Source organism: Bacillus sp. FJAT-27245 (genome assembly GCF_001273955.1).
Taxonomy (GTDB): Bacteria; Bacillota; Bacilli; order Bacillales; family Cytobacillaceae; genus Bacillus_D.
This window is the reverse complement of record NZ_LIGI01000001.1, coordinates 2487941-2602482: the sequence shown is the minus strand read 5'-3', so window position 1 is coordinate 2602482 and position 114542 is coordinate 2487941. Positions and strand designations below refer to the sequence as shown.

Below are 114542 nucleotides of genomic sequence, written 5' to 3'. Positions count from 1 at the left end.
CGGGAGATCATCGCGATGATCGGGCAGGGATTTACTGTCGGCCAGGCTGTTGCCCATTTAGGAAAGCAGCCGGTTGCCCAGAGGGCAGGAAAACGCCCGGGTGGCCAGCTGGAGCAATATAAGAATGAATTAATGGACGCATTTCGTGTTTTTGATGATGGAAGCGCCCACCGCGCCATTGATGCCTGTTTAAGCCATTATACTTTCGAAACCGCCCTGTCCACTTTCTTTCGCCCACTCCTGTTGGAAATGGAAGGAGGGGTGCGAAAAGGAAGCTTGAATAATGCCTGCTTCCTTTTCGGGACGGCAATTATCCGCTCCAGAATCGAGAGTATCGCTTTGGCACCAAGCGGGATTCGTTTTTTGCCGAGAGCCCTGCTATTATGTGCGCCCAGTGAACAAAATGATATATGGCTGCTGCTGCTCGCTGCTTTTCTGAGGCTGAAAGGGTTCCAAGTAATCTATTTGGGACCCGGCATTGGCGAGGATGAAGTCGATGGTGTGTTGCTGGAAACATGTCCCCGCTTTGTGTTTTTTTCTTGCCAGACAGAAATCGGCGCCGAAAAAATCTTGGGCCGGTCAACTGATTGGAAACAGCTCGTTCCGGGGATCACGATTGGAGCGTTTGGGGAATGGTTACTCCATGCCGAAACCCGGCATACACAAAGCCAACTTCCTTCGCTTTACCTTGGGGAGACCCCGAGAGAATGGGATGAGTGGCTTAACGGACGGTTGGACAGGTTAAAGTGATACTTCATTTAAGCGTGGCCGTTCCCCACTGGTTGCTACTTCCCGATAAACCATTCACCAACCACCTGCGCTGACATAAACTGAAAATAAGAGTTCATGGCAGGGGGCGGGAGCATGCGTCTTGAACGTTTAACAGCGAATAAAATAAAGATTTTTATCACTTCGGATGACCTTTTCGAAAGAGGATTGTCCAAGGATGATATATTGAAGGATACATTAAAATGGCGGCAGCTTTTCCAGGATTTGCTTGAGGAAGCAAGCCTGGAATTGGACCTGGACATCCAGGGCGCCGTCGCGGTCGAAGTCTTTTCGCTCCAGGCCCAAGGCATGGTTATGATTATTACGGTTAATGGAACTGTTGAGGAAGAAGAGTTCCTTTATGACGGTTTTATTGAGATGCAGGTAACAGTTGAGGGATATGAGAAATTTCTGTTCGAGTTTGAAGGAATTGAAGAAGTCATCCAATTAGCGAGGAGGCTTTCGTTGTTATCTGCTGGAGGGGGCAGCCTGTATTCGTTGAAGGGAAAATACTATTTGCTGTTTGATGTGTCGCCCGATGACGCTGAACGGCACGCTTCCATAATGGCGGAATATGGGAATGCCTCAATCCTTAGCCCATATTTTCTCGAAGAATACGGAAACCCGATTATGAAGGAGAAGGCGGTCGAAACAATTCTTAAGTATTTTCGATAGGCGGCAATCCCGTTTGGGGCCGGCTATTTTTTTCTTTTTAGCCTTCTTTGTACATTTGGGTATGCTATCGTTGAGAGCAATAGTAAAGGTCTTGCCATTTATGCGGGAAACCAACGATTTAATGAATATATTCATAATTTATACATTTTTTAATAGAGTGCTATGGGCCATTCGCGGGAACAGTGAATATATCCCATTAAGTAGTTGGATTGTTGATTCCATGCCTTGTCAGCGCTTTCAGGATTCCTGTCTATATAGACTGAATTGCCATTTTTTATCCTTGCAATAATTGACTAAAAGTGTATACTATGTCATGAAAGCCAAGAACTTTCGAGCAGTGATATCTTAGGAGGTTTATAAATGGCAGCGGGGAATGGTAATGAAAGTAATAATCTTGAAAAACATGATGTTCTGAAATCGACACAAACGGTAATCCACAAAGCACTTGAAAAGCTGGGTTATCCCGAGGAAGTGTTCGAGCTTTTAAAAGAGCCAATCAGGATGATGACTGTCAAAATTCCTGTACGCATGGATGATGGCTCTATTAAAATATTTACCGGATACAGGGCTCAGCATAATGACGCGGTTGGCCCTACTAAGGGGGGAATCCGCTTCCATCCAAATGTAACAGAGAAGGAAGTTAAAGCCCTTTCAATTTGGATGAGCCTTAAGTGCGGAATCGTTGACCTTCCATATGGAGGGGGGAAAGGTGGCATCATCTGCGACCCCCGTGTGATGTCGTTCAGGGAACTTGAAAGGTTGAGCCGAGGTTATGTAAGAGCCATTAGCCAAATCGTTGGCCCTACAAAGGATATCCCTGCGCCGGATGTATTTACAAACTCACAAATCATGGCCTGGATGATGGATGAATATAGCCGTATTGACGAATTCAACTCTCCTGGATTCATAACAGGCAAGCCGATTGTGCTTGGCGGATCCCACGGGCGGGAATCTGCAACAGCAAAGGGTGTGACTATCTGCATCCGCGAGGCGGCCAAAAAGAGAGGAATCGACCTTGTCGGCGCCAGGGTAGTTGTCCAGGGATTCGGAAATGCTGGAAGCTTTCTATCGAAGTTCATGCATGACGCTGGGGCAAAGATCATCGGTATCTCCGATGCTTACGGAGCCCTTTATGACCCAAATGGACTGGACATCGATTATTTATTGGACCGCCGCGACAGCTTTGGTACTGTTACAAAGCTATTCAACAATACAATCACGAACAAGGAATTGCTTGAGCTTGAATGTGATATTTTGGTTCCGGCAGCAATCGAGAACCAGATTACCGAAGAAAATGCGCACAATATCCGCGCAAGCATCGTGGTCGAGGCCGCAAATGGCCCAACCACCCTTGAAGCTACGGAAATCCTTACCGAGCGTGGAATCCTCCTCGTGCCTGACGTCCTTGCTTCCGCAGGTGGGGTAACAGTTTCCTACTTCGAGTGGGTCCAGAATAACACGGGGTATTACTGGTCTGAAGAAGAAATTGAAGAGAAATTGGAACGGGTAATGGTTAAGTCGTTTGAAAACATTTATGAGACCTCCCAAACCCGCAGGGTGGACATGCGCCTTGCCGCCTATATGGTCGGCGTAAGGAAAATGGCCGAGGCGAGCCGGTTCAGAGGTTGGATCTAATTTCCCGACACCGGTGGAATTCCTTCAACATTGAAACTTGCTTGGAAATCTCCTATCATTATATGATGGGAGATTTTTTTTTCCATGATAAAGGATTGGAGTGACCACCATGAATAAAGAAGACGTTATTATCATCGGGGGAGGGCCGTGTGGTCTGGCAGCCGCCATATCGTTAAAGGAAACAGGGAAGAACCCATTGATTATAGAAAAAGGCAATATCGTTAATTCCATTTATAACTATCCTACTCACCAAACCTTCTTCAGTACCAGCGAGAAGCTTGAAATAGGAGATGTTCCTTTCATTACAGAAAACTATAAACCGGTTCGGCTTCAGGCACTTGTATATTACCGTGAAGTTGTTAAAAGGAAGGGGCTCAGGATTAATTCCTTTGAAAAAGCGAAAAGGATTGTTCCCGCAGGTGCTAACTATATAGTTGAAACAACCAAGGCAACCTATGAAACACCTTATGTCATTATCGCTACAGGCTATTATGACAATCCGAATCTCATGGAGATCCCGGGTGAAGATCTCCCTAAAGTATTCCACTATTTCAAAGAGGGGCACCCTTACTTTGATAAGGATGTTTGTGTGATTGGAGGCAAAAACTCCAGTGTTGACGCGGCCATTGAACTCCAAAAAGCGGGCGCGAGAGTTACGGTACTGTATCGGGGGAGTTCCTATTCTCCCAGCATTAAGCCATGGATTTTGCCTGAATTCGAGTCGCTTGTCCGCAATGGTTCAATTCAAATGGAATTCGAAGCCCATGTTAAAGAAATAACGGAGAATTCAGTCGTGTTTGAAAAGGGGAATGAACTTTTTTCGGTCAAAAACGATTTTGTTTTTGCGATGACCGGCTACCGCCCCGACCATGGCTTCCTAAGAAGCATTGGCGTCGATATCGACCATGAAACCGGAAGGCCCCACTTTAATCCGGAGACAATGGAGACAAATATACCGGGAATATTTATTGCCGGTGTTATTGCCGCCGGAAACAATGCGAATGAAATATTTATCGAAAATGGCAGGTTCCACGGCGGAATAATTGCGGAAGAGATATCTCGGAGAGGGTAGCGTATATCGTTTTCGAGCACATTTTGTGAAAAAATTTGGAGCGCAGGGTGATGGGATGAGAAAAGTAGTTTTGTTGACAACAGGCGGTACGATTGCAAGCAAACCGAATAAAACATCCGGCAGGCTTGCTTCCGGGGAATTGACTGGCGAAGAACTCGTAGGCATGTGCAATTTGCCGAAAGATATTGAGGTTGTTGTGGAGTCCGTCTTCCAAAAGGCGAGCATGCATATTACATTCAAAGATCTCATTTTTTTAAAGGATAAAATTGAGGACTACTTTATGGATGAAACAATTGCGGGGGTAGTTGTAACACATGGTACGGATACGCTTGAAGAGACTGCATATTTTCTTGACCTGACTGTGGATGACAGCCGTCCCGTTGTCGTGACGGGATCCCAGCGTTCCCCGGGAGATTTGGGAAGCGATGTTTTCATTAACCTGCGGCATGCCATCTATTCCGCCTGTTCGCCTGATTTATTGGGCGTCGGGACGGTCGTCGTATTCAATGAAAGGATTTTCGCGGCCCGGTATGTAAAAAAAGAGCATGCCTCCAATATCCAGGGCTTTAACTCATTTGGCTTCGGCTATCTCGGTATCATTGATAATGATGAGGTTTTCATCTACCAGAAACCGATAAAAAGGGAAGTTTATAAACTTAAGGATGGCATCCCGCGAATTGATATTGTTAAATGTTATATTGGCGGTGACGGGATATTCATCAAAGCCGCAAGAGAGGGCGGCGCAAAAGGGATTGTAATTGAAGGGGTCGGCAGAGGCCAGGTAGCCCCATTAATGATGGATGAAATTGAAAAGGCTATTGCTTCGGGGATTATCGTTGTCATCACGACAAGCGCTGAAGAAGGAGCTGTCTATCCCACTTATGATTACAAGGGAAGCGCCTTTGAGCTTGTTTCAAAGGGGGCTATCCTTGGAAGCGACAATGATTCAAAAAAGGCCCGGATTAAACTGGCTGTCGCACTCGCGAGCGGAGAAACTGACGTTGTTTTTTAGGAAAAGTGCCGCAGCTTGCTGATAATTCCATTTTCTTTCCGGCCGAGCCGTGGTACGATGAAAAGAAAAGGGGATTATCCCCGTTCAATTGAAAAGAGGGCAGTGCATGCTGGTAATCTTTTCTGCCGGGATTGCACCCGGCCTCGCATTGTTGAGTTACTTTTATTTAAAGGACGAAGTGGAATCGGAACCCATACCGGTTGTCGTCAGGGCTTTCTTGTTTGGCGCCTTGCTCGTTTTTCCAATCATGTTCCTGCAACACGTCCTCCATACAGAAAATGTCCTGGCGCAAAACTGGGCACAAGCCTATCTATCTTCCGGATTATTCGAGGAGTTTTTTAAATGGTTTATCCTCTATTATGCAATATACCAGCACATCGCTTTTGATGAACCGTTCGACGGGATTGTTTATGGTGCTGCCGTTTCGCTTGGATTTGCTTCAGCGGAGAATATCCTTTACCTTGTTGGAAATGGGGTTGAGCACGCGATCGGACGGGCGCTTCTTCCCGTTCCAAGCCATGCCCTTTTCGGGGTGATTATGGGCTATTATATGGGAAAAAGCAAGTTTAGTGATATACGGACGTCGAAATGGATATGGTTATCGCTTCTCCTTCCTATCTTTCTGCACGGCTCATATGATTACATCCTGATTACCCAGGAGCATTGGCTCTATTACATTATGCCGTTCATGATTTTCTTATGGTGGCTTGGCCTCAGAAAAGTCAAAAAGGCAAGGGCGGCAAGCGCCGTGCATTTAAAAAACCAATACAATTCGCAAAAGCCTCTTCATACCCAATGAAGGGGCATTTTTATGTTTTTTTACCTTCTGTGATGATAAATCAATGGTAGGAGTTTGTTTGTTTTTATTCGTTGGGGAACAGTATCTACCTTCCATTTGCCAAACCTGCCCTTAGTTTGAATAAAAAACCCTTTTAAACAGAAAATAGACTTAATGGAAAATGAAAAGCTTTGGAGGTATGTATTGTGAAGAAAAGAAAGGTTCTTCTTGCCCGCCTGCTTTTGTGTACGCTTATCATTCCGGTCTTTTTGTTTAATGCCGAAAAAGCGGAGGCCTTCAGCCCCCAGGTCATCCAGCATGGCGCGGTTGGGCAGGATGTAATAGAGCTGCAATCAAGGCTGAAATTTATAGGCTTTTATACGAAGAAGATTGACGGGGTTTTTGGCTGGAGCACGTATTGGGCGCTAAGGAATTTCCAATACGAATTTGGCCTCCCAATAGACGGGATTGCCGGAAGCGCCACAAAGGCAAAACTAGTTAAGGCAACGAGGAATATGCCCCGTACGTCAGCGAAAAAAAATGCACCGGCAAAGCCTAAAGCCGGGAATGTCCCAAGTGGTTTTTCACAGAACGACATTAAGTTAATTTCCAATGCCGTTTATGGCGAAGCGAGGGGGGAGCCGTATGAAGGGCAGGTGGCTGTCGCTGCCGTCATTTTAAACAGGCTTGAAAGCTCGATGTTTCCAAACACTATCTCGGGTGTAATCTTTGAGCCGCTTGCATTTACAGCGGTTGCTGATGGACAAATCTGGTTAACGCCCAATGAAACAGCACGGAAGGCGGTCGTTGATGCAATTAATGGCTGGGACCCGACAGGCAATGCGCTGTATTATTTCAATCCTGCGACTGCGACAAGCAAATGGATTTGGTCAAGGCCTCAGATCAAACGGATCGGAAAACATATATTCTGTAAATAAGAAGGTGAACCGAAATGATTCGAAACGTCGTAATCGTGCTGCTGGCCATTGGCCTAGCCGGCACGGCCTACTGGGGCTATCAGGAACGGAAGGAGAAAAACGCGGTCCTTCTGAACGCCGAAAACAATTACCAGCAGGCCTTCCATGAATTATCTTACCGGGTTGACGTACTGCATGACAAACTGGGAACAACGCTTGCCATGAATTCGCGCAAATCGCTGTCCCCTTCACTTGCCGAGGTATGGCGGATCACTTCGGAAGCCCGACAAAACGTTGGGCAGCTTCCGTTATCGCTTCTCCCTTTCAACAAGACGGAAGAATTTCTCTCCAATGTTGGTGAATTCAGTTACAGGACCGCTGTCCGCGACTTGGACACAAAGCCTCTGAACGATAAGGAATACAAGGCGTTGCAAACCCTTTATAAACAGTCGGCTGATATCCAGGGTGAATTAAGGCAGGTCCAGCATTTAGTGCTTAAAAACAATTTACGCTGGATGGATGTTGAGCTTGCGCTGGCTTCAGGAAAAGAGAACTCGGACAATACAATCATTGACGGGTTCAAGGTAGTCGAAAAAACCGTTTCAGGATACGAAGATACGGACTTTGGCCCGGAGTTTATCAGCCTGAAAGAAAAAGACAGCAATTTTCAAAACCTGACGGGGAAAAATATATCAAAGGATGAAGCTGTTGCAATCGCAAGAAAATATATTGGCTTTGATGGAAGGGCGAGAACAAAAGTGTCCGAAAATGGGAAGGGCTCTCGTTTTGGCTTTTACACCGTGTCTGTTAAAAACGGCAAAACCGGAATGGAAGCAAGCATGGATATCACCAAAAAAGGAGGCTATCCGGTTTGGTTCCTGAATAACCGCGCGGTCGGCAAACAAAAGATTTCATTAAATGAGGCCGGGAACACGGCCGCTAAATTTCTGAAGGAAAACGGCTACCAATCACTCGATTTGTCCGAAAGCGCCCAATACGATAGCATCGGAGTGTTTACTTTTGTAACAAAAGTGGGCAATGTAAGAATTTATCCCGAATCAATAAAAATAAAGATTGCCCTCGATAATGGCTTGCCTGTGGGGTTTGCCGCCGACGATTATTTAAAGGCAAGGACTGTTCGGAAAATCAAAAGCCCGGCCTTAAGTATCGGGGAAGCTAAAAAGAAAATCAATCCCAAAGTGAAAATCATGGAAGAGAGGCAGGCAATTATCCTGAACGATTTTAACCGTGAAGTATTATGCTTTGAATTTCTGGGAACACTGGGTGACGATACGTACAGGATTTTCATCAACGCCGACTCAGGTGAAGAAGAAAAGGTCGATAAGATGAAAAATGCCGAGGAGATGTTTGAGGACGCAGTCTAGCCTTTTGCGTAAATCTGGTGGGATAGGAGTGGAGGATTATGAAATTCGCTGAACGGATTCTTATCAAAGCGGTGATTGCGCAGTTCATTTTTCTTTTGCTTGCCCAGTTTCTCTTCCACCGATTTGGCGTTTTGCCCGAGTTAAAGGGAGTAACCAAATATGAGGGTATTGGGAAAATGGACCATTCAGATATGCTTGAAGTTTTTCGTGGAAGTAAAGGCAGGTGACTCCTGCCTTTTTCTATTGGCCGGAAAGTTTCCGTTCCTGGAAGCCGCAACCGCTAAAGGATGCTGTCTGTCCCTGTAGGTGAAAATTGCCGTTGAAAAAAAGCACATTATGAAAGAGCATTTAATCATTCTATGGTAAAATGGATAATTGAAGGCAAAAAAGGAAAATAGCCATCGAGCAGCAAATGAGCTTCAGAATGGGTAACAGGAGGAAACATGGACAAGAAAATATCAATAGCGATTGACGGGCCTGCCGCCGCAGGAAAAAGTACAGTAGCTAAGATTGTTGCTGGAAGACTTTCCTATATTTATATCGATACTGGCGCTATGTACCGTGCACTTACATATAAAGCACTGCAAATGGGGACTGATCTTGAGCAGGAAGATAGCCTGTTTGGCATCCTGTTAAACAGCGAAATTGACCTTCTTCCATCCGAAACGGGACAACTCGTTCTTTTGGATGGCAAAGACGTGACGAATGAAATCCGTTATTCTGATGTAACCAATACGGTTTCAATTGTTGCCAGGCATCGAAAGGTAAGGGAAGAAATGGTGAGCAGGCAGCAAAAACTGGCTTCGTACGGAGGCGTTGTCATGGATGGCCGCGATATCGGCACCCATGTCCTCCCCGGTGCTGAGGTTAAGGTATTCCTCCTGGCCAGTGTGGAAGAAAGGGCAATACGCCGCCAGGCCGAAAATGTCCAGAAAGGGATCGAGTCCGACCTTGAAACGCTGAAACAGGAAATTGCCAGGCGCGACAAATTGGATTCCGAAAGGGAGATCGCACCTCTCGTCAAGGCTGAAGATGCGGTTGAAATTGATACAACATCCCTTTCAATCAATGATGTTGTAGATAGAATTATGGCGCTCGTGGAAGAGAGAGTGGGGAAAAAATGACTTTTTATTCATTTGCCAGGTTTGTCGCCAATGCTGCGTTAAAACCAATCTACAGGTATGAAGTGCTCGGGCTCGAGCATTTTCCAAAAGAAGGCGGAGTGCTGCTATGTTCCAACCATATCAATAATTTTGATCCGCCAGTAGTCGGGATCACCGCACCCCGTCCAGTCCATTTTATGGCTAAGGAAGAACTCTTTTCCGTACCCATCCTGAAGAATATCGTAAGGGCCTGCAATGCATTTCCGGTAAAGCGGGGAATGAGCGACCGGGAGGCGCTCCGGAAAGGTCTTGGAGTTTTAAAGGCGGGAGAGGKTTTAGGATTGTTTCCTGAGGGAACAAGAAGCAAAACGGGAGAATTGGGCGAAGGGTTGGCAGGAGCCGGCTTTTTTGCGCTCAGGTCTGATGCCCATGTTGTTCCATGCGCAATCATCGGCCCGTACAAGCCATTCAGGAAGCTGAGGGTGATCTACGGAAAGCCGATTGACATGGATCGGGTGCGGAAAGAAAAAGCGTCCGCTGAAGCTGCGACTGAATTAATCATGTCGGAAATACGCAAACTTATTGAGGAACACAAAGGGGTTTCCGCTTGACAAAAAAGCCCTTTTGTAAGAAGTTATTACAAAGGAATACTTTTTTGAATATTCTACGAATCGCAGCCGTTATGATGGGCGCCGCATGCATGAGCAGCATGTGCCGCATCTATATATTTCAAAGGGCAGCCAATGGTTAAGGAGGAGTACATATGTCGGAAGATTTGAATCACATTGAAGTCGGGAATTTTGAAGTTGGAGACAGAGTGACTGGACAAGTAACCAAAGTGGAAGAAAAACAGGTACTTGTTGATATCCAAAACAGTAAACTCGATGGAATCATTCCAATCAGCGAATTGTCGAGCATTCATATTGAGAAAGCTTCAGATGCAGTGGCGGAAGGGGATTCTCTTGAACTTGAAGTCCTAAAGGTCGAGGAAGAAGCACTCATTCTATCCAAACGCAAGGTTGACGCCGAAAAAGCATGGGATGTCCTTGAGCAAAAATTCCAAAGCGGGGAAGTTTTCAACGCCGAAGTAAAGGATGTAGTCAAGGGCGGGCTGGTAGTCGATCTCGGAGTGCGCGGCTTTGTCCCAGCATCGCTTGTCGAGGCTTATTTTGTAGAGGATTTTTCTGATTATAAAGGAAAAGAGCTTTCCTTTAAAATAGTCGAACTTGATAAGGAAAAGAACAGGCTGATTCTCTCTCACAGGGCTGTAGTTGAGGAAGAAAAGGGCAAAAAGAAACAGGATTTACTTGAATCCATCCAGTCTGGCCAAGTAATTGAAGGTACAGTCCAAAGGATTACCGACTTCGGGGCGTTTGTGGATATCGGTGGCATCGATGGCCTTGTCCATATTTCCCAACTGTCCCATGAGCATGTTGAAAAGCCTGGCGATGTTGTCCAGGAAGGCCAGAAGGTCCAGGTAAAGGTTTTGGGGGTCGATCGTGACAACGAACGAATCTCGCTTTCAATTAAGGAAACGCTCCCTGGCCCATGGGCTAATATTTCAGATAAGGCCGCAAAGGGCAGCGTGTTGACCGGAACAGTCCGCAGGCTAGTCTCCTATGGCGCATTTGTTGAAGTTTTCCCTGGGGTGGAAGGCTTGGTCCACATTTCCCAAATCGCACACAAACATATTGGCACACCTCATGAAGTTCTGAAAGAAGGCCAGGAAGTCCAGGTCAAGGTGCTTGATGTGAACGAAAAGGAACAGCGCCTATCCCTTAGCATCAAGGATTTGTTGGAACGGGATGCCGAAGAAAACATGGACTATGAACTACCCGAAGAATCAAAAGGTTTTCAGCTGGGAGAACTGCTTGGCGATAAACTAAAGGATTTAAAGAAATAGATTTTTAAAAGCTTCCGCGAAAACGCGGAAGCTTTTTTGTTTGAAACCTTATCCTTGCTCCCGTCAGGGTTATTTTTTTCCGTCATTTAGCTTTCTTGCTTCTTCCGGGGTTTGAAGCCCCGTTGCCCCGGGGTAGTGAAGCGACTGGTCGCGGTCGGATTCAACCCTTTTGCTTTCCCGCAGCTTTTTTTCCTGCCTATCTTTACCCATCACGTATCACCTCCACTAAATAAATTATTTGTTTAACAAAGACTATTCATTCTGGTATGAAATTACATGCCATTTACCATAATGGTAAGGATAGGAGGTAGGCATGTTGGAGGGGTATTTGTTTTATTTGGTGGCATGGCTCACGTGGATTTATCTGGCATTTCTGGCTGGCGGCCGTTTGAGGTCAATGAAGGGATTGCAGGCTGCAATTTTGCTTTCGATTATTGCTTCGCCACTTCATATTCAGGCCGGGGAATCGATGGTGTTTTTGGGAGCGATAAGCATTTTCGTGTACTCGCTCACTCGCATTGCCAAGGCAGACGGGAAAGAAAAGATGTATTTCATTGCATGTTCCTTTATCTTATCCCTTTTATATTGTTCAATCAGCCTTTTTGAACTGTTCGATCCGATTGTATTTATTATAAAAAAACAATGGTTCATAGCTTCCGTTTTTGGGTTGATCTTACCAATCCTCTATAGGACCCTGAAAGGGCGGCTGCTTTTGGCTGTAATTGGCATGTTTCAGGGAGAAATGCTTTACGCTTTCGTCCTCCAAAATAACTCATTGCTATTTGAGGCCGGAGGGTACACGTTTTTGGATACAATGTCGCTGGTGGCCGTTGTTGCAGTTAGTTGGAGCACATTTGAAAGTTTTGCCTCATGGCTCGGTTCATCGCTTAGTTCGCTTGAAAAAGGCAGGAAATCATCCCAATGAATGCATACACGATGCCAATCATTGCCGGCATGGTTTCGGGAATAATTGTACGGATTTACATGCTAAGGTCCGATTACAGGCAGTACCCAACCTACCTTCACGGCCGGATTGTCCATATATCAGTTGGTGTTATCGCTGCGGGGCTTGGAGCTGTCGCCATTCCATCGATAATGGAAAAGGAGTTTACGGCGGTCACATTTCTCGCCCTTGCAGCGACCCAGTTCAGGGAAGTAAGGAACATGGAAAGAAATACATTAACCGTCCTGGATGGGTATGAACTGGTGCCGAGGGGAAGCACTTATATCGAAGGTATAGCGATTGCCTTCGAAAGCCGAAATTACCTCGTTATTTTAACTGCCTTAACAGTGACCCTTGCCTATTTGGCGGTGAATTTTATAGTAGCGGCGCTTGTTGCAATAGCAGCCCTTCTCCTCTCAAAAGTGTTGATGTCAGGAGGAACAATAAATAGGCTCGCGGATATTGAGTATGTAAAACCCCATTTTGACGGGCCTGGCCTGTACGTTGGGTCGATTTATATTATGAACATAGGCCTGCCTGATAGAAGAAAAGAAATTTTGGAGAATGGAATGGGCTTTATTCTTATGCCGAAAAATGCGAACGCCAAAATAACAATTGCGAACCTGGGGCAGCGGCAGGCCATCTTGCACGATGTTTCGACCGCTTTGGGCGTGTACAGGGATTCGGGCACCCCTGCCCTTGTCCCGTTGGCAAAATTAGATTTAAAGGACGGCAGGCTTGGCGTCTTCGTGCTGCCTCATGTGAGCGATCCCGACAAGGCAATCGAGGTGATCGGGGCAGTGCCCGCATTGGAAAATGCAATCAGGATGCCTGCCGGGAATGGGAATGGCTAATGCATGGAGGATAACTCAATGACTATTGAAAAATTCATACTTGCTGTTGTGACGACAAATCCGAAAAGCATATCGGGAGGCGTGAGTGTATTCCATTGCGAGTCAGCGGAAAAGATGGAGCAAATCGCGGCAACCCTCGAGGCGATCCTTGATGGTATTGCCCATTCACTTTCCGAGGATACTTGCATAATTGTAAAGCATTGATCCAGCGATGTTTTCATTGCGCTATTGCCTTATCATTGATACTATAATTAAGTTAAGCCCTTCCACATTCCAGAAGGGTTTATTTTTTAGAGTGGAAGACAATGCGGGGCATCGAGATGAATGTGTGCCGCGATTTTAAAATGAGAAGTTAAGGGTGAGTTGAATGGTAAAACCAACAGTTGCGATTGTCGGACGCCCAAACGTAGGCAAATCAACGATTTTCAATAGGATTGTCGGAGAAAGAATTTCAATTGTAGAAGACATCCCCGGTGTTACCCGGGACAGAATTTACAGCTCGGCCGAATGGTTGACGCACGACTTTAATATTATTGATACAGGGGGAATCGACATTGGCGACGAACCCTTCCTTGAGCAAATCAGGCAGCAGGCCGAGATTGCCATTGAAGAAGCCGATGTCATTATCTTTTTGGTGAATGGCCGTGAAGGTGTGACCGCTGCCGATGAAGAAGTGGCTAAAATCCTCTATAAAACTAAAAAGCCTGTTGTACTGGCAGTAAATAAAATTGATAATCCTGAAATGCGCGCGGATATATTCGATTTTTACGCACTTGGGTTCGGTGAGCCTTTTCCAGTTTCGGGCTCGCATGGACTTGGGCTTGGAGATCTTCTTGATGAGGCCGCGAAGCATTTTCCGAAATTCGAAGGCGATGAGTACTCGGAGGACACAATAAAATTCAGCCTTATTGGAAGGCCGAATGTTGGAAAATCGTCTCTTGTAAACGCCCTTCTTGGTGAAGAACGCGTCATTGTCAGCGACATCGCAGGCACGACACGCGACGCAATCGATTCGGTGTATGAGCATGAAGGCCAGGAATACGTTATTATTGATACGGCAGGGATGAGAAAAAAAGGAAAAGTTTATGAAAGCACCGAAAAATACAGCGTCCTCCGGGCATTGAGGGCCATTGAACGGTCGGATGTCGTCCTAGTCGTACTGAACGCCGAGGAGGGAATCATCGAGCAGGATAAGAAAATTGCTGGTTATGCCCACGAAGCTGGCCGGGCGGTAGTCATTGTCGTAAATAAATGGGACGCAATCGAAAAAGATGAAAAGACGATGAAGGAATTTGAAGAAAAAGTAAGGGAGCATTTTCAGTTCCTTGATTACGCGCCAATTGTGTTCCTTTCGGCCAAGACAAAAAAACGGGTCCAGACGCTTCTCCCGGTTATCAATATGGTGAGCGAAAATCACGCCATGCGTGTTCAGACAACAATCCTGAATGACATCATCATGGATGCGGTAGCAATGAATCCGACTCCTACCGATAAAGGGAGAAGGCTGAAGATTTATTATGCGACCCAGGTAGCCGTCAAGCCCCCGGCATTTGTTGTATTTGTAAATGATCCGGAGATGATGCATTTTTCGTATGAGCGGTTCCTGGAAAACAGGATAAGGGACGCATTTGGCTTTGAGGGGACTCCAATCAGGATTTATGCCAGGGAGAGAAAATAAATAAAAGGTCGTGATCTGAATGGAAATTGCAGTTCTGGGAGCGGGCAGTTGGGGAACAGCCCTTGCCCTGGTCCTTGCAGACAATCGCCACAAAGTGAAGCTTTGGAGCCATAATCCGCAACAGGCTCAGGAAATCAATACGGTGCGTTCCAACGAACGATACTTGCCGGGGATAACAATTCCCGAAGCCATCCAGGCCACCGCATCGTTTGAAGATGCTCTTGAAGGGGTGGATACAGTTATTCTTGCTGTTCCCACAAAAGCAATTAGGGAAGTATCCGGGAAAATCCGGGAAACACGGAAACAGCCGCTTACCCTTGTCCATGTCAGCAAAGGCATCGAGCCGGATTCTCTCCTCCGTATATCGGAAATGATTCAGGAAGAAATCCCGCCTGAACTTCTTGCCGCCCTCGTGGTCCTATCAGGTCCGAGCCACGCGGAGGAAGTGAGCCTGCGCCACCCGACTACCGTGACCGTTTCTTCGGAAAATATGGACGAGGCGGAAAGGATTCAAGATCTCTTCATAAATCAAAACTTCAGGGTATACACCAATCCCGATATAATCGGGGTGGAGATTGGCGGCGCGCTGAAGAACATCATTGCCCTTGCGGCAGGGATTACGGATGGCCTCGGCTTCGGTGATAATGCGAAAGCCGCCTTGATGACCAGGGGGCTTGCGGAAATCGCGAGGCTTGGGGTGAGGATGGGAGCCAATCCATTAACTTTTTCCGGCCTCGCCGGGATAGGGGATTTGATTGTAACATGCACGAGTGTCCATTCAAGGAACTGGAGGGCGGGGAACCTTCTTGGGAAGGGCCAGACGCTAGAGGAAGTTCTAAACAATATGGGGATGGTCGTCGAGGGCGTCCGGACAACGAAGGCCGCCTTCCAGCTTGCCAAGAAATATGAGGTGCAAATGCCGATTACAGAAACATTGCACAAAGTTTTATTCGAAGGGCTTCCAGCAAAGGAAGGCGCGGAATTATTGATGGCTCGGGGAAAGACGCATGAGATGGAAGATTTGGCGAATATCCTGAACGAGCATGGAAGCGATCCGCTTTAATTCTCAAACGTGGGCGATTGGCGATGCATTTGTTTTTTATGATGCATACAATGCAACGAATCAAACTGGTAGTGTGAATGTGTTTGGGTATTTTAGTCAATTGGTTTGAGCAAGGAAACGCCCCCTTGCTCTTTTCTTTTTGCATCCGCGTCCGTTCCCTTTCAACCTGCTGCCAGCCTATGATATAATTACTCTCGGTAAAAGGGGGGGATGTGCTTTGTCACCGGCATTAATGAAAATGTGGGTATCTCTTGCTGCAATGGGGTTTATGTTTATTTCGATTATTACCATTTATTTTAGCAGATATAAATTAAAAGGAGTTTTTCGCTTCGTTACAGCCTTATTTGCGTATGCATTAATGATTTTTTCAGGGATTATCATATTCCTCGTAGTGATGAGCGGACCTACAGGAGGATAACGAATATGATTAAAGAGAGTTGGTCAAAGATGAAGATTGCCAGACTGGCTTTGCCGGCTTTAATGATCATGTTCCTGGGGGGCTGCATGTATCCGAGTGATAAGCTTTCCAAGAACCAGATTCCATATAAAGAACAAATTGAATCGGTCCAAGCTGCTGTTGCAAACTTCCAAAAGGATAACGGCGGCATTCTTCCCATTAAAACAAAGGAAGCCGACACGCCGATTTATGAAAAGTATGTAATTGATTTTTCAAAAATATCACCACGCTATATACAGGAGCCGCCCGGGAATGCGTTTGAAAACGGCGGGATTTTTCAATATGTCCTGATCGATGTTGAAACGAACCCGACAGTCAAGCTTCTGGATTTGCGGATTGTCGACCAAATCCGCGACATAAAAATGCGAATCAACGCGAACGGCTATCCGCCTTTCAAGGAAGCATTGGCTAAAAATGTGTATTCCCTGGATTTTAAAAAGCTGGGGTATAAAACCCCTCCTTTTGTGGTAAGCCCGTTCACACAGCATAATCTCTCGTTCGTCATCGGCCCGAATGCCGAAATTTATGTTGATTATAGCAGTGATCTGTACCAGTTCCTGCAAAAATCTTCCCGCCATTTCAAGCCGGGCGATGACATCCGATCCGTCCTGACAGATGAATCAATGTTTGTTCCTGCCTTCTCGCTTCCCTATACAATCGATGGCGAAACCGGCGAGCCAGTTTTCAAGGAAAGCTAGTAAAATAGCAAATCGAGAAATCGTCTTTTACGGTGATTAACAGTCATAACCCTTCTCCTGATTAATATATTTACAGGAGAAGGGTTTTTTATGTTTCCCCATGTGCATTGAATTTTCGTTGTCGTTAATAAAAACCGGGCAATCCGACAGGAGGTAAAAATAAATATAGTAAACTAACGCATAAAACAATAGGACAACATCATAAACATATACTGTCCAACAATACCTAAAATGGATACGATTATCCCACTTATTCTAGGATCGGGAGGGGATCTCTTGGAAAGGGTAGATATTTTTAAAGATATTGCCGAACGGACTGGCGGCGATATTTATCTCGGAGTTGTCGGGGCTGTGCGGACCGGCAAATCCACTTTTATTAAAAAATTCATGGAACTGGTTGTCTTGCCCAATATGAGCAACGAGGCAGACAAGGCAAGGACGATGGATGAGCTGCCGCAAAGCGCCGCCGGAAAAACAATCATGACCACAGAGCCGAAATTTGTCCCAAATCAGGCGGCCGCCGTCTATGTGGATGAGGGGCTAGAAGTAAATATCCGCCTGGTTGACTGTGTAGGCTATACTGTTCCCGGAGCGAAGGGGTATGAAGATGAGAATGGGCCTCGTATGATTACAACCCCCTGGTATGAAGAGCCGATTCCCTTCCACGAGGCTGCCGAAATCGGTACGAGGAAGGTTATCCAGGAACATTCCACAATAGGCGTTGTCATAACAACAGACGGTACGATTGGGGAAATACCGCGCACTTCCTACCTTGATGCGGAGGAAAGGGTAATCAATGAGCTTAAGGAAGTAGGAAAGCCTTTCATCATGGTTGTCAACAGCGCCCAGCCGCACCATCCAAACACGGAAGCGCTCCGGTCCAGCCTAGCTGAAAAATACGATATTCCAGTCATTGCGATGAGTGTGGAAGGAATGCGCGAATCAGATGTACTGAATGTCCTTAGGGAAGCGCTTTATGAATTCCCGGTTCTTGAGGTGAATGTGAACCTTCCTAGCTGGGTCATGGTTCTAAGAGAGAATCACTGGCTGCGTGAAAGTTATCAGGAAGCCGTCCGCGATACAGTAAAAGACATTAAAAGGCTCAGGGATGTTGACAGGGTCGTCCATCAATTCAGCGATTTTGACTTCATTGAGAGGGCGGGGCTCGCCGGAATTGAGATGGGCCAGGGTGTCGCCGAGATCGACCTCTATGCCCCGGACGAACTATATGATGAAATCCTTAAGGAGATTGTCGGCGTAGAAATCCGCGGAAAGGACCATCTTCTCGAGCTTATGCAGGATTTCGCACATGCCAAAGCGGAATATGACCATATTTCGGATGCGTTAAGGATGGTAAAGCAGACCGGGTATGGAATCGCTTCTCCAACCCTCTCGGATATGAGCCTTGAAGAGCCTGAAATCATCAGGCAGGGCGCCCGTTTCGGGGTAAGGCTAAAGGCGGTTGCACCTTCAATCCATATGATCAAAGTCGATGTGGAATCCGAATTCGCACCGATAATCGGAACGGAGAAACAAAGCGAAGAGCTCGTCCGCTACCTCATGCAGGACTTCGAGGATGACCCGCTTTCAATCTGGAACTCCGATATTTTTGGCAGGAGCCTAAGTTCAATTGTAAGGGAAGGGATTCACGCGAAAATATCCCTTATGCCAGATAATGCAAGATATAAATTGAAAGAAACGCTAGAGAGAATAATTAATGAGGGGTCCGGGGGATTGATTGCCATTATACTGTAGAACTGGCAAACAGGAAAATTCCAGGTTTTCCTCCCTCCTTAATAAATGATACGTGAAAGGAGCGGCCGAATCAGGCCTCTCTTTTTTTGATTTTTTGGTTCGCATTATGTTTTAATAAGAGTTCAACAGGGAAGATTTCAAGGAAAACATGACAGGCTTCGACATTTTTCAGCTATGGTTGTTGAAAAAGTAAAAAGATTTCCACTATTGACATGAATATTCTTGATAACAACTAGTGATTGTGATAATCTTTTAACAGAATTAGCCTTATAAAGCACAAAGCCTTTATTTCATTGGGTTTTCTTTTAGTTTTTTTTATCAAAACGATTGAAATCCCTCAAGGCTTGCTTTATGATTAGCCTTGTCAATTAAAATACGCTTTCGCGTATAGAATTGATGAAATTTGTTTAGAAATGTAGATAAGTAATCATATCTACTCACTGGGCAAATTATTTGGGAGGAGGTGAATGGCATGAACAAGACAGAACTTATCAATGCAGTTGCAGAGGCTAGCGAACTTTCTAGGAAGGATGCTACCAAAGCGGTTGATGCTGTTTTTGATTCCATTTTGGAAGCTCTTAAAAAAGGCGAGAAAGTTTCGTTGATCGGATTCGGTAACTTCGAGGTTCGCGAACGTTCCGCTCGTAAGGGCCGCAACCCGCAAACAGGCGATGAAATCGAAATCGCTGCAAGCAAGGTGCCTGCATTCAAACCGGGCAAACAACTCAAAGACGCTGTGAAATAATTACATAGAATTGTGCTTTGGGCGCAAAAAGCCATGGATTCCTCCATGGCTTTTTTCTGTTTTTCCGTACACCTGCGTGACTGCTACGGCCAATGGACCAGTTTTGGTATTTTCACTGCCTTGTTCCATGTTTGGACAGCAAAGTGGAATATCAAAGGAAGTGTGTCCATAGTTGGGCAAGCGCGGACTGCAGGCACATGCGATGATTCCTAAGGATACTCAAAAAAAGCCTAACATTTTGCCTGTGTTAAAATGGGTATGCTAATATGGAGAAGACTTGCAAGATAACAGTAGGGGGTTTAAGCAAATGGCAACCGTAAATAAAGCCCAGATAGAAGAGGCGGTGCGTTCCATCCTGGAAGCGATCGGGGAGGATCCAAACCGTGAAGGGCTACTGGATACACCAAAACGTGTAGCGAAAATGTATGAAGAAGTTTTTAGCGGGATGAATCAAGATCCCGGTGAATATTTTGAGACGATTTTCGGAGAGGACCATGAAGAGCTTGTGCTCGTAAAGGATATTTCTTTTTATTCGATGTGCGAGCATCACCTTGTACCCTTTTTTGGAAAAGCACATGTGGCCTACCTGCCTAGGAACGGAAGGGTTACTGGGCTGAGCAAACTGGCCAGGGCGGTCGAGGCAGTAGCGAAACGGCCGCAGCTGCAGGAGAGGATTACCTCCGAAATCGCAAACAGCATTATGGATAAGCTTCAGCCGCATGGCGTGATGGTAGTCGTTGAGGCGGAACATATGTGCATGACGATGCGAGGAGTTAAGAAACCGGGATCAAAAACGGTAACGTCCGCCGTCCGTGGCATTTTTGTCGAAAATGCAATTGCGAGATCGGAAGTTTTATCCTTTATCAACAACTGATCAGTGAAACTGCATGGCGGAGGTGATGGAAATGGAGAAACGAGAACAGCAAACAGGGGAATTCATCGTCATTAAGGCGATTGAAGACGGCGTGAGCGTTATCGGCTTGACTAGGGGAACGGACACGAGGTTCCACCATTCGGAAAAACTGGACAAAGGTGAAGTCATGATCGCCCAATTTACTGAACACACCTCGGCAATGAAAATAAGGGGCAAAGCGACCATCCTGACAAGCGTAGGAGAAGTGGAAAGCGGTCCCGGGAAATAACATTCACCCAGAACGGCTCTAAAGGCCGTTCTGTTGTTTTTTATGGCTTTCCTCAGGTGCCCCTTATTATTTTATGAAATTTCCCCATTGAAAAACGATTTATGATATAATGATGTCTGCTATGTTTAGGGCAAATGGAGGAGCCTTCCGATTTAATTAGACTCCTTCGGCCCAAGAGTGCTGGCGCAGCTTAGGCATACCCCGGGGTGATAAATAGTGCAGGAAATGAACAGCAAAATCGCAGAGATAAAGGGCCTTATCGAAAAAAAAGTCCTTCATCCCTATCTGCTAAAATACATACAAGTCCCCATTATAGACAACGACAAGCTCTTGTTGCTTGTTTCGGCGATGGAAGGGCTTGACTTGACCGATCGGGAAAGGGAAAATTATGCCCTTACAGCCATGCTTGTGCAAATTGCCCTCGACATTCACGAGCACGTTTCGAATACACAGTCCCTGGCCGGCACGAAGGTACGGCAATTGACCGTCCTAGCTGGCGATTACTACAGCGGGCTATATTATAAGCATTTGGCTGAATCGGACGATATCCTGATGATTCGCTCCCTTTCGAAAGGGATTAAAAAAGTAAATGAACATAAAACACTGCTTTACCAGAAAGAATTCAAGTCGGCCGGAATGCTTCTCGAAACCATGAAAAGCATTGAGGCATCTGTCCTGGCGAAATTTTTCGGCTTTTTTGGCAGGGACGCCTGGATTCCATTTATGGAAAGCTTTCTCCTTCTAAAAAGGCTTCTTAAGGAAAGAAATGATTACTTGACAGATGGAACTTCACCGTTCTTTGATGCTCTGTATGCTCTTGATGACACAGCAGCTCTACCTCGCGGAAACCGGCATTCGGGACTCCTTTTGGAACTGCTTGACCATGAACTTGTTTCCTTGAGGAATGAACTGAAGGACAGGATGGGCGCCGTGAAAAACGTCAATGCCTCAATGAGAAGCAGGGCGGAAGAATTGCTGGGTGAAATAAAAATATTTGTGGAAGAAGGTTAAGGAGCATGGAACGTTCTAAGGAAGAACGGGTTCATTCGGTCTTTGAAAGCATCTATGACAATTATGACAAAATGAATTCCGTAATCAGCTTCAAGCAGCACATTGCATGGCGGAAGGACACAATGAAAAGGATGAATGTCCGCCCTGGCTCCAAAGCCCTCGACCTTTGCTGCGGAACGGCCGACTGGACGATTGCCCTGGCCGACGCCGTTGGAAAGGGCGGGGAAGTTATTGGCCTTGATTTCAGCAAGAATATGCTCAAGGTTGGCCAGCAAAAAATTAAAGCCCTGAATCTTGCCAACGCCACTCTTATTCACGGAAACGCAATGGAACTGCCATTTCCGGACAATACTTTCGATTATGTCACGATTGGCTTTGGTCTTAGGAATGTTCCCGATTATATGCAGGTACTAAAGGAGATGCACAGAGTTGTTAAACCCGGCGGCCTAGCAGTCTGCCTTGAAACCTCACAGCCGACGCTGCCCGTATACAGGCAGTTGTATTTCTTTTATTTCAAATATATCATGCCGTTATTCGGGAAGATGTTCGCGAAAAGCTACAATGAATACTCATGGCTCCAGGAATCCGCGCGTGACTTTCCGGGTGCGAAGAAGCTTGCCGGCATGTTCGAGAAGGCCGGCTTTCAAAAGGTGTCGTACAAGCCATACAGCGGGGGCGCCGCCGCTGCCCACTTCGGGCAAAAAAAATAGATTCAAGAAGTTTTTACTAAAAAAGCAGGGTGAATGCCTCTATGAAATTAAAAATGATGACTTCATTTTTAAATTCCGATCTTACTTTAATCGAGAATACACTTGAAGAAACAATCCAGGCGGAATCCTTGCTGTTGCGGAAGGCTTCTTTGCATACCCTCCAGGCGGGCGGAAAACGGATCCGTCCTGTTTTTGTTTTGCTGGCTGCCAAATTCGGGGAATATGATATCCATGTCATTAAGAATGTCGCTGTTTCGCTCGAATTGATTCACATGGCTTCGCTTGTCCATGATGATGTAATTGATGACGCGGAACTGCGAAGGGGCAAGCCGACGATTAAATCCAAATGGGATAATCGAATCGCAATGTATACAGGGGATTATATTTTTGCCCTCTCACTCGAATTAATGACTTCAATTGAAAAACCATTGGCACATAAAATCCTCGCACATACGATTGTCGAAGTTTGTGTCGGCGAAATCCAGCAAATCAGGGATAAATACAGGTTCGACCAATCGATGAGGGATTATTTCAGAAGAATTAAGCGGAAGACCGCCCTCCTTATCGCAGTTAGCTGCCAACTGGGGGCAATAGCCGCCGGCGCGAGTGGTGAAATCAGCAGAAAACTGTATTGGTTTGGCTATTATGTCGGGATGTCCTATCAAATTATTGACGATATCCTTGATTTTACCTCGACGGAAAAAGAACTTGGAAAGCCTGCTGGAAGCGATCTTCTCCAGGGGAATATTACCGCTCCTGTCCTTTATGCAATGGCTGATCCCTATGTAAGGGATAAAATTGTCAAAATTAATGAACATACAAGCCAAGAAAATCTTGATGAAATAATCGGTTCAATTAAAAAGTCGGGTGCCATTGAAAAGTCGCTTCAATTAAGTGACCGCTATTTGAATAAGGCATTGGACATCCTTGACGGGCTGCCGCAAAACCGTGCCAAAAAGACCTTGAAGGATATAGCGAAAACTATCGGGAAAAGAAAATTCTGATTCCTTTCGAAAAAACATCGTTTCGCCTCTTCTTTCTTGCGCAATCCTCTAAACAATGTTAACATTTTCGTGAAATGCCTTTATAGAAATATTGGTACATACTTGTTTAGGAGTGGAAAGAATGGAAAAAACGTTTTTAATGGTTAAACCAGACGGGGTACAAAGAGCTGTTATCGGAGAAATCGTGGCCCGTTTTGAAAAGAAGGGTTTCCAGCTTGTCGGGGCAAAATTAATGAATATTCCCCGCGAATTGGCTGAAGAGCATTATGGGGAGCACAAGGAGCGTCCGTTTTTCGGCGAATTGGTTGACTTCATTACTTCCGGCCCGGTCTTCGCCATGGTATGGCAAGGCGAGAATGTTATCGCGACAGCCCGCCAAATGATGGGGGCTACCAATCCAAAGGATGCGGCGCCTGGAACGATTCGTGGGGATTTCGCCCTGACAGTCGGCAAGAACATCATTCACGGTTCGGATTCACCTGCAAGCGCGGAACGCGAAATCGGCATTTTCTTCAAGCAGGAAGAGCTTGTTGAATACACAAAATTAATGAACGACTGGGCATATTAATCCCAAAGGGCACTTGTCAAAACGAGTGCCCTTTTTGTATACGTTTTCTGATAATTTCCGATAATATTGCATACTTGCCTAATTGTCTGAGTTTTAAAACAGTTAGTGACAAAACCATAAATGACCTGTAACATATCCTTAATCCATTTTAAAAGGGGAATAAAACATGAGATATCTTACCGCAGGGGAATCACACGGCCCCCAATTGACTGTGATCATCGAAGGAGTACCAGCTGGAATGCCAATCCGGGCTGAACAAATTAATGATGAGCTTGCCCGAAGACAAAAAGGGTATGGCAGGGGCAGACGGATGCAGATTGAAAAAGATACGGTTGAAATTGTCGGGGGCATCCGCCACGGGAGGACTTTAGGTTCACCGATTGCGCTCGTAATAAAAAACGATGACTGGAAGCACTGGACTCATATAATGGGGCCTGAAGCGATTGATGAAGAGGCGGAGTCGGAAGTGAAAAGAAGAATATCACGGCCCCGTCCCGGACATGCCGATCTGAATGGTGCGATTAAATACGGCCACAGAGATATGAGGAATGTCCTTGAACGGTCATCCGCCAGGGAAACGGCCGCACGCGTGGCGGCTGGCGCGGTTGCAAAGGTCCTGCTGGAACAGGCCGGAATCGAAATTGTTTCGTATGTAACTGAGATTGGCGGCGTAAAAGCCGGGGTTCCTGAGCTGTCCATGGCCGAAATGAAGGAAAAAAGCGAAGCCTCTCCAGTACGTTGCCTGGATTCCGGCGCGGAGCAGAAGATGATGGAGGCAATTGACAGTGCGAAAGAAAATGGCGACTCGATTGGCGGCATTGTTGAAGTAGCGGCAACTGGCATGCCGATTGGCGTGGGCAGTTATGTCCATTATGACCGGAAGCTGGATTCACGGATAGCAGGCGCGATTATTAGCATTAACGCCTTTAAAGGGGTTGAATTCGGGATTGGCTTTAAGGCGGCCGAAATACCGGGTTCACAGGTCCACGATGAAATCATTTGGGATGAAGAAAACGGCTATACCAGGAGAACGAACCGCCTTGGCGGCTTTGAAGGCGGCATGACAAACGGGATGCCGATTATCGTCAGGGGCGTTATGAAACCTATTCCAACACTGTACAAACCGCTCCAAAGCGTTGATATTGAGACAAAAGAGCCGTTTGCCGCCAGCATTGAACGTTCAGACAGCTGTGCAGTCCCGGCTGCCGCCGTGGTTGCCGAAAGTGTTGTCGCCTGGGAAATCGCCCGTGCCCTCGTTGAACAATTCAATTCGGACCGCCTTGACGTCTTTCTAGAGGAAATCAGAAACCACAGGGAACGGGCGAGGTTGTTCTGATGAAGACACTGCAAATCAGTGCGGGATCACATAAGTATCCTGTTATCATCGGGGAACATGCCGTCTCGCAACTTGCGAACTATCTCGAAAAACAGGCGGGAAGCTTCACGAAGTTGCTTATCATTACCGATGAAAACGTTGCAACTCTCCATCTGCCAACACTTTTGCAACAATTGGAAGCCTATCAGCCGTCCGTTTTCTCCGCACCCGGTGGGGAACAAGCAAAAACAATCGAGACGTATTACGAAGCCATGACCTGCGCCCTTGAAAATAGCCTGGACAGGAAATCGATTATTATTGCCCTTGGAGGGGGAGTAATCGGGGATTTGGCCGGATTTGTCGCGGCGACTTATATGAGGGGCATCCGATTCGTCCAAATTCCGACGACCGTCCTCGCTCATGACAGTTCAGTCGGCGGTAAAACAGGAATCAACCATCCGCTCGGTAAAAACATGATTGGCGCTTTCCATCAGCCGGAAGCCGTATTCTATGATTTGTCTTTTTTAAAAAGCCTCCCCTTAACGGAAGTCCGTTCAGGATTCGCCGAAATTGTAAAACATGGCTTAATTGGCGACCCGGACCTTTACGAATGGCTGAAAACTACTATTCATGATCTTGGCGGCATCACTACATATCAATATGAATCGATGCTCTCGAAGGGGATTGGTGTAAAAGCTTCGATTGTTAACAAGGATGAAAAGGAAACAGGGATCCGGGCCTTCCTGAACTTCGGGCATACATTGGGCCACGCGATTGAAGCTGAAATGGGCTATGGGAACATTACGCACGGGGAAGCGGTTATGATCGGCATGCTATTCGCACTTGAAGCAAGCAAGTCCGAAGCGGGGCTCGCCTTTGACGTGGACAGCTTCCGGGCCTGGATTGAAGATCTCGGCTATTTGCCTTCCATTCCGAGCGGCCTTAAACAGGAAGATTTGATAAAAAGAATGAAGATGGATAAAAAAGCTGTGGCCGGGGCGATGAAATTTGTGCTTCTTAAGGAAGTTGGCGAGCCATGCCTGAAAGAACTAAGTGAATCCCGGATAAAAACGTTATTGGATATTTTTTTAAATTCGAAAAAGTAAAAAAACGCTGACTTCCCGATTTGCCTGTGGTAGAATGGAAAGAAAAAACTCGCACGCACTTTAAAGCGTTAAAGCAGCGGGGTTAAACAACGAGGTGTTTGAAATGCGCTGGAAAAAGCAACTGTTAAATCTATCACCATATCAGCCAGGCAAATCAATTGATTCCGTAAAAAAACAATACGGTTTGGAAACAATCGTTAAATTGGCTTCCAATGAAAACCCGTTTGGCTGTTCGGCCAGGGCAATCGAGCGGATCCAGAACTACGGTGAAAGCCTTGCCCTTTATCCAGATGGACATGCTGGCGATTTGAGGGACACCCTCTCCAAGATGCTTGGGATTGCCCAGGACAAGCTCATCTTCGGGAATGGTTCGGATGAATTGATCCGCATTATTTCAAGAGCCTTATTATACCCGGGAGCAAATACTGTCATGGCGGCGCCAACTTTTCCACAATACCGGCATAATGCTATTTTAGAAGGAGCGGAAGTAAGGGAAGTTCCTCTCGTTGATGGATATCATGATTTGAAAGGGATGCTGGGAGCGGTCGATGAAAAGACGAATGTCATTTGGATCTGCAGCCCGAATAACCCTACCGGAACCTATATTCCCAAAAAGGACTTGGAATCATTCCTGGAACAGGTACCGGAAGAGATACTGGTAGTAATTGATGAGGCGTATTATGAATATGTTACAGCGGCTGATTTTCATGATTCCATCTTACTGGCTGACCAATTTCCGAATGTTATAGCCTTGAGGACTTTTTCAAAAATTTACGGGCTTGCAAGCCTGAGGGTTGGCTACGGCATTGCAAATCCATCAATCATTAAAGTTCTAGAGCCTGCGAGGGAGCCGTTCAACACGAATTCCTTCGCCCAGGAAGCCGCAAAGGCGGCACTCGCCGACCAGGAATTTGTCGGGAGATGCAGGGAGGCAAACCGGAAGGGCCTTGAAATGTTTTATCAATTTTGCGAAAAACATGGCCTTTCCTACTATCCGTCCCAGGGGAATTTTATCCTGATTGATTTCCGCATGGATGCCAACCATGTTTTCCAATCATTGCTTGAAAGGGGCTTCATTGTGAGGTCTGGTGCCCTGCTCGGCTTCCCGCAAAGCATAAGGGTGACTGTCGGCTCAGAAAGCCAGGTTGCCGCTTTATTGGAGGAATTTGAATCCTTCCTTGAAAAAGAATCCAGGGCGCTTGTATAGGGGAGTGCGTAAATTGAACGGCAATGTTTTCATCATCGGATTGGGTTTGATTGGCGGGTCATTGGCACTCTGTATTAAAAAGGCTCACCCGGATGCTAAAGTATTCGGGTATGACATCAGGGAGCGGCAGGCTGAGCTTGCGAAAATGCTTGGGGCAATTGATGTAATTTCCGGCACCATCACGGAAGGGGCAGCTCAGGCAGATTTAATCATTATTTCCGCTCCTGTTAGGGAAACCGCGAGGATCCTAATGGAACTGGAATCGTGTCCGCTGAAGGAATCGGTCATCATTTCGGATACCGGCAGTACAAAAAAGGAAATAACCCGTCTAGCCGCTCCTTTAAAACAGAAAGGCTTTTCGTTTGTCGGCGGCCACCCCATGGCAGGTTCGCATAAAAGCGGGATTACAGCAGCTAAAGAAATCCTCTTTGAAAATGCCTTTTACATATTTACTCCGGAAGACCCCGGGGACAGGGAAAGTGCCGCCACGCTTATGGAATGGCTGAAAGGGACAAAGGCAAGGTTCCTGGAACTTTCCCCTGAAGACCATGATTATCTGGCGGGCGTCATCAGCCATTTCCCGCATATTATTGCCGCATCGATCGTGCATCAGACAAAAAGCCTTTCCGGGAGGCATGAGTTGCTCCCGAGGCTAGCTGCAGGCGGTTTCAGGGACATCACAAGGATTGCCTCGAGCAGTCCGGAAATGTGGCGTGATATCCTTCTCCACAATAAAGAAGTGCTCATCGAATTACTGGATTTATGGCGAAAGGAAATGGACAGGGTAACCGGCCTCTTGCTTGAATCGAATGAAGAAGAGCTTGCCGCCTATTTTWCGGAAGCAAAACTTTTCCGCGACGGGCTTCCCGTGAAAGAAAAGGGGGCAATTCCGGCATTTTATGATTTGTACGTCGATGTTCCCGACTATCCCGGGGTTATCTCGGAAGTCACCGGCTATCTTGCAAAAGAAGAAATCAGCATCACGAATATCCGGATCATTGAAACAAGGGAAGAAATATACGGAGCCCTGGCCATTAGCTTCCAGACTGCCAACGATAGGGAAAGGGCTGAGAAATGCATCCAGGCATACTCTTCATTCCCTACATCATACGAACTATAAAGCATGGACCCGGAGGTGCACGAATTGAATCAAATAAATATAATGCCTGCGAGCGCAGGACTGTCCGGGGAAATAAGTATTCCCGGTGATAAATCCATTTCCCACAGGGCTGTCATGTTCGGCGCAATTGCCTATGGAACAACTGCCGTTAAGAATTTTCTCCCGGGGAATGATTGCCTGAGCACTGTTTCCTGTTTCCGAAAGCTTGGGGTAAACATAGAAGCCTCCGGCACCGAAGTAAAAATAGCCGGAAATGGGCTCCAAGGGCTTCAAGAATACAACGGCCTACTCGATGTGGGCAATTCAGGTACGACTATCAGGCTTATGATGGGATTATTATCAGGCAGTCCGTTTGTATCGAGGCTTACTGGTGATGAATCGATTGCCAAAAGGCCTATGAACAGGGTAACGGCTCCTTTAAAGGATATGGGCGCGATGATTGATGGGCGCGAAAACGGCAAGTTCATTCCGATTACTATCACTGGGGGAAGCCTGAAAGGGATAGACTATTCGCTTCCAGTTGCGAGCGCTCAGGTAAAATCTGCCCTTCTCCTTGCCGGCCTGCAGGCTAAGGGAGAGACATCCATTACTGAAATCGCCCCAACAAGGGACCATACGGAAAGAATGATCCGTCTGTTTGGCGGAAAAATTGAAACATCCGGAAAGACAATCGCAATTGAAGGCGGGCAAAAACTATACGGGGCCGAAATAGAGGTTCCCGGTGACATTTCGTCGGCCGCCTTCTTCCTTGCGGCCGGATTGCTTGTTCCTGGAAGTGAAATCATACTGAAAAATGTTGGCTTAAATTGGACTCGTACAGGGATCCTCGATGTCCTTGAAAAGATGGAAGCTGATTTCTCCATTATCCGGACTTCAGGCGATACGTTTGAACCATCAGGAGACATCCTGGTAAAGCATTCGCGCCTGAAAGGTACAACAATTGGCGGGGAACTAATTCCAAGGCTTATTGATGAACTGCCAGTCATTGCCCTGCTAGCAACACAGGCAGAAGGTGAAACCGTCATTCGGGATGCAGCCGAACTGCGGGTTAAAGAGACCGACCGGATTGAAACGGTCGCTGCAGAATTGAGAAAGCTTGGTGCGAAGATTGAAACAACTCCGGATGGGATGGTCATTTCCGGTGGAACGAAACTTGGCAACGGGAGCGTTACAAGCCATGGCGACCATCGAATCGGCATGATGCTTGCGGTGGCGGGGCTAATAAGCAACAGCGGAATTGAGCTTCGCGACACCGAGTCCATCGCTGTCTCCTACCCTGACTTTTTCATCCACCTGGACAGTTTGCAAAAGTGATTTCATTGAGGGCGGGAGCATAATCCTTTGTGTCCAGGCAAAATTGGTAAGTGGCGCCAGCTCTTAAGTTGGCGCCTTTTCCATATTCCAGGCGATATTTTTTGCGGGCTTTGTACCGGCATATTTTTCCCCTTTTCGCATAGCTTGTCTTAAGACTTGCTAAAGGGTGATGGGATGCCTTACATTATTGAAAATGCCTCTATTTTAAGGGAAGCCGGAAGAGTACGGCAGTCCATTCTGACAGATGGGGAAAAAGTATCCTCCGTCCGCGGGGATTTGCCGGCATATTCGTATATGAAGATGAATGTTGATGCGTTTTTGATGACCCCGACGTATTCAGTTCTTGAAGGGGGCCTTACCGACATCCCCCCAGCTGGAGCGAAGGCGCACATTGAAGAAAAATATTTAAAAAACGGATGTACGACAATTCTTACCTACGTAAAGGCGGAGTATGAAAGGGAGGTTGGCGAGAAGCTTGCGGGGGTGGCGGGAAACTTGTCGGGAATCCCCGCCGATTATGCGATCGGAATCAAAATTCCCATTGGCCTATTGTGCCCCTCGGTATTGAGGGAATGCAAAAGGAGGAAGCTTCCTGCTGTTTTTGTGGAATTTACCACTCCCGACCTGTTTGGCAAAATACCTTGGGGATGGATCCGGGAGGCGTTATTCCCCTATAATTGCCCGCTTATTCCGATGGTTCCGCTCCGTGAGGAAGGCCAGAAAAAAATGCTATTGGCAAAGTGGAAAAAAGTCATGGAAGCTGAAAGGATTCCTTCCCTGGACGATGAACTTGAGGAATGTGTGCCGATTGGTTCCCAGGCATTGAACGAGATGGGCCTATTTCCCTGGAGGTCCAGCCTGATGCATAATGCCGAGTTAAGCTATAATCTATATTGGGATGAGGGACTGGATGGTGCGGATGAAAAGTCTTTATTCCTGTATCATAGTGATAAGCTTGCGATGACAGTCCAAAGAGGGAAAATAATTCGGTTTGGCAACCGCACTGATTTTGCAGAAGGAAACGGGGAGCATATTAAAGTTAAAACCCATTCCTTTTTTGCCATAAAATAAAAGGTTCGGAGCGAGAAAAAGATGGAAAAGACGAATAAAATTATTGATTTGCTTGAAAATGGCCAACATAAGGAGGCTATCGAGGAATATAATGAAGTATTAAAAAGCGGGCTGCCCGAGGAAAAATTCGAGCTGGCTGAAAGGCTTTTGCAATACGGTTTCCTCCAGGAGGCCATTGCCCTTTTTGAGAACCTCCTCTTGTATTACCCTGGTGAAGGGGAGATTATTGTCCTTCTCGCAGAGGCCTATGTCGACAATGGCGAGGAAGAAAAGGCGATCCTTTTGCTTGAGGAAATTGAAGAAGATGACCCTTCCTACGGGGAAGCGCTTATCCTCCTTGCTGATTTATACCAGCTTCAAGGATTATACGAGGTCAGCGAGAGAAAGCTTCGGAGCGCCAAGGAGGCATTGCCGGATGAAACGGTGGTGGATTTCGCGCTCGCGGAATTATATGGCTCCATGGGGGAAATGAAGAAAGCAATAAGCTATTATAAGGAAGTTTTAAAATCGGATGATGAAATTGCAGGCGTTAGCATCCATCAAAGGCTTGCAGACTGCTTAAGCGCATCCGGGGCGTTTGAGGCCGCGATGCCATATTATGAAAAAGCGCTTGAAAACAAGGTTGAGATCAACACATTATTCGGCTGCGCCTTTACAGCGCTCCAAGCGGGATACAACAGGGCAGCCATCGAGAGATTCGAGGAACTAAAAACGTTAGACCCTGAATACCATTCCCTTTACCTTCATCTGGCCCAAGCCTATGAAAGGGAAGAACTCCTCGACAATGCGCTCCAGGCTGTTATGGATGGAATCAAGCAGGACGAATTCAACAAGGATCTCCACTACTATGGAGGTAAGGTTGCTTTGAAGCTTGGCAGGCAGGAAGAGGCTGAACAATTGTTAAGGGATGCAATCGCACTTGATCCCGGCTTTACGGAAGCAGCCCTTACGCTCAACAAGCTGTTCATCCACCAGGAAAGATATGAAGACGTCATTGATCTTATCGAGGCTGTGGACGTGGAGGAACATGCCGAGCCGCAATTCCATTGGGATGCCGCTGTTGCATTTGGCCATCTGGAGGAATACGGGAGGGCGCAGGAAAATTACGAGGCTGCATACCCATTTTTCGAAAATAATGAAAATTTTATGAACAATTATGGATATTTTTTAATTGAAGAAGGAAAAACCGCTCTGGCTGCCGAAATTTTTAATGAGTTGTTAAGGCGTTACCCTATAAATGAAGAATATGCAGACCTGGTTGAACGCCTGTCCCAGAATTAGTAAAGTTTAAACTCGCAGAGGAGGGAAACGATCATGGCAACCCCTGTATCTGTCAACGAGAAAAAGGACTTTATCAGATGGTTTTTGAACCATTACCAGTTAAAGAGAAGAGAATGCGTGTGGATCCTGAATTATCTAATGAGCCATGACCAGTTGATGGAGAAGGTGCATTTCGTCGAACAGGCCCAATATTGCCCAAGAGGCCTTATTATGTCCGCCCATTGCACAGATAAAGTGCCATTCCGTTTTTATAAGGAAAATATTATGACAACCGACGCGGAAAAGTCTTTCCATGATATCCGGCTGAACAGGGACGAAGAAATTTATATCCAGCTGAATTTCAATGCGTCGAACAAAGTCCATCAGTATGCCGCGGTTCTTGAGGATAATCCTTATGTTCCAAGGCATTTGCAGGTCAATGAAAAGGACCGGGCCGATGCTGAAAAATTCCTCCTGCATAGCATTCAGCGCTTTAACCAGGAAAAACTTCTGTTGCTGATCGACGAGGCGCTCGACAAACAGGACAAGGAAGCTTTCCTTGCCTTTACCGAGCAATTGAACAAACTGAAAAAAGACCAGCCAAACGGGAGCCTGCTCTAAGCAGGTTTTTCTTTTGCAATGGTAAGATTAAACCAATAAATAAGATTGCGAGGAGAAAAATATGAAATGGTCCGCAGAAGATATAAAATCCTATATTGAGGCAAAAGAATATGTGGATACAGCGATTATCCAATTAGTTCCACTCGAATTTGGAGAGGGGCTTGCCGGGGCTGCATCGGCGGCAGAGTACATCGGCCTGCTCGCGACACAGCTGGAAAGGCAATTTACCGGCAGAGTACTGCTGTTACCACCTTTTACATATCTGAAGGAGGAAGGTGTGGCGGAAGCCTTCGCCCGCCTCTCTAAGTGGGAAGAACGGCTTGCTGATGAGGGAATCCGGAATATCTTCTTTCTTACATCAGCCCAGGAATGGCGGAATGCAGAGGAAAACCTTAACGGATCGCTAATTTGGCTTCCGGCATTGCCTTTGGCAAGCATCGATGAGAGGCAAAAAGTTCTTTTGGTCAATGACCAGGTCAAACAGCTGATGCAGCTTTTTACAAATAAATGGCGGGCTGAATGAAACCGTTTTTATAGATTGCAGAGATTAAAAGTTCACAAAATAGTATTATATTGACCTTGCAATAAGATTGATATATCATGATAATGTCCTAGTTAATATATGTTAAATGTCCTATGGACTTAACTTGTGAACAGAGGGGGGAGAACCATGAGTAAACATCGAGTTTCAAGAAGGCAGTTCCTAAGTTATACATTGACGGGCGTGGGTGGTTTTATGGCCGCCGGAATGCTGATGCCGATGGTCCGATTTGCCATTGATCCTGTCCTAAGGGCTGACGAAGAAGGCGATTTCATTCCGACTTCGCAAAAAGTGGCGGACATTACTAGCGAACCAGTAAGGGTAGATTTCACTTTCAAACAAAAAGATGCCTGGTACGAATCTGATGTAACGAACACTGCATGGGTGTATAAGGATGAGGACGGCAAAATTGTCGCCCTTTCACCTGTATGTAAGCACCTTGGATGTACTGTCGGATGGAATAATAGTGAAAAGTATCCAAATGAATTCTTTTGTCCATGCCATAATGGACGCTATTACAAGAGCGGTGTGAACGTTCCGAACACTCCGCCAATGGCGCCGCTTGATGTATATCCATATAAGGAAGTAGACGGCTTTCTTTACTTAGGAAAAGCCAAGCCGAGAAAAGCGTAGAAAGGAGGCGTAATCGATGTTAAACAAAATTTACGATTGGGTAGATGAACGTTTGGATATTACGCCCCTATGGCGCGATATCGCAGACCATGAAGTGCCTGAGCACGTTAACCCGGCCCATCATTTTTCAGCATTTGTTTACTGTTTTGGGGGATTGACGTTCTTTGTTACAGTTATTCAAATTCTGTCAGGAATGTTCCTGACCATGTATTATGTGCCGGATATTAAGAATGCCTGGCAGTCCGTCTATTATTTGCAAAACGAGGTTGCTTTCGGGCAGATCGTCCGCGGCATGCACCACTGGGGTGCGAGCCTTGTCATTGTCATGATGTTCCTACATACGTTGCGCGTGTTTTTCCAGGGCGCATACAAAAAGCCACGTGAATTGAACTGGATTGTCGGCGTGCTAATTTTCTTTGTCATGCTGGGTCTTGGCCTTACAGGCTACCTGCTTCCTTGGGATATGAAAGCACTTTTCGCGACAAAGGTAACGCTTCAAATTGTTGAAGCTACCCCGCTTATCGGCCCACAGCTTAAAACTCTGATGGCGGGCCATCATGAAATCGTAGGTGCACAAACAATCTCGCGGTTCTTCGCAATCCATGTATTCTTCCTGCCTGGAGCATTGCTTGGACTGATGGGAGCCCACTTCATCATGATCCGCAAACAGGGCATCTCGGGACCGCTATAAAAATTTAATAGGAACGGGAAGTCTGTCCTGTTCCATGCTACGAAAGAGGAGGGGATTGTTCGATGCATCGCGGTAAAGGTATGAAGTTCGTTGGCGATTCACGTGTCTTGGCGCCATCTGAGCGAAAGCCTATGATTCCTAAAGATTACTCTGAATACCCCGGGAAAACTGAAGCTTTCTGGCCGAACTTCCTCTTGAAGGAATGGCTCGTCGGCGCCGTTTTCCTGGTTGGTTTTTTATGCTTGACAGTGGCGCACGAACCGCCGCTTGAAAGGATTGCCGATCCAACAGACGCGGGCTATCTCCCGCTGCCTGACTGGTATTTCCTGTTTTTATACCAGCTTCTTAAATACTCCTATGCAGCTGGCCCATATACAGTCGTTGGCGCAATGGTCATTCCTGGCCTCGCTTTCGGCGCCCTTTTGCTCGCGCCATTTCTTGACCGCGGGCCGGAACGCAGGCCATCAAAACGCCCGGCTGCCACTGCATTCATGCTTTTGGGAATAGCCAGTGTTTTTTTCCTGACGTACCAATCTGTGGCCACCCATGACTGGGAAGCAGCCAAGAGGCAGGGTCAAATTATCGAGGGAATTGACAAGGATGCTGAGGGGTATAAAATCTATGAAGCCCAAAGCTGTATTAACTGCCATGGCGGTGAGCTGCAGGGAACAGCAATGGGCCCTAAACTGATTGACGAGGAATTCCCGGCAGACCACGTTGCGGAAGTTGCCGTAGAGGGTTTTGGAGACATGCCTAAGGGAATCTTCAAAGGTACTGATGAAGAGCTTAAAAAGCTGTCTGAATACATTTCTACCCTGAAAAGCGAGTAGAGTGGAAAAGCTGGTGAAGGAATTCGCCAGCTTTTTTCTTTCAATCATTTATGATACGATTTTTTATACATAAACTGTAAAGGCGGGATTTTGTGATTAGGCAGTTTTATCCCTTTCTTGCTTACAGGCCGTTCTTATGGGTTCTACTCGTTGTCAATATTCTGGGCACTGTGTATGGCTATGTCTGGTATGGCTGGCAGCTTGAACGAACCCCGCCCATCTTCCTGCCTTTTGTCCCTGATAGTCCAACGGCAAGCCTTTTTTTCGTCTTCGTCCTTATTGCTTTTTTAATGAGGAAAAACTGGCCATTGATTGAAGCACTGGCGATTGTGACTTTATTTAAGTACGGGATATGGGCGGTTGTTATGAATTTGCTCGTTTTGGCTGTAACCGGGGAATTGGGCGGGCTCGGCTGGATGCTCGTCGGTTCCCATTTTGCGATGGCAGTCCAAGGGCTTCTTTATGCTCCTTTCTACAGGATAAAGTGGTGGCATTTGGCCTTAACAGCTGTTTGGACCTTGCATAACGATGTCATCGATTATGTGTTTTTCATGATGCCGAGATATGAAGTCCTCTATTTATATACGAAAGAAATTGGCTATTTTACCTTTTGGCTGTCAATTGCATCGATTTTCATTGCATGGTATTTTTGCGTAAGGCCTGGGCGCTCACAATATAATCTTTAGGCAAGCTAATTCGTTTGGATTCCCAGGCGAATTTTCATTGCTGCCCCCCTGGACAGGTTCTAGACTTGTCCTTCTTTTCATACATTTTATTAGTATGAGAGGGGTGGCTATGAATGAAGCTTAAATACTTCCTTTTTATCCTGTTAGCAGGATTATTTCCGGTGCAGGTTTTGGCTGACGGCCGGCCGGCAGCAATAGAGCAGCTTGACATACTTTCTGATGAAGCCTTTCAAATGGTTAAAAACCAGCGCTATGAGGATGCGAAGAAACTTTTGGATTATTTTTCCGAACAGCTTCACAGTATGGGTCCTGGCCGTATCCCTTTCTCAGCTGACGAGGCAAGGATTGTCTCACTATCCCGTGACGAAGCGTTGGAAGCGGTAGCAAGCCCTACGTTGGAATACATGGAAAAGATGAATAAAGTAACGCGTTTCAGGCTGGTCATGGATGCCCTTGCTACTTCCAGTGACCCGCTCTGGGCCGAACTGGAAGATCAAGTCATGGGGTCTTTTTCGGGGGCGAAACAAGCCGCGTTGGATGGCAACCCTGGAGCCTTCCATGCAAGCTTGAATTCTTTTTTATTCTTGTATGAACTTATTTATCCAAGCATGAAGATTGATATCAAAGCAAATTCTATGCAAAAGCTGGACGCAAAGATTGATTTTCTTTCGGCATTTAGCCCTTCCAAACCCGCTAGCGAGTCGGAAGTGGCGGAGTTTGATGCATTGGAGGCGAGCCTGAAGAACATATTTGACGGGATTGAGGAGGATGAAGCGGACCCATCGCTTTGGTGGGTCATCATCTCGACAGGCGGCATCATTATCCTGACTTTGTCGTATGTTGGCTGGAGAAAATATAGAGCAGATAGTGAAATTGCAAAAAAACGCTCGATTAAGCTAAAAGATTGACAATGTCTCCATGCACAAATAAAATTTTATACAACATGATATTTTGGGAGGCACATAAATGTTTATCCTTTATTTCGCATTGATTATCCTAATTCCTCTTTGGGCTCAGATGAGGGTAAAGGGAGCGTTCAATAAATACTCGAAAGTCGCGTCTTCATCAAGGAAAACGGGTGCTGAAGTAGCCAGGGAAATCCTTCAGGCGAATGGAATTTACGATGTGAGGATTGAAGAAGGCAGGGGGTTTCTTAGCGACCATTATGATCCCAGGGCGAAGGCGATCCGTCTGTCCCCGGATATTTACCATGGCCATTCACTCGCGGCTACCGCAGTCGCTGCCCATGAGGTAGGCCACGCCATCCAGGACCAGCAGGACTATGCGTTCCTGCGTTTCAGGCACGCGCTTGTCCCTGTCGCCAACCTTGGCAGCAATTTCGCTTGGATTTTGATTCTAATCGGAATTCTGGCCCACCTGCAAGGGATGCTGCTTATCGGAATTGCTTTCATGGCGGGAGCGGTTTTGTTCCAGGTCATTACCCTTCCTGTTGAATTCAACGCTTCCTCAAGGGCGATGGACCAGGTAATCGCACTTGGAATTATCCGGAACGAAGAGGAACGGAATACAAAGAAAGTACTTGACGCAGCGGCTCTTACGTATGTCGCGGCGGCCGCGGTTGCCGTCCTGGAACTCGTCAGGCTGATCCTCATCTATACCGGAATGAATAGAAGTGAATAAGAAAAGCTGAAGCGATATTCCATATCTTTTAAAAGAGCGGGCCAAATGGCTCCGCTCTTTTTCTATTCCTATTTTATTGCTTGCGCATTTTGTTCTTAAATTTCAAACGGGTCTTTGTTCGCGTCGAGTGTAAAGCCCTCGCCAAGGACATCGTGGACAGCCGTAACAGAAACAAAGGCGTGCGGGTCGACCGAGGTCACAACATTCTTTAGCCTGATAATTTCGTTCTTGGGGACAACGCAATAGAGGATTTCCCGTTCGTTTTTTGTAAAATACCCATAGCCTCTCAGCACGGTAACGCCGCGGTCAAGGTCGCTCAGGATTTTTTCCGCAATGTCCGTGTTTTTCTCGGAAATAATCATTGCTCCCCTTGCTGAATAGGCTCCTTCGGCCATTACATCGATAACCCTCGCACCTACGAAAACCGCGACCAGGGTATACATCGCTTCCCGGTAATTCAAGTAGGTTAGGAGCGACGCAAGTATGACAATTGCATCGAACAGGAACATTGTCCGCCCCATGCTGATGCCCCAATATTTTTGGGCTACCCGCGCAATAATATCTACCCCTCCCGAAGTGCCGCCAAATCTGAAAATGATACCGAGGCCGACTCCAATGCAAACGCCGGCGAATAAGGCCGCGAGCAGGAGGTCGTTTTTTAGGGACATCTCAATGGGGAACTTTTGGAATATCCACAAAAACACCGAAACCCCGACAGTCCCAATAACCGTATAAACAAAGGATTTACGCCCAAGCAGCTTCCAACCCATAAAAAAGAGGGGGATGTTTATGAGGAGGTTCGTATAGGCGGGATTGATTTTAAACAAGAAATAAAGTAAAAGGGTAATCCCGGTTACCCCGCCTTCAGCGAGCTTGTTCTGGATATTGAAATTAACGATTCCAAACGACATAATTGCCGTGCCAAGCAGAATGAATAAAATATTTTTCAGTTTAAGGCCAAATATCATGTTGGCTTCCTCCCTTCCCATATTTTGCCCGTCCAAAGCGGATTTAATTATAGCGAATAAAAAGGTTTAGGGCAATTGCGGGTGAAATCCTTCTTGTGCAATAATATTGTAAACGGAAAATAATTTAGCTAACATGAAAGCTATAGCCTTCAGCAAGTTTTTTAAACATGAAATTTACTTACATATTGGAGTGGACTATATGGCTGAAAAGACCATCATGCAACTGCAAAAAGAAGTGGACGAGCATATTGGCCAGTTTAAGGAAGGCTATTTCAGCCCGCTGGCAATGATGGCACGGCTTACCGAAGAGCTTGGCGAGCTGGCTCGTGAAATTAATCATTATTATGGTGAAAAACCCAAAAAAAAGACGGAAAAAGAAAAAACAGTTGAAGAAGAAATAGGCGATTTGCTGTTTGTCCTAATCTGCCTGGCCAATTCCTTGAATATTGACCTTCAGGAGGCCCATGACATGGTTATGGAGAAATTCAGGACAAGGGATAAAGACCGCTGGACAAAAAAATAGACAAGGATGGTGTGACGGGGATGGATAAAATAAAAATGGTTATTGCCGGCCCGCGTGGCAGGATGGGATCGGAAGCTGTAAAGCTCGCTGCCGAGACGCCAGGGTTTGAGCTTGTGGCTGTGCTGGACCGAAAGAACGATGGCAAAAAACTGGGGGATATCGGATATTTTCCTCTTTCTGAAGTCCCGGTTTATTCGGATATAGAAGAATGCCTTCAATCGGTTAAGGCCGATGTTCTCGTCGACCTCACCGTGCCAGAAGCGGGAATGCAGCATGCAAGGGCCGCGCTGGTACATAACGTTAGGCCGGTAATCGGGACGACCGGTTTCAGCCGGGAAGACCTTGAGGAACTAAAGGGACTTTCCGCCGAAAAGGGGCTCGGCTGCATTATTGCACCAAATTTTGCGATAGGGGCCATCCTGATGATGAAATTCGCAAAAATGGCCGCAAAATACTTTGAAAATGTTGAAATTATCGAGATGCACCATGACAAGAAACTTGATGCCCCTTCAGGTACTGCAATTAAAACAGCCCAACTAATCTCGGAGGAAAGGGCGTCCAAAAAACAGGGGCACCCTGATGAGAAAGAAACAATTGCAGGAGCAAGGGGCGCCGATTTCGAGGGAATGAGGGTCCATTCTGTCCGCCTGCCGGGTTTGATTGCCCACCAGGAAGTACTGTTTGGCTCAGAAGGCCAGACACTTAAAATCCGTCACGACTCATACACAAGGGCTTCCTTTATGTCAGGCGTAAAAACTGCCGTGGAAACAGTCATGAAGATCGATTCGTTCGTGTATGGACTCGAAAATATAATGGAATAGGTGAAGACAGTGAATATTGCATTAATCGCCCATGATAAAAAGAAAGACGACCTTGTACAATTTACCGTAGCGTACAAGGATATTTTTGCAAAGCACACCTTGTTCGCGACAGGAACAACCGGCAAGCGGATTGCCGAAGCAACCGGCCTTGAAGTGACGCGGTTCCAATCCGGCCCGTTAGGCGGCGACCAGGAGATTGGCGCAAGAGTCGCCAAAAACCAAATGGATTCGATTTTCTTTTTCAGGGACCCGCTTACCGCCCAGCCTCATGAACCGGATATTAGCGCCCTCCTGCGCCTTTGCGATGTGTATGCCATTCCGCTCGCTACAAATATGGGTACGGCTGAAGTTTTAATTAAGGGAATTGAAGACGGGCATTTGGAATGGCGGGCAATTGCGAGGGGGAGCAAACAAGATGCTACCATTTAATGGGGCCGACATCCTCGCATTTGGCGCCCATGCCGACGATGTTGAAATCGGGATGGGCGGCACGATAGCTAAATTTGCGGCACGGGGAAAAAAAATAGTCGTTTGCGACCTGACCCGGGCGGAACTGTCCTCGAACGGTGACGTTGAAACGAGAATGACGGAAGCAAGGGAAGCGGCGGCCATCCTTGGTGCCGAGCGGCTTGTGCTTGATCTGCCAGATAGGGGACTGTTCATTGAACAGGAATACATAAAGAAAATAGTTACAGTAATTAGAACATACAAGCCAAAAGTTGTGTTTGCGCCATATATGGAAGACAGGCATCCGGACCATGGGAATTGCGCGCGCCTTGTTAGGGAGGCGTTCTTTTCAGCGGGAATCAGGAAATATGAAGATGGGGCCAACTGCCCGCCCCACAAGGCCATGAGCCTACATTATTACATGATCAATGGTTTTCATGCCCCGGATTTCCTGGTTGATGTTTCGGATTATATGGAAAAGAAAAAGGCGGCACTAAATTCATATAAAAGCCAGTTTGTCAAAAGCGCGGAAAGTTTCGATACTCCACTCGTCAATGGATATATTGAATCGATTGAAGCGAGGGAGAGCCTTTTTGGAAAACAGGCCGGGGTCCTGTTTGCAGAAGGATTTAAAGCGAGTGCGCCCCCGGTGCTTGACCTGGATTTGATTGGAGCATATTAGCAATGAGGAAATTAAAAATTGGGATTACATGTTATCCGTCTGTTGGAGGGTCCGGGATAATTGCAACAGAGCTGGGCAAGCTCCTTGCAGAGAAGGGCCATGAAATCCATTTTATTACGTCGAGCATGCCATTCCGTCTCACGAGGATGTCCCATAACATTCATTATCATCAGGTAGAGGTTAATCAATATTCGGTTTTCCAGTACCCCCCATATGACATCGCCCTTGCCAGCAAAATGGCGGAGGTGGCCAATCAGGAATGTCTGGATTTATTGCATGTCCATTATGCGATACCTCATGCCGTTTGCGCCATATTGGCAAAGGAAATGAGCGGCAGGGACCTGAAAATCGTGACAACACTACACGGAACAGATATAACCGTACTTGGAAATGATCCATCCCTTTCAGACGCGATTAAATTCGGCATTGAAAAATCCGATATGGTCACAGCTGTGTCCAACTCCCTTGTATCGCAAACAATGGAGCTTTTACATCCTGATAAGCAAATCGAGACTGTTTACAATTTCATCGATGTGAGGACTTATTTAAGAATCAGGGAAACAGAACTAAGGGATAAACTTGGGATCGGCAAAGAAGAAAAGGTTGTCATCCATGTTTCAAACTTCCGGCCGGTAAAAAGGGTTCCTGATGTCATTCAGGCATTTTCCCGCATCGTTTCAGCGATGCCCGCAAAACTGTTGCTTGTAGGGGATGGCCCTGAAATAAGGAAAGTATTGAAGCTTGTGGCGGACCTTGGCCTAAAGGAGAATGTCCTTTTTCTTGGAAAACAGGACAATGTGGAAGAATTATATTCAATCAGCGACTTGATGCTTCTCCTTTCCGAAAAGGAAAGTTTCGGGCTAGCTGCACTCGAAGCGATGGCATGTGGAGTGCCTTGCATCGGGACTGCGGTTGGCGGCATTCCTGAGGTAATCACCGACGGGGAAAACGGGTTCATTTGCCCTTTGGGAGACATAGAGGCTGTTGCTTCTAAGGCAGTTTCCCTTCTCTCGGATGAAGCCCTCCATAGGGATTTTTCATGCCGGGCTTCGAGTATGGTAAAAGAACGTTTCAATGCGGACAAGGTCGTCGGCCAGTACGAAAGGCTTTATTATAAACTCCTGGAATAGGGTGATAGCAATGGAGAAGCCATTCAATGACGCACTGCCGGTTCTTGATGCAATTCATAAAGCGGGTCATGAAGCGTATTTTGTCGGCGGGTCAGTAAGGGACAGGGTTATGTCAAGGCCAGTTGGCGATATTGACATCGCAACCTCGGCCCGTCCTGAACAAGTCAAGGAAATATTCACAAAAACAATCGATATCGGGATTGAGCATGGTACTGTCCTCGTCCTCCATAAAGGAGGTTCATACGAGGTGACCACCTATCGGACAGAAACGGGCTATACGGATTACAGGCGCCCTGACAAGGTGGAGTTTGTCGCATCGCTTCAGGAGGATCTGAAACGGCGCGATTTTACGATAAATGCGATGGCTATGGACAAATCCGGTGAGCTGATTGACCCTTTCGGCGGCAGCGAAGATATCGGGCGGCGGGAAATCAGGACCGTCGGCGAGCCTGCCGACCGGTTTGGCGAGGACGCACTCCGCATGATGCGGGCCGCCCGATTTGCAAGCCAATTGGGTTTCGAAATTGAAGGGGCCACGTTCGCATCGATGAAAAAGTCGGCCCCTTTGCTTAACCATATTGCTGTGGAAAGAAAAAAAGCTGAATTTGAAAAACTTCTCGGAGGCAGATGGAGGAAAGATGGCCTGGAAATCCTGATGCAAACAGGCATCGTGGACTATTTGCCGGGGTTAAGCGGAAGGGAAGCGGATTTGGAAAACGTGATCAATCTTGATATGGGAAATCTGACCGCAAATGAAATGTGGGTACTGCTCCTCTATTGCCTAGGGTTCGACAAGCCCGAAGCGGATTTGTTTTTACGTTCGTGGAAAATGTCGAATAAGCAGATGGCACTACTGACAAGCCACCTTTTTTACATGAAAGAAAGGATGGAGGCTGATTGGGGTGTTTCCTCGCTGTTCCAAGCCGGAAAAGATGCAATCGCCTCTGTCGAAAGGCTTGTCCAGGCTGCGGGAGGCAATGCAAGTAATGAAACGATGGAAAAATGGCTTTCCGAATATGAGAAGCTTCCAATTAAGGACAAAAATGAACTTGCCGTTTCAGGAGGCGATTTGATTCGCTGGGAAGGAAGGAGCGGCGGCCCTTGGGTAAAAGAAAAAATGGCGGCCATTGAACGGGCGGTGCTTCTTGGGGCTGTGGAAAACAACCAATTAAAGATAAGGGAGTGGCTAGCAAGGTGCAATCAGATATAAGAAAAAAGCTTTTGGATGCGTTCGCTGAAGCGGAGGGCGATTTTTTATCAGGCCAGGCACTCGCAAATCTGATTGGCTGCTCACGCACAGCTGTATGGAAGCATATCGAAGGGCTTCGGGAGGATGGATTCGTGGTCGAAGCTGCCAAAAGGAAAGGGTACCGGCTTGCCGAAACCCCATCAGCTTTGACAGGCGATGAAATCCGGCTTGGTTTGAAAACCCGGTTTATCGGACAAGCGATTCTTTACCGTGAAACGGTCGATTCAACACAAAAGCTCGCCCTCGCTCTTGCACATGAAAACGCACCTGAAGGAACGCTTGTTGTGGCTGACGAGCAAACCGCCGGAAGAGGGAGGATGGACCGGAAATGGTATTCCCCAAAAGGGACCGGCATTTGGATGAGCCTCCTTCTACGCCCTGAAATCCCGCCCCAACAAGCGCCCCAGCTGACACTTTTGGCCGCCGTTGCAGTCGCCCGGGCGATTGAGGAAGCCGCGGGGATAACGCCGGAAATCAAATGGCCCAATGACCTGTTGATTAATGGAAAAAAGATAACCGGCATCCTTACCGAGCTCCAGGCCGAATCGGATAGGATTCACTCAGTCATCATTGGAATAGGCATGAATGTAAACCAGACGAAAGGCGACTTTCCGGATGGCCTCCAGGAACTTGCAACCTCAATAGCGGAAGAAACAGGGAATGAACTATCCAGGCCTATGGTGATCCGCGAATTTTGCGCGCAATTCGAGAAGCTTTACCTTCTTTATCTTGAAAAAGGCTTTTATCCGGTCAAGCTGCTTTGGGAGAGCTATGCCAAAGGAATTGGCGGCATGATAAGGGCCAGGACCTACAACGGCGTCCTCGAAGGCCGCGCGCTCGGAATAACGGATGATGGTGTGCTTGAACTGGAGGATTCAAGCGGCAAGGTCCATTTAATTTATTCAGCAGATATTGACTTTCCCCTTTCCTAGTTTTTTCTATGGCACAGGAAAGGGTTTTTTTGCTATAATTCCTTTGGGCGGTATCCCTGTGAACTGCACCTTTTGCAACGACAAATGAAAAAACGGTTTCTGCCTAGATCCGTAAAGGACCGGGACAGAGGGATTTAACAAATTTTTCGAACGGATCCTCTGCCATCAGCTGGATCTTTTTTATGCTGCCGGCTAATCCGTTTACCCCTCTTCCTCAAAGAAGGAGGATATTCGATGAAACAAACGACAGATTTTTTGAAAATGAAAGAGGCCGGGGATAAAGTTGCCATGCTGACCGCATACGACTACCCATCGGCAAAGACGGCGGAACAGGCCGGGATCGATATGATTCTGGTCGGGGATTCGCTTGGGATGGTCGTGCTCGGCTATGAAACTACCGTACCAGTCACAATCAATGACATGGTCCACCACGCAAAAGCTGTCAGGAGGGGGGCTCCCGATACATTTATTGTCGTGGACATGCCTTTCATGAGCTACCATGTATCAACTGGTGATACTCTTCTAAATGCCGCAAGGATTATCCAGGAGACAGGAGCCCATGCCGTAAAGCTTGAAGGCGCTGATGAAGTGCTTGGGAAAATCAAGGCGCTGACGGCCGCAGGTGTTCCGGTTGTCGCCCATCTCGGCCTGACGCCCCAATCCGTCGGTGTGCTTGGCGGCTACAAGGTACAGGGTAAGGACGCAGAAGCTGCAATCAAACTGATTGAGGATGCTCGCCTTTGCGAAGAAGCGGGAGCATTTGCCCTTGTATTGGAATGCGTTCCAAAAGAACTTGCCGCAGAAGTGTCCAGGAAGCTATCCATACCAGTCATAGGGATCGGGGCCGGATCTGGCGTCGATGGCCAGGTTCTTGTTTATCATGACCTTGTTGGCTACGGTTTTGGAAGGGTCCCTAAATTCGTCAAGCAATACGGCCAGGCAGGCGCTAATATTACAGAAATGATTGGCCAATATATTTCCGAAGTAAAAACGGGCCATTTCCCAGAAAAGATCCATACATTTACGATGAAGGAAGAAGAGCTGCAAGCCCTTTATGGTGCCAAGGAATGAACCTGATTGAAAGCGGTGCTGAACTGCGCCTGGAAATTATAGAACATAAAAGAAAAGGCCTGACGGTTGGGTTCGTCCCGACGATGGGCTACCTTCATGAGGGCCACCTCTCGCTAATTGAAAGGGCGAGGGCTGAAAACGATATCGTTGTCGTCAGCATATTCGTAAATCCGCTGCAATTCGGCCCTTCTGAAGACTATGATTCGTACCCAAGGGACTTGAGCCATGACACCCTGCTCGCGGGGGAGGCTGGCGCCGATTATATATTCGCGCCTTCAGTAAGGGAAATGTATCCCGCCGCTCCATCAGTGACCGTTACGGTGAGGGAGCGGACAGATGTGCTTTGTGGAAAGTCAAGGCCGGGGCATTTTGATGGCGTCGCTACTGTTTTGACCAAACTTTTTAACATCGTCCTTCCTGACAAGGCGTATTTTGGGCAAAAGGACGCGCAGCAAGTGGCTGTTGTCGAGGGGCTTATAAGGGATTTCAATATTCCTGTAAGCCTTGTGCCGGTCGAAACGGTGAGGGAAGAGGACGGACTGGCAAAAAGCTCAAGGAATGTCTTTTTGACACCGGAAGAAAGGCAGGAGGCCACCGCCCTATACGTAAGCCTCCAGGCAGCCAGGGAGGCCATCGGTAATGGCGAAAAAAACCCCGCAACCATAATAGAATTGATGAAAACAATCATTGAAAGCCGGTCGAGCGGGAAAATTGATTATATCGAAATCTACAGCTATCCCGAACTGCAAAGGGTCGAAACGATTGAAGGCCGATTTATCATCGCGCTTGCAGTCCGCTTTTCGGGCGCGAGACTAATTGACAATATGATTTTGAATGCTTAATCCCGGAATCATTCTTTGAGATGATAACCGGGACAGGAGGAGAGAAAAAATGTTCCGCACCATGATGAACGGGAAAATTCACAGGGCAAGGGTAACCGAAGCCAACCTGAATTATGTAGGCAGCATTACAATCGATGAGGACTTGCTTGATGCAGTCGGAATGGTTGCAAATGAAAAGGTCCAAATCGTCAACAATAACAATGGGGCAAGATTGGAAACATATATTATCCCTGGGGAACGCGGCAGCGGTGTCGTCTGCCTGAACGGGGCGGCAGCAAGGCTGGTCCAGGAAGGCGACGTTGTTATCATCATTTCGTATGTCCTCGTACCTGAAGAAAAAGCCGCTTTGCATGAGCCGAAAGTGGCGATTATGGATGAGAATAACCAAATAGTCGAGCTCCTCCATGCCGAGCCGGCCAATACGATTATGTAAAAGAAAACTCCCTTCTTTGGGGAGTTTTCTTTTTGGGTTATGCGTTTTTTAAATGCTTTTTCCTGTTTTCTTTTTTGGCGCAAGGCATTATGCGAAAGCCCTTGCTTTCCCCTGCTTTTTATTTTTCTGTTTTTATGTTACGGTTTTGTTTGAATGAATAGTTGGGGTGTTAAAGAATGGCCAATAAATATGTTGTAGTCGACCTTGAAACGACAGGAAATTCGCCGAAAAAAGGCGACAGGATTATCCAATTTGCCGCCGTGGTGATTGAAAACGGCAAAATTGCCGAAGAGTTTTCCTCCTTCGTCAATCCATTGCAGCCCATTCCTGCATTTATAGAAGAATTGACCGGGCTCAGTGACTCGGATGTGAAGGATGCCCCCATGTTCCATGAAATTGCCGGCAAGGTTTCATCCCTTCTGAAAGATGCCTATTTTGTTGCCCATAACGTCCTCTTCGATCTCGGTTTTTTGCAGGAAGAGCTCATTATGGCTGGAGAAGAGCCATTTTCCGGACCGGTAATTGATACAGTAGAATTGGCCAGGTTCATGGAACCGGAAGCCGACAGCTATAAATTGGCCGATCTTGCGGATAAGGAAGGGCTTTCGCACGACCGACCCCATCAGGCGGATAGCGATGCTTATGTAACAGCGGAGCTGCTCCTTTTGTACATGGATAGAATCCGTGGACTTCCTGGAAAGGTCCTGGCCCAGCTTGCAGCACTTGCCAGTGGGCTAAAAAGCGACCTGCAACTGCTGCTGAACGGAATTGCCCTAAGCAAACCTAACGGCATGGATTTTCCCGATACGCTTGTGTCCGTAAACGGCATCGCCATGAAAAAGCAGCAGGCACCAAGGGAAATCAACAAGGATGGCCGGAACCATTTAAAGTACCCATACAGCCTGGAGGAAAAGCAGGACTTAATACGTCAATCTTCAGCTAGGCTGGAAAGCAGGCTAGGCCAATTTGAGATGATGGACGAAGTGTTTCATTCCTTTGAGAACGGAACCCATGCGTTAATAGAAGCCGGGACAGGGATTGGGAAGTCGCTCGGCTATCTGCTTCCGGCCGCGTATTTTGCAATATGGAACCGCTCAAGGGTAGTCATTAGTACGCATACAATCCAGCTTCAGGAACAGCTGCTAGTGAAGGAAATCCCCCTTTTGGAAAAAATCATTCCTTTTCCGATTAAATCGGCTATCCTTAAAGGGAGGAACAATTACATATCCATAAGCAAGTTTGCCAAAAGCCTTGAAGAGGAAAATGATAATTATGATACGGCTCTTGCGAAAATGCAAATCCTTGTCTGGTTAACAAGAACCGTAAGCGGCGACAAGGATGAGCTGAACCTTTCAAGCGGCGGCCGCCTCTATTGGAATACAATCCGGAATGAAAAAGATAGTCCGCCCGGAAGCAATCCATGGGATGAATATGACTTTTATAAACGGGCCAAGAAGAATGCCGCCGACGCAGACCTGTTGATTACAAATCACGCCCTCATCCTATCGGACCTTGAAGCCGATGGCGCGGTATTGCCCGACTATCATTATGCCGTCATAGATGAAGGCCACCATTTTGAAAAAGCAGCGGGCAAGCATTTTGGGATAAGGGTCGATTATTTAGGGGCAAGGCTGGCCATTGGGCAATTCGGGCTTTTTGAACAGAGGCAGCTCTTCTATAAGGCCGAGAAAGCAATCAGGGGCCTCCCTTTTAGGGATAAGGTTATTTCGGAGGCGAAGCTGAACGAGCTTGTTGCCGGGGTAATCAGTGAGATGGACGAATTTTTCCGGTTGGCGATTGCCTTTGCGGAGGGAAGCGGTAAAAAGTCTCCATTAAAACGGTTGAAATCAGGGATTGGCGAAGCGCGGAACAAAAAGGAGTGGGAGGCGCTTAAACATGCGGCCGACCGGTTTTCATTTTTGCTGAAGGACTTGCATTCTGCCGCCAATGGACTCCTGGGCCTTGTGACAAGGTCAAATTCAAAGGACTCATTTGCCATCTTGGGAAGCCTTTCTTCCTTTCTTTCCGATATTGAATTGCTGCGAAGCGGAATCTGCGAATTCTTTTCAAGCGGGGAAGGCTATGTAAAATGGATTGAAACCGACCTTCGCGCCCCGCAAAATGCAACCGAGCTAATTGCGATGCCCGTCTCGGTCGCAAATGAAATTTCGGAGAATTTTTTCAACGAGAAAAAATCGGTCGTTTTGACATCCGCGACTTTGACTGTGAACAATTCCTTCCGTTTTTCACTTGAAGGGCTAGGAATAGACCCAAGATACGTAAACCTGCTTTCAATCCCTTCTCCTTTTGACTACAGGGAGAATGTGAAATTATTCATATCGACTGACCTGCCCGAAATCAATTCCGTGCCTCAGGACGAATATATCGCCGAAATTGCCGGAAGAATCGTATCAATTTGCGATGCCGCAAAAGGGCGGCTTCTTGTCCTGTTCACTTCCCATGACATGCTGAAGAAGACATATGAACTAGTAAAGGAAAGCGGACTTCTCTCGGAATATGCCTTAATCGCACAGGGAATTACAGGCGGAAGCAGATCCAGGCTTACCAGAAGCTTTCAGAAATATGAAAAGGCGGTCCTTTTTGGGACAAATAGTTTTTGGGAGGGTATCGACATTCCGGGTGAGGGCCTTTCATGCCTTATTGTCGTCCGCCTGCCCTTCAGCCCGCCAGACGAGCCATTTACGAAAGCGAAATGTGGGCTGATTGAAAAAAGGGGAGGAAGGCCATTTTCGGAGTATTCGCTTCCCGAGGCAGTCCTTCGGTTTAAACAGGGTTTTGGAAGGCTGATAAGGACAGGCGCCGACCGGGGGGCAATCGTTGTTTTTGACAAACGAATCAGTGAATCCTCCTATGGGAGGGCGTTCCTCGAGTCCATCCCTCCTGTCGCAATCCGGAAGGCAAGCATCGGCCAGATCGTTGAGGAAATTGAAAACTGGCTGTAAAAAGGCCGCATTAAGATCATTCCACCTTGAAAAATGATTTTGTTTTTTACGAACCAAACTGTTAGCTGATATAATTAGTAAATAAAAAATCTGCCCCAATTCTAATGGCGGGGAAGATTTGCTGGAGGATGTTTTTATGGAAAGTAAAATTGAAATTCTTTCAACTGTAAAAATCGAGAACAGCCCCGACCTGTATAAGGTCGTGGATGCGTTGAACAGGTGCCTGAAGGATCGGGATCTCATGTTTGGCCTTGCGCTTGACAGTGAAGATCAGTCAAAGGCTATATTTACGATTTACCGCACGTAAAGGGGCATGGAAGTGAAAAAAATTATAATCTGCACGATTCTATTTCTCGCGTTAGCCGGGGGAATTGCCGGCTGGATTTATTCCAATGCCACCAGTCCTATCAGGGCGGCTGAACAGAAGGCATTCCAATTAGCCGGGGAAGAAGCGGGAATGATAAAAACGGACCGTTTCTATTTGTATAACGGCAACGAAACAGTTTACGTTGTAAAGGGCACGAATAAAAAAGGACAGGAAATCATCGCCTGGATTCCGCAAAAAGGCGGGGAAGCCGTGGTCAGGAAGCTAGGAGACGGCGTTACGAAAAGCCAGGCCATGAACAAGGTCCAAAATGAAAAACACCCGAAAAAAATCATTTCTGTCAGGCCGGGAATGGAAAAAGGCGTTCCATTCTGGGAGGTCTATTATACGTCGGGGAATGGTTTATTAAATTACTATTACGTGCATTTTGACACCGGAGAAATGTACAAATTAATAGAGAATCTTTAATCAAGTTGGAGGTAACAGAAATGGAAACAAAATTGGCCCGCAGGGTGCTCGCATTGTCCCCATCCCCGACTCTGGCAATCACAGCAAAAGCAAAGGAACTGCAAAGCCAGGGGCATGGAATCATTGGACTCGGAGCAGGTGAACCTGATTTCAACACTCCAGAACATATACTCGAGGCAGCCAAGAAATCGATGGATGAAGGCCACACAAAATATACACCTTCCGCAGGCCTCCCGGAATTGAAAAAAGTGATTTCGGAAAAATTCTCCAAAGACCAGGGAATCAATTACGCGATGAATGAAATCATCGTCGGAAATGGCGCAAAGCATATTCTGTACACACTTTTTCAAGTTTTGCTGGACGAGGGCGACGAGGTGATTATCCCTTCCCCATACTGGGTTAGCTACCCGGAGCAGGTGAAACTGGCCGGAGGTGTACCGGTTATCGTTGAATGCAAGGAAGACAGCCAATTCAAAATCAGCCCGAAGCAGCTTGAAGGCGCCATCTCTGATAAAACAAAAGCGGTCATCATCAATTCTCCCGGAAACCCGACCGGAATGGTTTATTCAAAGGACGAACTTGAAGCGCTCGGTGAAATTTGCCTCAAACACAATGTGCTTATCGTATCCGATGAAATATACGAAAAGCTCGTTTATAGGGAGATTAAACACGTTTCGATTGCCCAAATTTCCCCAGAATTAAAGGAACAAACGATTATCGTGAATGGCGTGTCAAAATCGCATTCGATGACAGGATGGAGGATTGGCTATGCGGCGGGAAATAAGGAAATCATCGAAGCGATGACCAATCTGGCTAGCCACAGCACCTCCAACCCGACTACAACTGCCCAGTACGCAACAATTGAAGCCTACAGGGGTACGCAGGATCCGGTGGAGGAAATGCGCACAGCATTTGAAAGCAGGCTGGAGAAAGTATTCCCTGAACTTGTTGCCATTCCGGGCTTTAGCTGCCTAAAGCCGCAGGGCGCGTTCTATCTATTCCCAAATGTGAAAGAAGCTGTGGAGTCATGCGGGTATAGAGATGCGGATGAATTTTCGGAAGCACTCCTTGTAGAAGCGAAAGTGGCCGTCGTTCCGGGCTCTGGTTTTGGCGCACCGGACAATATCCGGCTTTCGTATGCAACTTCTCTTGAAAATCTCGAAGAAGCCATCCGCAGGATAAAGGCATTTGTCACTGGGAAAATCCGAAAATAGACCTTAGTGGGGGAACTGTTTTCCAGTTCCCTTGCTAGAGGATTTTTACAATTGTATAATAGGGTGATACATAGAAATTGTCTTGCTAGTTTTGGAGGGAAAAAACAGTGATTAAATCAACGATTGCAGAAGTCCACAAATATGTTGGGGAAGAAGTGAAGATTGGGGCCTGGCTTGCCAACAAACGTTCAAGCGGGAAAATCGCCTTCCTTCAATTGAGGGATGGCACCGGATTCATCCAGGGTGTCGTTGTCAAAAATGAGGTTGCCGAAGAAGTATTCCAGGCAGCAAAAACAGTAACACAGGAATCATCCATGTATGTGACTGGCGTCGTCCAGAAGGATGAACGTTCCCCGTTTGGCTATGAATTGAACGTGAAGGGAATCGAAGTTCTTCAGCTAGCATCGGATTACCCGATCACCCCAAAGGAACACGGGACGGAATTCCTGATGGATAACCGGCATTTATGGCTGCGTTCCAAACGCCAGCATGCCATCATGAAAATCCGGAATGAAATTATCCGTGCAACGTATGAATTCTTTAATAATAACGGGTTTGTTAAGGTGGATCCGCCAATTTTGACTGGCAGCTCGCCGGAAGGAACAACAGAGTTATTCCATACGAAGTATTTCGAAGAAGATGCATTCCTCTCCCAAAGCGGCCAGCTTCATTTGGAAGCGGCAGCCATGGCGCTTGGCAAGGTTTTTTCGTTCGGGCCGACATTCCGCGCGGAAAAATCAAAAACGAGAAGGCATTTGATTGAATTCTGGATGATGGAGCCGGAAATGGCATTCACGGATCATGAAGAAAGCCTTGTCGTCCAGGAAGAGTACGTGTCGTATCTCGTTCAATCCGTCCTGAAAAATTGCCAGCTAGAGCTTAAAACCCTCGGCAGGGATGTATCAAAGCTAGAACAAATCAAGGCGCCATTTCCGCGCATTACGTATGATGATGCAATCAAGCTCCTTCATGAAAAAGGGTTTGACGATATCCAGTGGGGTGATGACTTGGGGGCGCCGCATGAAACCGCCATTGCGGAAAGCTATGACAAGCCGGTATTCATCATTCATTATCCTACCGGCCTGAAACCATTCTACATGCAGCCTCATCCGGAACGTGATGACGTGGTTTTATGCGCTGATATGATTGCTCCTGAGGGCTATGGCGAAATTATTGGCGGCTCCGAGCGTATCCATAATTATGATCTGCTTAAAAAGAGGCTGGAAGAGCATAACCTGCCGCTGGAAACATATAATTGGTATCTCGAGCTTAGAAAATACGGCTCGGTCCCTCATTCGGGCTTTGGCCTCGGCCTGGAAAGAACCGTCGCATGGATCAGCGGAGTCGAACACGTCAGGGAAACCATACCATTCCCTCGTTTGCTGAACAGGCTTTATCCATAATTCTTTGTAAAACCCGCCAACTACTCTTTTTGGCGGGTTTCTTATCTCAATAAATAGGAATGGTGAGGATAAAGTTAATTGGTATCATCAAGTTTATTGTATAAGGATGAGTGATGATTTTTACTTGTGGATTGGAGCGGATGGTACCGTACCGTACCGGACTATTTGTGGAAGCTTTCCCCAAGCGATCAGAAACTAACAGATAAGTTAACGTGCCTTAGATAAATAATCAGCCGGCCCGTTTTCCAAAAAAAGAGTCCGCCTGAACACCTTACCTGCCCGGCTTGTTCATGTTATACTGAAAGGGAGGTGTCGAATTATGAAAACGGGTATCCTTGCGTGGATGCATGAAGGAAATGTGACAATACCTTCTTTGCTCTTTTCCGAATACAGGAATTTAAAACTGACTGAATATGACCTGGCCATTGTTTTGAACATACTAGCCTTTACACAGAAAGGGAATAATTTCCCCACCCCGGAAGAGCTTTCTTCGCGGATGACGATTTCCATTAACGAGTGCACCGATTTGCTTAGGAGATTGATTCAAAAAGGCTACATAGAAATCATCGATGAAAGTTCCCCCGATGGTATCCGTTCCGAAAAATACTCGCTGGACCCCCTTTGGGAAAAGCTCGTAGACCAATTCCTATTGAACCAAAAAAGTGAAAAAGAACTTGGCAGAAAGTCCGAAGAATCTGACTTGTACACTGTTTTTGAGAAGGAATTCGGCCGGCCGCTTTCTCCTTTTGAGTGCGAAACGCTCGCGATGTGGGTGGACGATGACAAACACGCCCCGCAAATTATCAAGGCGGCTTTACGGGAAGCCGTCATGTCCGGAAAACTTAATTTCCGTTACATTGACCGCATCCTGTTTGAGTGGAAAAAGAACGGAATAAAAACCATCGAGCAGGCAAGATCGCAAAGCCAGAAATTCAGGCAGCGCCAGCAGGCAAGGCAGAGCTTTCCCGACCGCCAAAGCCAGCCAGCGGCCGCCGTGCCATTTTACAATTGGCTGGATCAGTAATGCCGGTTTCCTTAGCGAGAGAGTAACTTCTCTCGTTTTTGCTTTGCATGGATGAATCGTTTGCGTAGACTAAGAAAAGCAGGTGAACCCTTTTGTTGAACAAAGACCAAATTCGTTTTTGCCTTGATGAAATGGGCCGGATGTTTCCGGAAGCCCATTGTGAATTGAACCATTCAAACCCATTTGAACTGGTTATCGCGGTGGCCCTGTCAGCGCAATGTACCGATGTACTAGTCAATAAAGTGACCGAGTCACTTTTTAAAAAATACAAAACACCCCAGGACTATTTAAACGTCTCTCTTGAAGAATTACAAAATGATATCCGGTCAATCGGTTTATTCCGGAACAAGGCGAAAAACATCCAAAAGCTTTGTTCCATGCTCCTTGAGTGCTATGGAGGGGTAGTTCCAAATGACCGGGATGAATTGACAAAGCTGCCGGGAGTAGGTAGGAAAACTGCCAATGTCGTCGTTTCCGTGGCTTACGGCATTCCGGCAATCGCGGTTGATACACATGTGGAGAGGGTTAGCAAACGGCTTGGAATCTGCAGGTGGAAAGACTCGGTTCTTGAAGTGGAGAAGACACTCATGAGAAAGGTGCCAAGGGATGAATGGTCAATCACCCACCACCGGATGATTTTCTTCGGACGATACCATTGCAAGGCCCAAAATCCCCAATGCCCTGATTGTCCTTTGCTAACCGTATGCAGGGAAGGAAAAAAGCGGATGAAAGGGCTTGTTAAAAAATGACGGAACATGTTCCTTCCAGTTTGGACCATCCGTATTTTAAACAATTAATTGAACGGCCAACCGCCATTACAGCCGATGTCACCTTGTTTTTACATGAAATTGCACATTACTCGGATGGCGGGGGAAATCAGAGGCCATGGGAGAAGCCTGGCCAATCCGTGCCGATGCTATATGATGCATGGGGCTGTTTGCGGGAAGAAATCTCACTAGCTTTTAAAAAGAGGGATAAGGCATTAATTGAATCCTCCATGAGAAAGGGAGTAGGGCTGTTTTTGCATGTTTTGTTCTGGAGCAATGGACAGCCTGTGTCATTGGCATGTTTGCCCGATATCTGCGGCCTGTTCGTAAAACCGGTGAATTGCGGGGACAGGATTCAATTTTTGATGGATCGGCCGGATTTGTTCCATTCCTTTATCCAACTTGGCGAGCTCATGAATGAGCAATATAGGAGTTTTATGGTAAAGCTAGCGAAAGAGAAACATAATCAATAAAGAAGCGCCCGGCTCATTAAGCCAGGCGCTTTCCTTTACTTGTTTTTAAAGAATCAGCCTCCGCCGGTACCGCCGCCAGTGCCACCGCCGGTGCCTCCTCCGCCGGTGCCGCCGCCAGTACCTCCGCCAGTACCACCTCCGCCGGTGCCACCGCCAGTACCACCTCCGCCGGTGCCACCGCCAGTACCACCTCCGCCGGTATCACCGCCAGTGCCTCCGCCAGTATCGCCTCCAGTGCCACCGCCAGTGCCACCGCCGGTGCCTCCTCCGCCGGTGCCGCCGCCAGTACCTCCGCCAGTACCACCTCCGCCGGCGCCACCGCCAGTACCACCTCCGCCGGTGCCACCGCCAGTACCACCTCCGCCGGTATCACCGCCAGTGCTGTCTCTTATACACATCTAGATGTGTATAAGAGACAGGAAAATAAGTGACCAATGGAGGGATGAGGCTTTCCGGCAGGCTGATTTCCTTGATGGAATTGGCATTGGCCAGAGGCAAATTGAGATTGCGCGCGAGCATATTGAAAATCTGTCCATCCAGGCGTTTTTTGTAAAGACAAGCCGCTATACGTTTGTCAATGCTAGCAGGACAGTCGAATATACACTTCATGCTTTACTGGAAAAATTACAGTCCGGCCAACCCGGCAAACCCGCCGGCGGGGCGGGCAAGCGCTTACGTTAAAAGTTTATCTTCGGCGCAATCGGGTACAGTAGCTCCCTCTGCTTCAAGGTCGCGGATAAGCTGCCTGAATTCCAAGGCGGAAATCTCATTTTCAACATAGAGCTTCCTGGCATAATCCCTTAATTCATTGGCACATGCGTCACTATTGCCATGGGTTTGCGAAAAAATGGCCTTCAATTTTACAGTATCCATTCAAAGCGCCCCTTTCAACGTTTTTTCCATCTTACCATGGTACAGGCTGAAATCCTTTTTTTTCAAAAATTGAGACTTCCGACATCTGCCACCATATTCCGACATTACCCTGCTGATGCACCACGTTTCTTTTCGCGACATATTGTATCGTATAGGAGATCGTGTGAGGAGAGGGAGGAAGGAATGCGAGTGAATCGGGAACATTTACGCAGCAATATGTTTCACGGGATGCCACAGCCACTGATGCCACAACAGCAGCCTTACGGATTTTACCCTCCGCAGCCAATGAACATTGGAATGGGGCAGCCATTATATCAAGGCGGTTACCACCCGGGAAACCCTTCCCCGGCTGGAGGCGTTTATCCCCACCAGCAAGCTTACTTCGGGGAACAGGGAAGCCATTTCCTTTTTCAAAACCCGCTTGAGCCGGCCGAGAGTGGCTATCAGACTCCGCAAACAGGCTTTAACCCTTATTTTCCGGTGAACCCATATCCCAAAAATCAATTCCAGCCTAAACAGCCAGGCGCGATGAACTCCGTCCTAAGTTCATTCAAATCACAGGATGGTTCACTGGATATCACGAAAATGGTCAATACGGCTGGCCAGGCAATCAACGCAGTTAGCCAGGCTTCCGCCCTTCTAAAGGGGCTGGGCGGGATATTTAAAGCATAAAGAACAGCGAGCTGGCGCGGGATTACAATAATTACTTTGACATGTTTAACAGTGATCTATTAAAAAAATGCTTGAAGATAAGGAAACAGCAAACCGCTGTTTTCTTTTTTTGGCAATTTTCTTTTCATTTAATTTCAATTATGCTACGTTGAACTATGCCAATTGTTTAAATAATGAGACATTTGTAACATTCTCATAACATTTTCGTCCATATTGGAGGGGGGGACTATATGATACGGCTTATTCAGCAGGGGATTATTATTATCATCCTTATTTTGTTTCTCGCGGCATTGCCTTCATTTTTGCAAATAGACTACAGCACGCAGTCATTAAAATGGAATTTGGAACAGGCGCCAGAACTATTTGGCTCCTTTTTTAGCCATATCTTAAGCGGAAGCCTCGGTACATACGAATTGGCGGGAAGGGAACGGGCCATTTCGGAAGATATTGGAGACAATTTTTTGACGAGCCTCTCCATCATTCTGGCAGGGGTAGGCATTGGGGTTGTGTTCAGCCTTATTTTTGGTATTTTCATAAGCCGTTTTAAGCTGACAAGGCTGGTTAATGTTCTTCTGAATATTCTTGCTGCCGTTCCGGATTTTATCCTGATTATCGTTTCACTTATTATGGCCATAAAATTTTATAAAGCTACCGGCATCAGAGTTGTATCCCTTACGCCAAATGCGGGCGCGCTCAATATTTGGTTCCCTATGCTTTTGACGTCGATTGCGCCGTCGCTCTATTTGTTTAAAATAGTCGCGGTGAAATATTATCAAACAAGCGGGGAGGACTTTGTCAGAACGGCGGTTGCAAAAGGCCTAGGGGCGAATACCATTAATTTTCAGCATGTTTTCAAGAATATTGAACCGTTTATCAACGCTGAATTAACGAAGGTAGTTTCATTGGCGGTCGGAAATCTTTTTATTATCGAATACTTATTGAATGTTCCCGGCATTACGAAATTTATCTTTCTAAATGGGGCAATTCAGCCTGTTGCCATCGGCCTGTTTTCGATGCTCCTTATGTCCCTGATTACGTACGCCGCGGTCAGGATTGCCATTTTTTTATTCAAACGGGGTTTTATCTATGAATAGAATTTTCCAGATAAATTATTCATATTATCTCGGGGTAACTTTTGTCGCCATTCTTTTGTTATTGGCGGCGTTCGGTGGAATTCTTGCGCCTTACAGCTTGTCTGAGCAATTGGAAGCGAAATATGTGGGCGGAACAATTATTGCCCCGCCAATTGAACCATTTACAATGAAGGAATACCCATTGGGCACGAACAGGTGGGGCTATGACCTTTTGACACTTGTACTCCATGGCATACGGTACACTGTCCTGATTTCAATCGCGGTAACGGTATTGAAAATGGCAGCCGGAACGCTGATTGGGCTCTATTCCGGAACAATGAAACGGGTTCCGGGCTGGGTAGTGGCCTTTGAAAATGCGTGGAGCTATGTGCCGTTATTCATTATCCTGTATTTTTTCCTTATTCCGATTAGCATTAACCCGGTGCTTAAGCCGAGTAAATTAATCACTTATTTCATAGTTGCCGCCGCAGTGATCGGCACCCCTAGCATCGTTTCTTCCATTAGGAAAAAAACAGAAGAAATCAGCAAATCCGTTTATGTTGAAGCAGCGAAAAGCCTTGGTGCGGGAAGGAACAGGATTATTTGGCGGCATATTTTTCCGCAGATGAAAGAATCGCTAACAGTCATGTTCATCCTGGAAATTGTTTATGTCATAACGATTATGGGACAGCTCGCCCTCGTCAATATTTTCGTCGGCGGCACAATTATGACCTTCGACCCTGTCATTTATATATCGTTGACAAATGAACTGGCGGGCCTGGTCGGCCAGGCAAGGGGAAATGTGTACGGAACCTATCACGTCCTCCTCGTTCCATTGGCTATCCTTTTGGGTACAACTTTATCGTTCAGCCTGCTCGCAAATGGCCTGAAAAACAGGTTCCAGTCCAATTATCAGCGGATGCCATGGATTAAGACTGGCTTTGAACCGGTCCTACAGCCTAAGCGAAAGGAATTTGGGAAGGCTGTGAAATGGTGGCCGCCAAAAGGGGAAAAACTATTCTTTGCAATCCTGGCCGCTGTTTTGATTTTTTCAGGAACGTTCGTATATGTAACACGGAATAACAATGTTGGCGTGAAAAATTTTAGCCAGGCAGACTATGGCCTGAACGTAAAGATGAATGGAACAGGCAAGTTTTCCATTCAGGCTAAGGTTAATGTGAAAAACATTTCGAAAAAGGAATGGAATGAACTTGTGTTTTACTTTATTCCAAATTCTTTTACGGAGGGCCACCCATATGAAACTGTGAAAGGGCATTCCACGGTCCATTTCACTTCTGTTCGCATTGATGGCAAAAAAGCTTCCTATACACTTGAAAACGATACCCTAAAAGTGAAACTGCCTAAAAAATTGGGCAAAAGGGGCAAAGCGGAAGCGGCCTTCGATTATACTCTTGAACTTCCTGAGGAAGGAAGCAGGCTATCAAGGATAGGGAATCAATTTTATCTTGCCCAATGGTATCCGATGCTTGCCACATTCCAGGACGGAAAATGGAATAAAGGCGAATTTTCTAACGGCCTTGAAACATTCCATACAGGATTTTCCGACTATACTGTAAGATATGAACTTCCAAAGGGCTATTCGTTCATTTCTACTTCTGATGGCGATCCCGTATCCGAGACCCGGAAAGGGGAAGTGAAGGCGAAAAAAGTAAGGGATTTCTTCATTGCCATCACAAATGATATGAAGGTTTATAAAACAGATTCCAATGGAGTATCAATCAGGCTTTATACAAAAGAGGACCATAATCGGAATCCGAGAGAGGCACTTGAGCTCGCCAAAAACGCCCTTTCCTTTTTTCAAAAAAATATCGGCGAATATCCACATAAACAGCTCGATATTGTCCTCGATCTTGGCCAGAACATGGAATACCCGGGAATCGTAACAGTAAACCCTTACCATGAATTTGATAAATTTTTCAATATTTCAATCGTCCACGAAATCGCCCACCAATATTTTTATGGGGTTGTCGCAAACGATCCATTTAACGAACCATGGATTGATGAAGGGTTTACCGAGTTTGCGACCAATATGTATTTTTACATTAAAGAGGATGAGCCTCTTGGCATCGCCCAGGAGCTGACGGTTAACAGAATGAAAAACATCGAGCAGGCCAATATTAGCCGGCAACACTCCAATACCCCGGTGGACAAAGTCAAGCATACAGGATTTGTCTACGGACAGCCGGCCCTAAAGCTGTTCAAGCTAATTGAAGACCATCGTTATGTAAGGGAAGATGGTGATGTGAAGACAACTGCGATGCACTATTTATCGGATTATTATAAGCGGTTCAGCTATAAGGAAGTCGATACAAATGAATTCTTGCGGTTCACGATGGACTATTTCAAAGTGCCGCGGGGATATTTCAATGATTGGCTCGATACTTCAACAGAATGAGGAAAAAGGGTGCGGCCATTGCCGCACCCTTTTATTTGGTATTATGGCTCTATCCTCAGCTGCTTTCCTTTGTCAATTGGTAGTCGAATCGTTAAAAGGCCATTCCGAAAAGTTGCTTTCGCCTTATGTTCAAGGACAGCTTTTGGAAAGGAAATCGACCTTGAATCAAGTTTTTTCGTAACTCGTCGCCTAAAACTCCCTGCAGTTTCATCCGATTCGGTTAGCTCCTCACGGTTTTCAACGGCTATCACAACCCGGTCGCGGAATATGCCAATCTGGATTCGCTCCCTGTCAACCCCTGGGAGTTTGGCGGTAACGACGTATTCATCAGGCGTTTCCTCCACATCGGCATGAAAAGGTACAGCTGAAAACGGCATTTGGAAAAATTCATCAATGGACTGCAAAAAACCTCTTACGGGCGGATATTGGAAAAAATCATTGAACGAACGGATCACTGTATCCAACGGCTCTGCTGGCAGCCTTTCCTGCTTTCTTTGATTGTTTTTTTTCTGCACTTCATCCTCCGGCACGTTGATTCCTCCATTTCTACAGGATTTTCTACCACATCCTATGTACGCTGGGAGTAAGAAGTGAAAACCATCAGAAAGAAGTATGAACGATTTTTGACATTCGAAAATGTGTGATGTATATCACAGGAATTTGCGCTAACATCGATTATTCTGGGACAGTAGTTATCGAAGAAAGCGGGGAAACATCATGTTTTGTTATCAATGTGAACAAACACCAAGCGGAGGGTGCAAGGTCATTGGAGTATGCGGCAAAGACGAGACAATCGCCAGCCTCCAGGACACCATCATTTTCGCGTTAAAAGGGATTGCCGCTTACCGGACCCATGCCAACCAGCTTGGCTATACAGATCCGTTCGTGGATACAGTTACCCATGAAGCGCTTTACATGACACTGACAAATTCAAATTTCAATGTAGAGGAACATATCGATATGGCCATGAAGGTAGGCCGTTCCGCTGTACGGGTCATGGAAATGCTTGATGAGGCGCATACAAAACGCCTTGGCATTCCTGAACCAATCAGGGTCAGCCAGAACAAGGTCGAGGGGAAAGCGATTGTTGTTACAGGCCACAATCTTTTCGCCCTTGAGGAACTTCTGCGGCAAACGGAAGGGAAGGGAATCAATATTTATACCCATTCCGAAATGCTGCCCGCACATGGATATCCTGCTTTGAAAAAATTCAGCCATTTGAAAGGCAATATCGGGAAGGCATGGTATGACCAGCGCCGATTGTTCGAAAAATTCCCGGGTGCCATCCTTGCCACAACTAACTGTGTTATGCCGATCAAAGGCAGCTATGCGGACAGGATGTTTTCGTATGAAGTAGCGGGGCTTGAAAATGTACAAAAAATTGAAAATGACGATTTCAGTCCGCTCATTGAAAGGGCGCTTGAACTTCCGGAAGCGGCTATTGAATCGGACGAGACCCTTCTGACAGGCTTTCACCATGAAACTGTCCTGGGCTTAGCGCCGGAAGTGATAGCCGCGGTTAAAGAAGGAAAAATCAAGCGGTTCTTCGTTATCGCCGGATGCGACGCCCCAGGCAAAGGCGGGGAATACTACCGCGAACTTGCAACATCATTGCCGCCAGAAACGGTCATCCTAACAACATCTTGCGGAAAATTCCGCTTCAATGATGTTGATTACGGAGTGGTGCCTGGCACTGAAATTCCGCGGTATATCGACCTTGGACAGTGCAATAATTCAGGGTCGACAGTAAAGATTGCCCTCGCGCTCGCGGATGCGTTTGGCTGCGAAGTCAATGAACTCCCGGTCAGCATTGTCCTTTCCTGGTTTGAGCAAAAGGCGGTCGCCATTTTGCTTGGTTTATTCAGCCTGGGAATCAAGGATATCCGCATCGGCCCGAAACCGCCGGAATTCATCTCATCGGGGGTTCTGGAAGTACTCCAAAATGCATTCAACCTCAAACTGATTGGCAATGCCCAGGATGACATGAATGAAATGCTCCAATTAGCTGAAGTATGATAAAGTGAAAATTTCATGGGAGGGCTGTTTCCTGTGCCGGCCTTGGAGGATCAACAACAGAAGTCCGGAGACAGGTGGCTGGTCTTAAATTGCTCATAATACAATAATATTTTTGCCCACACAAAAACCGCAGGCGTCCTGCGGTTTTTGGTGCTTGCCTATGGCTTGCAGAATACAACCTGTCCATACGTTCGTTCAGCCCAGCCACAGGATGGTTTGAGCGAATTTGGCCCGGGCTATGCTGCTCATTCTGATTTTCGCGGCGGTCAATATATTTCCTCGAGGAGCCGCCCGGAATCAAAACGCATATTTCCCTGGCTGTCCACACTGATCACATTATCCTTTTTTAATTTTGTCAACGTCCGGCTGACCGTTTCCCTAGTCGTGCCAATCATATTGGCCAAATCCCTGTTCGTGAATTCCGCCTTCAGCATAATAGATCCGTCCGCCTGCGCTGTGCCATGGGTTTTCCCAAGCCTGACGAGCAGTTTAATAATTTGTTCGTTTGTGTTGTTCAGGATTTGCTCTTCAAGCCTGTTTTGCAGATCAACAATTTTCTCGCCGAGCACCCGGAAAAGTTTAATGCAAAGCTCCGGATTGTCAATCAGCACCTTTTCAAATTCCGCGATCGGGACAACGACAAGCGTTGAAGGCTCAAGCACTTCCGCATACGCCGGATAGTCGCCCTTTCGGAAAAACCCGACATGGGGAAACATGTCGCCCTTTTTTTGAATGGAAACGATTTGCTCTTTTCCGTTTACATCACTTTTATAAATTTTTATTTTGCCATTGGAAACGAAGTAGACATTTTTAAGGGGATCGCCCTGCATGAACACATGAGTCCCTTTGCTGAACTCCCTTGATAGGGAAATCCCGGCGACTTTATCCAATTCATGCCCTTCAAGTTCCCTGAAAATAGGAAACCAGGACAAAACATTTTTGATTGTTTCGGCTTTCAACTTGTTCACCCCAGGATTTTGGCTTCTACATAGTATTTTACCAGATTGCAAGCAATTGGCCACACCAGGCGGAAAACTGCATTCACTCCAGCTGGTGTAAATTTCCTGTCGGATTCTTCCGTGAATAGAAAGATTTTGCTTTGTAAACGAACGTCTATTCGCTAGAATAAACATATGGGGGGATGAACGTGAAACTTAGGAAAAGCCTTCAGGAAATGCTTGATAAATTAAAATTGGACAGGGAGTATAAAGAAAACATTGTCCATTGGCATACAATTGAAGAGAAACCGGCACGGACAGCACCGTTGCCTGAAAATATGAATCCTTTTTTAAAGGAGGCCCTGCAGAATAGGGGGATCGGGGAGCTATATACCCATCAAAGGACGGCTTTTGAAAAAGCAACCGCGGAAAAAAATATTGTGGCAGTCACGCCTACCGCATCCGGAAAGACGCTTTGCTACAATTTGCCTGTCCTAGAGACGATTATTAACGACCCTAACGCCCGTGCCCTATATATGTTTCCGACAAAAGCGCTCGCGCAGGACCAAAAAAGTGAAATAAATGAGCTAATCCAGGAAGCGGGATTGGATATAAACAGTTACACGTATGATGGCGATACACCAGCGAACATCAGGCAGCGGGTCCGGAAGGCGGGTCATATCGTCATTACAAACCCGGACATGCTTCATAGCGCCATTTTGCCCCATCACACAAAGTGGGTTTCCCTGTTTGAAAACTTGAAGTTTGTCGTTATTGATGAGCTGCATACATACAGGGGGGTATTCGGCAGCCATGTCGCCAACGTAATCCGCAGGCTGAAACGGATTTGCAATTATTACGGGAGCAACCCTGTTTTTATTTGCACGTCAGCAACGATTGCCAATCCGGTTGAACTGGCCGAAGCCCTAACAGAAACAAAGATGGAACTAATAGACAACAACGGTGCCCCGACAGGCCGAAAGCATTTTGTATTTTACAATCCGCCGATTGTCAATAAACCGCTGAACATCAGAAGAAGCGCTACGCTTGAAGTTAGGAGGATCGCGGGCGAGCTTTTAAAAAATAAAATCCAGACGATCGTTTTTGCAAGAAGCAGGGTGAGGGTGGAAATTATCCTGACTTATCTGCAGGAACTCGTCAAAAACCAGCTTGGGCCGAAATCAATTATGGGGTACAGGGGCGGGTACCTGCCAACCGAAAGGCGCCGCATTGAAAAAGGCCTCCGTACCGGGGATATATACGGGGTTGTAAGCACAAACGCCCTTGAACTCGGGGTTGATATCGGGCAGCTCCAGGTATGCATCATGACTGGCTACCCGGGAACCATCTCAAGCGCGTGGCAGCAGGCGGGAAGGGCTGGAAGAAGGCATGGGGAATCGCTAGTCATTATGGTTGCCAGCTCAAGCCCCCTTGACCAGTATGTAATCCAGCACCCTGATTATTTTTTCAACAAAAGCCCGGAAACAGCGAGAATTAACCCGGATAACCTGATCATCCTGATCGACCATTTAAAATGCGCGGCATACGAGCTTCCTTTTAAAAAAGAAGAATCCTTCGGCAGCTTTGAAACGGAAGAACTGCTCGAGTATTTAACAGAGGAACGGGTGCTTTACAGAAAGGGGGACAAGTGGTATTGGATGAACGATTCATTTCCGGCCCATAACATTAGCCTACGATCGGCATCGCAGGAGAATGTAATAATTATTGACCAGTCCGATGTAGCGAATGTAAAGGTGATCGGAGAGATGGATACCTTCTCAGCCATGACGCTCCTGCATGATGAAGCAATTTATTTGCACCAGGGAATCCAATACCAGGTCGAAAAACTTGATTGGGATGAAAAGAAGGCATTCGTAAGGGAAGTCGATGTCGACTATTTTACCGACGCAAACCTGGCCGTTCAGATGAAAGTTCTGGAGGTTGACAGGGTTTCGGAACGGAAGGGTGCCGAGGTTGGTTATGGCGATGTAAGTGTCAGGGCCATGGCGACCATTTTCAAGAAAATAAAGTTCGAAACACATGACAACATTGGGTCAGGGCCGATTTTTCTTCCAGAGGCGGAATTGCACACGAACGCAGCCTGGATTTCCCTTTATGAGCCGCTTGAGGGGATGGGGCATGAACGGCTCGAGCAGGGGCTTATAGGCGCCGCCCATGCACTTTCCCATATAGCCCCATTATTTGTAATGGCAGATCCACAGGATATCCATGTCGTTCCGCAGGTGAAGGCAGACCATAATGAAAAGCCGACGATATTCTTTTATGACCGTTACCCGGGAGGCATCGGATTGAGCGATAAAATTTATTCGGGAATCGGGACTGTGCTTGAGGAAGCCAGGTCACTGATCGGCAATTGCCGATGTGAAAGCGGCTGCCCATCCTGCATTGGCATGGACACTTCAGTGATGACGGCAAAAAAGGACGCCTTGAATATCATTAGCGTTTATCTCGAATCGGCGAAGGAGGAACGGATTTAGGGAGATGTCACTAAAAAACAAATTGAACCGGCTGAAACCGCATCTTTCCGCTAACAAGGACCCTTTGCGTCAAGTGGAAGAGAATGGGGAGACCGCCCGTGATGTTCCTTTTTTGGATGAATGGGCCAAGGCCGGAGTAAACGTCTACCATTTTGATGGCCAATACTGCCTAATTCGGGAGGTTGCCTATCCGCTGTCACACCAGCATGGGAAATACAGATTTTCCGACTTCATCGAGGCCACGGCCATTTGGGAAAAAACCAGGATTGGCCATCCGCTTTCTTCAGCTGGGCATTCCCCAGAAGAGCTGTTCTTTTTTGATACGGAAACAACAGGGCTTGGCGGAGGGGCGGGKAATACAATTTTCCTGCTCGGCTATGCGAGTGTGATGGGGAATTCCCTGGTGTTAAGGCAGCATATCCTGCCGAATCCCGGGGCTGAAGTTCCTTTGTATCAAAGTTTTTTGGAAAGCATTGATTACCGGACGCTCGTAACCTATAACGGAAAATCGTTCGACTGGCCGCAAGTAAAGACAAGGCACACTCTTGTCAGGGACAATGTACCGAAATTGCCTCACTTTGGCCATTTCGACTTGTACCATGCCGCAAGGAGGCTCTGGAAGCATCGGCTTGAGAGATTGAAGCTTTCTGTGGTGGAAAAGGAAGTGCTCGGGGTCGAGAGGGTGGACGATATCCCCGGATTCCTAGCCCCGATGATTTATTTTGATTTTGTTGAAAGCGGCCGGCCTGAAGGAATGCTCGGCATTATGAAGCATAATGAACTAGATATCCTTTCCCTCGTCACACTGTACGCACACCTGACCTTCCAGATTTGCGGGGTGGATGAGGGCCGGACAAACCGGGAGGCTTTTGAGGTTGGAAAGTGGTTTTCTGCCGTTGGGAACCACGATGAAGCGACTAAGGCTTTTGCCAATTTGATTGAAGGGAAGAGCGAAGAAGCGGATCGCTCAAGGCTCGCCCTCGCGTATACGCAAAAAAAGGAACGGAATTGGAAAGGCGCGCTAGAATTGTTCTCTTCGTTGGCGCAATCAGCGGATAGGAGCCTAGCGATTGAAGGGTGCATTGAGGCTGCAAAAATCCTTGAACATCGCGAGAAGAATTTCCGGAACGGCCTGGAATTTTGCAGAAAGGCGATTTCCCTTTTCGGGGAAAATGAAATCAGGTTATCAACTGGCAAAGCCTTGATTGAGGAACTGCGTCACAGGGAAGCAAGGCTCGTTAGAAAATGTGGAGGTACTGCTTCACAGGACAGCAAGGGCCATTAGAAAATGTGGCGAGAGCAATGTGAGCAGCAAGGTTTATATAGGCTGGATGGAACTGCCACTTTTTTTGAATGGGAAGAACGGGCGTCGAAAAAAATGTCACAAATTTTTCGGAATTTCCCATGGTAAATTCCACTTTTTTAGTTGTTTAAGATTTCGTACGGCTGTAAAATTGAAGTTTGGAAAGGCATTTTCGACATTTATCAACATAAACGGGGCTGGTTGTATGTATAAAGCAATATTATGTCTATTTTTTATTGTAGTCTGCCTGACGGCAATCATTTTTACGAATATGAAGGAAAGTTTTCTGGCGTTCCTCATGTAATTGGGTCAATTCATTAGAGCGTTTTACGCGGAGTTGCCATAGGCTATTAACACCTTGGAAAAGGAGTGAATGCCATGTATGGCAGGCCAGGCAACGCAAGCGGGTTATTCCCCGCTGCCCCATTGCATGTTAACCATGAATATTCCACCATTGTCATTCCCCATATCCATCCCGTCCATGGAATAACGGTGAACCATCAGCGGATTATCCATGAACATTATTTCCCGCATGTATTCAGTACATTGCACATGCCGCCGGTCCACAGCTTCGGACCGGTGCGGCGGGAAGGCGGACAATGGAATAGATTTTAGTGCATTGGCCAGAGGTTCATTTGGAGAGGGCGGAAAAACGCCCTTTTTATCGTTGCTTGCGAATATTCTATATGTATACGAGAATAGATATCAAAAGGAGGGGTTTGTCTGTCAAAGGTAGTGGCAATCTCGGGCTATAAGCCTTTTGAACTGGGCATTTTTAAAAAGGACCACCCTTCCGCAGAATATATTCGTGCCGCCTTCAGGAAGGAATTGCAGGGAATGGCGGAATCCGGACTAGAATGGGTATTGATCAGCGGACAGCTTGGCGCGGAACTATGGGCGGCGGAGGCCGTTTTCGAACTGCAGGAAAATTTCCCAGATTTGAAGCTCGCTGTCATTACGCCTTTTCTCAACCAGGAGGAAAAATGGAACGAAGCGAACAAGGAATGGTATGAGTCCATCCTTATTGGGGCGGAATATGTGGATTCAATCACAAAGAAGAATTACGAAAGCCCACTCCAATTCAGGCTTAAAAATCAATTTTTTATAGAAAAGAGCGATTTGCTGCTTCTCTTGTACGACCCTGAAAAGGAAGGGAGCCCTAAATTTATTTACGAAATGGCTCAAAGAAAAGAAAGTTATCAAATTAGGCTGATAACCTTCTATGATCTGCAGGAAATCGTTGAAGAAGAACAAATGAGGCGGTACGATTATTAACTTTCCGCCACACGAGCTCTATGTCCCATGCGATGCGGCTAGCTGCAATTTCGGTCAATCGCATGAAGAATTGACAAAAGGGGATATTTTTGAAAAAATAATATGTAATGATTGGCGAAGCCTGAGGTGAATGAAATGTTATCGGATAAAATTAAACTTACGGCAAAAGATATTTTGGAACAGGAGTTTAAGACGGCCATGCGCGGCTATAAGCAGGAAGATGTTGATAAATTCCTTGACCTGATCATTAAGGACTATGAAACCTTCCACCAGGAAATTGAAGAACTTCAGCAGGAAAACCTCCGCCTGAAAAAGCAGCTCGAGGATACATCCAGAAGGGCTTCCCAGCAGCCGCCTGTACAGCCTGCCGGCACAACCAACTTCGATATACTGAAACGTCTTTCCAACCTTGAAAAGCATGTTTTTGGAAATAAACTGTACGATTGATCGAAGCTGCCAGCGTTTCCTCTAAAAACCATTGCTTTTCATTGAGGATATTCCTATAATAGATAGTGTCCATTAAGCGCGTTCGGGTAATCGCTGCAGTTTCAGCTGCAGAGGAAAGTCCATGCTCGCACAGGCTGAGATGCCTGTAGTGTTCGTGCCTGGCGAAAAAATAAGCCAGGGCAGCCAGTTTTGGCTGACGGCCGGGAAAATGCCTAAGTCCCTTGGATATGGCATGAATACCTATAAAAGTGCCACAGTGACGTAGCCTTCAAAGAAATGCGAAGGGTGGAACGAGGTAAACCCCACGAGCGAGAAACCCAAATTATGGTAGGGGCGCTTTCTCCAAGGAACTCAACGAGGGAGAAGGACAGGCTTATGCCTGTAGATAGATGATTACCGCCGGAGTACGAGACTCGCGTCGCTAGCAGTACAATGGTACAGAACATGGCTTACAGAACGCATTAGTGGAAAATTGCCATAAAGATGAAAGGCTCTCCGGATCAGGGGAGCTTTTTTTGTGTAATTAAATGGACTAATGTGTGGACACTGATCATGGGTTTACCGGGTTTTTCGGAGTTTGCCGTCCGAATCGCCGCCTGATTTGGACAGGTGGCCGTTCGAAATGCAGTTTACTGTCCAAATCTCCACCGGGTAACTGGACTTTTACGCTTTTTTATGCAATCCTGTTAACAGACAAAAAGCATACATACCAAGGTTAGGTGAAAAAATGGGCAAGTATCAAATTATCGCGACTGCGGCAATGGGGCTCGAAGCGCTTGTTGCCAAGGAAGTTAAAGATTTAGGGTATGAAGGCAGCACCGAGAACGGCAAGGTTACATTTACGGGTGATGAGGCCGCGATTGCGAAGGCCAATCTTTGGCTGAGAACTGCGGATAGGGTAAAATTAAAGGCTGGCGAATTCAAGGCTTTTACTTTTGATGAACTGTTTGAAAAAACAAAAGCTCTTCCATGGGAACAATTCATTTCTGAAGATGCTGAATTCCCGGTCAGCGGAAAATCGGTTAAATCCAAGCTATTCAGCGTTTCCGACTGCCAGGCGATTGTGAAGAAAGCGATCGTCGAAAGGCTTAAAAAGGCTTATCGGAGGACGAGCAGGTTTGAGGAAACCGGACCTCTTGTTAAAATTGAGGTCTCACTCCTGAAAGATGTTGCAACGCTAACAATTGACACGAGTGGAGCAGGGCTTCATAAAAGAGGCTACCGCGCGGGACAGGGAGAGGCACCACTCAAGGAAACTCTTGCTGCCTCCCTTGTGCTCCTGACAAACTGGACAGCTGATAAACCGTTCATAGACCCATTCTGCGGATCGGGTACGATTCCGATAGAGGCTGCATTAATTGGCCAAAATATTGCCCCGGGTTTCAATCGGGAATTTGTTTCGGAGCAATGGGGCTGGATTCCTGAAAGGATTTGGGATGAAGCTAGGACGGAAGCGGAAGATTTGGCCAATTATGACCAGCCGCTTGATATTTCGGGATCGGATATCGACCACCGCATGATAAAGATTGCCGAGGGAAATGCTTTTGAAGCGGGGCTTGGGGAATTGATTTCCTTCAAACAAATGCAGGTAAGAGATTTGACTTCCGACAAGCAATACGGTGTCATTGTCGCAAACCCGCCGTATGGGGAGCGGCTTGGAGACAGGCCCGCTGTTGAAAAAATGTACGGTGAAATGGGCGAGGCTTTTGGAAAGCTTGATACATGGAGCAAGTATATCCTTACCGCCCACGAGGATTTTGAAAAGTTTTACGGTAAGCCGGCTACCAAGAAACGGAAGCTTTTCAATGGCTTTATCAAAACAGACTACTATCAGTATTGGGGTCCAAGGCCACCACGCACGAAGTAGTGTACATTTAGTAACGATACATGAATAATCCTGTTCACTACCGAATAGAATACAGACATCCTACTTTATTCGGGAGGGAAAGGAAACATGTATCAACCAATCGATTTCGCCAAAATTGCCAAGGCGATTGAGGCAACGAAGCAAATGCTGAATGAGGATTCCAAGCCAACAGCAACGATAGTTGTTCAATTAAAAGAAGCGGACAGGAACTGGAAGCAGGCGCTATCGGCAAATGCCGCGATAAGATAAGGCCGGGTACAGGGGAAACCCTGACATCCCGGCCTTTATTTTTTTCTTACCTTCCCAAGAGTCTCAATGCCTCTTTCGACATGTTTTCCGGCGACCATGCCGGCTCCCAAATAAGGTTCACAGTAGCAGAATTAATTTCTTCCATCGCTTCTATTCTGTGTTTTACGCCCGAAGTGATGCTGTCGTGCAGTGGGCAGCCCGGAGTTGTCAGGGTCATTGTAATTTCCACGTCCCTTTCAGTAGCCATGCGAATTCCATAAATAAGGCCTAAATCCACAACATTAATGTTTAGCTCGGGATCGAGCACCTGTTTCAGTTCTTCACGAATTTTATCTGCAATTTCCATAAGGAAACACCCCTTCATTTTTTTAACACTCCAATAATTGTCAAGCTAATGCCTGAAAGTGAAATCGAAACCACTGCCTGGCCGATGAAGAAAAGGCTCGCTGTTTTCGTGAGCAAAGAGCTAAATACGATTAGCGATCCGGCGGCGAGCATCATAAACAAAGGCACTGCAGATTTGTCGCTGACCATCTCCTTTAGGGAAGGAACAGGCGTTTTTCCAATTTCATGGCTGTATTTGTGGGTCCACCATAAAAACGGTACAATTTTATACAGGTAGCCCAAAATGCTCAAGGCAATCCACAGTAGGATATAAAGATAAATCAGCGGGCCTATTAGATGTGAAAAAGAACCTGACACCCAGGCAACCAAGGCAGTTAAATGGATGGCTGCGCCAAATGCAATCCCAAGAAGCGCGAATAAAAAAGGTTTATCACGTTTCTTTTTAATCCTTTTGCTGATTATGTGCTTAATATGCCATACAAAAAGGACAAAACCGGCAGCTAGCAACGCCAAGCCCAGGCCTTCGAGAGAAGGGTACCCCGACCAAAACGAAACGATCATGGCTGCAAGCCCCAAGCAATAAATGCCGAAGACCAGTTTTGCCACGTTCATTCTATAACCATGCGACAAGGAAAACATCGGAACCATCTTATAGGAAAAACCGAAAATCAATAATGTGAACCAGCCTGCTAACCCGAGTAGCAGGTGGCTTTTAAAAACAGCAGCATAAATGTTTGCTCCGGCGCCGGTTTTAATAAACCATGCCATCAAAATGCCAAGAACAATCGTTGTCAGGAGGCAAAAGAGCCCAGTACCGACAAATAAGGTCAGGATAGTGGGCTTCGCCTGTTTCCTGAGTGTCATATACATCTGAAAAATAAACATTAGGATTCCGGCCAACGCGAGGACTCCAGGCAAAAACGCCTTCGGAGGATTTACATAAAGCATTGCCGAAAAAATCCCGATACCCATAGCGGTTGCCGCAAATTGGATATATCCGAATTTTTCGCTCCAGACCGGGGTCAGGAAAGCGACCGGTACAAGTTGGTACATTGCTCCCATCGCGGTCATGAGAGCCCAACCTAAAAGAAGCAGGTGGGCTGATGACCAAATCGGGGGAATCCGGAATACCCCATCAGAAACCAAACTCCCATTCATAAGCAAGATTATCTGCGAAAGCATCAATGCCGCCAGCCCGGACAAAATAAAAGCAAACGGCAGCTTAATGGAGGTTTCATTACCTGAGTGCTGCTGAAGCATGATGCATCCTCCTTTAGCGGAAGATTTCTATTCTAAAACTTCCGTCATTTTGTTCTTCAGTCCGCTGTTTAAAGCAAAGTTCCTCGAGCTGTTCATACAGGAACATCGGGCGCCGGTCGTTAATAATCGTTAATATTTCATTTTCGCCAAGCCCTTCCAATACCGCCAATGTCCTCATCATCGGCTCTGGAGGCTCAAGCCCGCGGTTATCGAGAATCATTTTTGACCACCCTTTTTTGTAAAAGTGACTTTCCAGTGTTTCTTCCCGATCTCCTCTTCCTCATGCGAAAATCCTTTTGCCTTCATTACCGCAAATAAGGGAACAGGTTTGAACGGGGCATGCAGAATGAAAACATTGTTCTCCTCAAGCACGAGAACCGCATCCATAATTTTTTGGAATGGCTCCAGTTTGTTTTTCAGATCTTCGCGTACATCAAGCTCTACAATCTTTTGTTCCATCACACTCTCTCCTTTTTAAAAAAGCTCCTGCTGAAGGGCATCTCTGTCAATCAAATAGAAACCTTCCCCATCCTGGCGCAACAGCTGTTTTTTCTTTAAATGGTTGACCGTGCGGGACACAGTTTCCCTCGTTGTGCCGATCATATTGGCCAGCTCCCGGTTCGTAAAATGGGTTGTCAGCTGGTAAACGCCATCTTTTCCAACCCCATTTGACTTTGTCAGCCTGAGAAGGAGGAGGAGGATCTGCTCATACGTATTGTGGAGAATCTGCGCTTCAAGCCGGGCCTGGAGGTCGACGATTTTTTCGCCAAGAACCCTGAACAGCTTAATACTGAGTTCGGGATACGAGAGGAGCATTTTTTCAAATTCCTTAATCGGAACGACAATCAATTCGGCTTTTTCAACAATTTCAGCATGAGCTGGAAAATTTCCCTGCCTGAAAAATCCTGCGTGCGGAAACATTTCGCCTGGTTCAAGCACCGAAATAATTTGTTCCTTGCCCGCAGAATCTGTCCGGTAAATCTTTACTTTTCCTGAATGGATGAAAAACACCCGGTCGAGCGGGTCATCCTGCATAAAGACGTACGCCTTCTTCTTGTAAAAACGGGCTATGGCAATCTTGACAACCTCTTCAAGCTCGCAGAAATTCAATTCTTTGAAAATTGGAACAGCAGCCAGCCGCTTAACAATATCTGTCCTCTTCATCGGCTTCACCTTTTATCCTATATGGTTATTGTTAATCTAAGTTTACCAGGATCAAGGCCACCGTTAAGTGATGCCAATCATACCTTTATAAAAAATAATGCCACGCTTAAAAAAGAATCACACAACAGGTGTGATTGCACGCACTCTTCTTGCGTTCGCGTCGAAATATAATTGAAGGGACGGTCAATATATTTTTAGGAGTGATAAGAATGCAAACCTTTGCAGCCATTGTCAATGTGCCCGATTATCCGCCACGGGAAAAGCATCCGACAATCTTCTCTGCTTTCGACAGCCTAGAAAAGGGTGAATCCATGCAAATTATCAATGACCATGACCCAAGGCCATTGCTTTATCAGTTCATGATGGAGCGGCCGGATGAGTTCGAATGGCAGTATATCGAAGAAGGCCCGGAAATATGGAAGGTAGCTATTAAAAAGAAACTGTAGAACCTATCAAGCCGCTGTGGAACCCATATTCCGCAGCAGCTTTTTTATTTATAAAATCTAATTTTCCAAAAAGTATGATAAAATGGATTGATTAATCGAAAGGGGAAAAGGTATGGGAAAATCGATTGCAGAAATAGAAAAGTCTTTTCTGGCCTACGTAAAGAAAATGTCGGCCTACAACGAAGCGCTCGGGCTAATCTACTGGGATTTGCGGACTGGCGCCCCGAAAGAAGGGCATGTCCAGCGCTCCGAAGTGATTGGCGTGCTTTCCAGTGAAGTTTTTAAAATGTCCGTATCCGATGAGATGGCAGCATACATAGAACAACTTTCCGGCGCCGAGCTGGACCCGATTACAAAGAAGGTCCTTGAAGAGTGCAAAAAGAACTTCGACCGGAACCGTAAAATACCCGAGGACTTGTTCAGGGAATATGTCGTACTTCAGGCGAGGGCTGAATCGGTATGGGAGGAAGCGAAAAAGGCCTCTGATTTTGAACTGTTCAGGCCCTATTTGGAAAAACTCGTCGCCATCACCAAGCAGTTTATCGAGTATTGGGGACATGGCGGCAATCCATATGATTCTCTCCTTGACATGTATGAGCCTGGAGTCACTGTTGAGGTACTCGACAATGTCTTTGCGAGGCTCCGCGAGAAAATTGTTCCTTTGGTAAGTGAAATAGCGAAATCGGGCCGGAAACCAGAGACAGGATTCTTGTTCCACCATTTCCCGAAAGAAGCGCAAAAGGATTTCAGCCTTGAGGTCCTAAAGAAGATTGGTTATAACTTCAATGCCGGCAGGCTTGATGAGACAGTCCATCCGTTCGCGACCGGACTGAATCCGGGAGATGTAAGGGTAACGACAAATTATGATGAACATGATTTCCGGACTGCGGTATTCGGGACAATCCATGAAGCCGGACACGCCTTATATGAACAGAATATTTCCAAGGAGCTGATTGGTACACCGCTTTGCTCCGGAACCTCCATGGGTATACATGAATCGCAATCGCTCTTTTATGAAAATTTCGTTGGCAGGAGCCTTGCGTTTTGGAAGAACAACTTCGAATTGCTGAAAGAATTCGCTGACGGACAGTTTGATGGGGTTTCAATCAACGATTTTTACAAGGCAATCAATGAATCGAAACCATCGTATATCCGGATTGAAGCAGACGAATTAACGTATCCGCTCCATATCATTATTCGCTATGAAATAGAAAAGGGGCTTTTTAACAACGAAATCGAGGTAAAGGATCTCCCGGAAGTCTGGAACAGCAAATACGAGCAGTATTTGGGCATCCGCCCGCGGAACGATGCGGAAGGAGTCCTTCAGGATGTCCACTGGTCAGGCGGTTCGTTCGGCTATTTTCCTTCCTATGCGCTCGGGTACATGTATGCTGCCCAGTTCATGAATACACTCAAAAAGGAAATGCCTGAATTCGATAGCCTTCTGGAAAACGGCGAGTTTCTCCCCATCAAGGAATGGTTTACAAAGAATGTCCATTCTTTTGGGAAAATGAAAAAACCGCTTGAGATCCTGAACGATGCTACGGGAGAGGGGCTGAATCCCGAATACCTGATTGGCTACCTTTATAAAAAATACTGCGGGATTTACGGCCTTAACGTGGATAAATAAGAAAAGGGGATTGTTTCACTGATTGGTGGTGGGTTTGATGAAAAAGTATATTCCGCTTATGCTAATCGCGGCCAGTGCGTCATTGTGGGGATGCATTGCGATCTTTGTAAGGGGACTGGCCGAAATTGGCTTCAGCCCGATGGAAATCGTGACAATCAGGGTCGCAATTGCGGCGATTCTGCTTGCTGTGATTGGCGGCGTGAAATACAGGGGAGATATGGCGATCCGGCTGCGTGACAGTTGGCTGTTCATCGGGACCGGCATCTTCAGTATCGTATTCTTTAATTGGTGCTATTTTACGGCCCTGAATTTGATGGACGTGTCGCTTGCCGTTATTCTCTTGTATACGTCTCCGATTTTCGTGTCGATTTTATCCTTTTTTGTTTTCAGGGAGAAATTCACGAAAACGAAATTTCTGGCTGTGGCGGGCACATTTTTGGGATGTGTACTCGTTGCCGGATTCAGGGGGGATTCCGCCGGGGCGGCCCCAACCGGACTTCTGATCGGCCTTGGGGCAGGGCTGGGGTATGCCCTTTACAGCATTTTTGGAAAAGCGGCGTTGAACAAATACAAGCCATTTACGATTACGTTTTATACGTTTTTAACAGCTGCCTTATTCCTCGTCCCGCTGACAAGCCTTTGGGACAAGGCAGACGTTGTCCTATCGGCGGATTCACTCCTTTATGGAGCAGGCCTTGGCATTGTTCCAACCGTTCTGGCCTATTTTATGTATACGAAGGGACTTGAAAAAACCGACAGCAGCACGGCGGCGATTATCGCGACTGTCGAACCGATTGTGGCGACGATGCTTGGGGTTTTCCTCTACGGGGAAGGAATCGGTATCCTGCAAATCATCGGTTCTGCTCTCATCCTCTTATCCGTATCCGTGGCCAATCTGAATTTTGAACAGTTCCGGCCGAATAAGAAAAGGCTCCAGTCAATGTGACCGGAGCCTTTTCTGTCCTAATTAATCCTGATTACCATTTGGTCCACGTTTGCCAGCCCTTTGAACCGATTGGCGCATTTTGGATAATATCAATGAGCGGAATCGTGTAGGCGAAAAGGATCAATGCCGCGGTAATGCCGAGCCACAGCTTCCAGTTTTCGAATACGGCCGGGGCCTTTGCTTCTCCCGCTTCTGCTTCGCCGACAGGGAATTCCTCCTCACCTTTTGGCGCAAAGAAAGCGAGGTTAATGAAAATGATCAATACGAGAATGATGCCGATAAACAAAATCGAGCCGCCGATTGCCTGGGCAACCTGGTAGGGGATCCATTCGGCGGCCTGAGCCGAACCGCCATATTCAGAGAATGCCGAGCGGCGCGGAGCTCCCAAAAGGCCTGCCGCGTGCATCGCGCCCGACATGAACGTCATGCCGACCGCCCAGACCCAAGCCTGGATAATCGCCAGTTTATTCATAGTCTTCGTCAGTTTCCTGCCGGTCAAATGCGGTACGAGCCAATAGGAGATGCCGAAGAAAGTCAGGACAACCGTTGTTGCAAGCGTCAAATGGAAGTGGCCGGTTACCCAGATTGTATTATGGACAACCTGGTTCAACTGGTGCGACGCATTGACGATACCGCCAGCACCTGCAGGGATAAACGCTGCCATTCCGATGAATGGGACCGTGAATCTTGCATCGCCCCATGGAAGCTTTTTTGCCCAGCCGAACAATCCAGTTGCACCTTTGGAACGGCCGGTTTTCTCAAATGTCGCGAACATTGAGAAGGCAGTCATCAAAGATGGGATGATGACCATGAATGTCAGTACAACCTGGAGGAATTTCCAGGCGGGGTCAATTCCCGGTTCAACAAGCTGGKGATGGAAACCGACCGGTATGGAAAAGAGCAGGAACAACAGGAACGAAAGCCTTGCCAATGAATCGGAGAATATTTTTCCGCCGATGATTTTCGGGATGATTGCGTACCAGCACATGTAGGCAGGCAAAAGCCAGAAATACACGAGCGGATGGCCGAAATACCAGAACAAGGTCCGGCTCACGAGTACATCTACCCGTTCAACGATTCCAAGCGACCATGGCAGAAGCTGCAACAGAACCGTTGCGGCAACCCCGATTGTCGCAACAATCCACATGACAGTATTGACAACGACCATGAAAGTCAAAAGCGGGCTGTTTTTACCAGGATTCTGCCTCCGCCATCTGCCGTAGGATCCAAGAAGGGCACCTCCGGAAACCCAACTGCCGACGATGACAAGCGTAAGGCCGATATAGAAAACCGGGTGGGCCTTCAATGGAGCGTAAAACGTAAATAGGACGGTTGCCTCTTTTAAAAGGATCATTGTTGCCGCCATGGCGGTTCCAATCGTCATCAGCCAGAAGCCAATCCAGCCTGCCAAGCGTCCTCCATCAGACATTGCGCCCGCAGTCCGGCTCACGGCCGCTGTCTGGAAACCAATGATGAAAAATGTTGTCAGGACAAGGCCGAGCAAAACGCCGTGCACGGTCAATACTTGATAATAATCGATTCCGAACGGAAGCTCGAATCTACCCGACCTAACCAAAACCTGTAATAGGCCCATCAAGCCCCCAAGCGCCAGGGCTGTGAATGCAACATAAAGGTGGGCCATTGAAAGCTTGGCGTCCCGTCGATCGACTTTCGTCTGGATAGTGGAAGTATTCATTATTCAGTCACCTCGATTGTGGATTGCATTAAGTGATGCCCCGTGCCGCAGTATTCATTACAAACGACAAGGTACTCACCAGCTTTGTCGAAGGTAGTCGTGAACTCACTTACATAGCCGGGTTCAAGCATCATATTAATATTTGTACCGGCAACCTGGAATCCATGGATGACATCCTTGGTGGTTGCAATTACTTTAACTTTTGCCCCAACAGGGACTTCTACTTTCATTGGATTATAGGAAAAGGCGGAGGCGACGTAAACGAGCTGGTAGTCCCATTCCTTCCCTTCAACCTTTGTCAGCCCCGGCTTGTCGAATGGTTCCTGGGTGTCCACTTTTTCCGGGTCAATCGTCAGGTTGCAGCTTGGCGGCTGGTTGCCCATATAGAAAGCGCTGACTCCGACTACTGATAAGAACATGACGAGAGTGGTTATTCCGAATGTAAGCCAAATTTTTTCAAACTTATGAATGTGCATGAATGCTCCCCCTTTCTTTTAAAAACGGTCAAGGAATAAGAAGTAAACCCCTGCCCATGTCAGAATTAAAAACGCCCCAAGCAGAAAAACCGATATAAGGGTTCCTTTCAGGACTGGTTCCGAATCCTGGACTTTGTGCTTAACTTTCTTTCCTGTCTTCGCCAATTCTGTTTTTGCCATCCCCCAGCACTCCTTCCAAAATATAAGAAATCGATAAGTACTTATTTCATAATACAAAACTATAAAAAAAGTAAAATATGGGTTTCTTAATGTTCACAAAGTATTCATACCTTATTTATCACTATGGTAATAGGAGAAAGCCGTTAAAACAGTGATTTAAATCACTTTTCAGACGGGGTAAATGTGTCAAAAAAATGAACACGCAAATAAGAGAGTGAGAAAAGTTGTTGATAAGCATGAGGGTAGCTTGCCAGACGATTTAATGAACAAAACAACAGAAACGAAAATAAACTGTTAGTAAACGAAGAAAGGGCTGGAGGAAAATGGAGAAATATTATTGTGAAAAATGCCGACTGCTCTATAATGAAAAAACAGCCTGCAAGGTTTGCGGTTCGCTTGCCTCCAATAAAATTTGGATTGAAGTCCAAAAACAGAATAAGGACTGAGCCATGGCACCGGTAATTCGGTGCTTTTTCAATGTGCATTCATTATAATGAGAGAGTCATGACTACCAGGAAAGCCCAGACAAGATTAAGCGGTAAAAGGAACAAAATTAGGGAGGATGAGGAAGATGTATTTACCTTCATTTCGGCTTGATGAAAAAAAAGCCATCGTGACAGGCGCGGGGAGGGGGATTGGCAGGGCGCTCGCATCGGCCCTGGCGGAAGCAGGCGCCGATGTGGCAATCCTTTCACGTACCGTTTCCGACCTTGAAGAAACAGCGGCAATCATACATAGCCACGGGTGCAAGAGCCTGGTCATTCCCGCTGACGTGACTAAAAGGGAAGATACGATGCGTGCGGTTGCCACTGTAAAGGAAGAATGGGGATCCGTGGATATTCTCATTAACAATGCGGGCATGAACATCCGCTCACAGGCGCTTGATGTGACCGATGAAGAATGGGAAACCATCATGAATACGAATCTTAAATCCGCTTTCATGATGGCACAGGAAACCGGGAAAGTAATGAAGGAACAGGAAACAGGGGGAAGGATTATTTCGGTTGCATCCGTTGCCGGCCATGTCGCGCTCCGGACAGGCGTCGTGTATGCGGCGAGCAAGGCGGCGCTCATCCAAATGACCAAGGTCCTCGCGCTTGAGTGGGGACAGTACAATATCAATGTCAACGCAATCGGGCCGTGGTATTTCAAGACGCCGTTAACGGAAAAACTTCTCGCCGACCCTGCGTATGTAAAGGATATTCTTGATGTAACGCCGTTGAAACGAATTGGCGAGCTTCCTGAACTGGCAGGGCCGGCAGTGTTTTTAGCTTCCGATGCTGGCAGCTATGTCCATGGGCAAACTTTGTTTGTCGACGGCGGGATGACAATTCAAGGATTCTAATTATGGTTGGAAATGATTGGCCAATGATGGACGCTTGTGATTTTGGTATAATGGAAGTGCACAACAACCCTTCAAAATATATTGCCCCCCTCTTTTTATAAGGAGGGGGCTTTTTTTTGTTTTTGGCAATCGGCATAGATACCCGTATACTTTCCGCAAAAACAGGGAATAGGCTAGTAGCCGCTACGGAATAATTTACCGTAGCCGGGTAAAAATACCCTTACAAGAGTTGAAGGAGAATGTACGATGCCAGCAGTCATTTCAATAGCGGAAGCATTGCCTCCCTACAAGGTCGAGCAGGAGAGGGCCGTCGAGTTTGCAAGGGAGTTGTTTTCGGAATCCTATCACGACATTGAACGGTTATTGAAGGTTTTCCAGAATGGCCAAATCGAGAGCAGGCGGTTCGTTAAGGATATTGAATGGTTCAAGGAAGGACGCACGTTCAAGGAAAGGAACGATGCCTATATTGAAGCGGCCGTGGAGCTTGGTGCGGAGGCTATTGCCAAATGCCTGTCCGACGTGTCATTTTTAAACAGGCAGGTTGAATACGAGGAAATCGAAGCGTTGTTCTATGTTTCCACTACTGGTATGGCAACGCCTAGCATCGATGCGAGAATTATGAATAAGCTGCCTTTTTCGCCGTATACAAAAAGGATTCCGATTTGGGGCCTTGGATGTGCAGGGGGAGCCGCTGGCCTTTCAAGGGCATATGAATACTGCCGGGCGTTTCCGAAGGCGAAAGTGCTCGTTCTCAGTGTTGAGCTCTGCAGCCTTACTTTTCAAAAGAACGATCGCTCCAAGAGCAACCTCGTCGGGACTTCCCTGTTCGCGGACGGGGTTAGCTGCGCGCTGATTTGCGGTGATGAAGTAAATGGCTTACCTGCAGGCAGGGTGCCGGAAATTATCGCTACCCAATCGACGCTCATGCCTGATTCACTTGATGTTATGGGTTGGGATATTAAAAACGAAGGGCTCTATGTCATATTCTCCCGCGATATTCCTGCAATAATAGAAAATTGGCTGCAGCCGAATGTGAGCGCATTTCTGGAGAGTGAGGGAGTTGAAATCGGCCAGCTCCGGTATTTCATTGCCCATCCCGGGGGGAAAAAGGTTCTCGACGCGTATGCCAACTCCCTTGGAATCGATAGAGGGATGATGGATATTTCAAAACAAGTTTTAAGTGAATTCGGGAATATGTCGTCCGCGACCATCCTTTATGTGTTGAAGCGCCACATGGAGCTTAATCCCGAATCCGGCGCATATGGCCTCGCAGGAGCGCTCGGGCCTGGCTTTAGTTCTGAGCTGCTGTTAATGAGGTGGAAGGAATGAGGCTGTTCGCCGTATTTATTGCATTCATTATTTTTCAGCGCGTGGCCGAATTAATCATCGCCCGGAAAAATGAGAAGAGAATGAAACGGGAAGGGGCACTTGAATTTGGGCAGGGGCATTATCCCTGGATGGTTTTGATGCATGCGGGTTTCTTTTTAGCCCTCATCCTCGAGGTATGGCTACTTGGAAAGGGCCTTTCCCCGTTGTGGCCGATTCTGCTCGCGGCATTCATCCTCGCGCAGGCTGGGCGGCTCTGGGCGCTTTCCACGCTCGGTAAGTACTGGAACACCAAAATCATTGTCCTTCCGGGCGCGAATCCTGTAAGAAAGGGCCCTTACAGGTTCATCCGCCACCCAAATTATGTGATCGTTACACTCGAACTTCTTGTGGTTCCTTTGCTGTTTGAAGCATATATGACAGCGTCCGTCTTTGCCGTATTGAACGCCATCATGCTTTCTGTCCGCATCCCTGCCGAGGAAAAAGCATTAAGTAAACTCGCTGAATACGAGCAAATGAATCAAGGTACAAACCGGTTTATACCTCAAATGTTAAAGAAAATTGACAAATAGGCTTTTCTTATTGAAAATGATTATCAAACATGTTACACTTTCCTTGGAAATGAAAATCATTCTCATCAGGGAAGGTGTTACATATGGCGCTCGTTTTTGTCGGAGGAACCGTTTTGGTATATGCCGCTGTCATGAAGCATGTGTTAAGCCATGTTGCCAGGCCAACTAGATAATGATGATCGTATTTAATTTAAAACCAGGGCATCCCCCTGGTTTTTTGCTGTTTAAAAGATGGAAATAGTAACTTCTATATGGGAAATGAGAGAATTTTCATATAAAATAAGAAGGATATTATTTTTTTTGAAGGGGATATTCTTTTCATGGTTCAGGCAGAAATGAAACGACAATCAGGAAATAAATTAAAAGGGGCCATCTCCGGGCTTTATTTTTATTTTGAAAAACATGGGGATACGGCGTCCGCCCATAAAGTGAAACAGCTTGGATGGAAATACGCAGCCGGGGAGAAGGCAATAGCCTTTTGCGGACACTTTTCCGCGGGGAAATCTTCGTTGATCAACCGCATCGCAGGAAAGGATATCCTGCCATCGAGCCCAATTCCGACAAGCGCAAATCTTGTGAAGGTGAAATCAGGCGATGAGTATGCGAAGGTTTTTTTCAAAAAGGGCATTCCCTGGCTTTATTTGCCGCCTTACAATTATGAAGTGGTGAAAAGCCATTGCCTTGACGGCGACGAAATCGAGGAGATCGAAATCAGCCGGAACGATTCGGCGCTGCCGGAAAACGCGGTCATCCTCGATACGCCGGGAATCGATTCAGCGGACGATGCGCATCGGATCGCGACCGAGTCGGCCATTCATCTCGCGGACCTTGTTATTTACGTGATGGATTACAATCATGTCCAATCCGAAGTGAATTTTCTTTTTACAAAAGAACTACAGGATGCGGGCAAGGAAGTCTACCTTGTTGTGAACCAAATCGACAAGCATAGGGAAGAGGAACTGAGTTTTGAATGCTTTAAGGAAAGCGTTTCCACTTCATTCAACTCATGGGGAGTGAAGCCTGCCGGTATTTTTTTCACGTCGCTGAAACAGCCGGGCCTTCCGGAAAATGATTACGCTGAACTGGAAAAGTTAATCCACTCCAAGCTTGGCGGCTGGGGGGAATGGCTGGAAAGCTCGACATTGGCCTCCCTGGCTAAAATCGCCCACGATTATGTGCAGAACCTCTCGTCGGGGCAGGAAGAGGAAAGGGCGAGCCTGAATGAAATCCTTGCCGGCAATCCATATGGCGGGGACAGGGAAACGCTTGAGGAAAAATTCAACGCGATTAACGAGGCGTTATCCCTGCTTGAAAATCGGGCCGAAGTGGCTTCAAGGGAGCTTGATGAAAAGGCGGGACAAATTCTTGGCAACGCCTATTTAATGCCTTTTGAAACGAGGGAACTTGCTAAATCATATCTAGAATCGGAGCAGCCGGGCTTCAAAGTGGGCTTTCTGTTCACAGCAGGGAAGACAAATGCCGAGAAAACGGCGCGCAAGGACGCTTTTCTCGCAGCGGTGAGCGAAAAAGCGAAGCAGCAGGCCGAATGGCATATTCGGGAGCTGTTATTGGAGGTATTGAAAGAAAAGGAAATAAGGGACCCACATCTTGAAGAACTGGCCAGGAACTTTTCAATCCCAGTAACGGGTGAACTAATCGAGAAACCGCTGAAAAAAGGCGCCCTTCTTTCAGGGGATTACGTACTGACATATACGGACGAACTTGCAGCAGAGATTAAGAAGGCGGCGCGGGACGGAATTACCGCATTTAAAAAGGAGTACGTACAGGCGATAAGCAGCCAGGCAGAAAAGTTGGGCGCCCGTGAAAAACATGAACTAGAAATGATGGCGGAGGCCAGAAACGCCATGGATAGGCTGTCACAGCTTGATAGGGAGCTTGCCGCAGCGAAAAATGAGCTGGACATGCTCATTGAAAAAAATTCAACAGTGGAAGAAAACGTACCGGAATGGCTTTTTTCACGCGGAGACGAAAATGTTAGAATCGTCCGTGAAGAAGATCATGCTAAACCCGTGCCAACGATCACTGAAGACCGTGAAAAACTAGGCGCGGCAGTAACCAAACCGGAAACAAAGGCCGAAAGTGGTGAAGCGATGGCCACAAGGCTTAGGGACGCCGCGGCCACTATTGAAGAGTTGCCCGGTTTCGCGTACTTGGCAAGTGAGCTTCGTGAAAGAGCGGGAAAGATTGAAAACAGCTCGTATACTGTCGCTCTTTTTGGAGCATTCAGTGCAGGAAAATCGTCATTTGCCAACGCGTTGATCGGCGCGCGGGTGCTGCCTGTTTCCCCGAACCCGACGACTGCAACGATATGCAGGATCAAACCGATTGACCTCGGACATCCGCACGGCTCGGTTGTTGTAAAAATGAAGGAGTACGACAGCCTGCTCGCAGATGTGAACAAAGCGCTGAAGTTTTTTGCCGGAACTGCTTCCAGCCTTGAAGACGCTTTGGATAAAATCAGGGAACTTGCCAAAAGGCCGTTCCAGGGGGACACGGCCGAAAAAGCGAATCTTTCCTTCCTCCACGCGTTTGAAACGGGGTATTTGGTTGCCCGGGAAAACCTTGGAAGGGAAATTGTTGTCACGATGGCTGAATTTGCTGATTTAGTGGCTAAAGAGGACAAATCTTGCTTTGCCGAGTGGATTGATTTGTATTACGATTGCCCGCTGACACGGGTGGGAATTACCCTCGTTGATACCCCGGGGGCGGATTCAATCAACGCGAGGCACACGGGGGTCGCTTTCGATTATATAAAAAATGCCGACGCGATTTTGTTCGTGACGTACTACAACCATGCATTTTCGAGGGCCGATCGCGAGTTCCTGATCCAGCTTGGAAGGGTTAAGGAAGTATTCGAGCTTGATAAAATGTTCTTTATTGTCAATGCCATTGACCTTGCGAAGGATGAGGCAGAAAAGGAACTTGTCCTCAATTATGTAAACGGGCAGCTTGGAACGTATGGAATCAGGAATCCGTCCTTGCATTCGGTATCGTCGCTGCTTGCGTTGAAGGAAAAAACGGAACGTAGCGGTTTTGCGGATTCGGGGTTACCAGGCTTCGAGGATACGTTTTTCAGCTTCATTAATGAAGGACTGGCAAGTATGGCGATCGCTTCGGCGAAGAAGGATCTTGAGCATGCCGCCAAAAGGGTTGCCAGCCTTGTTGCTTCCGCGCAGGCAGATCGTTCAAACGCGAAGGAAAAAATCCGGGAGCTTAAAGAACGGCAAGCGGCTGCTTTATCATTCCTTTCCTCGCGAGCAACATTGCCGCTTGAACAGAGGCTTGGGCAGGAAGTCCAGGAACTGGCGTATTATTGCAAGCAACGGCTCTTTCTCAGGTTCGGGGACTTTTTCCGGGAATCCTTCAATCCTTCCCTTCTGAATAGCGGAAACGGGAACATGAAGAAATCGCTTGATACCGCCTTAGGCGATCTCCTTGATAGCCTTGGCCATGATTTAGCGCAGGAAATGAGGGCGACTGCGCTCCGGATTGAAAAGTTTGCCGCCCGGACGGTTTGCGAAACCCGCGAAGGGATCGTGAACGACCTTTCGGAAATGTGCGAAGGAATCGGTTTTTCCGGCTTCGATTATCCAAAACCCGCGGGGCTTGAATTTCCGGCAGCATTGGCTGATACAGATAGATCCAAATTTTCAAGGCAATTGGCGCTGTTCAAAAACCCGAAGGACTTCTTTGAAAAGAACGGAAAGAAAGCGATGCAGGAACAACTCGAGGCCGCTTTAAATCCAGAGACAGACAGCTATCTTGCCGCCCAGTCCGCAAGGCTCGAGGAATACGGACGCTCTTTAGTAAGAAAGCTCTTTGCGACAATGACTGAAAACCTCAATCTGCAGGTGGAAAACCATTTCACCGGCATGCTTGAGGTTTTGGACGGCGGCCTTGACACGGGGGTGCTGGAAGAATCCTTGCGGAAACTGCAACGGCTCAACGAATAGATCAACTATTTTCATAGGGTTTATGGTATAATGGTTTAAGCAGGCTTTTAAAAAAAATACACAGCCAAGTTTACTCGGCCGTTAATTAAACATAAACTTTAAATTCGGAGGCGCATACCAGCGCCTTTTTTATAAGAAAAAAATGACTAGCCAAGCGCCAGGATCACGGCGCTTGAGCTTTTCTATAGGAGGACAGGATGAATAAAAAGGAATCATTAATGCTAATTGACGGCATGGCGCTCTTGTTCAGGGCTTTTTATGCTACGTCAGTAACCGGCCAGTTCATGATTAATGCAAAAGGGATGCCGACAAATGCCGTCCATGGTTTTCTTAAACATATGCTCACAGCTGTTTCGGAGTTTTCACCATCCCACCTTGCCGTTTGCTGGGACATGGGAAGCAAAACCTTCCGTAACGAACTGTTCGACAGCTACAAGGCGAACAGGGGGGAAGCGCCTGTCGAGTTGATTCCCCAATTCGATTTGGCGAAGGAAGTTGTCAGCGCCTTTGACATTCCGAACATCGGCCTCCCCGGGTATGAAGCGGATGACTGCATTGGCACAATCGCAAGGCAGGCAGGCGGTTCAATGCCCGTTTCAATCGTGACAGGCGACCGGGACATCCTCCAGTTGCTTGAAGACGAAGTGACGGTCATCCTGTTGAAGAAAGGGTATGGTAATTACTTGGTCCACACTCCGGCCTCCTTTTATGACGAATGCGGGCTAATTCCGAGGCAAATGATTGATTTGAAGGCGCTCATGGGCGACCCGAGCGATAATTACCCAGGAGTCAGGGGAATTGGTGAAAAAACCGCTCTGAAGCTTTTAAAGGAACACGGCCATATTGAAGGGATCCTCGAGAATCTTGAAAAGCTGTCCAAGTCACATAAATCGAAAATCGAACAGGATCTTGAAATGCTTCACTTATCCAGGAAGCTTGCCGAAATCAACTGCAGCGTACCGATCGAGTGTGATATAGAAGCTGCAGCTTTTTCACCTGACAGGGAAAAGGTTGAAGCCGTGTTGGCCGATACTGGGCTAAGGGGTATCGCGCGAATGATCCCTTATAAGTCCGATGTTGTTGTTAATATTTGATAACAAAATGAGAAGATTGCCCGTTTCCGATATGGAGCGGGCATTTTTTAAAATACAATATAGTCTGAACAGTGTCTAGCTCCATCACCCAGTGTACTTCGGTCCCCCGCTACTGTAAGTCAACATCGATTCGCTTTTCTCATCGTGTTTCCTTTAACTGTGGGAGGGTGCTCCTCCGCCACAGTATATACAGGGAAGCTTTCTTCAGCTCGTCGCAAAGCTGCAAGGAAGTAACCCAAGCAGCTGCTTCCCTCCAGTCCTGTCGAGCGCTAAACGGGCGCTTGCTCTTTTCTTATTATCTGCGTGTATTGCTCTTTTTTGCTCTTTCCTCCAGCTTGCTTTTTGGATCCGGCGTCCTCGTTCCGTCCTGGCCAAATCCCTGGGGGTTCACGCCTGGGGCTTTAGTACCTCTGTTGCCGTCATTTTTGCTCACTTTCGTCACCTCCTGTTTTCTTAGTATCCCCGTAGGGAATAATAAAACACATGTGTTAACTATAGTGGCGAGGTGAAGGGAAATGAACAAGGGAGTAATTGTATCATTATTGAGTATTGGGCTAGCACAAGGTTTAAAAATACCGATCCATTATGCGAAAAAGAAGGAGTGGCGCCCGGATCTGTTTTTTCAGACGGGGGGCATGCCAAGCTCACATTCGGCCGGGGTTTCATCCCTGACAACTTTCATTGCGCTGAAAAGAGGGGTTCCGACTGTCGATTTCGCGCTTTCGTTAGTATACGGGCTGATCGTCATGTACGATGCACAGGGAATCAGAAGGCAAACCGGGGAGCTTACCCTGAAAGTAAATTCGCTTGACGAGCTGATCGATAAAATACACCACGAGGATTCCACGGTTGAATTTAAGGAAAAAACGCCCGCGAGGTTGAAGGAAATGCTCGGCCATAAGCCGGAAGAAGTGCTTGGAGGAGCGGTTTTGGGCCTTTTGATGGGTATTGTTGGACATCATTTGACAAAAAACGATGGCAAAAAGTCTGATTTTACAGTACACTAAGGACAGAATATATGTTTGTAAAATCAGGAAGGATGGGTCACAAAGGTGCAAACGGTCGACCTTTACCTGCAGGATTTGAAGGCGAGAGGCTTTCAATTGCAGGAAGATGCCATTGGATTCATTTACTTCGGCAAGCATTATACGAACGCCCCGGATGAGGTGGCGATTGCCGCTATCGAACTGACGCTTAAAGCGCAGATCGGGTTTGAAGGAAGCTTCTATGTCTCTCTCCTTGAAATGCTAGTTGCCAATAAAATCAACTCAAGGCAGGCTGCTCTAGACTTTGTGAAGGATCGGCAGCTTCTCTCCCTTTAAGCGGCAAAAAGCCGGGCTACGCGCCCGGCTTTTCCACATTCATTTGGATACTTGCAATTGTTTTCTTACGGTTTGGAAGTTCCGAGATAACCATTCCCCCAAAAATGAGCAGGCATCCTGCAAGGGCCGAAATCGTAAGAATGTCACCAGCCCAATAGTATCCCGCACCGGCTGCAAAAACGGGCTCCATCGCGAAAATGAGCGCGACCCTCGTAGGCGATGTATGTTTCTGAAACGCCGTCTGGACCAAAAAGGCGATTGCCGTCGCAAATAGTGACGTCACAAGGAGCGCAAGCAGAACCTCCTCGGAAAAAATAACTGCAGGCTTGAACGCTTTTTCCCAGTCTTCAAATAGCAAAGCCGACATTGAAGACAGAATTCCGACCGTTGCAATCTGGACAATCGTTAGCGGAAGGAAAGGATAAAGTCCACTGTATTTTCCCGTAAATAAAATATGGAATGCAAAACCGATTGCGCAAATGAAAACGAGACCATCCCCCTTATTTAGCGGCGAAACCCCCGTCATGGTCAAAAGAAACAATCCGGCCGTCGCGACCAATACCCCAATGACGGCGTTTCTTCCTGGCTGCTGCTTCATGAGAAGGAAGGAAAAGAGGGGAACAAGGACTACGCTTAGACCTGTGATAAATCCCGCTTTTGAGGTCGTGGTATACAAAAGTCCCGCGGTCTGGGTTGCATAGCCGACAAAGAGGAACAGTCCAAGAAACGCTCCGGAAAGAAAAAGCCGCGGCGTTAAAAGGGAAAGCTGCTTCCGTTCAAAAATAAGAAGCCAGATGCCAAGCAATAGCGCCGCCAAAAGGAAGCGCACGCCGTTGAATGAAAATGGCTCCAGGAAGCTGATGGCGTTCTGGACCATCACGAAGGTGATGCCCCAGATGAACGAGACAAGCAACAAAACCGCGTCCGCGAGAAAATGGCGATTCCTATTCATTTTCCCTGATCCCCAATCTTGCTAATTCATCCGCTACCTTGTTTTCGCTTCCGGGTATCCATTTCATGAAAAACAAATCGAACTTCCTTGTAAGGTCAAGGGCCCTGTCCAGGAGCGGCGCGTAGTTTTTGTTTTTGGCGAATTCTTTTTCAACGGCATTGTTCACCAGCTCCGAATCTGTCCTGAATGAAACGGTGCTGTAGCCTTTTTCCAGGCAGATTTCCAATGCCTTTATGAATGCGTGGTATTCGGCTTCATGATTGGACATGACACCGAGCGGCAAGGAGAACTTTTCCGCAGAACCATGTCCCTTGATGAAAATGCCCGCACCGCTTGGGCCTGGATTCCCCGCGCTCGCCCCATCGATGTATACTTCTATCAATATCCATTCCTCCATTATTGTGCTAAAGTGATTTTATCATAAATCAACAGTGGAAACAGATTAAATTTTCCGGATAACGATGTTTAAGAAAGAATGAATTGTGTATCATGAAAAGAATGGTTTTTTAATATGAATGGCAAAGATAAAGGATACAAAGGAAATACGGAGGGCTTTTGATGAAATACAAACTGGATTGGCTTTTTACAATAAAGGGAGGCGGGAAGGTCCGGTTTTATTCAGACTGGCTTGAAGGGGACCAGGCGCTTGTCACCGCAGAAGAGCTTGAAAAAACAGGAAAGGCCCATGAACTGTCGTTCGAGGATGAAATCGGGACCGATTGGACAATGAAGGAAATGAGGCGGCTGCTAGAGGAGACGGAAGAGGAGCCCCATGATGTTGTCCTCTATTTCGATGGAGGCTTCATGAAAGATACGAATGAAGCCGGGCTTGGCGTTGTCCTGTTTTTCAGGCAGGGCAAGAAAAAATTCCGGGTCAGGGCCAATGAGAGGATTGGCGAGATGGAGACGAACAACGAAGCGGAATATGCTTCTCTTTACTACGCGACGACTCTCCTTGAGGAATATGGGATTAAAAATATGCCATGTGAAATCCGCGGCGACTCGCAGGGAGTCCTGAAACAACTTGAAGGGGAATGGCCATGCTATGAGGAAGTGCTGAATAAATGGCTTGACCGGATCGAAAAGAAATTGGAAGGCAACGGCATCAAACCGTCGTATAAGGTCATTTCCCGCTCGGAAAACAAGGAGGCCGACAAGCTTGCCAGCCAGGCGCTTGACGGAAAAAAAATACATGCGAAAACGCAATTGCTCTAGGAAGGAGGCTGCTGATGGAAAAGGAAGCGATTGTGAGGAAGCAGCTTCTTGAAAAAATAAATTGCCTCATTCAAGGTTATTGCGATGGCTGCTTTTTGTACAGGCAAAATGTTCTTGATACCGGAAAACGAAAATCCCATAAGTTTTGCATTAGCGAGTGTACGGTTGGCGGGCAGATAAGGAAGCTGGGAACGAGGCTCGCGGGCAGCCGGATTGAAGGAAAATAAAAAGGCTGGCGCAATGCCAGCCTGAAAAATCGCTTAATTGATTTGCAATTAAAGTTTTACTACGTTAGCAGCTTGTGGCCCACGGTTTCCTTCAACAATTTCAAAAGAAACTTCCTGGCCTTCTTCAAGGGATTTGAAGCCATCGCCCTGGATTGCGGAGAAATGAACGAATACGTCTTCGCCACCTTCTACTTCGATGAATCCATAGCCCTTTTCGTTGTTGAACCATTTAACTTTGCCGTTTTGCATAGTACCTTTTCCTCCTAAAACCTTGCAGGCACCTTTTTGATGCCCAAGTTGAATATTATCATGAAGCAGATTGCGGCAGGTATTTCCTGTATTAGTCTGAACCATGATGCATTAAATATACACGAAAAACAGTGGGCAGTCAAGGAATGAAAGCGCTATTAATGCCAGAAATGCCAATTTTCCAAACATTCGTGTTCATAAAAGAATTAACCACCCCATACCCTTTACTATCCTGAACAAAAAGGGTGAGGGCATGTACAGGCTGAAAAAAGGCAATAAGGAAATGATACTGCGGTTTTCGCACAAAGCACCCAGGCTGGAAGCGGACCGCGAGGAAATTTGCCGGATGCTGCTTGCAGGCGCCATTGATATTGAGAAAATCACCAAAGTTGGCAGCAGTATTTTATTCCATGAGAGGCTTGGGGCCGTCATCATTGAGGCTGAACAGTTTCCTTCCCTTCTATTAACTGTCCGGGCTGCCATCCCGAAGCATGCCTGGTTCCCGGATGAAAAAGCTGTGGGCAAATAGGTTCCATCAATAGTGGCCGCGATTGAGCGAAAGCCGGCGATAGGCTAAAATGGATGTATCTCCCGTTTTAAGATTGGTGGTAAGAACAGTGAAGAAAGTAATTGTTTCCGAAAAGCCATCCGTGGCAAAAAACATCGCGGATGCGCTCAAAATAAAGGGAAAACAAGATGGCTATTATGAAGGGGATGGCTATATCATCACCTGGGCGTTCGGCCATCTCCTCCAGCTTTATGACGCAAAGGATTATGATGCAAAAATGGCAAAGTGGAATATGGAAAATTTCCCATTCATTCCCGAACAATTTAAATACAAGGTGAAAAGCGACCCGAAAAACAGGGATAAAGAAGACCCCGGTGCGAAAAAACAGCTTAAGATCATCCAGAGCCTTCTGCGGAGAAAAGACGTGGACGGAATCGTTTCGGCGTGCGACTTTGACCGGGAAGGCCAGCTTATTGGCGACAGCATCATCTACAACAGCAGGACGGGAAAACAAGTTTATCGGCTGCTTTTGAACGAATGGACCCCGGCCGAAGTATTAAAAGGGCTTGAATCACTAAGGCCGAATACGGACCTAAGGCCGCTCCAGGACGCGGGGGTCAGCCGCCAATGGGCCGACTGGGCGATCGGAATCAACCTGACATCCGCGGCGACGCTCAAATATCAAAAAGGCTCCGGAAAAGCTCTGAACATCGGCAGGGTTTTGCTGCCTACGTTGAAAATCATCTATGACCGTGATATCGAAATCGAAAGGTTTGTCCCGGAAACGTATTTCAAGCTTTCCGCTTTATTTAAAACAGCCCGGGATGAACAATACGAGGGGACCTACCAGGCGAATGGGGAAGAGAAATTCAAGGAACAGGCTGAACTTGAGGCCGTTCGCGCCGCCCTTGAAGGCCATTCGGGGATTGTTTCCGAAAAGAAGGTTGAGAAAAAGCGCGAGCTTCCACCGTTCCTTTTCAATCTATCAAACTTGCAGGGTTATATTACGAGCAAATTTAAGGGCTGGACGTCAGATAAGGTTCTGAAGGTTGCCCAGTCGCTTTATGAAAAAAAGTACATTACCTACCCGCGTACGGCAAGCTCGGTCCTTGAGGAATCACTGGCCGGAAAAGCCGCAAAAGTACTTGATATACTTAAGGAAAATCTTCCTTATAAGGATGAGGTTGTTTTTACAAAATCACGGCGTGTGTTCAATTCCTCGAAGGTTGAAAGCCACAGCGCCATCATGCCAACATACCTGATGCCGAAAACCCTGACAGCGGACGAAGCGATTGTTTACAATGCAATCAAAAACCGCTTCATCATGCAGTTTATGCCCGCGGCAGAATACGAGGAAACGAGAATCGCAACCTCCGTTCCGGGTGCGGGCCTTAAAGGAGAGTTTGTGTCCAAAGGCAGGATTGAGCTCGTCGAGGGGTGGAAAAAGGTTGAAAAGATCGAGTCGAAGGAAACGATTTTGCCGAATGTCCAGCCGAACGAGCAGGTGCATATCGCGGAAACCGATTTATCTTCCCATGTAACGAAGCCGCCAAAGCATCATACCGAAAAAACGCTGCTCAGGGTCATGGAAACGTGCGGAAAAGGCCATGAAGAGGAAGACAGCGAGGAGATGATGGAAGCGATTCTCGCCGGCTATAGTATCGGAACTCCGGCGACAAGGGCGGAAACAATCAAGAAGCTGAAGGATATCGGCTACATTGAGGCCCAAAATAAAAACCTGGTTTGCACAAGCCTTGGCAGGCGCCTGGTCGAAACTTTCCCGGTAAGGGAACTATTCGACCTTGAATTCACAGGCAGGCTTGAAAAAACGCTATCCGACATCGAAAAAAGGAAAGTGAAAAAAGAAGAGTTCCTGGAAATGATTTTTGGCTTTACGTCCGAATCCGTCGAAAAAATTAAATCAGCAAAGACTGAGATCCTCCAGGAAGTTTCGCGTGCCAGGAAGACGGCTGAAGTACTTGGCAAATGCCCTGAATGCGGTACGGGAAGTATTATCGAAGGGCAGAAGGGCTTTGGCTGCAGCAACTGGAAGAGCGGCTGCAAGTTCGTAGTCTGGAAGAATGATAAGTTCCTGGCCGTTTTTAAAAAGAAGCCGACCGCCACCATGGTGAAAAGCCTACTGAAAARGGGCTCGGCAAATGTAAAAGGGATGACAAGCAAAAAAGGATCGAAATTCGATGCAATTCTCCGTTATGAAAAGGATGCTGAAAAGGGATACTATTCATGGAAAATGGAATTTGACAATAAACCGAAAGCCGCAAGGAAAGCCAAATAATCAATAAAGAGCAGGGAAAACCTGCTCTTTTTTGGTGGAATGGCAAAGAATATGATAAAAGGAATAAAAATCACTCACTTCCGGCGGTGGATTTGTTACAATAGAGTGGCAGTTGTCAAAATTCAATCTGTGAATGCGGGGGATTTTTTTGGAAAAGACGAAGTACAAATCCGATATTGAAATTGCACAGGAATCTAAAATGTTGCCCATTACGGAAGTTGCCGCGAAAATCGGGCTTTCGGGGGATGACCTCGAAATGTACGGAAAGTACAAGGCAAAGCTTTCCACTGACGCATTGAACAAACTGAAAACGAAGGAAAACGGCAAAATCATTCTTGTAACCGCTATCAATCCCACTCCAGCAGGTGAAGGGAAATCTACGGTTACCGTCGGGCTTGGAGATGCCTTGAACCGGGTTGGCAAGAAGGCGATGATCGCGATGCGTGAACCATCCCTTGGGCCGACTATGGGCATCAAAGGCGGCGCGGCGGGCGGCGGCTATGCACAAGTATTGCCGATGGAAGACATCAATCTTCATTTCACTGGCGACCTGCATGCGATTACGACCGCCAACAACGCCCTGGCGGCTTTAATAGACAATCATCTCCAGCAGGGGAATGAGCTGCGGATCGACCAGAGGAGGATTGTCTGGAAACGCGCCGTTGACTTGAATGACCGTGCATTAAGAAAAGTGATTATTGGGCTCGGCGGACCTATACAAGGTGTGCCGCGCGAAGATGGATTCGACATTACCGTGGCATCCGAAATCATGGCGGTTCTTTGCCTCGCGACCGATATGGCCGACCTTAGGAGAAGGCTTTCACGGATGGTTGTCGCGTACAACGATAAAAAAGAGCCGGTGACAGCCGGAGACCTCGGTGTTGAAGGGGCACTCGCACTTCTTTTAAAAGATGCGATCAGGCCAAACCTCGTCCAGACGATCGAGCATACACCGGCAATGGTCCATGGCGGCCCATTCGCCAACATTGCACATGGCTGCAACTCCGTCATTGCGACGACTGCCGCGGCAAAGCTGGCTGATTACGTTGTTACCGAAGCGGGATTTGGCGCTGACCTCGGTGCGGAGAAATTCCTGCATATTAAATGCCGCAGCGCCGAATTCCGTCCGGAAGCGGTTGTCATCGTGGCAACAATCAGAGCGCTGAAGATGCACGGCGGTGTAGCGAAGACAGAACTTGGAAAAGAAAACATCGCTGCGCTGACACTTGGTTTCGCCAACCTGAAGAAACATATCGACACAATCAAAGATTTTGGCTTGCCGCCGGTCATCGCCATTAACCGCTTTGTAACTGATTCGGAAGAAGAAGTGAAAACATTGCTGGAATGGTGTGTGAAGGAGAACGTCCCGGCCGCTCTGACCGAAGTATGGGAAAAAGGCGGAGAGGGCGGAATCGACCTTGCCAACAAGGTTCTCAAGGCAATTGAGGAAAACGAAAACAACTTCCAGCCACTTTACGATCTCTCCGACTCTATTGACGAAAAAGTCCGGACAATTGTCCAAAAGGTATATGGCGGAAAAGATGTTGAGTTTTCATCCAAAGCGAAAAAGCAGCTTGAGGAATTCGATAAACTCGGCTGGTCCAACCTGCCTGTCTGCATGGCGAAAACACAGTATTCCTTGTCCGACAACCCGGCTCTGGTCGGGAAGCCATCCGGATTCATCGTCACGGTCAGGGAATTCAAGCCGTCAATTGGCGCCGGTTTCATTGTGGCACTTACGGGCGAAGTGATGACCATGCCTGGCCTTCCGAAGAAACCAGCAGCCATGAATATGGATGTTGATGACAAAGGAAACGCGGTCGGCCTATTCTAACAGCATGATTTTTTTCCGGGGAGGCTCCTGTTTAAGGGCCTCCTTTTCAGTTTGAATTGAACTAGTGATTCCAAAGTGCGCGAATGGGTAATGCTTTTGAAAAAGGGAGGTACAGGAATTGTTTGATCCAACAGCGTTTGATAATATGAAAGTAATCATCGAAGGAGCCATTTATGACCTTGATTTCGCAGGGGAAATCAAGGTATCGGACAGGAAGGATTTCATAGACCTCGCCAGGCTTTCAAGAATGTTCTCCCTTTCGTTTGAAGTCGGGGACGCCCCTGGAATCGAAGCGGAGTTAAGGCTTATCGCCGGGCTTGAAAACCTGGCTTCGGAATTGCTCCCATCAGCAGGACGGGGGCTTGATGGATGTGAGCTTTTCTTGCTTTTCAAGGCGGAACATAAAGACACTCCATCCATATACAGGATGGTCGATGCCTATGCAAGTTCGATTTGGGGATCGGAGCGAAAGATTTCCCAATCAGTGAGTTGGGATCCTCTTTTGGAAAAAGAAGAAGTAAGGAATGAAATTTCTGTTGATTTCAACAGGCTTGTCACTGAAGCCCAGCTAGAAGAACTGAAGGAAATCCCGGTATACATGGTGGAGACGGTTAAAGGGTTGTTTTCGGTTATTTTTGCCCAGGAATGACTTTTGCGGGGAGATGGAAGTGAATGTCGATTTACCAATTTAATGTCCGATTAATTAACGGTGAGGAAGTCCAGTTAAGCCGATTTGATGGAAACGTCGTGCTTATTGTCAATACTGCAAGCAAATGCGGTTTTACGCCACAATACGCCGAATTGCAGGAATTGTATGAAACATACAAAGAGCGTGGCTTCACTGTACTTGGCTTTCCGTGCAACCAGTTCATGAACCAGGAGCCTGGAAGCGAGGAAGAGATTGCATCGTTCTGCAAACTGAATTACGGAGTGACGTTTCCGATGTTCGCCAAGGTGGATGTGAACGGTGATGAAGCGCATCCGCTATTTGTCTATCTTGGCAAGGAGGCGCCCGGCATTATGGGGAGCAAACGGATTAAATGGAATTTCACAAAATTCCTTGTCGGCCGTGACGGTAAGCCCGTCAAACGATTTGCTCCAAATGATAAGCCTGGGGAACTGGCGAAAGATATTGAAAATCTCCTCTAACGACGATGATTTTTCTGAAAATTAATACTATAATAAAATTATTAGGAATTACCTATACATAAAGTGATGAAGAAGCTTTCAAGGGGAAAAGGGGGAAATTTTTTTGAAAAAGACTGCCTGGGTTACTGACAGCACAGCCTTTCTGGATGAAGATTTAAAGAACAATCCGGATTTGTATACGATTCCGATAACCATCATTCTTGACGGCGAGGAATTCGCGGACGGCATCGACCTTACAGCCGATGAGCTCTACGCAAAACTGCGCGAACTGAAAACACCGCCAAAAACCTCCCAGCCATCGGTCGGGGCATTCAAGGAGCTTTACGACAAACTGGCGGAGAATTACGACCAAATCATTGCCGTGCTTCTTTCTTCAAAACTGAGCGGAACGGTATCCTCAAGCGAGCAGGCCGCCCAGCTCGTTCAGGTGCCAGTCACAACGATTGATTCAAAAATACTCGCTTACCCATTATCCGCGCTTCTGAAAAAAGGGATGGAACTTGAACGTGCCGGTAAAACCGTCGAGGAAATCAGGCAGGAGCTGGAGAAGTACCGTGACGAGAATGAAACGTACGTGCTAATCGGCAGCCTGGAACAGCTGCACAGGAGCGGGCGCATGAGCGGGCTTCAGTTTTTCCTCGGCAGCATGCTCAGCATCACGCCGATCATTTCCATTGAGAACGGCGGACTGGAAACGAGAGAGAAAGTCCGCAATACAAAAAAGGCAAAGGAAAAAATTGAAGGCTATTTGAGAGCCGCCTATGAAAAGTACCAATTTAAAGAGGTTTATCTCCTGTATGGGCATCACGAGGACAAGGCACTCGAGTGGCAAATGGAACTAGAACCAAAGTTCCCACAGCTCTCATTCAGGCGCTGCTCATTGGGAGCCACAATAGGCGTCCATGCCGGCGAAAACACCCTCGGCATCAGCTGGTACCACAACATCAATTAAAGCGCCGACCAGGCGCTTTTTTCTTTGGCTGAAATACGAACAGTGCCTGTCACCACCCGTAATTTGTCGAAATGCGAACAGTTCATAGGCACCCCCCGAATTTTGTCGAACCCCAGCCCGTTTGAAGGTAGGAAGGTTCACCAGGTGCTTTGTTTCATGGTAAAATAGCAGGATGAAAGGGAGTGCGGGTTGTGGAAAAGGTGATTGCTGAAATAGAGCAGTATGTGAAACAGGAGATGGGTGAGGACCCGACCGGCCATGATTGGCACCATGTCGACAGGGTCAGGAAGAACGCGCTGAAAATCGCAGAGGGTGAAGCTGCTGGCGACAGAATAATCATTGAAATCGCCGCGCTCCTCCATGATATTCCGGACGAAAAACTGAATGATTCAGCGGAAGCGGGCCGGAAAAAGCTCGACTGCTTCCTTGAGTCGCTGGAGCTCGATGAAACCGCCAAACAGAAAATCAATGAAATCGTCTATTCAATTTCTTTTAAAGGCGGGAATGGAACAGAGCTTCCCTCCATTGAGGCCGAAATTGTCCAGGACGCCGATCGCCTCGATGCGATTGGCGCCATCGGAATCGCGCGAGCATTTGCGTTTGGCGGGAAAAAGGGCCAGCAAATCTATGCACCCGATCTAGGGGTCCGTGAGAAAATGACGCTTGATGAATACAGAAATGGCAAATCCTCAAGCATCAACCATTTTTACGAGAAGCTTTTAAAATTAAAGGATTTAATGAATACGGAAACGGCAATAAGGATGGCTGATGAACGGCAACAATTTATGGAAGCCTTCCTCAGCCAATTTGATAGAGAGTGGGATTGCTTGATATGAAAATGCTAACTGTGGAAAACCTCTCGAAAACATATGGGGAAAAGAAATTATTCAACAATATTACGTTTACCATAGGAGAAAAAGAGAAGATTGGTCTGATTGGCATTAACGGAACCGGAAAATCGTCGCTGTTGAAAATCATCGCAGGCGTTGATGATTCCGATTCCGGGGAAATTACGGCGGCAAAGGATTACAGGATTGCTTATCTTGACCAGCAGCCGGATCTTGATCCTGAACTGACTGTCCTCGAACAGGTCTACCATGGGGATGCGCCGGTGGTCCGGACGATGAGGAAATACGAAGAATGCCTGGCCAAGCTTGAAGATTCGCCCGAGGACCTTAGGATCCAGGAAGAGCTGTTTGCATTGCAAAAGGAAATGGACTCCGTAAATGGCTGGGATGCAAGTACAACCGCGAAAACAATTTTAACAAAGCTTGGGATTGAAGGGTTTTCGAAAAAGATAGGCGAGTTGTCGGGCGGGCAAAAGAAGAGGGTCGCGCTTGCCGGGGTACTGATTGAGGCTCCGGACCTATTAATTCTTGACGAGCCGACGAACCATCTTGATTTCAACTCTGTAAAATGGCTTGAGGATTACTTGAAAAGCTGGAACGGTTCTGTCCTTATAGTCACACATGACCGGTATTTCCTTGACCGGGTCACGAACCGGATCATGGAATTGGACGGCGGCAATCTGTACACATACAAAGGCAACTATGCAAGTTTTCTTGAGGCGAAAGCGGTCCGTGAAGAAAACGAGGCGGCAACCCTTGAGAAAAAGAAAAACCTCTTTAGGCGAGAGCTGGAATGGATCCGCAGAGGCGCACAGGCCAGGTCGACGAAGCAAAAGGCAAGGATAGACCGGTTTGAAAAACTAGAGGACCAGATTTCCGGCAAGCGGAACAGTGAAAAAGTCGATATTTCCCTCAGCGGAAGCAGGCTCGGGAAACAGGTATTCGAGCTGAAGGATGCGAGCAAATCATTTGGCGGCACGGTTATTCTCGACCGTTTCAATTTGCTTGTAAAGCCCGGCGACAGGCTCGGCATAATTGGCCGCAACGGAACAGGGAAATCAACGCTATTGAACATTCTGGCTAAAAGAATCCCTCTTGACAGCGGGGAATATGACATGGGCCAGACGGTTAAAATCGGCTATTATACCCAGGAAAACGAAGACATGGACGAAAGCCTGAGGATGATTGAGTACATCAAGGAAACGGCCCAGGTTATTGAAACGACGGATGGCAAAACGATTTCAGCTTCCCAAATGCTTGAACGTTTCTTGTTTCCCCCGGCATCACATGGAACGCCGATCCGAAAACTTTCCGGAGGTGAAAAGCGTCGTTTGTATTTGCTGAAAATCCTCATGGATGCGCCGAACGTCCTCCTTCTGGATGAACCGACAAACGATTTGGACACGCAAACGCTGACCGTTCTCGAAGACTATCTGGATGATTTCCCGGGCGTTGTCCTGACTGTATCGCATGACAGATATTTCCTTGACAAAATAGCCGAACAGCTCCTTATTTTGCAGGGCGGAGGGAGAGTGGACTCCTATTACGGCAATTATTCCGAATATCTCGAGCAGGAAACGGAAAAAGCGGAGTCTGCCGCAAAGCCTGTTGCCGAACAGCCGGCCAGGGTGAAGGAAAAGAAGAAAAAAATGACCTACCAGGAACAAAAAGAATGGGAAACAATCGACGATAACATTGCTTCCGTTGAAAGCAGGCTGGAAGAGATTGCAGCCGAAATGGCGTCGACAGGCAGTAACTTCGAACTCGCCCATGACCTCATGAAGGAAGAAACGGAGCTGAATGAAGAGCTGGAGAGGCTGATTGAACGCTGGTCGTATCTTTCCGAAATTGCTGAGGGGTAGTTTTAGCTTGCAGCTAGGTGGGGATGAAGACAATATTCGAGTTGATTTCTGATTGAAACTGTCTTCATCAATATCCCCGCCATTTTTACCTATAGCGCAAGTGCGGTTTTTACTACACTATAGGTAAATACGATAATATGAAATGGAAAAGCCATTATGATACAGTAGATGTGAGGTGAACAAAATGAGAATTATGTCAATTGAACCGACCCCTAGCCCGAATACAATGAAGATCAACCTTGACCAGGAGTTGCCGATGGGCAAGAGCCATAATTATAAAAAAGACAATCAGGAAGGAGCCCCTCCAGTAATAAGAAAAGTACTTGAGATTGAAGGAATTAAAGGCGTCTACCACGTCTCCGACTTCATCGCTGTCGAACGGAATGCGAAGTACGACTGGAAGGACCTCCTCGCAAAAGTACGGGAAGCGTTTGGCGAATCCGCGCAAACGGAGGGTGCTGCGAGTCCTGCGAGTCCTGAATCAAGCAGCTTCGGGGAAATCCAGGTCCAGGTACAAATGTTCAAGGATATTCCCCTGCAGGTAAAACTGACGGATGGGAACGAGGAGAGGCGCTTTGGGATGCCTGCCAACTTCCTCGCCGCAAGGGAAAAAGCCCAGCTTGACGGCGAAAATTACATACTGCTCCGAAAATGGCAGGATTTTGGAGTCCGTTACGGTGACTTTGACCAAATTGGCAATGAAATTGTAGAAGAACTGACGGCCGCCTATCCAGAAAAGCGGCTTGAAGAGCTTGTCAAAGACGCGCAGGCCGGCGGTTCCTCCATCCAGGCGAGAGAGCCGCGCGTGCGACATAAAATTACCATCGAAGACCTTGAGAACCCTGACTGGAAGGTCCGTTACCAGAAGCTTGAACAAATGCCAGATCCGGAACTTGAAGATTTACCGCTCCTGGAAAAAGCACTGCAGGATGAGAAACCTTCAATCAGGAGGCTTGCGACCGTCTACCTTGGGATGATAGAAGACAAAGCTGTCCTTCCTCTTCTATACAAGGCGCTAAAGGATAAAACCGTAACCGTCAGAAGGACCGCCGGCGACTGTTTATCCGACCTAGGATTTGCCGAAGCCGCCAATGCAATGGCGGAAGCGCTAAAGGATCCGAGCAAACTCGTTCGGTGGCGTGCGGCAATGTTCCTTTACGAAGTCGGGGATGAATCCGCACTCGACGCCCTGAAGGACGCAGCGGATGACCCAGAATTCGAAGTGGCCATGCAGGCGAAAATCGCCATCGCAAGGATTGAAGGCGGCGAAGAAGCGAAGGGCTCTGTCTGGAAACAAATGACCGAGGCCCGTAAAGCGAATCTGTAATTTTTTCAAAAGAAACTAAGCGGACTTCGAGGAACATCAATGAATTTAAGGTTGCAAGGATTTTGGAATTGGAGTAAAAATATAGTATGCTTACGAATAGAAATGGAGTGAAGTTAATATGTCAATGGCATATGAGGAATATATGAGGCAAATGGTCCAGCCGATGCGTGAGGAGCTGACCAATGCCGGTTTTAAGGAACTTAAGACGCCTGAAGAAGTCGATGCGTTCATGAAGGAAGCAAAAGGCACGGCGCTTGTTGTCGTAAACTCCGTTTGCGGATGTGCCGCCGGACTTGCGCGCCCAGCCGCAACCCAATCTGTTATGAACAGCGAAAAGAAGCCTGACAATCTTGTAACCGTCTTTGCCGGCCAGGATAAGGAAGCAACCGCCAAAATGCGTGAATACTTCGGCGGAATCGAGCCGTCCTCACCATCCATCGCCCTGCTGAAAGATGGGGAAGTCGCCCACTTTATCCCAAGGCACGACATTGAAGGCAATACGATGGAAGCCGTCATGCAAAATCTATTGACCGCTTTTGAAGCCAACTGCTAAAAGGATGCCCGAGGGCGTCCTTTTTTCACGAAGCAATTTATGAAAAAGCAGGTTTCCAAAATTCAGAGGCTATATAAATTAAACTAAAGAATTGCCATGTAGACCGAAGCGGAAGGCATGTAGACTCCAGTGGGATACAGCGGCAAGGTGGAGACCCCGCAGGAGCAAGGGCGACGAGGAGGCTCCACTGACGCCCCACGGAAAGCGAAGTGCCTAAAGCGTAGGTCGAGCAACCTGAAAAACATAAGTTTAATTTATATAGCTATAGGACTTTTTTATAGAGAAAGGAACCATCATATGTTTGTAACAACCGCCGGCAGGGTGAGCGAAACAATGATAAGCAAAGCAAAATCGGTTGCCGAGGATCTCGCCATTCCGTATATCCCGCGCAAAAAGAAGTCTATTTCCCAATTGCAACAAGAACGCGGTAGCGGCTGCATTGTTGCCGGGAACGAGAGCATCAAACTGTTTGCGTATGGCGAGAAAGAGCCTTTCTTTTTCCATCCATCATCCGCCATGTTCAGGGCCAAACGGCTCATCGACGGCGGACACGACCCATTAATTGAGGCGGCGGCCTTGCGGGAGGGGGATACCTTCCTTGACTGCACGCTCGGACTCGCCTCGGATTCCATCGTTGCGAGCCTCGCTGTGGGCGAGGGCGGATCCGTGACGGGGATAGAAGGGAATAAATTTCTCGGCTTTATTGTAAAAATGGGCCTACACACGTGGCATTCCGATGTAGTCGAACTGGATGCCGCCATGCAAAGGGTTAAGGTGGTCCACAGTGACGCGCTTGCGTATTTAAAATCCCAGCAGGACGAATCAGTTGATTGTGTCTATTTCGACCCGATGTTCGAAGTCAGCATCGATGAATCGGAAGGAATCAAGGCGCTCCGCCACTTTGCGCTATATGGAGGAATAGGCGGCGAGGAATTCACTGAAGCTCTTAGGGTTGCAAGGAAGCGGGTTGTTTTAAAGGACCATTACCTGAGTTCGAGATTTGATGATTTCGGTTTTACGGCAATCAGAAGGAAAACCGCCAAATTTCATTTTGGCTATATCGATAAAAACTGAAAGCCGGCCCTAGAGCCGGCTTTCGACCATTAATCCCAAATAGACTGATAAATGAAATAGCCGAGCATGATTAGGCAGCCAGCTCCAATTACCCATTCCATTCCACCACATCCCTACTTTATATTATCAATACCTATATTCTATTTTTCCCAACAAAAAACTTTAAAACCAGATTCGCCATTCTTCCCGAAAAAAGAGTATAATAGAATCAATTCATAAAACGTTTTGGAAAGGGGGTTGGGAATATGAATAAATGGCTCAGGAAGTCGTTTGTCGTCATGGTTTCCTTGCTAACGTTCGGACTTATCACGCCAGCGCAGCCAGGAATGCTGGACCGCGCCAAGGCTGACAGCGAGGCATCCGAACGGGAGCCGGTCAAGACGGAACCGATTTTTCCGAAAAGCCCCCAATCCGTGGAAATCGCCAGCAGGGATAAAATCATAGAAGATATGGTCAGGCTTGCCGAAGAACGATCCTATGAAAAATTCGGAACGAAGATAAAGCCAGTTATCGAAAATGAATTCAAGGAAGTCATCCTGCCGAATATTGAGATGGCAATTGCCGAAACAGCGACCCAGTTTCCTGATGAAGACCTGGCCAGCCTCGCCATTTCCGAGCAGCCGGGAGCTGGACATTCCGAAAAGATTTTCAACATTAAAAACAGCCTTACAGGAAAAGACGTCATCCGCTTCCATGTCAGAAGGGACAATCCGCCTCACGCGGGTTACTGGTTCAACTTTCACTATCATCTCTTCCATGACAACTTCCAGGAGCACCATGACCTTGGCAGCATTTACTGGGACAAAAACACCCCTCCAAAATGGATGGCATAGCAGTTTATTGAACAATATGATGAAAAGCCTTGCGGAATGCCGGGCTTTTTTCTTTTATTCCGATTCTTAATCGGAAGTTGATGAAATCGGTTAATATTTGGTTTATTAAAGACCGAATTTCTAGTAAGTACGTGAAATTAGCGGGTGTAAAATATAAACTTCCGGATAAAACGGGGAAATTTCCGGATAAAGTTGTGAACTTTACGGATAAAACCGTAAAATCTCCGGGAATCGCTAGCAGAGTGCTAGCAGAATTCTTCATCTAACCATTTCTTAATTCATATCCCATCAAAAAATAACAATCCGAGAAAACGAAGGAAGATAACTCCCAATAAAACCTGTTCAGCTGGGAAGAAACCAACCTCTAATTACCAATAAAACCCTCCATTCCACCATACCCCAACCATGCTATAATTCTCATATAATACCAAAATCCACCGCGGGGAAGATGCTCTTTGAAAAAATTGCTGTATGCAACGTTATCGGCTTTCTTTTTCCTTTCATTCATCACAACGTCAAAGGCCGCGCAAAATGGGGTTGCCTTAAGTGATTTACAGAATAATCAACAGTTGATGCAGGCCATAAAAAACAACAATGCAAACCCTCTGGTCGGAGAGACCATCCTTTTTCCGAGGGAGCCTTTCAACGTGCAACAGTCCGCTGAAATTATCAACACGATCAGCMCCCTCCCCGAGCCACTCCTGAAAAAAATCCACAAAGCAGGAATTGTCGTCAGGCTTTTCAACGGGAAACTGACCGACAATCCGAGTGCCAGGTACCTAAAGGGCGTTACCCCGAGAGGCTACACAAACGGAAGGACTTGGGATGATGTTCCGGGAATCGGTGGTACAAGGGTCGTTCTCGTCAAAATTGGAGCAAGCAGCAGGGGGAACGGCCATGGATCGATCAACCTTGAACTTCATGAGTTGGCGCATTCCGTTGACAAACTTGTGTTTGATAATTTTTCAAAAAAGGAGCCTTTCAAGTCGGTTTGGCAAAAGGAAAGGGACAGCCTTTTTCCGGGCAAGGACTATTTCCTCACATACCATGAAGAATATTTTGCTGAAGCTTTCGCCTTATACTACTACAGCGATGAAACAAACATCCTTTTAAAAGAAAAGGCTCCACTAACATACGAAATAATAAAAGGCCTGGATTGAAAGATTGATGATCCCGGGCCTTTTTGTTACAATTTACGACAATGGAGGGGTTACGATGAAACAATATTTGGAGCTGTGCCGCCATGTTCTTAAGAATGGCACGGAAAAGGATGACCGGACGGGAACCGGCACGTTCAGCACGTTTGGGTACCAAATGCGATTTGATTTAAGTGAAGGTTTTCCGCTTGTTACGACGAAAAAACTGCACTTGAGATCCATTATCCACGAACTGCTTTGGTTTTTAAACGGCGATACGAATGTCCGTTACCTGCAGGAAAATGGCGTTAGAATCTGGAACGAATGGGCTGATGAGAACGGCGAGCTCGGTCCTGTTTACGGCAAGCAATGGCGTTCCTGGGAAGGCGCGGACGGAAAAGTTGTCGACCAAATAAGCGAGCTAATCGACCAAATTAAAACGAATCCAGATTCAAGGCGGCTTATCGTCAATGCCTGGAACGTTGCGGAGATTGACAATATGGCGCTCGCACCGTGCCACTGCATGTTCCAATTTTATGTGGCGGACGGTAAATTGTCGTGCCAGCTATACCAGCGTTCCGCGGATTTGTTCCTTGGTGTCCCGTTCAACATTGCTTCTTATGCGCTTCTGACACTAATGGTTGCCCAGGTTTGCGATCTGGAGCCAGGTGAATTCGTCCATACATTTGGGGATGTACATATTTACAAAAATCATGTTGAACAAGTAAAAGAACAGCTTGGCCGCGAGCCAAGGAAGCTTCCGAAAATGACCATCAATCCTGAAGTGAAGGACATTTTCTCGTTCAAATACGAAGATTTTGTCCTCGAAGGATACGACCCGCACCCACACATCAAAGGGGTTGTCAGCGTATGATCTCGTTTATTTGGGCGATGGACAAAAACATGGTAATTGGCAAGGATAACAAGCTCCCCTGGCATTTACCGGAGGACTTGAAGTTTTTCAAGAAATCCACGATGGGCCATCCGATTGCGATGGGCAGGAAAACGTATGAATCGATCGGCAGGCCGCTCCCTGGAAGGGAAAACATTATTATAACAAGAAATCCTGGCTTCTCCGCTGAAGGCTGCACCGTCATGAACTCAATCGATGAGTTTCTTGAATACAGCAAAAATAAGGACGAAGAATACTTTGTCATCGGCGGGGCAGAAATCTTCAAGGAAATGTTTCCTGTCGCGGACAAGCTTTACATAACCCTTATTCATGACGAATTTCCAGGCGACACTTTCTTCCCGGAGTTTGACCTCGATCAGTGGGTATTGCTTTTTTCTGAAAAGGGGCCAACGGACGAGAAAAATCCATATGATTACGAGTTCCGGATTTACGGCAGGAGAGACCAATAGCGTCGTAAAAACGATTTATCAAAGCTTAATAAAGTGAAAAACATCAGCCACCACAGCTGATGTTTTTCGTTCATTACCCTAGGTAGCCCGCCTGCTCGTATTCCGTAAGCTTTCCCATCATGCTTCGGAAATCTTCGGGCTTAAGGAATTCCTCTTCCTGAAGGTGCGCCCTGATCCACTTGATCAGTTCAAAAGGGGTGTTGAAATAGACCCCGCTTGTGTCACTCTTCCGGACCATGTACCGCCCATTGTCTTCGTCGATCGTCACTTCCACTGGCAGAACGCATTCGTAGCTATCAAGCGAAAATTCCATGCTGGACACTCCCTTCCTTTAGGATGAATTTAATACATGGTTTTAATTAGTATATGTAAAAAGGTTCTGTGAAATTAAACAAGAACCGTGAATATCCAATTATTTTCTAAAAATTATTATCAAGGTAATTCCATTGACTATCTTTCCCGTAATTGTTAAATTGGAACATGCAGAGCAAGAGTTTGATTTTGTAGAGCACACTGTTCCTATTTGTGAAATTCTGATGAATTTTAGCCGAAAACAGCCCATAAGCCCGCAGAAAGTACTATAATCATAGTAGATTTAATTTACCGAAAGGGATGTTTCCTACATGTTAAACAATATTGGAGTTCCTGGTTTAATCCTTATCCTTGTCCTTGCGCTAATCATCTTCGGCCCTAAGAAGCTCCCGGAAATCGGCCGTGCTTTCGGCCAGACGCTGCGTGAATTCAAAAAGTCGACCCGCGAATTGACAAGTGATGTCATGGAAGAATTTGATGAAGAGAAGAAAAAAGCCACAAAATAAAACGGATGGGGTTCTTATACCGAACGAGTCCGACAATTTATAGCAAGACAATCGAGGGTTCACGGCCTTGCTCCTGAAATGATGGGCAACGGGAGGAACCCTTTTCTAATAGTTAAGTGTGCCTGCCAATGATGATGCAGGCCCTATGTTGTTCACAACTTAGGACAGGGAGAATCATATGGAAGATAAAGAATTGAATGTAGTTGACCATCTCGATGAACTGCGAAAAAGGATTATCATTTCCGCAATCGCATTCGTTGCCTTCTTCTTTGCGGGCTTTGCCTACGTTGAGGAGATTTATAAATGGTTTGTCCGTGACCTGGACGTCAAGCTGATCGTCCTTGGGCCGAGTGACATCGTCTGGATTTATTTCACCCTCGCATCCTTAATCGCGATAGCTGGGACCATACCGATACTGGCCTTCCAGATATGGCTGTTTGTAAAACCAGCCTTGAAGCCAGTTGAAAGGAAAATTTCACTTTCCTATATTCCGGCATTATTTCTTCTGTTCATTGCCGGTCTGGCATTCGGCTATTTCGTCATTTTCCCGAATGTCCTTTCCTTTCTCGTGGAGCTTGGCGGGGACATGCTAGTCACAAACTTTACAGCAGAGAAGTATTTCCGGTTCGTCATGAATATGACGCTCCCGTTCGGAGTCTTGTTTGAACTCCCGGCTGTCGTTATGTTCTTGACATCGCTTGGCATCTTGAATCCGTATGTATTAACAAAGATTCGCAAGTATGCGTACTTTATATTGATTATCATAGCGATTGTCATAACGCCACCGGATCCCGTTTCCGATTTCTTGGTAATTATTCCATTACTTCTCTTATACGAAATTTCCGTCAACCTATCAAAGTTTGTTTATAAGAAAAGGCTTAAAAAAATGCAACAGGAAGAATCGGAATTTGTTTCTGAATAATGCTAGGCCCCGGGTACTTTACCCGGGTTTTATTATTGTGTAAAAAAATCMCCCCCGCCAGCGGATAGCAGCGGGGGTTTAAAGTATTTGCTTATCATTTATGCATTTCCTCATCGATAGCCAGGTGCTCCTTTCTCCAAGTTTCATACTTCATATACCGAAGATACTCGATAAAGTCTTCCTTTTTCATACCATCCCTAATTGCCCCGATCACCATCTCCCTCCATTCACGATCAAGAATTGCTTCTTCCGCTTTGCTCATCCCCTCACTAAACAATAGAGAATCAACAGGAATTTTCAGCGTGTTCGCCACCTTATTCAGGACCAGAAGGGAAGGGTTTTGATGCATGCCCCTTTCTATTTGGCTTAAATAGGACTTTGAAACATTGGCCTGTTTTGCAAGACTGCAAAGCGATAACCCTCTCTCTTTCCTAAGCTCCCTAATCCTCAACCCCAGCATATCGACTCTCCTTTTCATAAAAAAATAGTCCTTTTTAATTATTCATTATACAGAACAATTTATTCTTTAAAAAATACAAAATAATGAGAAAACGGGAGATATAGTGAGGAAGTATCAGGAAAGTGTTCTTTAATAAGAAAATTTGGTCTTTTTTGGAGTTTTTCAAGTTTTCACTCCTGTTTTATACTTAACTTAATCGTTCGCATTAAAGAACGAATACCCACAATAATCGATCCAACCTTCATACTAACGATTCAACGGAGGAGTGAAATTCATGGAGACATTCCCGCCGCGGAGAGCGAGATCCAGGAAAGCTCTTTTTAAAAAGAACAAAAAAAGGGCCTCACTTCTTTTAAAACTATGGGCATTGTACCTGATTCTGTGGGGTAGTACTTTCCTAACTAATGATACATACTCATTTTTCACAGACAGTGAAACTAGATCGTACACCATTTCGGCATCAGCCGACTTCTGCGCGAATGAAAATTATGCAAAGTCGCATGAAAAGGAATGCAAATGCAAAGGCACTGACAAAGAAAATACCGGAGACAGGAATCCAAAATCATGTTGGGAAAATGGAAATGGACATGATAAAAATCCTAAACCACCAAATCCACCCAAAAAATCAAATGATGAACAAGAACTTAATGAACAGCCAATTAATAAAGCAGCTACTGAAAAAGAAATAAACAAAGAGTCGAAATTAGAACAAAAAAGCGAAGAAGCTGATAATGTAACAACCGAAAATCAAATGCCAAATACTGAAGACCAGGAAGAAATAGTTATTGAAAATGAAAGTTAAATCTGTACAAAAAAGGCAGGTTAAGGACGATGAAAGTTCTCTTTAAATGGTTAAGCAGACTAACGTCCATTCTCATATATGGATTGTTGATTTGCATTATCGCCTTGGTTATTAACTCGAAAATACAAGAAGGGACACCTAAAGTATTTGGATACGAAATTATGACAGTACTATCGGGTTCCATGGAGCCGGGGATAAAAACAGGATCAATTATTGCGGTGAAACCTACAACGGACCCTACCAAATATAAAAAGGGTGACATTATTACTTTTAAGGCCGCCGATAATCCAAACATACTAATCACCCATAGAATTATCGATGTGGAAAAGGCAAATGATTTTGTTCAGTACACTACTAAAGGGGACAACAATGATTCAAAGGATCTTTCCCCGGTAACTGAAGGAAATGTCGTAGCGGAGTATACAGGATTTACTATCCCTTATATAGGAATAATAATGAGTTTTATTCAATCTAAAAAAGGTGCAATCATCCTTCTAATTGTACCGGGAATACTAATGATTTTTTGGTCACTCTACAGCATCTGGAGAGCAATTTCTGAATACGAGTCAATAAAAGAGAAGCCAGTTTCATAGTTTGGTTGATTCTCCTTCAGGTGAAGGAGTTCAATAATAAAAATTATAACCCTACATAACAGGGAAAGAGGAGGAACTTATCAATGAGCATTAAAAAGAAGATTGGCGGGGCTTTACTTGGAACAGCACTGGGTGCAGCACTAATCGGTGGAGGAACATTTGCATTATTCACCGACACGGCTACAAATGAAGGAAACTCTTTTGCAACAGGAAACCTTTCGATTAAGGATATCACAGGTGGAGATGGAAGGGCTGCCTTCAATGTAACCAATATGGCTCCTGGAGACACAGGAAATGGAACATTTAAAATTGAAAATAATGGTGATTACGATGTTTGGGTTGGAATTGATTCAGCTGAGGATACTGGCGGATTAGCTGATGTTCTGGAACTTACTGTTCCTGGAGGTGCTGTTCATATCCCTAAGGGAGAAGCAAGGGAATTTACAATAAGCTATGAAATGGACTTAGATGCAGGAAATGAATATCAGAATCAAACAGCTACTGTCGATGTTGAATTCAAGGCAGTTCAATACAAAAATAATATTAATGTCACTAATGACGGGCCGAAGTCTTGGAATGAAGATGCAAATTAACTAACTTAGGGGGTGGTGGTTTAAATACCACCACCCTTTAAAAGTCATTTGGAGGTGTAATGGTGTTAAATAAAAGGAAATTAATGCTATCAATCGGAACTGGAATACTAGGCATTAGCTTTTTAGTAGGAGGAGCAACCTACTCTTTGTTTACAAGTAATACAACCAATGAAGATAATAATTTTTCGACAGGAACATTAATTTTAAAACAAAAAAGAGATCATGGGGATTATAATCCTGGCCCAATGTTCTATACTAATCAACTTGATCCTAAGGGAAGACATCCTTACGATAAAAAAGATATTAACCCAAGTGGAGAGGCAATTGGCGGATGGGCTCCCGGGGATAAAGTTAAGCGTACAATGATAGTTTGGAATGAAGGGACACTTGATGCCAGAATAACAGGATTGAAAGCCAACCCTAGGTCAACTTTTACACATAAAGTTCCGGGAACTCCTGTAACTACTAGAACCATTAATGGTGAAATTTCAGGAGATTCCTTCAACGAATTTATAGAAAAAGCTAATGTAATGGTTGCAATTCCAGACCTTGATATTGAATTATACAATGGTCCTTTGAAGAATTTAATATTTGAAGATGAAGATGAGTATGCGTCTTTATTAAATGAACCAGTATTAACGGGAACAAGCGGAGAGTTTCAACCGGGACCGTTGAATATAACATTCGAAGTCTCATTAGATAAGTCGGCGGGCAATATTATTCAAAATAAAAATTTTATTTTTGATCTTGGGTTCTTTTCGGAGCAAGATAAAAATAACCCTTAATAACAAAAAACCGCGGCACCTCCAGCCGCGGTTTGGTATCGTGAGGGATTGCCATGAGAGGTAAGAGAATTTTATATACATGGATTACCATTGCGTCTCTTATGCTGCTTTTAGTTTCACTTGCGAAAGTACATGGGACCCAAGCAGACCAGACTACATACTATGTAGATATTTCTACGTCACCGGCAAATGGCTTTTTGATTGCAAAAAACATGGCCCCGGGGGATAAGAAAACGTCCATTCTCAATGTCAGTAATAATGGCAATCTTGATTTCAATTATTCGGTCAGCTCCCGCCAGGAATCAGGGGACCAGGCTCTTTTTAATAAAATTCAGCTAACGGTTTCCGATGGGCAGGGACGGCTTTTTCAAGGTCCGTTAAGTGGGTTAAGTCAATTTGCTCTTGGGACCATCGCTATTTCAGAAGGGAGAACACTGACTTTTACCGCCGAACTGCCGATTGAGACAGGGAATGAAGCTCAAGGCAAATCAACCAGCGTTGCTTTTGATTTTACGGCAATTGCCCATGAAGATCAAATCCCTATGGACGGTTGTTTTGAGCCCCCTTTCAGCAACAGGCAATATACGATGCATCAGAAATCAACGACTCCTATTAAGTTTCATTTGCGTGACCCTTTGGGCAATCTTGATACGGAGATGAGACAAAATGTAAAACTCGTTATTTCGGGGCCAAGCATTAAGTCCCCAACTGGAACTTATATTTTCAAAGTTTCGGATGGAACGTTAGAATTTCAAAACAAAGTAGAAGAACCCCACTACCATGCCCGGTTTTCAACATGGGATTACATGGTAATGAACGATGGAAGTTATTCAGCGAAAGTTTATTTGGGCGAAAAGGTAGTTTGCCAAAGGGATTTTCAAGTGTTGGAAAATGGGAATCGCTCGAATGCTCCATAGAGGATAATTATAACCTCCTTTAGAATTTTAATTTGCTTAACCTGGTTGGGAGAGTGGGGAGTAAGTGAATAGGATTGTGAGTTTTATAGTTTCGGCGTGCCTGATTTTTGTTGTTTTATATTATAAGGAGCCGTTTCTGGATACAATTCGAACAGGTGAGGAAATAGCGATTCCGGTTAGTATACTCTTTATTGCATTGCTTGTATTTTTCCCAGTTGTCCCTTATTCGTTAGCTTCAGGTATAGTAGGATCGGTATTTGGAGTAGGGTTTGGAATCTTAATCTCAGTTGCTGGAATAACCTTAGGAACATTATTAATGTTTTTTCTTGCACGGAGTGGTTTTCAAAGCTTGGCACAATCCTGGATAAAGAAGTACCCACGTATCAATGAATATGAGCAGTTTTTTGAAAAAAATGCTTTTATGGGCATTTTGGTTTCGCGGCTAATTCCTGTCATTCCTTCACCAATATTAACAATTGTTTGCGGAATTAGCCGTGTTTATATCCTACCATTTATTATTGCAACATTGCTTGGAAAATTGCCTTCAATTATCATCTTTACATTTGCCGGGAGTTTATTTGAGTCCAGCAAAATTCTTTCTTTTGCTATTTATAGTTTTTATTTTTTTATCATTACTTTATTGGTTGCACATAAAATAAGCAAAAGTAAATCGCACGCTAATAATTTGGATACATAGGAAGTCGCGTACACCGAAAGGCAAGCATCATTATTTTCTCATTTAGCAGTAAGAGATTTCACGTGAAGTAATATTTGCCATTAAAGCTGAACTTGTAAATGGGGAGGCCGGTTTATATTTGAGACGCTGCTTGCTTTAACAAGACTAATGTACTCTCTTTTGGTAATATGTACTAGATAATTTGTTGAAAAAAATMCCCCCGCCTCGGTCTGAACAAAAAGTGGAGGTTTTAATAAAGCCCTGGGAGTAATTGGCCGTAAAAGGTAATTGCTCCTTTTTTTATGGGTTAAAGTGTGTATTGCCATAATTGCTTAATATCGAGCCTCTACACTATTGTTCTCACTGCAGTAATTCAACCTCCATAAAGCCGAGCCCCATAAATAGGTTACAATACATTTGATTCTTCTGGAAAAAAGGATTAATTAAGCTTCCGTTTAAGCAATTCGAATCCGATCGCATCCTTATCTCTTTTCAGTTTCGTCATATATCTATCTTGGTCCTTATATGATCAACGTCAAATTATCTTCA

The 114542-nt window shown here is 46.5% G+C and carries 126 protein-coding genes, 1 other RNA gene and 1 pseudogene (1 of these 128 cut by a window edge); 108 read left to right on the top strand and 20 right to left on the bottom strand.

The genetic code is table 11. The features are described 5' to 3' along the window. The 12 genes and pseudogenes from ADU24_RS12670 to rpsA form a co-directional block, all read left to right on the top strand. On the top strand, positions 1–750 hold the 3' portion of the coding sequence (locus tag ADU24_RS12670; RefSeq protein WP_053366981.1) for a MerR family transcriptional regulator. 162 nt of this gene lie to the left of the window's left edge; 750 of the gene's 912 nt are visible here — the last part of the coding sequence; its start codon lies off the left edge, out of view; its stop codon occupies positions 748–750. A 114-nt stretch (positions 751–864) separates the two neighbouring features. After that, complete coding sequence (locus ADU24_RS12665; protein WP_053366980.1) at positions 865–1443, top strand: adaptor protein MecA; 579 nt, start codon at positions 865–867, stop codon at positions 1441–1443. A 360-nt stretch (positions 1444–1803) separates the two neighbouring features. Next, entirely contained in the window at positions 1804–3078 is a 1275-nt protein-coding gene (locus tag ADU24_RS12660; protein ID WP_053366979.1) for a Glu/Leu/Phe/Val family dehydrogenase, read from the top strand. 109 nt (positions 3079–3187) lie between these two features. Beyond that, positions 3188–4150: a YpdA family putative bacillithiol disulfide reductase gene (locus ADU24_RS12655; protein ID WP_053366978.1), complete on the top strand. Its 963-nt coding sequence runs from the start codon at positions 3188–3190 to the stop codon at positions 4148–4150. A gap of 55 nt (positions 4151–4205) precedes the next feature. Then, entirely contained in the window at positions 4206–5162 is a 957-nt protein-coding gene (locus ADU24_RS12650) for an asparaginase (RefSeq protein WP_053368915.1), read from the top strand. Between the two features lie 106 nt (positions 5163–5268). Further along, a complete protein-coding gene (gene prsW / locus ADU24_RS12645; protein ID WP_053366977.1) occupies positions 5269–5961 on the top strand; it encodes a glutamic-type intramembrane protease PrsW in 693 nt (230 codons plus the stop codon). Positions 5962–6230: 269 nt separating this feature from the next. Next, positions 6231–6878 (top strand): annotated as a pseudogene (sleB, locus tag ADU24_RS12640) (spore cortex-lytic enzyme); the annotation flags it as partial. A gap of 14 nt (positions 6879–6892) precedes the next feature. After that, positions 6893–8242: a germination protein YpeB gene (gene ypeB, locus ADU24_RS12635; RefSeq protein ID WP_053366976.1), complete on the top strand. Its 1350-nt coding sequence runs from the start codon at positions 6893–6895 to the stop codon at positions 8240–8242. Between the two features lie 38 nt (positions 8243–8280). Beyond that, the gene (locus ADU24_RS12630; protein ID WP_053366975.1) at positions 8281–8469 is read left to right on the top strand and encodes a YpfB family protein; all 189 of its coding nucleotides are present in this window, start codon (positions 8281–8283) and stop codon (positions 8467–8469) included. A 216-nt stretch (positions 8470–8685) separates the two neighbouring features. Then, positions 8686–9366 (top strand): (d)CMP kinase, encoded by a 681-nt coding sequence (cmk, locus tag ADU24_RS12625; RefSeq protein ID WP_053366974.1) that lies wholly within the window; start codon positions 8686–8688, stop codon positions 9364–9366. Then, positions 9363–9956, top strand: coding sequence for a lysophospholipid acyltransferase family protein (locus ADU24_RS12620; RefSeq protein WP_053366973.1), 594 nt, complete (start codon positions 9363–9365; stop codon positions 9954–9956). Before cmk ends, ADU24_RS12620 begins: the two co-directional genes overlap by 4 nt. Positions 9957–10108: 152 nt before the next feature. Then, complete coding sequence (gene rpsA / locus ADU24_RS12615) at positions 10109–11248, top strand: 30S ribosomal protein S1 (RefSeq protein ID WP_053366972.1); 1140 nt, start codon at positions 10109–10111, stop codon at positions 11246–11248. 69 nt (positions 11249–11317) lie between these two features. Here the strand turns inward: rpsA and ADU24_RS22600 are convergent, their stop codons facing one another. Beyond that, complete coding sequence (locus ADU24_RS22600; RefSeq protein WP_082306898.1) at positions 11318–11458, bottom strand: YpzI family protein; 141 nt, start codon at positions 11456–11458, stop codon at positions 11318–11320. Positions 11459–11561: 103 nt separating this feature from the next. Between ADU24_RS22600 and ADU24_RS12610 the strand changes: the two genes are divergently transcribed. From ADU24_RS12610 to ADU24_RS12465, 30 genes are all read left to right on the top strand, one after another. After that, a complete protein-coding gene (locus ADU24_RS12610) occupies positions 11562–12173 on the top strand; it encodes a YphA family membrane protein (RefSeq protein WP_053366971.1) in 612 nt (203 codons plus the stop codon). Then, on the top strand, positions 12170–13045 hold the full coding sequence (locus tag ADU24_RS12605) for a YIEGIA family protein (protein ID WP_053366970.1): 876 nt from the start codon (positions 12170–12172) through the stop codon (positions 13043–13045). Before ADU24_RS12610 ends, ADU24_RS12605 begins: the two co-directional genes overlap by 4 nt. A gap of 18 nt (positions 13046–13063) precedes the next feature. Beyond that, entirely contained in the window at positions 13064–13249 is a 186-nt protein-coding gene (locus ADU24_RS12600) for a capping complex subunit for YIEGIA (protein ID WP_053366969.1), read from the top strand. Positions 13250–13412: 163 nt separating this feature from the next. After that, the gene (der, locus tag ADU24_RS12595; protein WP_053366968.1) at positions 13413–14723 is read left to right on the top strand and encodes a ribosome biogenesis GTPase Der; all 1311 of its coding nucleotides are present in this window, start codon (positions 13413–13415) and stop codon (positions 14721–14723) included. 19 nt (positions 14724–14742) lie between these two features. After that, positions 14743–15786: an NAD(P)H-dependent glycerol-3-phosphate dehydrogenase gene (locus ADU24_RS12590; RefSeq protein WP_053366967.1), complete on the top strand. Its 1044-nt coding sequence runs from the start codon at positions 14743–14745 to the stop codon at positions 15784–15786. Between the two features lie 217 nt (positions 15787–16003). After that, positions 16004–16204, top strand: coding sequence for a DUF2768 domain-containing protein (locus ADU24_RS12585; protein WP_053366966.1), 201 nt, complete (start codon positions 16004–16006; stop codon positions 16202–16204). Between the two features lie 5 nt (positions 16205–16209). Continuing rightward, complete coding sequence (locus ADU24_RS12580) at positions 16210–16941, top strand: hypothetical protein (RefSeq protein ID WP_231689608.1); 732 nt, start codon at positions 16210–16212, stop codon at positions 16939–16941. Positions 16942–17217: 276 nt separating this feature from the next. Then, entirely contained in the window at positions 17218–18696 is a 1479-nt protein-coding gene (spoIVA, locus tag ADU24_RS12575) for a stage IV sporulation protein A (protein WP_053366965.1), read from the top strand. A 472-nt stretch (positions 18697–19168) separates the two neighbouring features. Then, a complete protein-coding gene (locus ADU24_RS12570; RefSeq protein WP_053366964.1) occupies positions 19169–19441 on the top strand; it encodes an HU family DNA-binding protein in 273 nt (90 codons plus the stop codon). Positions 19442–19748: 307 nt separating this feature from the next. Next, positions 19749–20315 (top strand): GTP cyclohydrolase I FolE, encoded by a 567-nt coding sequence (gene folE / locus ADU24_RS12565; RefSeq protein WP_053366963.1) that lies wholly within the window; start codon positions 19749–19751, stop codon positions 20313–20315. 31 nt (positions 20316–20346) lie between these two features. Continuing rightward, positions 20347–20583 (top strand): trp RNA-binding attenuation protein MtrB, encoded by a 237-nt coding sequence (mtrB, locus tag ADU24_RS12560; RefSeq protein WP_053366962.1) that lies wholly within the window; start codon positions 20347–20349, stop codon positions 20581–20583. Positions 20584–20808: 225 nt separating this feature from the next. Further along, complete coding sequence (locus ADU24_RS12555; RefSeq protein ID WP_231689691.1) at positions 20809–21594, top strand: heptaprenyl diphosphate synthase component 1; 786 nt, start codon at positions 20809–20811, stop codon at positions 21592–21594. Between the two features lie 5 nt (positions 21595–21599). Beyond that, positions 21600–22304: a demethylmenaquinone methyltransferase gene (locus ADU24_RS12550; RefSeq protein WP_053366960.1), complete on the top strand. Its 705-nt coding sequence runs from the start codon at positions 21600–21602 to the stop codon at positions 22302–22304. A 41-nt stretch (positions 22305–22345) separates the two neighbouring features. After that, positions 22346–23308, top strand: coding sequence for a heptaprenyl diphosphate synthase component II (hepT, locus tag ADU24_RS12545; protein ID WP_053366959.1), 963 nt, complete (start codon positions 22346–22348; stop codon positions 23306–23308). A 121-nt stretch (positions 23309–23429) separates the two neighbouring features. Continuing rightward, complete coding sequence (gene ndk / locus ADU24_RS12540) at positions 23430–23876, top strand: nucleoside-diphosphate kinase (RefSeq protein ID WP_053366958.1); 447 nt, start codon at positions 23430–23432, stop codon at positions 23874–23876. Between the two features lie 166 nt (positions 23877–24042). Further along, positions 24043–25212 carry a chorismate synthase gene (gene aroC, locus ADU24_RS12535; RefSeq protein WP_053366957.1) on the top strand — a complete coding sequence of 390 codons (1170 nt, stop codon included), beginning with the start codon at positions 24043–24045 and terminating at the stop codon, positions 25210–25212. Then, complete coding sequence (aroB, locus tag ADU24_RS12530) at positions 25212–26297, top strand: 3-dehydroquinate synthase (RefSeq protein WP_053366956.1); 1086 nt, start codon at positions 25212–25214, stop codon at positions 26295–26297. The genes aroC and aroB overlap by 1 nt, the downstream gene beginning before the upstream one ends. A gap of 103 nt (positions 26298–26400) precedes the next feature. Then, positions 26401–27504: a histidinol-phosphate transaminase gene (hisC, locus tag ADU24_RS12525; protein WP_053366955.1), complete on the top strand. Its 1104-nt coding sequence runs from the start codon at positions 26401–26403 to the stop codon at positions 27502–27504. A 13-nt stretch (positions 27505–27517) separates the two neighbouring features. After that, positions 27518–28624, top strand: coding sequence for a prephenate dehydrogenase (locus ADU24_RS12520; protein ID WP_053366954.1), 1107 nt, complete (start codon positions 27518–27520; stop codon positions 28622–28624). A gap of 42 nt (positions 28625–28666) precedes the next feature. Beyond that, on the top strand, positions 28667–29938 hold the full coding sequence (aroA, locus tag ADU24_RS12515; protein WP_053368912.1) for a 3-phosphoshikimate 1-carboxyvinyltransferase: 1272 nt from the start codon (positions 28667–28669) through the stop codon (positions 29936–29938). Between the two features lie 174 nt (positions 29939–30112). Further along, the gene (locus tag ADU24_RS12510; protein ID WP_053366953.1) at positions 30113–31009 is read left to right on the top strand and encodes a hypothetical protein; all 897 of its coding nucleotides are present in this window, start codon (positions 30113–30115) and stop codon (positions 31007–31009) included. 21 nt (positions 31010–31030) lie between these two features. Continuing rightward, complete coding sequence (locus ADU24_RS12505; RefSeq protein ID WP_053366952.1) at positions 31031–32290, top strand: tetratricopeptide repeat protein; 1260 nt, start codon at positions 31031–31033, stop codon at positions 32288–32290. Between the two features lie 33 nt (positions 32291–32323). Beyond that, the gene (locus ADU24_RS12500; RefSeq protein ID WP_053366951.1) at positions 32324–32890 is read left to right on the top strand and encodes a ReoY family proteolytic degradation factor; all 567 of its coding nucleotides are present in this window, start codon (positions 32324–32326) and stop codon (positions 32888–32890) included. 61 nt (positions 32891–32951) lie between these two features. After that, positions 32952–33413: a YpiF family protein gene (locus ADU24_RS12495; protein ID WP_053366950.1), complete on the top strand. Its 462-nt coding sequence runs from the start codon at positions 32952–32954 to the stop codon at positions 33411–33413. Between the two features lie 147 nt (positions 33414–33560). After that, positions 33561–34064: a ubiquinol-cytochrome c reductase iron-sulfur subunit gene (locus tag ADU24_RS12490; RefSeq protein WP_053366949.1), complete on the top strand. Its 504-nt coding sequence runs from the start codon at positions 33561–33563 to the stop codon at positions 34062–34064. Positions 34065–34080: 16 nt separating this feature from the next. Next, a complete protein-coding gene (gene qcrB / locus ADU24_RS12485) occupies positions 34081–34755 on the top strand; it encodes a menaquinol-cytochrome c reductase cytochrome b subunit (protein WP_053366948.1) in 675 nt (224 codons plus the stop codon). A 62-nt stretch (positions 34756–34817) separates the two neighbouring features. Next, positions 34818–35585 (top strand): menaquinol-cytochrome c reductase cytochrome b/c subunit, encoded by a 768-nt coding sequence (locus ADU24_RS12480; RefSeq protein WP_053366947.1) that lies wholly within the window; start codon positions 34818–34820, stop codon positions 35583–35585. Positions 35586–35680: 95 nt separating this feature from the next. After that, positions 35681–36271, top strand: a complete 591-nt coding sequence (locus ADU24_RS12475) for a DUF1405 domain-containing protein (protein WP_053368911.1) — start codon at positions 35681–35683, stop codon at positions 36269–36271. Between the two features lie 113 nt (positions 36272–36384). After that, complete coding sequence (gene ypjB / locus ADU24_RS12470; protein WP_053366946.1) at positions 36385–37179, top strand: sporulation protein YpjB; 795 nt, start codon at positions 36385–36387, stop codon at positions 37177–37179. 58 nt (positions 37180–37237) lie between these two features. Next, positions 37238–37912: a zinc metallopeptidase gene (locus tag ADU24_RS12465; protein WP_053366945.1), complete on the top strand. Its 675-nt coding sequence runs from the start codon at positions 37238–37240 to the stop codon at positions 37910–37912. Between the two features lie 95 nt (positions 37913–38007). Here ADU24_RS12465 and ADU24_RS12460 read toward each other — a convergent pair whose 3' ends face one another. Beyond that, positions 38008–38880, bottom strand: coding sequence for a YitT family protein (locus tag ADU24_RS12460; protein ID WP_053366944.1), 873 nt, complete (start codon positions 38878–38880; stop codon positions 38008–38010). A 199-nt stretch (positions 38881–39079) separates the two neighbouring features. Here ADU24_RS12460 and ADU24_RS12455 point away from each other — a divergent pair, with 199 nt between their 5' ends. The 18 genes from ADU24_RS12455 (at position 39080) to ADU24_RS12375 (ending at position 55647) form a co-directional block, all read left to right on the top strand. Then, positions 39080–39403: a nucleotide pyrophosphohydrolase gene (locus ADU24_RS12455; protein ID WP_053366943.1), complete on the top strand. Its 324-nt coding sequence runs from the start codon at positions 39080–39082 to the stop codon at positions 39401–39403. Between the two features lie 20 nt (positions 39404–39423). Then, positions 39424–40224, top strand: coding sequence for a 4-hydroxy-tetrahydrodipicolinate reductase (gene dapB / locus ADU24_RS12450; RefSeq protein ID WP_053366942.1), 801 nt, complete (start codon positions 39424–39426; stop codon positions 40222–40224). Between the two features lie 9 nt (positions 40225–40233). Beyond that, positions 40234–40653 carry a methylglyoxal synthase gene (gene mgsA, locus ADU24_RS12445; RefSeq protein ID WP_053366941.1) on the top strand — a complete coding sequence of 140 codons (420 nt, stop codon included), beginning with the start codon at positions 40234–40236 and terminating at the stop codon, positions 40651–40653. Then, on the top strand, positions 40640–41353 hold the full coding sequence (bshB1, locus tag ADU24_RS12440) for a bacillithiol biosynthesis deacetylase BshB1 (RefSeq protein ID WP_053366940.1): 714 nt from the start codon (positions 40640–40642) through the stop codon (positions 41351–41353). The genes mgsA and bshB1 overlap by 14 nt, the downstream gene beginning before the upstream one ends. A 2-nt stretch (positions 41354–41355) precedes the next feature. Continuing rightward, complete coding sequence (bshA, locus tag ADU24_RS12435; protein WP_053366939.1) at positions 41356–42483, top strand: N-acetyl-alpha-D-glucosaminyl L-malate synthase BshA; 1128 nt, start codon at positions 41356–41358, stop codon at positions 42481–42483. 10 nt (positions 42484–42493) lie between these two features. Further along, a complete protein-coding gene (locus ADU24_RS12430) occupies positions 42494–43693 on the top strand; it encodes a CCA tRNA nucleotidyltransferase (protein ID WP_053366938.1) in 1200 nt (399 codons plus the stop codon). After that, on the top strand, positions 43666–44664 hold the full coding sequence (locus ADU24_RS12425; protein ID WP_053366937.1) for a biotin--[acetyl-CoA-carboxylase] ligase: 999 nt from the start codon (positions 43666–43668) through the stop codon (positions 44662–44664). Before ADU24_RS12430 ends, ADU24_RS12425 begins: the two co-directional genes overlap by 28 nt. Before the next feature lie 234 nt (positions 44665–44898). After that, complete coding sequence (gene panB / locus ADU24_RS12420; RefSeq protein ID WP_053366936.1) at positions 44899–45735, top strand: 3-methyl-2-oxobutanoate hydroxymethyltransferase; 837 nt, start codon at positions 44899–44901, stop codon at positions 45733–45735. After that, on the top strand, positions 45732–46577 hold the full coding sequence (gene panC / locus ADU24_RS12415) for a pantoate--beta-alanine ligase (protein ID WP_053366935.1): 846 nt from the start codon (positions 45732–45734) through the stop codon (positions 46575–46577). The genes panB and panC overlap by 4 nt, the downstream gene beginning before the upstream one ends. A gap of 49 nt (positions 46578–46626) precedes the next feature. After that, complete coding sequence (gene panD / locus ADU24_RS12410; RefSeq protein WP_053366934.1) at positions 46627–47010, top strand: aspartate 1-decarboxylase; 384 nt, start codon at positions 46627–46629, stop codon at positions 47008–47010. 176 nt (positions 47011–47186) lie between these two features. Beyond that, positions 47187–49973, top strand: coding sequence for an ATP-dependent DNA helicase DinG (gene dinG / locus ADU24_RS12405; protein WP_053366933.1), 2787 nt, complete (start codon positions 47187–47189; stop codon positions 49971–49973). Positions 49974–50109: 136 nt separating this feature from the next. Continuing rightward, positions 50110–50280: a YpmA family protein gene (locus tag ADU24_RS22595; RefSeq protein ID WP_082306896.1), complete on the top strand. Its 171-nt coding sequence runs from the start codon at positions 50110–50112 to the stop codon at positions 50278–50280. Positions 50281–50292: 12 nt separating this feature from the next. Next, positions 50293–50766 carry a cell wall elongation regulator TseB-like domain-containing protein gene (locus tag ADU24_RS12400; protein ID WP_053366932.1) on the top strand — a complete coding sequence of 158 codons (474 nt, stop codon included), beginning with the start codon at positions 50293–50295 and terminating at the stop codon, positions 50764–50766. Between the two features lie 20 nt (positions 50767–50786). Further along, complete coding sequence (locus tag ADU24_RS12395) at positions 50787–51980, top strand: pyridoxal phosphate-dependent aminotransferase (RefSeq protein WP_053366931.1); 1194 nt, start codon at positions 50787–50789, stop codon at positions 51978–51980. Between the two features lie 110 nt (positions 51981–52090). Further along, on the top strand, positions 52091–53383 hold the full coding sequence (gene asnS, locus ADU24_RS12390) for an asparagine--tRNA ligase (protein ID WP_156324691.1): 1293 nt from the start codon (positions 52091–52093) through the stop codon (positions 53381–53383). Positions 53384–53702: 319 nt separating this feature from the next. Continuing rightward, positions 53703–54407 carry a DnaD domain-containing protein gene (locus ADU24_RS12385; RefSeq protein ID WP_053366929.1) on the top strand — a complete coding sequence of 235 codons (705 nt, stop codon included), beginning with the start codon at positions 53703–53705 and terminating at the stop codon, positions 54405–54407. 92 nt (positions 54408–54499) lie between these two features. Beyond that, positions 54500–55156 (top strand): endonuclease III, encoded by a 657-nt coding sequence (gene nth / locus ADU24_RS12380; RefSeq protein WP_053366928.1) that lies wholly within the window; start codon positions 54500–54502, stop codon positions 55154–55156. After that, entirely contained in the window at positions 55153–55647 is a 495-nt protein-coding gene (locus ADU24_RS12375; RefSeq protein WP_053366927.1) for a YpoC family protein, read from the top strand. Before nth ends, ADU24_RS12375 begins: the two co-directional genes overlap by 4 nt. Positions 55648–55700: 53 nt before the next feature. Here ADU24_RS12375 and ADU24_RS12370 read toward each other — a convergent pair whose 3' ends face one another. Then, on the bottom strand, positions 55701–56045 hold the full coding sequence (locus ADU24_RS12370) for a hypothetical protein (protein ID WP_082306895.1): 345 nt from the start codon (positions 56043–56045) through the stop codon (positions 55701–55703). A gap of 4 nt (positions 56046–56049) precedes the next feature. On the opposite strand from ADU24_RS12370, the gene ADU24_RS12365 reads away from it, so the two are divergent. After that, a complete protein-coding gene (locus tag ADU24_RS12365) occupies positions 56050–56328 on the top strand; it encodes a DUF1798 family protein (protein WP_053366925.1) in 279 nt (92 codons plus the stop codon). Here ADU24_RS12365 and yppF read toward each other — a convergent pair. After that, positions 56320–56520, bottom strand: coding sequence for a YppF family protein (gene yppF, locus ADU24_RS12360; protein ID WP_053366924.1), 201 nt, complete (start codon positions 56518–56520; stop codon positions 56320–56322). The two genes, ADU24_RS12365 and yppF, sit on opposite strands and share 9 nt — an antisense overlap. Before the next feature lie 183 nt (positions 56521–56703). Here yppF and ADU24_RS12355 point away from each other — a divergent pair, with 183 nt between their 5' ends. The 3 genes from ADU24_RS12355 (at position 56704) to ADU24_RS12345 (ending at position 60681) form a co-directional block, all read left to right on the top strand. Beyond that, complete coding sequence (locus tag ADU24_RS12355) at positions 56704–57192, top strand: YppG family protein (RefSeq protein WP_156324575.1); 489 nt, start codon at positions 56704–56706, stop codon at positions 57190–57192. Between the two features lie 230 nt (positions 57193–57422). Next, positions 57423–58286: an ABC transporter permease subunit gene (locus ADU24_RS12350; protein ID WP_053366922.1), complete on the top strand. Its 864-nt coding sequence runs from the start codon at positions 57423–57425 to the stop codon at positions 58284–58286. Continuing rightward, on the top strand, positions 58279–60681 hold the full coding sequence (locus tag ADU24_RS12345; protein WP_053366921.1) for an ABC transporter permease subunit: 2403 nt from the start codon (positions 58279–58281) through the stop codon (positions 60679–60681). The genes ADU24_RS12350 and ADU24_RS12345 overlap by 8 nt, the downstream gene beginning before the upstream one ends. A gap of 41 nt (positions 60682–60722) precedes the next feature. Here ADU24_RS12345 and ADU24_RS12340 read toward each other — a convergent pair whose 3' ends face one another. After that, positions 60723–61211, bottom strand: a complete 489-nt coding sequence (locus tag ADU24_RS12340; protein WP_053366920.1) for an Hsp20/alpha crystallin family protein — start codon at positions 61209–61211, stop codon at positions 60723–60725. A 187-nt stretch (positions 61212–61398) separates the two neighbouring features. Between ADU24_RS12340 and hcp the strand changes: the two genes are divergently transcribed. Then, positions 61399–62697 carry a hydroxylamine reductase gene (gene hcp, locus ADU24_RS12335; RefSeq protein ID WP_053366919.1) on the top strand — a complete coding sequence of 433 codons (1299 nt, stop codon included), beginning with the start codon at positions 61399–61401 and terminating at the stop codon, positions 62695–62697. Between the two features lie 266 nt (positions 62698–62963). Here hcp and ADU24_RS12330 read toward each other — a convergent pair whose 3' ends face one another. Continuing rightward, positions 62964–63656: a Crp/Fnr family transcriptional regulator gene (locus tag ADU24_RS12330; RefSeq protein ID WP_053366918.1), complete on the bottom strand. Its 693-nt coding sequence runs from the start codon at positions 63654–63656 to the stop codon at positions 62964–62966. A gap of 188 nt (positions 63657–63844) precedes the next feature. Here ADU24_RS12330 and ADU24_RS12325 point away from each other — a divergent pair, with 188 nt between their 5' ends. The 8 genes from ADU24_RS12325 (at position 63845) to ADU24_RS23045 (ending at position 71274) form a co-directional block, all read left to right on the top strand. Further along, on the top strand, positions 63845–66133 hold the full coding sequence (locus tag ADU24_RS12325; RefSeq protein ID WP_053366917.1) for a DEAD/DEAH box helicase: 2289 nt from the start codon (positions 63845–63847) through the stop codon (positions 66131–66133). Positions 66134–66137: 4 nt separating this feature from the next. Then, a complete protein-coding gene (locus ADU24_RS12320) occupies positions 66138–67418 on the top strand; it encodes a ribonuclease H-like domain-containing protein (RefSeq protein WP_053366916.1) in 1281 nt (426 codons plus the stop codon). A 396-nt stretch (positions 67419–67814) separates the two neighbouring features. Next, positions 67815–68051, top strand: coding sequence for a CotD family spore coat protein (locus ADU24_RS12310; RefSeq protein WP_053366914.1), 237 nt, complete (start codon positions 67815–67817; stop codon positions 68049–68051). Positions 68052–68159: 108 nt separating this feature from the next. Then, on the top strand, positions 68160–68711 hold the full coding sequence (locus ADU24_RS12305) for a DUF1273 domain-containing protein (protein ID WP_053366913.1): 552 nt from the start codon (positions 68160–68162) through the stop codon (positions 68709–68711). A gap of 135 nt (positions 68712–68846) precedes the next feature. Then, entirely contained in the window at positions 68847–69158 is a 312-nt protein-coding gene (gene gpsB, locus ADU24_RS12300; protein WP_053368910.1) for a cell division regulator GpsB, read from the top strand. A 78-nt stretch (positions 69159–69236) separates the two neighbouring features. Next, an RNA gene (gene rnpB / locus ADU24_RS22590) (RNase P RNA component class B) lies at positions 69237–69615 on the top strand. 270 nt (positions 69616–69885) lie between these two features. Beyond that, positions 69886–71025 carry a THUMP domain-containing class I SAM-dependent RNA methyltransferase gene (locus ADU24_RS12290; protein WP_053366912.1) on the top strand — a complete coding sequence of 380 codons (1140 nt, stop codon included), beginning with the start codon at positions 69886–69888 and terminating at the stop codon, positions 71023–71025. A gap of 87 nt (positions 71026–71112) precedes the next feature. Next, positions 71113–71274: a hypothetical protein gene (locus ADU24_RS23045; protein WP_156324574.1), complete on the top strand. Its 162-nt coding sequence runs from the start codon at positions 71113–71115 to the stop codon at positions 71272–71274. 46 nt (positions 71275–71320) lie between these two features. On the opposite strand, the gene ADU24_RS12285 is transcribed toward ADU24_RS23045, so the two are convergent. Genes ADU24_RS12285 through ADU24_RS12265 form a run of 5 tightly spaced genes read right to left on the bottom strand, consistent with a single transcriptional unit; the run spans position 71321 to position 74043 of the window. Next, on the bottom strand, positions 71321–71620 hold the full coding sequence (locus tag ADU24_RS12285) for a metal-sulfur cluster assembly factor (protein WP_053368909.1): 300 nt from the start codon (positions 71618–71620) through the stop codon (positions 71321–71323). 14 nt (positions 71621–71634) lie between these two features. Continuing rightward, entirely contained in the window at positions 71635–72879 is a 1245-nt protein-coding gene (locus ADU24_RS12280; protein WP_053366911.1) for a hypothetical protein, read from the bottom strand. A 13-nt stretch (positions 72880–72892) separates the two neighbouring features. Further along, complete coding sequence (locus ADU24_RS12275; RefSeq protein ID WP_053366910.1) at positions 72893–73099, bottom strand: DUF2249 domain-containing protein; 207 nt, start codon at positions 73097–73099, stop codon at positions 72893–72895. Continuing rightward, positions 73096–73338 carry a DUF2249 domain-containing protein gene (locus ADU24_RS12270; protein ID WP_053366909.1) on the bottom strand — a complete coding sequence of 81 codons (243 nt, stop codon included), beginning with the start codon at positions 73336–73338 and terminating at the stop codon, positions 73096–73098. The genes ADU24_RS12275 and ADU24_RS12270 overlap by 4 nt, the downstream gene beginning before the upstream one ends. A gap of 15 nt (positions 73339–73353) precedes the next feature. Beyond that, the gene (locus tag ADU24_RS12265) at positions 73354–74043 is read right to left on the bottom strand and encodes a Crp/Fnr family transcriptional regulator (protein WP_053366908.1); all 690 of its coding nucleotides are present in this window, start codon (positions 74041–74043) and stop codon (positions 73354–73356) included. Between the two features lie 209 nt (positions 74044–74252). Here ADU24_RS12265 and ADU24_RS12260 point away from each other — a divergent pair, with 209 nt between their 5' ends. The 3 genes from ADU24_RS12260 (at position 74253) to ADU24_RS12250 (ending at position 77065) form a co-directional block, all read left to right on the top strand. Next, positions 74253–74489 (top strand): DUF2249 domain-containing protein, encoded by a 237-nt coding sequence (locus ADU24_RS12260; protein ID WP_053366907.1) that lies wholly within the window; start codon positions 74253–74255, stop codon positions 74487–74489. 112 nt (positions 74490–74601) lie between these two features. After that, positions 74602–76119 carry a carboxypeptidase M32 gene (locus ADU24_RS12255; protein ID WP_053366906.1) on the top strand — a complete coding sequence of 506 codons (1518 nt, stop codon included), beginning with the start codon at positions 74602–74604 and terminating at the stop codon, positions 76117–76119. Between the two features lie 37 nt (positions 76120–76156). Further along, positions 76157–77065: a DMT family transporter gene (locus ADU24_RS12250; RefSeq protein WP_053366905.1), complete on the top strand. Its 909-nt coding sequence runs from the start codon at positions 76157–76159 to the stop codon at positions 77063–77065. 31 nt (positions 77066–77096) lie between these two features. Here ADU24_RS12250 and ADU24_RS12245 read toward each other — a convergent pair whose 3' ends face one another. The 3 genes from ADU24_RS12245 to ADU24_RS12235 are packed head-to-tail and all read right to left on the bottom strand — an operon-like array spanning position 77097 to position 79417. After that, positions 77097–78761: a b(o/a)3-type cytochrome-c oxidase subunit 1 gene (locus tag ADU24_RS12245; RefSeq protein ID WP_053366904.1), complete on the bottom strand. Its 1665-nt coding sequence runs from the start codon at positions 78759–78761 to the stop codon at positions 77097–77099. Further along, positions 78761–79237: a cytochrome c oxidase subunit II gene (locus ADU24_RS12240; protein ID WP_053366903.1), complete on the bottom strand. Its 477-nt coding sequence runs from the start codon at positions 79235–79237 to the stop codon at positions 78761–78763. The genes ADU24_RS12245 and ADU24_RS12240 overlap by 1 nt, the downstream gene beginning before the upstream one ends. A gap of 18 nt (positions 79238–79255) precedes the next feature. Beyond that, positions 79256–79417 carry a hypothetical protein gene (locus ADU24_RS12235; RefSeq protein WP_053366902.1) on the bottom strand — a complete coding sequence of 54 codons (162 nt, stop codon included), beginning with the start codon at positions 79415–79417 and terminating at the stop codon, positions 79256–79258. A gap of 571 nt (positions 79418–79988) precedes the next feature. On the opposite strand from ADU24_RS12235, the gene ADU24_RS12230 reads away from it, so the two are divergent. The 5 genes from ADU24_RS12230 to ADU24_RS12210 all read left to right on the top strand — a co-directional run bounded on the left by ADU24_RS12230 (position 79989) and on the right by ADU24_RS12210 (position 87728). After that, entirely contained in the window at positions 79989–80762 is a 774-nt protein-coding gene (locus tag ADU24_RS12230) for an SDR family NAD(P)-dependent oxidoreductase (RefSeq protein ID WP_053366901.1), read from the top strand. 246 nt (positions 80763–81008) lie between these two features. Further along, positions 81009–82091 (top strand): type III polyketide synthase, encoded by a 1083-nt coding sequence (locus ADU24_RS12225; RefSeq protein ID WP_053366900.1) that lies wholly within the window; start codon positions 81009–81011, stop codon positions 82089–82091. After that, positions 82088–82660, top strand: a complete 573-nt coding sequence (locus ADU24_RS12220; RefSeq protein ID WP_053366899.1) for an isoprenylcysteine carboxyl methyltransferase family protein — start codon at positions 82088–82090, stop codon at positions 82658–82660. Before ADU24_RS12225 ends, ADU24_RS12220 begins: the two co-directional genes overlap by 4 nt. Positions 82661–82980: 320 nt before the next feature. Continuing rightward, positions 82981–86634: a dynamin family protein gene (locus ADU24_RS12215; RefSeq protein ID WP_053366898.1), complete on the top strand. Its 3654-nt coding sequence runs from the start codon at positions 82981–82983 to the stop codon at positions 86632–86634. 197 nt (positions 86635–86831) lie between these two features. Continuing rightward, entirely contained in the window at positions 86832–87728 is an 897-nt protein-coding gene (locus ADU24_RS12210; protein ID WP_053366897.1) for a 5'-3' exonuclease, read from the top strand. A gap of 295 nt (positions 87729–88023) precedes the next feature. Here ADU24_RS12210 and sspL read toward each other — a convergent pair whose 3' ends face one another. After that, a complete protein-coding gene (sspL, locus tag ADU24_RS12205; protein WP_053366896.1) occupies positions 88024–88161 on the bottom strand; it encodes a small, acid-soluble spore protein L in 138 nt (45 codons plus the stop codon). 82 nt (positions 88162–88243) lie between these two features. On the opposite strand from sspL, the gene ADU24_RS12200 reads away from it, so the two are divergent. Next, entirely contained in the window at positions 88244–88735 is a 492-nt protein-coding gene (locus ADU24_RS12200) for a divergent PAP2 family protein (protein WP_053366895.1), read from the top strand. A gap of 45 nt (positions 88736–88780) precedes the next feature. Then, entirely contained in the window at positions 88781–89050 is a 270-nt protein-coding gene (locus ADU24_RS12195) for a DUF6123 family protein (protein ID WP_053366894.1), read from the top strand. 16 nt (positions 89051–89066) lie between these two features. Here the strand turns inward: ADU24_RS12195 and ADU24_RS12190 are convergent, their stop codons facing one another. Together ADU24_RS12190 and ADU24_RS12185 are read right to left on the bottom strand one after the other, a co-directional pair. Continuing rightward, entirely contained in the window at positions 89067–90002 is a 936-nt protein-coding gene (locus tag ADU24_RS12190; protein WP_053366893.1) for a DMT family transporter, read from the bottom strand. Next, a complete protein-coding gene (locus ADU24_RS12185; protein ID WP_053366892.1) occupies positions 89995–90384 on the bottom strand; it encodes a reverse transcriptase-like protein in 390 nt (129 codons plus the stop codon). Before ADU24_RS12185 ends, ADU24_RS12190 begins: the two co-directional genes overlap by 8 nt. Before the next feature lie 176 nt (positions 90385–90560). Between ADU24_RS12185 and ADU24_RS12180 the strand changes: the two genes are divergently transcribed. Both ADU24_RS12180 and ADU24_RS12175 read left to right on the top strand, forming a co-directional pair. Next, positions 90561–91217 (top strand): reverse transcriptase-like protein, encoded by a 657-nt coding sequence (locus ADU24_RS12180; RefSeq protein ID WP_053366891.1) that lies wholly within the window; start codon positions 90561–90563, stop codon positions 91215–91217. Positions 91218–91231: 14 nt separating this feature from the next. Beyond that, the gene (locus ADU24_RS12175) at positions 91232–91444 is read left to right on the top strand and encodes a zinc-finger domain-containing protein (protein ID WP_053366890.1); all 213 of its coding nucleotides are present in this window, start codon (positions 91232–91234) and stop codon (positions 91442–91444) included. A 48-nt stretch (positions 91445–91492) separates the two neighbouring features. On the opposite strand, the gene cspD is transcribed toward ADU24_RS12175, so the two are convergent. After that, on the bottom strand, positions 91493–91693 hold the full coding sequence (cspD, locus tag ADU24_RS12170) for a cold-shock protein CspD (RefSeq protein WP_043933662.1): 201 nt from the start codon (positions 91691–91693) through the stop codon (positions 91493–91495). A 253-nt stretch (positions 91694–91946) separates the two neighbouring features. Here cspD and ADU24_RS12165 point away from each other — a divergent pair, with 253 nt between their 5' ends. From ADU24_RS12165 to ADU24_RS12090, 15 genes are all read left to right on the top strand, one after another. Further along, positions 91947–92222, top strand: coding sequence for a hypothetical protein (locus ADU24_RS12165; protein ID WP_053366889.1), 276 nt, complete (start codon positions 91947–91949; stop codon positions 92220–92222). Positions 92223–92310: 88 nt separating this feature from the next. Next, positions 92311–94497 carry a type IA DNA topoisomerase gene (locus ADU24_RS12160; RefSeq protein ID WP_156324573.1) on the top strand — a complete coding sequence of 729 codons (2187 nt, stop codon included), beginning with the start codon at positions 92311–92313 and terminating at the stop codon, positions 94495–94497. A 148-nt stretch (positions 94498–94645) separates the two neighbouring features. Next, positions 94646–96331 (top strand): formate--tetrahydrofolate ligase, encoded by a 1686-nt coding sequence (locus ADU24_RS12155; RefSeq protein ID WP_269432232.1) that lies wholly within the window; start codon positions 94646–94648, stop codon positions 96329–96331. 118 nt (positions 96332–96449) lie between these two features. Beyond that, entirely contained in the window at positions 96450–96980 is a 531-nt protein-coding gene (locus ADU24_RS12150) for a hypothetical protein (RefSeq protein ID WP_053366886.1), read from the top strand. 23 nt (positions 96981–97003) lie between these two features. Further along, positions 97004–97480, top strand: a complete 477-nt coding sequence (locus ADU24_RS12145; RefSeq protein WP_053366885.1) for a glutathione peroxidase — start codon at positions 97004–97006, stop codon at positions 97478–97480. 103 nt (positions 97481–97583) lie between these two features. Next, entirely contained in the window at positions 97584–98432 is an 849-nt protein-coding gene (locus tag ADU24_RS12140; protein ID WP_053366884.1) for a DegV family protein, read from the top strand. 236 nt (positions 98433–98668) lie between these two features. Continuing rightward, the gene (locus ADU24_RS12135; protein WP_053368908.1) at positions 98669–99268 is read left to right on the top strand and encodes an HD domain-containing protein; all 600 of its coding nucleotides are present in this window, start codon (positions 98669–98671) and stop codon (positions 99266–99268) included. Beyond that, complete coding sequence (locus tag ADU24_RS12130; protein WP_053366883.1) at positions 99265–101142, top strand: ABC-F family ATP-binding cassette domain-containing protein; 1878 nt, start codon at positions 99265–99267, stop codon at positions 101140–101142. The genes ADU24_RS12135 and ADU24_RS12130 overlap by 4 nt, the downstream gene beginning before the upstream one ends. A 184-nt stretch (positions 101143–101326) precedes the next feature. Next, on the top strand, positions 101327–102469 hold the full coding sequence (locus ADU24_RS12125; protein ID WP_053366882.1) for a conserved virulence factor C family protein: 1143 nt from the start codon (positions 101327–101329) through the stop codon (positions 102467–102469). Between the two features lie 118 nt (positions 102470–102587). Further along, positions 102588–103022 (top strand): BrxA/BrxB family bacilliredoxin, encoded by a 435-nt coding sequence (locus ADU24_RS12120; RefSeq protein ID WP_053366881.1) that lies wholly within the window; start codon positions 102588–102590, stop codon positions 103020–103022. A 297-nt stretch (positions 103023–103319) separates the two neighbouring features. Further along, positions 103320–104096, top strand: a complete 777-nt coding sequence (locus tag ADU24_RS12115) for a class I SAM-dependent methyltransferase (protein WP_053366880.1) — start codon at positions 103320–103322, stop codon at positions 104094–104096. A gap of 245 nt (positions 104097–104341) precedes the next feature. Next, positions 104342–104929 (top strand): YpjP family protein, encoded by a 588-nt coding sequence (locus ADU24_RS12110; RefSeq protein ID WP_053366879.1) that lies wholly within the window; start codon positions 104342–104344, stop codon positions 104927–104929. A gap of 455 nt (positions 104930–105384) precedes the next feature. Next, positions 105385–106089, top strand: a complete 705-nt coding sequence (locus ADU24_RS12100; RefSeq protein ID WP_053366877.1) for an anthrax toxin lethal factor-related metalloendopeptidase — start codon at positions 105385–105387, stop codon at positions 106087–106089. A 55-nt stretch (positions 106090–106144) separates the two neighbouring features. Next, positions 106145–106939, top strand: coding sequence for a thymidylate synthase (locus tag ADU24_RS12095; RefSeq protein WP_053366876.1), 795 nt, complete (start codon positions 106145–106147; stop codon positions 106937–106939). Continuing rightward, positions 106936–107427, top strand: coding sequence for a dihydrofolate reductase (locus ADU24_RS12090; RefSeq protein WP_053366875.1), 492 nt, complete (start codon positions 106936–106938; stop codon positions 107425–107427). The genes ADU24_RS12095 and ADU24_RS12090 overlap by 4 nt, the downstream gene beginning before the upstream one ends. Positions 107428–107500: 73 nt before the next feature. Here the strand turns inward: ADU24_RS12090 and ADU24_RS12085 are convergent, their stop codons facing one another. Beyond that, positions 107501–107740, bottom strand: a complete 240-nt coding sequence (locus ADU24_RS12085) for a hypothetical protein (protein ID WP_053366874.1) — start codon at positions 107738–107740, stop codon at positions 107501–107503. 310 nt (positions 107741–108050) lie between these two features. On the opposite strand from ADU24_RS12085, the gene tatA reads away from it, so the two are divergent. Next, positions 108051–108245 carry a twin-arginine translocase TatA/TatE family subunit gene (gene tatA, locus ADU24_RS12080; RefSeq protein WP_053366873.1) on the top strand — a complete coding sequence of 65 codons (195 nt, stop codon included), beginning with the start codon at positions 108051–108053 and terminating at the stop codon, positions 108243–108245. 178 nt (positions 108246–108423) lie between these two features. Then, positions 108424–109167, top strand: a complete 744-nt coding sequence (tatC, locus tag ADU24_RS12075) for a twin-arginine translocase subunit TatC (RefSeq protein ID WP_053366872.1) — start codon at positions 108424–108426, stop codon at positions 109165–109167. A 94-nt stretch (positions 109168–109261) separates the two neighbouring features. Here the strand turns inward: tatC and ADU24_RS12070 are convergent, their stop codons facing one another. Next, positions 109262–109627 (bottom strand): helix-turn-helix domain-containing protein, encoded by a 366-nt coding sequence (locus tag ADU24_RS12070; RefSeq protein ID WP_053366871.1) that lies wholly within the window; start codon positions 109625–109627, stop codon positions 109262–109264. A gap of 274 nt (positions 109628–109901) precedes the next feature. On the opposite strand from ADU24_RS12070, the gene ADU24_RS12065 reads away from it, so the two are divergent. From ADU24_RS12065 to ADU24_RS12040, 6 genes are all read left to right on the top strand, one after another. After that, positions 109902–110429, top strand: coding sequence for a hypothetical protein (locus tag ADU24_RS12065; protein WP_053366870.1), 528 nt, complete (start codon positions 109902–109904; stop codon positions 110427–110429). Between the two features lie 29 nt (positions 110430–110458). Next, the gene (gene sipW, locus ADU24_RS12060) at positions 110459–111022 is read left to right on the top strand and encodes a signal peptidase I SipW (protein WP_053366869.1); all 564 of its coding nucleotides are present in this window, start codon (positions 110459–110461) and stop codon (positions 111020–111022) included. 83 nt (positions 111023–111105) lie between these two features. Further along, entirely contained in the window at positions 111106–111615 is a 510-nt protein-coding gene (locus ADU24_RS12055) for a TasA family protein (RefSeq protein WP_053366868.1), read from the top strand. Between the two features lie 62 nt (positions 111616–111677). Further along, positions 111678–112400: a hypothetical protein gene (locus tag ADU24_RS12050; RefSeq protein WP_156324572.1), complete on the top strand. Its 723-nt coding sequence runs from the start codon at positions 111678–111680 to the stop codon at positions 112398–112400. 53 nt (positions 112401–112453) lie between these two features. Then, positions 112454–113317 (top strand): hypothetical protein, encoded by an 864-nt coding sequence (locus ADU24_RS12045; RefSeq protein WP_053366866.1) that lies wholly within the window; start codon positions 112454–112456, stop codon positions 113315–113317. A 64-nt stretch (positions 113318–113381) separates the two neighbouring features. After that, complete coding sequence (locus ADU24_RS12040; protein WP_053366865.1) at positions 113382–114014, top strand: TVP38/TMEM64 family protein; 633 nt, start codon at positions 113382–113384, stop codon at positions 114012–114014. Positions 114015–114542: the final 528 nt, after the last annotated feature.

Bases quoted from the DNA above. Each gene is read 5' to 3' on its own strand.
- ADU24_RS12665 (WP_053366980.1), top strand. From the start codon at position 865: ATGCGTCTTGAACGTTTAACAGCGAATAAAATAAAGATTTTTATCACT.
- ADU24_RS12660 (WP_053366979.1), top strand. From the start codon at position 1,804: ATGGCAGCGGGGAATGGTAATGAAAGTAATAATCTTGAAAAACATGAT.
- ADU24_RS12655 (WP_053366978.1), top strand. From the start codon at position 3,188: ATGAATAAAGAAGACGTTATTATCATCGGGGGAGGGCCGTGTGGTCTG.
- ADU24_RS12650 (WP_053368915.1), top strand. From the start codon at position 4,206: ATGAGAAAAGTAGTTTTGTTGACAACAGGCGGTACGATTGCAAGCAAA.
- prsW (WP_053366977.1), top strand. From the start codon at position 5,269: ATGCTGGTAATCTTTTCTGCCGGGATTGCACCCGGCCTCGCATTGTTG.
- ypeB (WP_053366976.1), top strand. From the start codon at position 6,893: ATGATTCGAAACGTCGTAATCGTGCTGCTGGCCATTGGCCTAGCCGGC.
- ADU24_RS12630 (WP_053366975.1), top strand. From the start codon at position 8,281: ATGAAATTCGCTGAACGGATTCTTATCAAAGCGGTGATTGCGCAGTTC.
- cmk (WP_053366974.1), top strand. From the start codon at position 8,686: ATGGACAAGAAAATATCAATAGCGATTGACGGGCCTGCCGCCGCAGGA.
- rpsA (WP_053366972.1), top strand. From the start codon at position 10,109: ATGTCGGAAGATTTGAATCACATTGAAGTCGGGAATTTTGAAGTTGGA.
- ADU24_RS22600 (WP_082306898.1), bottom strand. From the start codon at position 11,458: ATGGGTAAAGATAGGCAGGAAAAAAAGCTGCGGGAAAGCAAAAGGGTT.
- ADU24_RS12610 (WP_053366971.1), top strand. From the start codon at position 11,562: ATGTTGGAGGGGTATTTGTTTTATTTGGTGGCATGGCTCACGTGGATT.
- ADU24_RS12605 (WP_053366970.1), top strand. From the start codon at position 12,170: ATGAATGCATACACGATGCCAATCATTGCCGGCATGGTTTCGGGAATA.
- ADU24_RS12600 (WP_053366969.1), top strand. From the start codon at position 13,064: ATGACTATTGAAAAATTCATACTTGCTGTTGTGACGACAAATCCGAAA.
- der (WP_053366968.1), top strand. From the start codon at position 13,413: ATGGTAAAACCAACAGTTGCGATTGTCGGACGCCCAAACGTAGGCAAA.
- ADU24_RS12590 (WP_053366967.1), top strand. From the start codon at position 14,743: ATGGAAATTGCAGTTCTGGGAGCGGGCAGTTGGGGAACAGCCCTTGCC.
- ADU24_RS12580 (WP_231689608.1), top strand. From the start codon at position 16,210: ATGATTAAAGAGAGTTGGTCAAAGATGAAGATTGCCAGACTGGCTTTG.
- ADU24_RS12570 (WP_053366964.1), top strand. From the start codon at position 19,169: ATGAACAAGACAGAACTTATCAATGCAGTTGCAGAGGCTAGCGAACTT.
- folE (WP_053366963.1), top strand. From the start codon at position 19,749: ATGGCAACCGTAAATAAAGCCCAGATAGAAGAGGCGGTGCGTTCCATC.
- mtrB (WP_053366962.1), top strand. From the start codon at position 20,347: ATGGAGAAACGAGAACAGCAAACAGGGGAATTCATCGTCATTAAGGCG.
- ADU24_RS12555 (WP_231689691.1), top strand. From the start codon at position 20,809: ATGAACAGCAAAATCGCAGAGATAAAGGGCCTTATCGAAAAAAAAGTC.
- ADU24_RS12550 (WP_053366960.1), top strand. From the start codon at position 21,600: ATGGAACGTTCTAAGGAAGAACGGGTTCATTCGGTCTTTGAAAGCATC.
- hepT (WP_053366959.1), top strand. From the start codon at position 22,346: ATGAAATTAAAAATGATGACTTCATTTTTAAATTCCGATCTTACTTTA.
- ndk (WP_053366958.1), top strand. From the start codon at position 23,430: ATGGAAAAAACGTTTTTAATGGTTAAACCAGACGGGGTACAAAGAGCT.
- aroC (WP_053366957.1), top strand. From the start codon at position 24,043: ATGAGATATCTTACCGCAGGGGAATCACACGGCCCCCAATTGACTGTG.
- aroB (WP_053366956.1), top strand. From the start codon at position 25,212: ATGAAGACACTGCAAATCAGTGCGGGATCACATAAGTATCCTGTTATC.
- hisC (WP_053366955.1), top strand. From the start codon at position 26,401: ATGCGCTGGAAAAAGCAACTGTTAAATCTATCACCATATCAGCCAGGC.
- aroA (WP_053368912.1), top strand. From the start codon at position 28,667: ATGCCTGCGAGCGCAGGACTGTCCGGGGAAATAAGTATTCCCGGTGAT.
- ADU24_RS12510 (WP_053366953.1), top strand. From the start codon at position 30,113: ATGCCTTACATTATTGAAAATGCCTCTATTTTAAGGGAAGCCGGAAGA.
- ADU24_RS12505 (WP_053366952.1), top strand. From the start codon at position 31,031: ATGGAAAAGACGAATAAAATTATTGATTTGCTTGAAAATGGCCAACAT.
- ADU24_RS12500 (WP_053366951.1), top strand. From the start codon at position 32,324: ATGGCAACCCCTGTATCTGTCAACGAGAAAAAGGACTTTATCAGATGG.
- ADU24_RS12495 (WP_053366950.1), top strand. From the start codon at position 32,952: ATGAAATGGTCCGCAGAAGATATAAAATCCTATATTGAGGCAAAAGAA.
- ADU24_RS12490 (WP_053366949.1), top strand. From the start codon at position 33,561: ATGAGTAAACATCGAGTTTCAAGAAGGCAGTTCCTAAGTTATACATTG.
- qcrB (WP_053366948.1), top strand. From the start codon at position 34,081: ATGTTAAACAAAATTTACGATTGGGTAGATGAACGTTTGGATATTACG.
- ADU24_RS12480 (WP_053366947.1), top strand. From the start codon at position 34,818: ATGCATCGCGGTAAAGGTATGAAGTTCGTTGGCGATTCACGTGTCTTG.
- ypjB (WP_053366946.1), top strand. From the start codon at position 36,385: ATGAAGCTTAAATACTTCCTTTTTATCCTGTTAGCAGGATTATTTCCG.
- ADU24_RS12465 (WP_053366945.1), top strand. From the start codon at position 37,238: ATGTTTATCCTTTATTTCGCATTGATTATCCTAATTCCTCTTTGGGCT.
- ADU24_RS12460 (WP_053366944.1), bottom strand. From the start codon at position 38,880: ATGATATTTGGCCTTAAACTGAAAAATATTTTATTCATTCTGCTTGGC.
- ADU24_RS12455 (WP_053366943.1), top strand. From the start codon at position 39,080: ATGGCTGAAAAGACCATCATGCAACTGCAAAAAGAAGTGGACGAGCAT.
- dapB (WP_053366942.1), top strand. From the start codon at position 39,424: ATGGATAAAATAAAAATGGTTATTGCCGGCCCGCGTGGCAGGATGGGA.
- bshB1 (WP_053366940.1), top strand. From the start codon at position 40,640: ATGCTACCATTTAATGGGGCCGACATCCTCGCATTTGGCGCCCATGCC.
- bshA (WP_053366939.1), top strand. From the start codon at position 41,356: ATGAGGAAATTAAAAATTGGGATTACATGTTATCCGTCTGTTGGAGGG.
- ADU24_RS12430 (WP_053366938.1), top strand. From the start codon at position 42,494: ATGGAGAAGCCATTCAATGACGCACTGCCGGTTCTTGATGCAATTCAT.
- panB (WP_053366936.1), top strand. From the start codon at position 44,899: ATGAAACAAACGACAGATTTTTTGAAAATGAAAGAGGCCGGGGATAAA.
- panC (WP_053366935.1), top strand. From the start codon at position 45,732: ATGAACCTGATTGAAAGCGGTGCTGAACTGCGCCTGGAAATTATAGAA.
- panD (WP_053366934.1), top strand. From the start codon at position 46,627: ATGTTCCGCACCATGATGAACGGGAAAATTCACAGGGCAAGGGTAACC.
- dinG (WP_053366933.1), top strand. From the start codon at position 47,187: ATGGCCAATAAATATGTTGTAGTCGACCTTGAAACGACAGGAAATTCG.
- ADU24_RS22595 (WP_082306896.1), top strand. From the start codon at position 50,110: ATGGAAAGTAAAATTGAAATTCTTTCAACTGTAAAAATCGAGAACAGC.
- ADU24_RS12395 (WP_053366931.1), top strand. From the start codon at position 50,787: ATGGAAACAAAATTGGCCCGCAGGGTGCTCGCATTGTCCCCATCCCCG.
- ADU24_RS12385 (WP_053366929.1), top strand. From the start codon at position 53,703: ATGAAAACGGGTATCCTTGCGTGGATGCATGAAGGAAATGTGACAATA.
- ADU24_RS12375 (WP_053366927.1), top strand. From the start codon at position 55,153: ATGACGGAACATGTTCCTTCCAGTTTGGACCATCCGTATTTTAAACAA.
- ADU24_RS12370 (WP_082306895.1), bottom strand. From the start codon at position 56,045: ATGTGTATAAGAGACAGCACTGGCGGTGATACCGGCGGAGGTGGTACT.
- ADU24_RS12365 (WP_053366925.1), top strand. From the start codon at position 56,050: ATGTGTATAAGAGACAGGAAAATAAGTGACCAATGGAGGGATGAGGCT.
- yppF (WP_053366924.1), bottom strand. From the start codon at position 56,520: ATGGATACTGTAAAATTGAAGGCCATTTTTTCGCAAACCCATGGCAAT.
- ADU24_RS12355 (WP_156324575.1), top strand. From the start codon at position 56,704: ATGCGAGTGAATCGGGAACATTTACGCAGCAATATGTTTCACGGGATG.
- ADU24_RS12350 (WP_053366922.1), top strand. From the start codon at position 57,423: ATGATACGGCTTATTCAGCAGGGGATTATTATTATCATCCTTATTTTG.
- ADU24_RS12345 (WP_053366921.1), top strand. From the start codon at position 58,279: ATGAATAGAATTTTCCAGATAAATTATTCATATTATCTCGGGGTAACT.
- hcp (WP_053366919.1), top strand. From the start codon at position 61,399: ATGTTTTGTTATCAATGTGAACAAACACCAAGCGGAGGGTGCAAGGTC.
- ADU24_RS12310 (WP_053366914.1), top strand. From the start codon at position 67,815: ATGTATGGCAGGCCAGGCAACGCAAGCGGGTTATTCCCCGCTGCCCCA.
- gpsB (WP_053368910.1), top strand. From the start codon at position 68,847: ATGTTATCGGATAAAATTAAACTTACGGCAAAAGATATTTTGGAACAG.
- ADU24_RS12290 (WP_053366912.1), top strand. From the start codon at position 69,886: ATGGGCAAGTATCAAATTATCGCGACTGCGGCAATGGGGCTCGAAGCG.
- ADU24_RS23045 (WP_156324574.1), top strand. From the start codon at position 71,113: ATGTATCAACCAATCGATTTCGCCAAAATTGCCAAGGCGATTGAGGCA.
- ADU24_RS12285 (WP_053368909.1), bottom strand. From the start codon at position 71,620: ATGGAAATTGCAGATAAAATTCGTGAAGAACTGAAACAGGTGCTCGAT.
- ADU24_RS12280 (WP_053366911.1), bottom strand. From the start codon at position 72,879: ATGCTTCAGCAGCACTCAGGTAATGAAACCTCCATTAAGCTGCCGTTT.
- ADU24_RS12275 (WP_053366910.1), bottom strand. From the start codon at position 73,099: ATGATTCTCGATAACCGCGGGCTTGAGCCTCCAGAGCCGATGATGAGG.
- ADU24_RS12270 (WP_053366909.1), bottom strand. From the start codon at position 73,338: ATGGAACAAAAGATTGTAGAGCTTGATGTACGCGAAGATCTGAAAAAC.
- ADU24_RS12265 (WP_053366908.1), bottom strand. From the start codon at position 74,043: ATGAAGAGGACAGATATTGTTAAGCGGCTGGCTGCTGTTCCAATTTTC.
- ADU24_RS12260 (WP_053366907.1), top strand. From the start codon at position 74,253: ATGCAAACCTTTGCAGCCATTGTCAATGTGCCCGATTATCCGCCACGG.
- ADU24_RS12255 (WP_053366906.1), top strand. From the start codon at position 74,602: ATGGGAAAATCGATTGCAGAAATAGAAAAGTCTTTTCTGGCCTACGTA.
- ADU24_RS12250 (WP_053366905.1), top strand. From the start codon at position 76,157: ATGAAAAAGTATATTCCGCTTATGCTAATCGCGGCCAGTGCGTCATTG.
- ADU24_RS12240 (WP_053366903.1), bottom strand. From the start codon at position 79,237: ATGCACATTCATAAGTTTGAAAAAATTTGGCTTACATTCGGAATAACC.
- ADU24_RS12235 (WP_053366902.1), bottom strand. From the start codon at position 79,417: ATGGCAAAAACAGAATTGGCGAAGACAGGAAAGAAAGTTAAGCACAAA.
- ADU24_RS12230 (WP_053366901.1), top strand. From the start codon at position 79,989: ATGTATTTACCTTCATTTCGGCTTGATGAAAAAAAAGCCATCGTGACA.
- ADU24_RS12225 (WP_053366900.1), top strand. From the start codon at position 81,009: ATGCCAGCAGTCATTTCAATAGCGGAAGCATTGCCTCCCTACAAGGTC.
- ADU24_RS12220 (WP_053366899.1), top strand. From the start codon at position 82,088: ATGAGGCTGTTCGCCGTATTTATTGCATTCATTATTTTTCAGCGCGTG.
- ADU24_RS12215 (WP_053366898.1), top strand. From the start codon at position 82,981: ATGGTTCAGGCAGAAATGAAACGACAATCAGGAAATAAATTAAAAGGG.
- ADU24_RS12210 (WP_053366897.1), top strand. From the start codon at position 86,832: ATGAATAAAAAGGAATCATTAATGCTAATTGACGGCATGGCGCTCTTG.
- ADU24_RS12200 (WP_053366895.1), top strand. From the start codon at position 88,244: ATGAACAAGGGAGTAATTGTATCATTATTGAGTATTGGGCTAGCACAA.
- ADU24_RS12190 (WP_053366893.1), bottom strand. From the start codon at position 90,002: ATGAATAGGAATCGCCATTTTCTCGCGGACGCGGTTTTGTTGCTTGTC.
- ADU24_RS12180 (WP_053366891.1), top strand. From the start codon at position 90,561: ATGAAATACAAACTGGATTGGCTTTTTACAATAAAGGGAGGCGGGAAG.
- ADU24_RS12175 (WP_053366890.1), top strand. From the start codon at position 91,232: ATGGAAAAGGAAGCGATTGTGAGGAAGCAGCTTCTTGAAAAAATAAAT.
- cspD (WP_043933662.1), bottom strand. From the start codon at position 91,693: ATGCAAAACGGCAAAGTTAAATGGTTCAACAACGAAAAGGGCTATGGA.
- ADU24_RS12165 (WP_053366889.1), top strand. From the start codon at position 91,947: ATGTACAGGCTGAAAAAAGGCAATAAGGAAATGATACTGCGGTTTTCG.
- ADU24_RS12145 (WP_053366885.1), top strand. From the start codon at position 97,004: ATGTCGATTTACCAATTTAATGTCCGATTAATTAACGGTGAGGAAGTC.
- ADU24_RS12135 (WP_053368908.1), top strand. From the start codon at position 98,669: ATGGGTGAGGACCCGACCGGCCATGATTGGCACCATGTCGACAGGGTC.
- ADU24_RS12130 (WP_053366883.1), top strand. From the start codon at position 99,265: ATGAAAATGCTAACTGTGGAAAACCTCTCGAAAACATATGGGGAAAAG.
- ADU24_RS12125 (WP_053366882.1), top strand. From the start codon at position 101,327: ATGAGAATTATGTCAATTGAACCGACCCCTAGCCCGAATACAATGAAG.
- ADU24_RS12120 (WP_053366881.1), top strand. From the start codon at position 102,588: ATGTCAATGGCATATGAGGAATATATGAGGCAAATGGTCCAGCCGATG.
- ADU24_RS12115 (WP_053366880.1), top strand. From the start codon at position 103,320: ATGTTTGTAACAACCGCCGGCAGGGTGAGCGAAACAATGATAAGCAAA.
- ADU24_RS12110 (WP_053366879.1), top strand. From the start codon at position 104,342: ATGAATAAATGGCTCAGGAAGTCGTTTGTCGTCATGGTTTCCTTGCTA.
- ADU24_RS12095 (WP_053366876.1), top strand. From the start codon at position 106,145: ATGAAACAATATTTGGAGCTGTGCCGCCATGTTCTTAAGAATGGCACG.
- ADU24_RS12090 (WP_053366875.1), top strand. From the start codon at position 106,936: ATGATCTCGTTTATTTGGGCGATGGACAAAAACATGGTAATTGGCAAG.
- ADU24_RS12085 (WP_053366874.1), bottom strand. From the start codon at position 107,740: ATGGAATTTTCGCTTGATAGCTACGAATGCGTTCTGCCAGTGGAAGTG.
- tatA (WP_053366873.1), top strand. From the start codon at position 108,051: ATGTTAAACAATATTGGAGTTCCTGGTTTAATCCTTATCCTTGTCCTT.
- tatC (WP_053366872.1), top strand. From the start codon at position 108,424: ATGGAAGATAAAGAATTGAATGTAGTTGACCATCTCGATGAACTGCGA.
- ADU24_RS12070 (WP_053366871.1), bottom strand. From the start codon at position 109,627: ATGCTGGGGTTGAGGATTAGGGAGCTTAGGAAAGAGAGAGGGTTATCG.
- ADU24_RS12065 (WP_053366870.1), top strand. From the start codon at position 109,902: ATGGAGACATTCCCGCCGCGGAGAGCGAGATCCAGGAAAGCTCTTTTT.
- sipW (WP_053366869.1), top strand. From the start codon at position 110,459: ATGAAAGTTCTCTTTAAATGGTTAAGCAGACTAACGTCCATTCTCATA.
- ADU24_RS12055 (WP_053366868.1), top strand. From the start codon at position 111,106: ATGAGCATTAAAAAGAAGATTGGCGGGGCTTTACTTGGAACAGCACTG.
- ADU24_RS12045 (WP_053366866.1), top strand. From the start codon at position 112,454: ATGAGAGGTAAGAGAATTTTATATACATGGATTACCATTGCGTCTCTT.